Raw genomic sequence first — 115,343 nt, 5'->3', positions numbered from 1 at the left:
AGAAATCAGGTGATTTCATGGCGAAAACAGACAATCGACTTAAAGCAGAATTAGTAGAACAACCGCCTAAACGTAAATCAGGAGGCTTGCGAAAGTTTTTTACGTGGTTTGTAATACCTATTATGTTTGTAGCGGCAGTTCTACTTGTTGTTGCAACCCTAATGAATACGAATGTTTTTGATTTAGGGAAAAAGGCAGTTCAAAGCTTACCATTCGTTCCTTCAGAAGAACAACAAGCAAAAGATGCTGTCGTTAATAATGATTCAAAAGTTGTAAAGTTACAGGCCGAAATACAAGAAAAAGAAGCGGAAATCGTACAGCTTCAAAAAAAGATGGATACGGCAACAACTGAAAAAGAAAAGTTAACGACAGAAAATGAACAGTTAAAATTTGAAATTGAAAAATTAAATAGGGAGCAAAGTGATGTAAAGCGTGACTTTACTGATATTTTAAAAACATTTGATAAAATGTCCCCTAAAGCAGCAGCGCCAGTTCTTATTAAAATGAGCGATACTGAAGCACTTCGTATTTTAACAAACTTAAAACCAGATAAATTAGCTGCGATTTTAGAAAAAATGGATCCACAAAATGCTGCTAAATATACAGAAATGATGGCTAAACAATAAGGAAATCTGAAGGGGGGTGAAAAAATGGATGTGGCAATGATGCAAATGATGTCTAAGGCTATACCAGCTAAAACAGCAGCTACAAAACCTACAACATCAGGTGATTCCAATGTGAATGCAAATGGACCGTCGAACAAGTTTGGGTCTGTTTTTGGACAGATTATTTCTTCTTCAAATCAAATACAGCAGCCTACACAGTCAACAGACATAAAAGATACATCTGATTTGACAGCAGTTTTAAATGCTGAATCTATAGAAGACGTACTAGACTTACTGGGTATTCCACACGACGATGGCTTGTTAATGCTTCAAATTGGTGATGAAGGCAAAGCTGTTGCAATTGATGAAATGTTAAATCTGGATAACCTAATGGATGCATTGGGGATTGATACCGAGCAACTTCAACAATTAGTACAACAGTTGCTAGGAGAAGATAAAGAAGCAAAAGATGTATGGGAGCTTTTAGCAATAGTAGACGCTCAGGCACCAATGCTTCAAACGCAAATCGTAGCAGCTTTACAAGGCGAAGGACAAGTGACTCCAAAGGAAACAGCGCCATTACTTCAAGTGTTAAAGTTAGCACAGCTAGTTGGACAAAAAACAGACTTAACAGCTTCACAAGAAAACGTGCTAACTAACATCAAGAGTCTTCTGACAACGATGCAAACACAAGTAGAGACGACTTTATCTGAACAGCAAGTAACAACGAAAACAACAGTAACACTGCCGTTACAAGGCTTTCAGAAAGTAGTTCAACAAGTTCAAGTTACAAAACAGACAGACACTAGTTCTAATGAGATGGTAACTTCCAATACAGTCCAAACAAAAGCAGATACGTTCCAAGTAACACTCCCGGCTGCAAAACCAGCACAGTCTGAGGCATTTTTGAAAGAGATGCAAGCAATTATCAACAGAGCCCAAATCTCTAATGCACAGGGTATTACGCGCTTAACATTGAAATTGTATCCCGAAAATCTAGGAGCAATTCGTATCGAACTTGTGCAAAATGACGGTGTCCTCACAGCCCGTCTACTCGCTTCAACAGCTCAAGGTCGTGAATTACTTGATAGTACGGCACATCAATTAAAGCAAGCCTTTGTACAGCAAAATATTCAAGTTGATCGTCTTGATATTGCCCAATCCTTACAAGATGCAGATCGTCAACAACGCGATCAAAGCTTCTTCAATAATTTCTTTAAGCAACAACAGCAAGAAGAAGAAGAGCAAAAAAGCGACAATGACGATGAAGGCAAGTCCTTTAATGACTATCTAATAAGTGAGGAGGTGTAAATATGGCAGATACAAAGACTGATAAAATGACTGGAAAGATAACGGATGACTTTTACTATCAGAATTACAAGAAGCCAGTTAGGGAAACAGGTAATCAAGAACTTGGTAAGGATTCTTTTCTTCAATTATTAATTGCACAATTAAAACATCAGGATCCAACAAATCCTATGGACGACCGAGAATTCATTTCTCAACTGGCACAATTCTCTTCTTTAGAACAAATGCAAAATATGACAAAAGCGATGAATTCATTACTAGCTTCACAGCAACAAACACAGCTTATGAGTTATACAACATTTGTTGGTAAAGAAGTAAAATGGCATGAGATAACAGATGAGTTGGATGAAGACAAGAAACCTATTATCAATGAAGGAACAGGCATTATTGAATCGGTGAAATTTGTAGACGGAGATGTAGTATTCGTATTAGCTGATGGTAAGGAAATAACGCCTGGCAATATTTCAGCTATTTTAGGTGGTTCAGGAACGAATTCGAGTGAAAACAATACTGAAAAAGAATCTCCTCTTGTACAAGCAAGCAAGCTCATTGGTAAAAAAGTTACCTATAAAGACGGCGAGCAAGAACTACAAGGGCGTATTGTTTCTGTTTCGAGTAAAGATGGCGTTATTTATTACGTATTAGACAATGACAAAAAATTAACACAAAAAGAATTTACCGAAATAAGCGAATAGAGGTGGAGAAGAATGATGGATCAGTTTTCAATACATCGTGTACCATTACATCCATCTATTCGCCAGACACAACCTACGCCAATAAAAACACAGCAATCGTTTAAAGCTCATTTACAGGAAGCTACCAAGCAACAAGAATTAAAAGTGAGCAAGCATGCGCATGAACGTATAATCCAGCGTAATATTGCGATTACTGAACAAGAATGGCAGGCTGTATCAGAAAAGGTATTTGAAGCACACTCAAAAGGTGTCAAACAACCATTAGTCTTGATGGATCAAGCAGCTTTAATTGTCAGCGCTAAAAACGCAACTGTCATTACCGCGATGGACCGCACGGAAGCGAAACAGCAAATATTTACAAATATTGATGGCACAATCGTGCTGTAAAGGCTGGACCTGTAATAGGAGGCCTAGGTGTGCTGATTGATAGAAGCATACAATTAATAGACGAAGGGAGAACGACATTATGTTACGTTCTATGTATTCTGGTATTTCAGGTTTAAAAAACTTCCAAACAAAGCTGGATGTAATTGGGAATAATATTGCTAATGTTAATACTTACGGCTTTAAAAAAGGACGTGTAGTATTTAAAGATTTAATGTCTCAAACGTCAGCAGGTGCCTCTTCACCTACACAAACTCGTGGTGGTGTTAACGCTAAACAAATCGGTTTAGGTTCACAACTAGCTGCAATCGATACAATTCACGGTACAGGTTCAATGCAAACAACGTTTCGTGAGTTAGACTTAGCTATATCTGGTGATGGATTCTTCATGGTAGGTGATGCAAATGGTGCACCTGATGAAGATGGGAACCTTGATGCTGAGGGTTACAGCAATATTCTCTATACACGTGCTGGTAACTTCTATATGGATAGAAATGGATATTTAGTGAACGCCGATGGTAAATATTTAGTCGGTCATGCAAGTGATGAGTTATCGATTTCTGCTGATGGTGATTCAATCGATGGTTCTGCAGCTGACGAACAAAAAGCAGATAATGGACTAGCTGATATAGAAGGTAATATCGCAGAGGGTATGGATTTCGCAACTGAAATTTCACCGATTCGTATCCCTACAACAGCGCAATCAATGTCTATTGGTAAAGATGGTACAGTTATGTATGTAGACTATAAAGGTGACAAACAATATGCTGGTCAACTTATACTTGCAAAGTTCCCAAATGCTGGTGGCCTTGAAAAAGTGGGTGGTAACTACTACCAAACCTCAGCGAACTCTGGACAACCATACGCTCAAGTTGGATCGGTAGGAGGGATTGGTACCGTTGAAGCTGGCTACCTAGAAATGTCCAATGTCGACCTTTCAGAGGAGTTTACTGAAATGATTGTAGCGCAACGTGGTTTCCAATCAAATACACGTATTATCACAACTTCTGATGAAATTCTTCAAGAGCTTGTGAATCTAAAACGCTAGATTTTAGTATGAGGTTTATACTTAATATGTAGGTAAAGAAAATACCGGTTAAGATTACAAAGTGCTCAAAACTAAAAACATAATTTCATATGAGGGAGGGTCGGGCCGGCTCTCATGCTAGACCCGGCCCTATTTCAATGATTGAACTAACACGTTTAAATGGCAAAGCATTTTCATTGAATGCTTTATACATAGAAACGGTCGAATCTTTTCCGGATACGACCATTACATTAACGACTGGAACCAAAATCATTGTTTTACAGAGTCAAGATGAGGTGCGACAAAAGGTAACAGCCTTTTATAAAAATATACAAATACTATCAAACCCGCATCTACGAGGTGAAGAAGATGAAGAATAACAAAGTGTTAACGATGATTATCATCGTACTAGTAGCAATCATACTTATCGGGGGTATTTGCTTTGTATTATTTACCCAATTTAATAAGCCGGCAAAGTCTCTTGAGCCAACTATTGATGAAATCGTAGAAGCTTCTGTTGAAATTCCGGAGATTACTACAAATCTAGCTGATAACAAAATTGTACGCTTTTCGTTAAAAATTCAAACATCAAATAAAGATGCTGCTGCTGAATTAACGAAACGTGATTTCCAAGTGAAAAATATTGTTATTCAAGAGCTTTCAGAAATGGAGCAAAAAGATTTAGAAGGTAAGCAAGGGAAACAAGTTTTCCAAAAATCATTAAAAACAAAAATTAATGAATTGATGCAAGAGGGAGAAATTCAGGAAGTTTATTTTACCTCCTTCATCACCCAATAATAAAGAAACTGCTTGAAATGGAGGTGGGCAAATGGCAGGAGATGTGTTATCTCAATCTGAGATAGATGCGCTGCTTTCCGCAATATCAACTGGGGAAATGTCAGCGGACGACATAAAAAAAGAGGACGAGGGGCGCAAGGTTAAAGTTTATGACTTTAAACGAGCACTTCGTTTCTCAAAAGATCAAATCCGAAGTTTGACCCGAATACATGAAAATTTTGCACGATTGCTGACAACCTTCTTTTCTGCACAGCTGAGAAGCTATGTGCAGATTACTGTTGCATCAGTGGACCAAATACCATTTGAAGAGTTTGTACGTTCGATTCCGAATATGACACTCATTAATGTGTTTGAAGTGCCGCCATTAGATGGTAATATATTGATGGAAATAAACCCAAACATTGCCTACTCGATGTTAGATCGTTTAATGGGCGGTAGTGGGGCGAGTCATAGTAATGTAGATAACTTAACAGAAATAGAAACTAAAATTATGACAAACCTTTTTGAACGTTCATTCGACAATTTACGCGAGGCATGGGAAAATGTTGCGGAAATTGATCCAATCTTAGTAGAGCTTGAGGTCAACCCTCAATTTTTACAAATGATTTCACCAAATGAAACAGTTGTCGTTATTTCCTTAAACACGATCATCGGTGAGACAAGCGGTATGATTAATATTTGTATCCCGCATGTTGTATTGGAGCCAATTGTTCCAAATCTTTCTGTTCGTTACTGGATGCAGACGAATACAAAAGAGATGTCTCCAGAGCAAACAAAAATGCTTGAAACACGTGTGAAACAAGCACAACTACCTGTTTCCGTTGAACTAGGTATTACAGACATTACCATTGAGGATTTCCTCACAATGCAAGTTGGAGATGTTATTCAATTAGAACAAAAAATTGAAGATCCACTACTGTTAAAAGTAGGGACATTACCGAAATTTACAGTTCAACCAGGAAAACAAGGCAAAAAATTAGCAATCCAGATTATCGACCCTTTGAAAGGAGGAGACGAAGATGAGTGATGAAATGCTCTCCCAAGAAGAAATTGAAGCGTTATTAAGGGGCGAAACGTTGGAAGATAAAAACAGCGGCACTGAAGCTTCTACAAATGAGGAAATTAATGATTTAAAAGTAGAGGATTACCTCGATTCGTTTGCCCAAGATGCATTAGGTGAGGTAGGAAATATATCTTTTGGTAGCTCTGCTACAGCGCTGTCAGCGTTATTAGGTCAAAAAGTAGATATTACTACCCCAAGTATTTCAATGATTAACCGAAATAAATTAGAAGAGGAATTTCCTCATCCTTATGTAGCCGTACAGGTTGAATATACAATCGGATTGACAGGAATGAATTTACTTGTCATTAAGCAATCCGATGCAGCGATTATTGCTGATTTAATGTTAGGTGGAGATGGCTTAAATCCGAAACCAGATTTAGGTGAAATTCAGCTAAGTGCCGTGCAAGAAGCTATGAATCAAATGATGGGTTCTGCGGCTACTTCAATGTCGACAGTATTTAATAAAAAAGTGGATATTTCTCCACCTACTATTGATTTAATGAATATTTCTCAGAACGAAGGACGAGAAAATATTCCTGAAGATGATTTACTCGTAAAAGTATCTTTCAGATTGAAAATTGGTAATTTAATTGATTCGAATCTAATGCAATTATTACCGCTGAAATTTAGCCAAAACATTGTAAAATCTCTATTAGGAGAAACGGAATCGATCGAGGAACCTGTGGCTGCAACTATAGCGCCTGAAGCGCCAGTAGCACCGACACCTGTACAACCACAGGCGTCTATGCAACCACAAGCACCTGTAACACCACCGCCTGCACAGCCAGTATATCAACAGCAAGCAGCGCCTGTGCAGCAACCAATGTATCAAGAGCAACAACAGATTCCGATGCAAGCAACAAGACCTGTTCAACCGGTCAATGTTCAACAAGCACAGTTTGCTAGTTTTGATCCAAATGTTATCTCGCAATCTGAAGCTAGAAATTTAAATATGCTACTTGATATTCCATTGCAAGTTACTGTAGAGTTAGGACGTACAAAGCGTTCTGTAAAAGAGATATTAGAACTATCTAGTGGTTCGATTATTGAACTAGATAAATTGGCTGGTGAACCAGTTGATATTTTAGTAAATAGCCGTTTAATCGCTAAAGGTGAAGTCGTTGTTATTGATGAAAACTTCGGTGTCCGCATTACAGATGTTTTAAGTCAAGCAGAGCGTTTAAATAATTTAAGATAGTTTCAATTGGAGGAGTTAACCATGTCTAAAAGAATTTTGATTGTAGACGATGCCGCATTCATGCGCATGATGATCAAGGATATTTTATCGAAAAATGGGTTTGAAGTTGTTGGAGAGGCTGCTGATGGTTTACAGGCTGTTGAAAAGTACAACGAATTAAAGCCAGATTTAGTAACAATGGATATTACGATGCCAGAAATGGACGGTATTGCTGCTCTTAAAGCAATTAAAGGTTCAGATCCAAATGCAACTGTAATTATGTGTTCGGCAATGGGACAACAAGCAATGGTAATCGATGCAATTCAAGCTGGTGCGAAAGACTTTATTGTTAAACCTTTCCAAGCTGATCGTGTAATTGAAGCGATTCAAAAAGCTCTAGGATGATTGAATGCAAATGTTAAAATCATTTCGTCTAACGATGATTTTCGCATTTCTTGTATCCTTCCTGTTTTTGTACCCTACAACAACTCCTGTGTATGCAGAATCTAACACAAAATTTGTCGACGACTGCATTAATAAAAAAGGAGATTGCAAAGAAGATAGTACTCCAGCTGCTGAGAAAGATTCAGATTTACAAGCGGCTGGAGACGTATCTGCGTGGGAATACATAAAAATGGTGTTGGCGCTTATTTTTGTTATAGCTTTATTTTATGGATTAATGAAGTTTTTAAATAAAAGAAATTTGAACTTTCAACGTAATCAATTAGTACAAAATTTAGGCGGTTTATCTTTAGGTGCTCAAAAGTCGGTACAACTATTACAAGTAGGTAAAACACTCTATTTAGTTGGGGTCGGTGAGGATGTCCAGCTATTACGTGAAATTACTGATCCTGATGAAGTTGCAACACTTTTAGCACTATATAATGAACGACAAGAACTTGCAGTAACATCACCGTATATTGCAGAAGTATTATCTAAGTTTAAGAGAAAAAGTAATGAAAGTTCACCAGCGCAGCAAAAACAAGGCTCTTTTGGTGAGCTATTTGAAAAAAAGATTTCCGAAATTAAACAGGAGCGTAGTGAAGAACTGGAGAAATGGAAGCAAAAGGAGAATGATGATAAATGAATGATGTAATCAGTGTTTTTTCCAACGGCGACCCGACAAATGTCTCTAGCGCTGTTAAGCTTCTTTTGTTGTTAACAGTTCTTTCACTGGCACCAAGTATTTTAATTTTAATGACATCATTTACACGAATAGTTATCGTATTATCGTTTGTTCGTACTGCGTTAGCGACACAGCAAATGCCACCGAACCAGGTCATTGTGGGCCTTGCCTTGTTTTTAACTTTCTTTATCATGGCCCCAACATTTCAAGAGGTCAATAAAGAGGCATTGCAGCCACTATTTTCTGAGAAAATTGGAATTGAAGAAGCGTATGATCGTGCCAGTGTGCCGTTTAAAGAGTTTATGAGTAAGCATACAAGGCAAAAGGATCTTGATTTATTTTTAACCTATAATAAAGCAGAAAAGCCAGCATCAGTAGAAGAAATTCCCCTTACAATGCTCGTACCTGCTTTCGCATTGAGTGAGATTAAAACAGCGTTTCAAATTGGCTTTATGATATTTATTCCATTCCTAGTAATCGACATGATTGTTGCAAGTACTCTAATGTCGATGGGGATGATGATGTTACCACCGGTTATGATTTCATTGCCGTTTAAGATTTTATTATTTGTACTCGTTGATGGTTGGTACCTTGTGATGAAATCATTACTACAAAGTTTTTAGGGGATGATACAGTATGACAGGTGAATTGGTTATTTCAATTGCAGAGCGTGCCATTATGGTTATCCTTCTAACAAGCGGTCCGCTATTATTAGTTGCTTTAATCACTGGTTTAGCGGTAAGTATTTTTCAGGCAACAACATCGATTCAAGAGCAAACTTTAGCATTCGTTCCAAAAATCATCGCTGTATTAGCAGCCATCGTATTTTTCGGTCCTTGGATGTTATCACAAGTGACTAGCTATGCGAGAGATATTTTTGAGAATTTAACGCGTTATATAGGGTGAGTAGATGAATGAATTAATCCCGCATTTTACGGTTTTCTTATTAGTGCTTGTGCGCGTATCGGCATTTTTTGTCACTGTGCCTTTTTTCTCGTACAGAACGATTCCGCCACAAGTTAAAATAACGCTCGCATTAGTTTTAGCTTGGATGATGTATTACACAATTGACGTTGAACCATTTGTATTTAATGGTGATTACATACTTTTAGTGATGAAAGAAGCGCTCATTGGACTGTTGCTCGGTCTAGTTGCTTATATCATCATGTCGGCAATTCAAATTGCCGGAAGCTTTATAGATTTTCAAATGGGTTTTGCCATTGCCAATATTATTGACCCGCAAACAGGTGCACAAAGTCCATTGATAGGACAATTTTTTAATACGCTAGCATTACTTTTTCTACTAGCTATAAATGGACATCATATGATTCTCGATGGAATTTATTATAGTTATCAATTCTTACCGATGGATCAAGGATTTCCAAATTTCGCAAATGCCAATTATATAGAGTTTATCATCACAACATTTACAGCTGTTTTTGCGATTGCCTTTCAAATGGCTGCTCCTGTTGTAGCAACTTTATTTTTAGTCGACTTGGCGCTAGGAATCACGGCGAAAACTGTACCACAATTAAATATTTTTGTTGTTGGTTTTCCTATTAAAATTGGTGTTAGTTTTCTAGTGTTATTCACAATGATGACTGTAATGGTTCAAGTGATACAAAAGCTTATTACAATTATGATATATGCGATGCGTGATTTAATGGCTATTTTAGGTGGTGGATAAAATGTTGCTACTGCTGGATTTAGATTTACAGTATTTTGCGGGAGAAAAAACGGAAAAGGCGACGCCCAAAAAACGACAAGATGCTCGAAAAAAAGGTCAGGTCGTCAAAAGTCAGGATATTTCCAGTGCGATTGTCATGCTCATGGTATTTATCTTTTTATTCTTCTTTGCAGGTTCGATGCGAGACGATCTTTTAGCTTTTTTCAGGCAAACTTTTATTCATAACATACGCGTAGAAACACTAACGATTGATAGTGTGATGAGCTTATTTACAGAAACATTAGTGCAAATGGCTTTTATTATTGTCCCAATAATGGGAATTGCATTTGTTGGAGCATTGGCAGGTAACTTCCTACAGTTCGGTTTCCTATTTACATTAGAGCCGATGAAGTTTGATTTAAAAAAAATGGACCCGATTAAAGGGTTAAAAAAGATATTTTCTGTTAAAGCCATTATAGAGCTTCTCAAATCGGTATTAAAGATTGGCTTCATCGGTGGCGTTACGACAATTATAGTTTGGACGAATTTGCCGGAAGTTTTGGCGTTATCCTTTAAAAGCCCATGGATAACTCTTATTACAGTGGGTAAGCTTGTTGGTATCATGGGGATTGCTGCTTCGCTCGTCTTACTATGTGTATCCCTTTTAGACTGGATGTATCAAAAACATGATTACGAAAAAAATCTTAAAATGTCTAAGCAAGATATTAAAGATGAATATAAAAATAGTGAGGGCGATCCACTGATAAAATCGAAAATCAAACAACGCCAACGCGAAATGGCGATGCGTCGAATGATGTCAGAGATTCCAAACGCCGATGTTGTCATAACAAACCCAACTCACTATGCGATTGCCATCAAATATGATGAGGAAAGTATGGATGCCCCACGCATCGTTGCTAAGGGTACAGACTTTATCGCTCAAAAGATTAAACTGATTGCGAAAGAACATGATGTGATTATGGTTGAAAATAGGCCATTAGCACGAGCAATGTACGATCAAGTAGAAATTGGCGATCAAGTACCAGAAGAGTTTTTCAAAGCAATAGCCGAAGTGCTTGCTTATGTTTATCGAATTAAGCGGAAAATTTAAAGCTTTTTGTAGGAGGGACACAAATGAAAGTTCGCGATATAGGGGTTTTAGGTGCGGTTATTTTAATCGTTGCGATGCTCATCATTCCTCTTCCTCCGTGGATGTTAAGTTTCTTAATCGTCATTAATATTACATTAGGATTAATAGTACTGTTAACAGCAATGAGTATGAAGGAAGCATTAGACTTTTCTATTTTCCCTTCAGTTATTTTATTGTTAACTTTGTTCCGACTCGGACTGAGCGTTTCTACAACACGTGCCATTTTAGCCAAAGGTGATGCTGGTGCGGTTGTTGAAACGTTTGGTGATTTTGTAGTCGGCGGGAATGTACTAGTTGGTTTAGTTGTATTCTTAATTCTTGTGTTAATTCAGTTTATCGTTATTACAAAAGGAGCGGAGCGTGTAGCTGAAGTAGCAGCACGTTTCACACTGGATGCGATGCCGGGTAAACAAATGAGTATTGATGCTGATTTAAATGCAGGAGTTATTTCTGAAAGGGAAGCACGTGAACGGCGCGAGAAAGTAGCGGGTGAAGCGGACTTCTACGGAGCGATGGATGGTGCCACAAAATTCGTAAAAGGGGATGCCATTGCCTCAATGGTCATGGTTATTATCAACTTATTATTTGGTATCATCATCGGTGTTGTGCAGATGAAGCTTCCATTTGCAGAGGCAGCAAATCATTTTTCTAAGTTAACAGTAGGAGATGGTATTGTCTCACAAATTCCCGCGCTACTGATCTCTACAGCGACAGGGATTGTCGTAACACGTGCATCCTCTAAAGGTAGTCTTGGTGAAGACATTACAGGTCAGTTATTTGCTCAAGCAAAACTGCTTTATGTAGCGGGTGGAACAATACTTTTACTTGGATTTTTCACACCTATCCCTATCTGGATAACAATCCCAATTGGTGGTTCACTAATTGCTGGTGCTTATATGATGGATCATAAAAAACCAGAGGATGAAGAAGAATTACTTGAAATTGAGGAAGAAGTGGCAACTGACGGCATGAAGAGCCCTGAAAACGTTGTGAATTTATTAAATGTGGACCCAATCGAGTTTGAATTTGGCTATGGTTTAATACCGTTAGTAGATGCTACTCAAGGCGGCGATTTATTAGATAGAGTCATTATGATACGTCGACAGTTAGCATTAGAATTAGGGATTGTCATTCCGGTTGTCCGTATTCGCGATAATATTCAATTACAACCAAATGAATATCGAATTAAAATAAAGGGTAACGAAATGGCGCGTGGTGAACTTCTACTTGATCATTATTTAGCAATGAGTCCAGGAGATGATGATTCCATCGAAGGAATTGACACAGTTGAACCGTCATTTGGCTTACCTGCAAAATGGATTACTGAGCAAGTGAAAGAGGATGCAGAAATGTTCGGCTACACAGTTGTTGACCCACCGAGCGTAGTGTCGACTCACTTAACCGAAATGATTCGTGCAAATGCTTATGAATTACTTGGTCGTCAAGAGACGAAGCAGTTAATTGATCATTTACGTGAAACACATCCAATTTTAGTCGAAGAGCTGACGCCTACACCGTTATCGACTGGAGAAATTCAAAAAGTACTGGGTAAACTCCTACGAGAAAATGTTTCAGTCCGAAACTTACCAATTATTTTTGAGGCGCTAGCAGACTATGCAAAGTTAACGAGCGATACCGATATATTAACTGAGTATGTACGTCAAGCATTAGCACGTCAGATTACTTCTCAATACGTAGGAGACAGCTCGTCACTAAAGGTTATAACTGTTTCGGGTAAAGTAGAGAAAATGATTGCTGATAGTATTCAACAAACTGATCACGGAAATTATTTAGCGATGGATCCACAAGATTCTCAAACTGTCTTGGAGACTATTGCTGCAGAAGTAGAACGCGTTTCCTTTATGGAACAATCTGCTATTATCTTATGCTCTCCAGCAGTTCGTATGTATTTACGTCAACTAACGGAGCGTTATTTCCCGCAAATTCCAGTTCTATCATACAATGAACTTGATGCTACGGTTGAAATTCAAAGTGTTGGGGTGGTGAATGTTGAATGAAAATGAAAAAATATTATGCATCCTCCATACCAGAAGCGATGAAGCTTGTGCGTGCTGAATTAGGTGAGGACGCTGTCATTTTGAATTCGAAAGTAGTAGTGACAAAAAAGTTTTTTGGAATCATTAAAAAGAAAAGTTTTGAGGTTGTTGCAGGGATTGATTCAATGGAGCCAGGTAATGCGGCTCCAGCACCTGCAGCTTTACCTATAAAAACAGCTAAAAAAGAAAATGTAAGGTTACAAGAGATTACGAATGCTGTACAAGCTAACATGCACCAAGTACAGCCCCAGAATGATGCGCCCTTGCATGAGGAAACTGGCATTTCTGAAGATTTGAGGAAGGAAATTGCAGATTTAAAATCTTTAATGCATTCTATGCATAAGAAGACTATCCAGGATCAATATCCCGATGAACTCTTACCCTTCATTGAATACTTAAGACAGCAGGAGCTATGTGAGGAGCTCATCACAACGATTGGTGATGAGCTTTTTACGCATTTCAAAGAAGCGTCAGAAATCAATTTTTCTCAATATAAGATGGTTACGAAAAATTTATTGCGCAAAGAGCTAGAGAATCTCCCAGTCGGGGGATTATCCTATGAAAAAAAATATATTAATGTTCTAGGTCCAACAGGTGTCGGAAAGACTACGACAATTGCTAAAATGGCAGCTAGAGCAGTTTTAGAAAAAAAGAAAAAAATAGGATTTATCACGACAGATACTTACCGTATTGCTGCAATTGAGCAATTAAAAACGTATGCTGGACTGTTACAAGCTCCTGTCGAAATTGCCTATAATGCAACAGATTTTGAGCAAGCAATCCATCGATTGTCCCATTTAGATTTAGTGTTTATAGATACAGCAGGCCGCAATTATAAAGAGGTAAAATATGTAGACGATTTACAGCGTCTCATAAAATTTGATGATCAAGCTGAGTCCTTCTTAGTACTTGCTATGACAACGAAAGAGAAGGATATGGCAAACATTGTAGAGCAATTTAAGCAATTACCAATTGAAAAATTCATTTTTACAAAAATTGATGAAACAAATTCTATTGGCACAATGATTAATTTAATGATTAAATATAATAAAGGACTTGCTTACTACACGAATGGTCAAGAAGTACCAGAAGACATTGAAGAAGCTGATCTAGAAGCAGTACTAAATTTATTTTTTCAAGGTGAAGAAAAATGAGAGACCAAGCTGAAACATTACGCTTGAAAATGTTGAAACAGCAGGGCGAATTAGGCAGGGCAATTGCGGTTGTAAGTGGTAAAGGTGGGGTTGGTAAAAGTAACTTCACGATGAATTTTGCCATTACATTGGCCAATAAAGGGAAAAAAGTTGTCATCGTTGATATGGATATTGGTATGGGGAATATCAATATTTTAATTGGAAAAAGTGCATCTTATAGTTTAAAAGATTACTTAGAAGGAAATAAGTTACTAGATGAGGTAATATTTGAAGGTCCTTACGATTTAAAGTATATTTCAGGTGGGTCTGGTATGTCGGGCGTCTTAGAATGGTCAGATATTATGTTTGATCGACTCATTCATGCATTTGAGCAGCTTCAAAAAAGCTTTGATTACATCTTATTTGATATGGGAGCAGGAGCAACTAACTGGTCATTAGATTTACTAACTTCTATAGATGAAATCATTGTTTTATCAACAGCAGAGCCAACTTCTATTACAGATGCATATTCAATGATGAAATATATTCATACGAGAGATGCGGACAAGCAATTTTATATACTCTGTAATCGAGCTTATAGTAAAGAAGAAGGACTGGAAACCAATGAACGACTGAAGCGTACGATGAAGCGTTTTTTGGACAAAGAGGTTACGGTATTAGGCTCATTACCTGAAGATTCTGTTGTGCGTAAGGCTGTGCGTGAGCAAGTGCCTTTTTCACTTGCCTATCCAGACGCACTTATTACAAAGACACTTCATCTTATAGTGGCACGTTTTATGGAATACCGTGTGGAGGAAGTTCATGCACATGATCAGTCAGCAGGTAATTTCTTAACTAAATTAAGAAGTATTTTTTCGAAAGGACGTGATTAATTGGACTTTTTACATAAAAGCAAGCTATTAGTTGTTGATGATTCTGCTTTTATGAGAAAGCTAATTAGTGACTTTTTTGTTGGCAACTCGAAGGTTGAAGTAGTTGGAACAGCACGAAATGGGAAAGATGCGATAAAAAAGATTCAATCATTGCGGCCAACAGTTGTGACAATGGATATTGAGATGCCTGAAATGAATGGGCTTGATGCTTTAAAAGAAATTATGACTATATGTCCAGTACCTGTTGTTATGCTCTCGAGTACAACTCAACGAGGAGCAGAAAATGCCTTATCAGCAATTGAACTTGGTGCAGTAGATTTTGTCGCGAAGCCAAGCGGAACAATTTCTCTTGATTTACATAAAATCCAAACCGAACTTGTCCACAAGGTTGAACAAGCATCATTGGTACCTGTTTCAAAATTAAAGAAACCTTCTGGTAGTAAAAGACAACAAGAACATTCATTAATAGCGAGTACCGTTAGAAGAGAATCATTTAGTGAAGGTATGATGACTCCTCCTGTCAATGTTTTTCCGACAAGGGCAGAATCATCAAAGCCACATGTGGAATGGAATAAAGTAGGCCGGAAAATTGTACTGATTGGGACTTCCACCGGCGGACCTAGAGCATTACAAGAAGTAATAACAAAAATCCCAAAATCCATTCAAGCACCAATTTTAATTGTCCAGCATATGCCAGCAGGATTTACAAAATCTCTTGCTACTCGTTTGGATCAATTGAGTGAGATTACCGTAAAGGAAGCTGAGCAAGGAGATATTCTTCAAAATGGAACGGCGTATATTGCACCTGGTGGGTATCATTTAAAACTTAGAAAAGTAGGTACCTCCTTTGGCATAGTCCTTGATAATAATGAACCACCTAGATCTGGACATCGCCCTTCTGTAGATGTGATGTTTGAAGATGTCAGCCAATTTAAAGATTTTGATAAAGTGGCAGTTATTATGACAGGTATGGGCCATGACGGCTCTGACGGACTAAAAGCACTAAAAAGTACTGGAAATGTGATTGCAATCGCTGAGTCAGCTGAAACTTGCATAGTGTATGGTATGCCGAAAGCAGCAGTGGAAACGCAGCTTGTCGATGAAGTAGCAGATGTAGATGATATTGCACAAACAATAATGAAATATTTGCCTTAAAGGGGTGTCCTCTTATGGAAGTCAATCAATATTTAGAGATGTTTATTGAAGAAAGTAAAGACCATTTACAAGCGTGTAGTGAACATTTATTAGAACTAGAAAAAAATCCAGACGATTTGGCGATTGTTGGAGAAATTTTCCGTTCAGCGCATACATTAAAAGGTATGTCTGCGACAATGGGCTTTGAAGATCTAGCAGATTTAACTCATAAAATGGAAAGTGTGTTGGATGCGATCAGAAATGAGAAAATCCATGTAACTCCTGAAATTTTAGATGTTGTCTTCGAGTCTGTAGACCATCTAGAAGAAATGGTGATGGACATTGCAAATGGCGGAGATGGAAAACGTGATGTATCTTCAACCGTTGCACAATTAAAGCGTATTGAATTAGGTGAGGAAGCGATTCCTGAAGTAGTAGCAACTACTGAGACACCCGCTACTGCTGTAGCAAGTGTGTTAGAGTATGACGGTTTTGAACAAACAGTTATTTCTCAATCTACTGAACAAGGTTTCAATGCACTCGAAATTTCAGTTAAATTACGTGAGGACTGTCTTTTAAAAGCAGCACGAGTATTTATGGTGTTTGAGATTTTAGAAAAAGATGGGGATGTTATTAAATCAAATCCATCTGTAGAAAAGCTTGAAGACGAACAGTTTGATCAACAATTTTACGTAGCTTTCGTAACAAAAGAATCTGCTGAAGATATGCAGAAAAAGATTATGAAAGTTTCAGAAGTTGAAGAAGTGATTGTCGCAACTATCGAACAAAAGCAATATAGTGAAAATGGACAAGCAATTCAAGAAGTAGCGGCAACAGCAACGGTAGAAGTTGAGGCTCAACCTGCTACTGCAACAGAAACAAATACTGCAGCACCTACACCTGCAAAAGCAGCCGCTCCTGCTAAGGCTGATAAAAGTCATGCGCCGGTTGGTAATAAAACAATACGTGTAAATATCGAGCGACTTGATATATTAATGAACTTATTTGAAGAGCTTGTTATAGATCGAGGACGACTACAGTCTATTGCAACTGAGGTTAACCATGGAGAGTTAAATGAAACAGTGGAGCGTATGAGCCGCGTCATGGGTGATTTACAAACTATTATTTTAACGATGCGTATGGTTCCGGTTGAAACAGTATTCAATCGCTTCCCAAAAATGATTCGTCAGTTATCTCGTGATCTAAACAAGAAAATTAACCTCGAAATTATTGGTGCTGAAACAGAGCTAGATCGTACAGTAATCGATGAAATTGGGGATCCTCTTGTTCATTTAATTCGTAATTCTGTTGACCACGGTATTGAAAATCCGACAGCTCGTCTTGCAAAAGGTAAACCAGAAGAAGGAACAGTTGTCCTGCGTGCTTATCATAGTGGTAACTATGTCTTTATTGAAATTGAAGATGATGGAGCAGGTATTAACCGTGAAAAAGTACTTGCGAAAGCTATTTCTAAAGGTATTGTTACACAAGAACAATCATATTCAATGTCAGATAAGCAAATCAATGAGCTTATTTTGGCTTCTGGTTTCTCAACGGCAGATGTTATTTCTGACGTATCTGGCCGAGGCGTTGGATTAGACGTTGTTAAAACAACAATAGAATCATTGGGTGGAAATATTTCAATTGACTCTACACAAGATGTAGGATCAGTATTCTCGATTCAATTACCACTGACATTATCGATTATTTCTGTCATGCTAGTAGAAATAGAGAAAGAGATTTATGCCATTCCGCTTTCATCAATTATCGAAACTTCAATTATCCGTTCATCTGAAATTATGAATGCGCATAATCAAAAAGTAATCGACTTCCGTGGCAAAGTAGTACCACTAGTATTTTTAGAAGAAATCTTTGAGGTACCTCGTAAAGAACCACAGGGTGACGAATTCCATTCAGTGGTCATCGTTCGAAAAGGTGAGAAACTTGCTGGTTTAGTTGTGGATTCATTCATTGGCCAACAAGAAATTGTGCTGAAATCATTAGGAAACTACTTAACGAATATCTTTGCAATTTCAGGTGCAACAATTTTAGGTAACGGAAAAGTAGCCTTAATTGTGGATTGTAACGCACTTATTAAATAAGGTGAATGAATAAGAGAGGTGTAAACAATGACAAATGCAGTGGAACAAGAAAGTATTAAAGTAATTGTTTTTCAACTAGCGGATAAAGAATATGCGATTCCAGTGTCACATGTACAAGGAATTGAAAAACTAATGCATATTACGCGCGTACCGAAAACGGCGAAATATGTAAAAGGTGTTATTAACCTACGCGGTGTTGTAACGCCAATTGTAGATTTACGTGAACGGTTTGAATTACCTGTCTCTGAGCACGAAGAAACAACACGTATTATCATCATTTCATTAGAAGATATGGAAGTAGGTTTCGTCGTAGACTCTGCAAATGATGTGTTAGACATCCCTGCTGACTCAATTGAACCACAGCCCGAAGTAGTAGGCTCATTGGAAGAAGAGTTTATTTCAGGGGTGGCTAAAATAGATAAACGATTATTAATTTTATTGCATTTAGAGAAAGTACTAAATCCACTAAAGTAGGGATCGATAATGACATATAATCAAAAGATTACATCACTACATTTAGATGTATTGAAGGAAATTGGTAATATAGGTGCTGCGCATGCTGCGACAGCACTTTCCAATTTGCTTGGTAAAAAAATTGATATGCGAGTACCAAAGGTTGAAATGGTGTCATTTAATGACATGATGGAGCTTGCTGGGGGATCTGAAAATGTCGTAGTTGGAATCTATCTACGCATTGAAGGTGATGCTGAAGGTAGTATGTTCTTTATTCTGCCAATTGAACAAGCAAATCGTTTTATTCGTCGTCTCATATTTGATGAATCATTCGACTTTAAAAAACGACCTGTTTCAGAGTTAGGTTTATCAGCTATGCAAGAGATGGGTAATATTTTATCTGGCTCTTATTTATCGGCGTTATCTGACTTTACAAATTTAAAAATTTATCCAACTGTGCCAGGACTAAGTGTTGACATGTTTGGTGCCATTATTAGTATTGGTTTGATTGAATTATCACACGTTAGCGATAATGTTATCGTCATAAACACATCCATTTTTGAAGACGGTGTAGAGGATCAGGAAACAGTAAGAGGGCATTTCTTCTTATTACCAGATCCAGACTCATTTGATGCTATTTTTAAAGCATTAGGAGTTTCATAGATGATGCTAAACAGTAGTAATGGGCAAGTTGTAAAAGTTGGAATTGCACAAATGGATGTAGTAAAGTTACCAAATACGATAAGAACATCAGGTCTTGGATCTTGTGTAGGTGTTATTTTATATGATGAATCCAAAAAAATAGCTGGTTTAATACATGTGATGTTGCCGGATTCGAGTTTAGGTAGACAAGAGTCAATAAATGTGGCTAAATTTGCTGACACAGGCATTGCGGCAATGATTGACTTATTAAAGTTAGAAGGCGTTCAAAAATTCAAGCTAAAGGCAAAAATTGCGGGTGGTGCGCAGATGTTTCAATTCACTTCAGATAAAGATTCCATGCGCATCGGCCCACGTAATGTAGAAGCTGTGAGGCATGAGCTAAAGCGTCATGGAATTCGTTTAGTTGCCGAAGATACGGGCGGTAATAGTGGTAGAACAATTGAATTTAATCCTGCGACTTCGACATTACATATTCGAACGGTTAACCAAGGAGTGAGCGAAATATAATGTTTGGTTCTATTTTTTATAACCTATGGGGAGCTTTAACTGCCTTTTCTATATATTTTTTTAGTACATTTCTAAAACCTTATACACCACTACGTATTATCATAGGGTCATTTGTGGCGGGAATAATTGTGTTTTTCGTCATGTATATTGTAAGATTTTTAATTGCCTATATTTTATTCACACCGGAGGACGCTGAAGAAGTCGTTGAAGGTGAGCATGAAGAAAACGAATCCGGCAATCAGGAGGAAGACAATCAAGAAACACCTACGGCCAACTCTACCGTTGAGTTTCAAGATGAAAACTCAGAAGAAATTGCTCAAGTTGTACGCACAATGATGAATCGTGAGGATGATCCTCAATTAAATAATGTTTAAAAATGGGAGTCGCGAGTAGCGGCTCTTTTTATAGTTATCTTAATTCTTTTGCATTAGTAAGTTTTAACTATGCCAAACTAAAAAATGCCTGACACAAAAATGTAAAGAATCTGTGATAGAGTCTGAGAAACAAATGAAATTATAGTCGATTCTTGTTATAATATAGGAAAGAATTACATTGGTTATTTATGTTAGAGGCTCATAGCTAGTAACTCTTTGTGCCATCTACGAATAACTACATCAGGAAGAAGTACAACGGAAAATATCAAGGTAATATAAGACAGTGGCAAACAGGCGCGTAAATGCGTTTTTCTTAGAGAGGTGGATTACATGACACAACCAATTCTGAACGATGAACAAAAGCTGTGGAACCGCTGGATAAATGAACGTGATCCAGATGCTGGTGATTTACTTATAAAAAAATATATTTCTCTAGTATCCTATCATGTACAACGTATTGGAGCGAGCTTACCAAAGAGTGTATCGCGAGACGATTTAACGAGCTTAGGTATGGTAGGTCTTTTTGACGCGTTAAATAAATTTGATATAAATAGAGACTTGAAATTTGATACATATGCTTCTTTTAGAGTAAGAGGAGCAATTATTGATGGTTTACGTAAGGAAGATTGGTTGCCGCGTTCCGCACGTGAGAAGGCAAAAAAATTAGATGCACAGATTGAACAGTTAGAACAAAAATATATGCGTCATGTAACACCTGAGGAACTTGCGGAACATATGACTTTACCTGTTGAGGAAGTTTACCAAACTGTACAGGAGCATTTCTTTTCAAATGTTCTTTCCATTAATGAGCAGCAAGATCAAGATGAGGCTGATGGAAAGTCATTTGTTATTCGTGATGATACGACAACGACACCTGAACAAGCTATCGTTAAGTCAGAACTGCTTGGGGATTTAGCAGAAAATATCCAAAAGCTCAATGATAAGGAGCAGCTGGTGCTTAGTTTATTTTATACTGAGGAATTAACATTAACAGAAATTGGAGAAATGCTTGGGTTATCAACATCACGCATCTCACAAATCCACTCTAAGGCGCTATTAAAACTACGGAAATTATTATCTAATGAAATGATTAATGCATAATATCCTTATATACATATCGTTGAAGGAGGGAGTCTCATGAGTTTAAAGGGTGTCGAACTACAAATAGCTATTCCAAAAACTTTTGAAGCAGGGAAAATGGCGGATCAGGCACAACAACAAACTTTGGCTCAGCAAGCACATGCAAATGAAGCGTTAAAAAAAGAAATAGAACGCAAGCAAAAAGTTGTGAATACTTCAGAGGGTATGGATGAGATTAGCGAAGATGAAGAAGCAGGTGGCGAGTATATAAAAGGTACTCGAAAAAAGAAAAATAAGGATAACGAGAAGCGAGAAACGCAAGCGCAGCATCCGTTTAAAGGAAATTTTGTGGATTTTAGTGGATAGGAGCTTACTATGACAATCATACTAATAGCGGTTCTTTTTATTTTACAGCTACTTTCATTTTATTTCCTTATTATATTAAATACGAAGCTAGCAAAATTTAAGGACTTAGAAAAAAAACAGGAGCGCTTAATGCGTGAAATGGATGACACCATTAGTGTCTATTTAGCGGAGATGAAAGATGAAAATGATCGCCTAATTCAAGAGATGCAACGAGTTTCAAAGTCTGAAACTCAAACGAATGCTGTGAAACAGGAAGAACAGATTGTGAGACAAAAGGAGCAGGAGCAACCGCCTTCTCTGACAAAGGAAGAAAGTACAGTAGACGGTTCTATTAGTCTCGATCATGAACCGCGTATTTATGTGCCCAAAAATATCGTAGCCAATGCTTATTCACGTCAACAGCAAACTGGAGCTAAAGCTGAAGCTAAGATGGTACATTCGGCCCAACAACCAACTGATGCAACCGAAAAGGAAGAAACTAAACCATTAACAGTGGAACAACAAGTTGTTGAATTAGCGAAACAAGGTAAAACATCAGAAGAAATTGCAAAACAGCTTCAAAAAGGAAAAACAGAAATCGAGCTTTTATTGAAATTTCATAACTAAAACAGTTGCGAATGGGGTAAAGCTATGATATAGTTGCAAATGGTGTTATTAATACACACGCATTTTGATGTAGTAAGTGGTGCTCTAAGCTTAGGGTAGCTTGTTGCAAGTGATAAATGCGGAGGATAAAAACCAAACATACTAGGAGGAAATACACATGTCAGTAATTTCTATGAAACAATTACTTGAAGCTGGTGTACATTTCGGTCACCAAACTCGTCGTTGGAACCCAAAAATGAAGAAATATATCTTCGTTGAACGTAACGGGATCTACATCATCGACTTACAAAAAACTGTTAAAAAATTAGAGGAAGCTTATGACTTCATGCGTCAAGTTGGTCAAGACGGTGGTAAAGTTCTTTTCGTAGGTACGAAAAAACAAGCACAAGAAGCGATCAAAGATGAAGCTGAACGTTCAGGCAACTACTACATCAACCAACGTTGGTTAGGTGGTACTCTTACAAACTTCGGTACAATTCAAAAACGTGTTGCACGTATGAAAGCAATCGAAAAAATGGAAGAAGATGGAACTTTTGAAGTTCTACCTAAAAAAGAAGTAATCCAACTTAAAAAAGAACACGAACGTCTAATCAAATTCTTAGGCGGTATCCGTGATATGCACGCTCTTCCGGACGTAATGTTCGTGGTTGACCCACGTAAAGAACGTATTGCTGTTGCAGAAGCTATTAAATTAAACATCCCTCTAGTAGGTATTGTTGATACAAACTGTGATCCAGATGAAATCGACTACGTAATCCCTGCTAATGATGATGCTATTCGCGCTGTTAAACTTTTAACTGCTAAAATGGCTGACGCTTTAATCGAGTCAAAACAAGGTGAAGAAGAAGCTCCAGCTGTAGAAGCTGCTGCTGAGTAATTCACGTTTAGAAAAAGGTGATAAGTGGCTCAAAACCCTTATCACCTTTTTTAGAACCTATCACTAAAATTTGTACAACCAATTTGAGGAGGAAACACTAAATGGCAAACATTACTGCACAATTAGTAAAAGAATTACGCGAAAAAACTGGCGCTGGAATGATGGATTGTAAAAAAGCGTTAGTACAAACTGATGGCGATATTGATGCTGCAATCGATTTCCTACGTGAAAAAGGTCTTTCTTCAGCTGCTAAAAAAGCTGACCGTATCGCTGCAGAAGGTACAACTTTCATCTTAGAACAAGGTAACGAAGCAATCATCCTTGAAGTAAATGCTGAAACAGACTTCGTTTCTAAAAACGAAAAATTCCAAGTATTAGTTGCTTCTTTAGCTGAGCAATTACTTGCTGCTAAACCTGCAACAGTTGAAGCTGCTTTAGAGCTTGCAAATGCTGAAGGTGTGAAAATTGCAGACCAAATTTCAACTGCAGTTGCAACAATCGGTGAAAAAATCACTCTTCGTCGTTTCGAAGTGAAAACAAAAACTGATGCAGATGCATTCGGTTCTTATTTACACATGGGCGGTCGCATCGGTGTGTTAGTTTCTTTAGAAGGTTCTACAGATGCTTCTGCTGCAAAAGATGTTGCTATGCATATCGCAGCTATTAACCCTACTTATGTTTCTCGCGATGAAGTTTCTGCTGAAGAAGTTGAACGTGAGCGTAAAGTATTAACTGAACAAGCTCTTAACGAAGGTAAACCAGAAAACATCGTAGCCAAAATGGTTGAAGGTCGTCTTGGTAAATACTTCGAAGATGTTTGCTTACTTGACCAAACATTCGTTAAAAACTCAGATCAAAAAGTACGTGACTTCGTTGCTTCAACTGGCGGTTCAGTAAACGGCTTTGTACGTTACGCTGTAGGTGAAGGTATCGAAAAACGTGAAGATAACTTTGCTGAAGAAGTAATGAGCCAAGTTAAAGGTAACTAATTTACTTGCGTTAGATCCTAATCAAATAATATCTAGATTTTCTAGACAAAAAATGGGGAACACAACATAGCGTGTTCCCTATTTTTCCGAAATGAGCGAAAAAAAAGATAAAAATGTTTCATCCATCAAAAGTTGTGGATGTTTGTTAAAACGTATACTATGTACTATGTATATAAGTTGATTGGAGTGGAGACTGGGCAGGAAAGCGCCCAGTCGGAACGGAAATCAACCACACGTTATGGTGATGAGCCATATAATTTCCTATTCTGCCTTATTCATAACTAGCAATTATTGTTATTTATACTATAATGGAAAAGGGAATAGAGAAGTTTTAAATAAAGTCTGACGGAGGTTTACAATGAGTGTGCCACAATATAAACGAGTAGTTATAAAATTAAGTGGTGAAGCGTTAGCTGGGGAAGCGGGCTTCGGTTTATCACCAAAAATTATCAAGTCTGTTGCAGAAGAGGTAAAAGAAGTAGTAGATCTTGATGTAGAAGTTGCTGTTGTTGTAGGTGGCGGTAATATATGGCGTGGAAAAATCGGTAGCGAAATGGGGATGGATCGTGCAGCAGCCGATTATATGGGTATGCTAGCAACGGTTATGAACTCTTTAGCGTTACAAGATGCGCTTGAGAAATTAGGAATTGAAACACGTGTGCAATCTTCTATTGTTATGACACAAGTAGCGGAGCCATATATTCGCCGTAAAGCAGTTCGTCATCTAGAGAAAAAACGTGTAGTTATTTTTGCAGCAGGTACTGGTAACCCATTCTTCTCTACTGATACTACAGCTGCGTTACGTGCAGCTGAAATCGACGCAGATGCTATTTTAATGGCAAAAAATAATGTAGATGGTGTTTATTCTGCAGATCCAAAAGTAGATGCTACTGCCATTAAATATGATACACTCACATACTTAGACGTTATCCAACAAGGCTTACAAGTAATGGATTCGACAGCTTCTACTTTATGTATGGATAACGATATTCCGTTAATTGTCTTCTCAATTATGGAACCAGGTAACATTAAACGTGCCGTACAAGGCGAAAAAATTGGAACAGTTGTTAGGAGGAATGCATAATGGCTAAACAAGTTTTAGAACAAGCTAAAGAAAAAATGAACAAAACAATTGCCGCTTTTTCACGTGAACTATCTTCAATCCGTGCAGGTCGTGCAAATGCTGCTTTATTAGATCGCATTACAGTTGATTATTATGGTGCACCAACACCGATTAATCAGCTTGGAGGTGTTTCGGTACCAGAAGCACGCTTATTAGTTATTACACCTTACGATAAAACAATTTTAGGTGAAATCGAAAAAGCAATTATGAAATCAGATATTGGTATTACACCAACAAATGATGGATCTGTTATTCGTTTAATGATTCCTGCTTTAACAGAAGATCGTCGTAAAGATCTTGTGAAGCAAGTGAAAAAAGAAGCAGAAGATGCAAAAATCGCTGTACGTAATGTTCGTCGCGATGCGAATGATGATCTGAAAAAACTTGAAAAAGCTGGCGAAATCACAGAAGATGATCTACGTGGCTACGGTGAAGATATTCAAAAATTAACGGATGACTTCATCGTTAAAGTAGATCAAGTGGCGAAAGAAAAAGAAAAAGAAATTCTAGAAGTGTAAGCAACTCGTTTTGCATATCTATGATGGAACTTTTTGATGAGATGAAGGCGTCCTATATATATAAAGGACGTCTTTTCTCTTTACTGTTAAAGTATCTTCATTCAGCGGGTGTCCAAACACATACTGAGATAGAGCACCTTTAATTGTTTTAAGGGAAATATCTTTCATCTATTTTTGCTTTCATTTAAGATTAAGAAGAACTATTCTTAACGTGAACCGAAATACATTATTGAACAATGAACAAAATAAGGGAAACAATAACCCTTTTTAACCTTCAGTTGAGTGGGGGAAAAGTCTTAAAAGCCCCTCTAATAAAGAGTTCATCACCAAAAGTTGAAATATGTCATGATCAGTTGATGTTCTTTCGCCTACACTCAGTTGTAACGAAAGTTAACTCAACATATGGTGATATCTTAAAATGTGTGTAGTTCTAAAATAAGGTAGTTCATACATAGTCAATTTAGAGGGAAAAAAAAGACAAAACGCGCTTTTGTTTGTTATGATAGGTTAGTATACGTCCGATTAGTTGTAGTGGGGGAGTTAGCATGTTTAAAAAGCTATTAGGTAAACAAATAAATATAGATTCACTATCATTGGAGGAACGTGTTGCCCTTGCTAAAAACGAGCCGATTCCTGCCCATGTAGCGATTATTATGGACGGAAATGGACGTTGGGCAAAGAAACGTGCCATGCCACGTGTTGCAGGGCACCATGAAGGTATGAAGACGGTACGAAAGGTAACTAGATTTGCGTCAGATCTAGGTATTAAAGTTTTAACGGTGTACGCGTTCTCTACAGAAAATTGGAAGCGGCCAAAACCAGAGGTCGATTTCCTAATGCGTTTACCTGTCGAATTTTTAGGTTCATTTTTACCTGAAATGATGGAACGTAATGTACGTGTTGAGATGATAGGAGATCCATCTTTATTACCTGCGCATACGCAAAAAGCGTTGTATGAAGCGATGGAGGAGACGAAGCATAATACAGGATTAATTCTAAATTTTGCTCTGAATTATGGAAGTCGTTCGGAAATGGTTAACGCCATGAAAACAATGCTTCAGAAGGTGCAGGATGGTGAATTAACGATGCAAGACATAACAGAAGAATGCTTGACATCGCATTTAATGACGGCTCATTTACCAGAGCCAGATTTATTAATTCGTACAAGCGGTGAAGTGCGATTAAGCAACTTTATGTTATGGCAGCTCGCCTATACAGAATTTTGGTTTACAGATACATTGTGGCCAGATTTTAGCGAGGAAAACTTACTGAAAGCGGTGGAAAACTACCAGAAACGTAATCGCCGTTACGGTGGGTTGAAGGGAGAAGAAACAACTTGAAACAACGAATTATTACAGCAATAATTGCAGCAGCACTATTTATTCCATTTGTTATTTATGGAAAAGTGCCATTTACAATACTTGTGCTTGCAATGGCTGTTGTCGGCTTTTATGAAATACTAAAAATGAAAGGTATTTCACTTTTTTCAATACCAGGTTTTTTAGGGTTACTAACATTAATACTACTTGTTATACCAACAGACTGGTCAAGTAAGGTAGTAGATGCAATTGGCTATTCCTCCAATTTAATGGTTGTGTATGGTCTAATGATGCTATTACTCATATATGTAGTCCTTGTAAAAAATAAAATTACATTCGATGAAGTTGCATTTATATTATTAGGTGCGTTTTATGTCGGGTTAGGCTTCCATTACTTAATCGAAACACGAAGCTATGGTCTAGAGTTTGTCGTATATTGTTTACTTGTAGTTTGGACAACTGACTCAGGTGCATATTTTGTAGGAAGAAAATTAGGGAAAAATAAGCTATGGCCTGAAATTTCACCAAAGAAAACCGTGGAAGGTTTTATTGGTGGAATTGTCATTGCAGTAATCTTTGCTGTTGGGATGCAAGCAATTTATCCGTTTGCGGATGGTTATGTCTCACTTATTTTCATCACAATCTGTGCGTCAATTATTGGTCAAATGGGCGATTTAGTGGAATCGGCTATCAAGCGCCATTTTGACGTAAAGGATTCAGGAAATATTTTACCTGGGCATGGCGGTATTTTAGATCGCTTTGATAGTCTATTGTTCGTAGTCCCTTTACTACATTTTTTCCATTGTTTTTGGTAACTAGGAACAATAGTGGCTCATCGGTCGCTATAGGATAACGTCTAGTCGGAACCGAGATCAATTCTACGTTATGGTGATGTGCCATAATAATAGCATTTTCCTCTAAACAGAGTGATAATAATCGTGCTATATCATTTGCTGAGATAGAAAAAGGGGACAATTTGTCGTGAAAAAAATTAGTTTACTTGGTGCAACTGGTTCAATCGGTTGGCAAACCTATGATATTTTAAAAGAACAACGCGATGCCTTTCATTTAGTGGCATTTTCTTCAGGGAAAAATATCGAAAAAACTCGTGAAATGATTGAAACTTTAAAGCCTGAACTTGTATCTGTCCAATTAGAAGAAGATGCAATGATGCTCGCTAAAGAATATCCACAAGTACACTTTACGTTTGGTGCAAAAGGGCTTGTAGAGGTCGCTACACATCCTGATTCGACAGTGCTAGTAAACGCGGTTCTTGGAAGTGTTGGACTAGAATCGACATTAGCTGCAATTCGCATGGGCAAAACAATTGCCATTGCCAATAAAGAAACACTTGTAACCGCTGGACATTTAGTGATGGCAGAGGCCAAGAAATATAATGCAGCAATTTTGCCGGTTGATAGTGAGCATTCTGCGATTTTCCAATCGATGAATGGAGAGAATCCGAAAAATATTGAGCGATTAATTATTACGGCTTCTGGTGGTAGCTTCCGTGACAAAACACGCGAGGAATTGAAGCATGTAACGGTTGCAGATGCACTAAATCACCCGAACTGGTCAATGGGTGCGAAAATTACGATAGATTCAGCTACAATGATGAATAAAGGGCTAGAAGTCATTGAAGCACATGTGTTATTTGATATGCCTTATGATAAAATTGATGTACTTTTGCATAGAGAAAGTATTATTCACTCCCTAGTTGAGTATCATGATACTAGTGTCATTGCACAGCTAGGTACGCCGGACATGCGTGTACCAATCCAATATGCATTAAGCTACCCAGATCGTATGCCGCTACATAATGGACAACGACTTAATTTAGCGCAAATTGGTCAGCTCCATTTTAAAGAAATGGATTTTGAACGTTATCCAGCATTGAGACTAGCATATGAGGCTGGGCGCACAGGCGGTACAATTTTAACAGCGATGAATGCCGCGAATGAAGCGGCAGTTGCGGCATTTTTACAAGGGAAAATAACATTCCTTGAAATTGACGAAACGATTGAGCGTGTAATGCAAGCACATAACAACATATTAGTGCCAGATTTGCAAACAATTTTGCATGTAGACGGTGAAACAAGAAAAACAGTGTTAGACATGGTAAAATAAAGAGAAAAAATATCGTTAACTATTCGCTTTTTAAAGGTGGGGTATTATGCAAACAGCTATTGCATTTATTTTAATATTTGGCCTACTTGTATTCTTCCATGAATTTGGTCACTTCTTATTCGCGAAACGAGCAGGAATTATGGTTCGGGAATTTGCAATCGGTATGGGACCAAAAATTTATGGAAAAACACATGGTGAAACAATCTATACGATACGTTTATTGCCAATTGGCGGATACGTGCGTATGGCTGGTGATGACATGGATGGCGCCGAATTACAGCCGGGCTATCGAGTAGGGCTTATTGTAGATGAAGATAATGTGGTAAAGAAAATTATCTTTAATCAAAATAATAAGCAATTACCAGATTTGTTATTTTTAGAAGTTGAGCGTGCCGATTTAGAAAAGGATTTGTTTGTAGAAGGCTATGATGAAGAGGAAAAATTAGTTCGTTATAATGTTGCAAGAGATTGTATTCTCGTAGAAAACGGTAAAGAAACGTTAATTGCACCGTATGATCGCCAATTTAACGCTAAAACAGTCGGTCAACGAGCTATGACAATCTTTGCAGGCCCGTTATTTAACTTTATATTAGCTTTTATTATTTATATGATGATTGGCTTAATTCATGGTGTACCTACGTATGAGCCAATCATCACAGAAGTAGTAGAAAATGATCCAGCTGCACAAGCAGGAATGCTTGCAGGTGATAAAGTAGTTGGCATAGACGGACAAGTAGTTAAAAAATGGCAGGATTTAGCTGCTATTGTACAAGATCACCCTGGTGAAGATATTACTGTAACAGTTGATCGAAATGGTCAGCAAGTTAACCTAAATATGAAGGTAAAAGAAATAGAACAAAATGGCGATAAGTATGGCCAAATAGGGGTTAAGTATGAGAGTCCACGTGAATTTAATCCATTAAAGGCTGTTGTTTATGGCGCACAAGAAACTTATAATATGACTGCTAAAATATTTGAATTGCTTGGTATGTTAATTACCGGTAAATTCACGATAGATGCTCTATCAGGTCCAGTAGGAATTTATAAAGCGACAGAGCAGGTAGCTCAATATGGATTCATCAATTTAATGAATTGGGCTGCGATGTTAAGTATTAACCTTGGAATTATGAATTTACTACCGCTTCCAGCACTTGACGGTGGTCGTCTATTGTTCTTTGGTTTCGAAGCAGTAAGAGGCAAACCAATTGATCGTCAAAAAGAGGGTCTTGTGCATTTTGTCGGTATCGTACTATTGATGATCTTAATGGTCGTAGTTACATGGAACGATATACAACGATTTTTCTTTTAACTTATTTCAGCAGATGCCAAACATCCGCTGAAATAGAGGAACTCAGTCTAAGAACGCCACGTCCTGTGGCAACGACTGAGTGACCAACATCGGTGCTGTTGCTGTCACTTCGTTGCACTACGTTTTCGCACAGAATGAAACCCTTTTGCTGACGCTACGTTAGCACTACGCTTTCGCGCAAAAAACATCTGTTGGCCTAAATCCTCCGGCGGATGTCACGGAATCGGAAAGGAGTTCTTAAAGGATGTTAGCCTAAAATCATCGCATCCATGCGATAACGGCTAACTGACCTGCATCACGCAGGCCTAAGCACAAAGCCGATTCCGGACGCAATTATGCCAAGGCATAATTGATCTAAATAAATGAAGAGTTAAGTTAAGTTTTTCAAGTAAAACATCTTTAAAGGAAGCCATGGCAATTACGCTAAGGTGAAAATTGATTGAAAAAACATAGCTTTGAACGCAATTTTTTTGAAACATTGCGTTCAAAGCTAAATTTGTTTATGCTAATTAGAGTATAAAAACTTATCTATTAAAAAGGTGGAACACTGAATGAAGCAAAGTAAAACACTTATCCCAACGCTACGTGAAGTACCTGCTGATGCAGAGGTAAAATCACATAAGCAATTACTACGTGCAGGGTTTATTCGTCAAAATACAAGTGGGGTATACTCGTATTTACCGCTTGCAAAACGTGTGTTAACAAAAATAGAAAACATTGTTCGTGAAGAGATGGAAGCAATCAATTCAATTGAGCTTTTAATGCCTTCATTACAATCTGCGGAACTTTGGCAGGAATCAGGTCGCTGGGAAAAATACGGTCCAGAATTAATGCGTTTAAAGGACCGTCATGATCGTGATTTCGCATTAGGGCCAACTCATGAAGAAGTAATCACAACTTTAGTACGTGATGAAATTAAATCATATAAAAAATTACCGCTAACACTTTATCAAATTCAAACTAAATTCCGTGATGAAAAACGTCCTCGCTTTGGTTTACTACGAGGCAGAGAGTTTATTATGAAAGATGCATACTCTTTCCATGCATCACGTGAAAGTTTAGATGAAACATATGATGATATGTATCGTGCTTATTCAAATATATTCTCTCGTCTAGGTTTAAACTATCGTGCAGTTATTGCAGATGCAGGCTCAATTGGTGGGAAAGGTACACATGAATTTATGGTGCTTTCTGAAATTGGGGAAGATACAATTGCATACTCTGATACGTCTAATTATGCTGCAAACATCGAAATGGCAGAAGTTCTTGTAGACTATCAACCATCAGATGAAGCATTAAAAGAGCTTGAAAAAGTGGCAACACCAGACCAAAAAACAATCGAAGAAGTATCAGCTTTCTTAAATGTTGAGCCTTCGAATGTCATTAAATCATTAGTGTTTGATGTTGACGGTGAATTAGTTGTTGTACTTGCTCGTGGAGATCACGAAATTAATGATATTAAGCTGAAAAATGCGCTTGAAGCTGGTTCTGTTGAACTTGCTAGTGAAGCGGCAATCCGTGATTTATTAGGCTGTGGAGTTGGTTCAATCGGTCCTGTTAAATTACCAGTAGACGTAAAAGTAGTAGCTGACAATGCTATTAAATCTATTCGTAACGGTGTAGCCGGTGCAAATGAAGATGGTTTCCATTTAGTTAATGTTAATCCAGAGCGTGATTTTGCAGTGAATGAATACTTAGATATTCGTTTTATTCAAGAGGGTGATCCATCTCCAGATGGACAAGGAATTATCAAGTTTGCAGAAGGTATCGAGGTTGGTCATATATTCAAATTAGGAACAACTTACTCTGCAAAAATGAATGGTACATTCTTAGACGAACAAGGTAAATCACAACCATTTATTATGGGATGCTATGGTATTGGTGTGTCACGTATTTTAGCTGCTGTTGCAGAGCATTTCCAAGATGAAAATGGTTTTGTTTGGCCAACACAATTAGCTCCTTATGATATCCATGTTGTCCCTGTTAATACAAAGGATGAAACACAGGTTGCCTTAGCTGATGAGCTATATGGCTTATTGAAATCATACCGTTATGATGTGCTATTAGATGATCGTGCTGAGCGCGCTGGAGTTAAATTCGCAGATGCTGACTTAATTGGCTTACCTGTCCGTGTAACAGTAGGTAAAAAAGCAACTGAAGGTATTGTTGAGGTTAAATTCCGTCAAACAGGTGAAACGTTCGAATGGAAAAAAGAAGAGGTCATTGATCGCTTAAATGAATTTTTCCGCAAAAATTAAATGCTTGTCCCAAAAAGGATGAAAATGGCATTAAATAGATAAAAGATTCGCGCCACTTCTCGGGGACAGCGAGCCAAGCATGAATTCATAGATGTTTAGGATTTGTGAGGCTTGACGGTCGCCCGCGGAAAGGGAGCGAATTTTTTCTTTGATTCGTTAACGTTGGTGAGGAAATAAAACAAGGGGCTTTTAAGACTGCCTCTTTCTGAAAGTAGGTGTCAATAGATTGGAACAGCAACAAGAAGCAAGAACGAAGTTTCAAATGCTCTTGCAACAACTAGAGTTAACAGAAGATGTGTATATGTCCTTTTTTGAAGAAGGTGAATTATCACGACTAACTGTACACAAAAAGAACAGGCTATGGAATTTTACCATTAAATTACGAGATATACTTCCTTTTCAACTATACCAACTATTTCGTACTCGTTTGACTGAAAAATTTTCAGCGATCGCTCAAATCCACACAACTTTCGATACGGTAGAGAAAAATGTTACGGAAGAACTTGTCCAACAATATTGGCTAACAGTAGTAGAACAAATAGATGAGATGGCGCCACCTTTAAAAAATTGTCTAGCATCGCAAATGCCTATGTGGAATGGGCAAAAAATCACTTTATCTTGCATGCAAGAAATGGAATTTATGATGCTGAAAACGAAGTATGCAGAAAAGCTTTCCGAAAGCTATAGTTACTTTGGCTTTCCACACATTGTGATAGATTTTGTGCTTCAAGAACAAACGGAAGAAATGATTGCGGCACAGGAAGCTTTCATGGAACAGAGGCGTTTAGAGGAAGCAGCTTTAGCTCAGCAAGCGATACAAGATTACCAAAAACGTGAGCAGGAGAAGAAAGAAAATCCAGCTATTGCGAACCTTGGTGACCGTCCATTCCAACTTGGTATGTTAATTAAAGATGATGAAACAATGGAAATTAAACGCATTGTTGAGGAAGAACGCCGTGTTATCATAGAAGGTTTTGTTTTTGATACGGAAATTAGGGAGCTGAAAAGTGGTCGCTCTTTATTACAAATTAAAATTACCGACTATACGGATTCTATAGTAGTAAAAATGTTCTCACGTGATAATGATGATGCGGAACTTATGAAGTATTTGAAAAAAGGCATGTGGGTAAAAGTCCGAGGCTCTGTACAAACTGACACATTCATTCGTGATTTAATTGTTATGGCAAATGATATCAATGAAATTAAAAAAGCAACACGACAGGATAAGGCGCCAGAGGGAGAAAAACGAGTTGAATTACATTTGCATACACCAATGAGTCAAATGGATGCTGTGACACCAGTTGGTAGACTCGTTGAGCAGGCTGCAAAGTGGGGTCATCCAGCTGTGGCTATTACTGACCATGCTGTTGTGCAATCCTTTCCAGAGGCCTATGCAGCAGGGAAAAAGCATGGCATAAAAGTTATTTATGGCATGGAGGCTAATTTAATAGATGATGGTGTACCGATTGCGTATGCACCTGAAAACCGATTATTAGCTGATACTACCTATGTCGTGTTTGACGTAGAGACGACAGGTCTATCTACTGCTTACGATACTATTATTGAGCTTGCTGCAGTTAAAATTCAAGATGGAAATGTGATAGACAAATACGAAAGCTTTGCCAATCCACATCATCCACTTTCAGCAACGACCATCGAACTGACAGGTATTACAGATGATATGGTACGTAACGCGCCAGAAGTAGAGCAAGTCATTAAGGAGTTCCATGAATTTATCGGAGATGGCATAGTAGTAGCCCACAATGCATCGTTTGATATGGGCTTTTTATACACAGGCTATAAAAAATTTGGGCTAGAGGGAACGATTCATCCAGTTATTGATACGTTGGAGCTTGCGAGAATGCTTTATCCAACGATGAAAAACCATCGTTTAAATACACTTTGTAAAAAATTCAATATTGAATTAACCCAGCATCACAGGGCTATTTATGATACAGAGGCAACGGGTTATTTACTTTTACAGCTGTTAAAAGATGCAGATGAATTAGATATTAAATACCACGACGACTTTAATAAGCATGTTGGTGGTGGAGATGCTTATAAAAAGGGACGACCAATGCACTGCACAATATTAGCGGTAGATAATGCTGGACTAAAAAATTTATTTAAACTAGTCACCCACTCCCATACAAAAACTTTCTATCGTGTACCTCGCGTAACAAGAGCGGTTCTAGAGCAATATAGAGAAGGTTTATTAGTCGGATCAGGTTGTAGTAATGGCGAATTATTTGAGACGATGATGAATAAATCCCCAGAGGAAGCAGAACAAGTTGCGAGATTTTATGATTATATTGAAGTTCAACCAAAGGCGGTGTATGCACCGTTAATTGAGCGCAATGTCGTACGTGATGAATGGACACTTGAAGATATTATTCGCAAGCTTGTAAAGCTAGGGAAGAAAATCGATAAGCCAGTTGTAGCTACCGGTAATGTCCATTACTTAGACCCGACAGATGGGATGTTCAGACAAATACTAATTGGCTCTCAAGGTGGTGCCAACATCTTAAATAGATCAAAGCTACCTGAAGTTCATTTTAGAACGACTGATGAAATGCTTGAAGAATTTGATTTTTTAGGGCCGGATCTTGCGAAGGAAGTAGTTGTCACCAACTCTCAAAAAGTAGCAGATATGATTGGTGATGTTAAGCCGATTAAAGATGATTTATATACACCAAAAATTGAAGGCTCAGATGATGAGGTTACAAATTTAACCTATGAAATGGCACATCTTATATACGGAGAAGAACTACCAGAAATCGTGAAGGCCCGAATTGAAAAGGAATTAAAGTCAATTTTAGGCCATGGTTTCGGCGTAATTTATTTAATTTCTGCGAAGCTTGTGAAAAAATCATTAGCGGATGGCTATCTAGTAGGTTCTCGTGGATCAGTTGGATCTTCATTAGTAGCGACCTTTATGGAGATTACTGAAGTAAATCCTCTGCCACCTCATTATGTTTGTCCAAATTGTAAGCATTCCGAGTTTTTTAATGATGGTTCAGTAAGCTCAGGCTTTGACTTACCAAATAAAGATTGTACGGAATGTGGGACACCCTATAAAAAAGATGGGCAAGATATCCCATTCGAAACGTTCCTTGGCTTTAAGGGAGATAAGGTACCTGATATTGATTTGAATTTCTCGGGGGAATATCAACCACAAGCCCATAACTATACGAAGGTATTATTCGGTGAAGATTATGTATATCGTGCTGGAACAATCGGTACAGTTGCGGAAAAAACGGCGTATGGCTATGTAAAGGGCTATGCTAGTGATAACAACTTGCATTTCCGCGGTGCCGAGGTAGATCGCTTAGTACAAGGTTGTACAGGCGTAAAACGTACATCAGGGCAACACCCTGGTGGAATTATCGTAGTACCAGATTATATGGATATCTTTGACTTCTCACCAGTGCAATTCCCTGCGGATGCTCAGGATGCAGAATGGCGTACGACGCACTTTGATTTCCATTCTATTCACGATAATATTTTAAAGCTTGATATTCTAGGGCACGATGATCCGACTGTGATTCGTATGTTGCAGGATTTATCAGGGATAGATCCAAAAACGATTCCAACAGATGATCCAGTCGTTATGAAAATCTTTAGTTCTCCAGAATCTTTAGACGTAACAGAAAAACAAATTGGCTGTAAGACGGGAACACTCGGTATTCCTGAGTTCGGTACTCGTTTTGTACGCCAAATGCTTGAAGATACGAAGCCATCAACATTCTCAGAGCTTGTGCAAATTTCAGGACTTTCACACGGAACAGATGTATGGCTTGGTAATGCGCAAGAGTTAATTCAAAACGGTACATGTGTGCTGAAAGAAGTAATTGGCTGTCGTGACGATATTATGGTGTATTTAATTTACCAAGGGTTAGAACCTTCACTGGCATTTAAAATTATGGAGTCCGTGCGTAAAGGGAAAGGTTTATCTGAAGAGTTTGAGGCAGAAATGCTGGCGAATAAAGTACCAGGTTGGTATATCGATTCATGTAAAAAGATAAAATACATGTTCCCGAAAGCCCATGCGGCAGCTTACGTGTTAATGGCTGTTCGTATTGCATGGTTTAAAGTACATTTCCCGATTCTTTATTATGCAGCGTATTTCACAGTACGTGCAGATGATTTTGATTTAATTGCCATGGTACAGGGCTCGCAAATGATTCGTGCAAAAATTGATGAAATCAATATAAAGGGCTTAGATGCTTCAACAAAAGAAAAAAACCTATTAACTGTGATGGAACTAGCACTTGAAATGTGTGAGCGTGGGATGAGCTTCCAGAAGGTCGATTTATATCGTTCGCAGGCTAGTGAATTTATCATTGATGGGAACTCTTTAATTCCACCATTCGATGCGATTCCTGGACTTGGTACAAACGTTGCGAAACAAATTGTGGCAGCACGTGAGGACGGCGAATTTTTATCGAAGGAAGATTTACAGCAACGAGGTCGAGTATCCAAGACATTGATTGAATACATGGATCAATTGGGTTGTTTAGAAGGAATGCCTGATGCGAATCAATTATCACTTTTCTAAAATAAGAAGGTTAGTCTAAAGGGATCATCATCAATAACGAATAACTTATAAGCCTTATGTTCAAATTAAGGCTTATAAAGCTGAGGGTGAAATTTGTTTAAATGTATATCATGTAAATAAGCTGATTGAAGTGAAGGCTGGACGCCCCTAGGAAAGCGCCCAGCTGGAACGGAAATCAACCCACTCGTTATGGTGAAGAGCCTAATTTAAGCACAATTTTCAATTTCCAGACGCAATTAAGTCGAGGCATAATTGATTAGATGAGATGTCTAGAAAAAGGAAATTTGCATTGTGCTGTAAACTATGCTATCCTAATGGTAATAATTTGTTGATATTTTTCCAGCAAAAGAGTGGGACCTTCCCGCTCTTTTCTGTTGTTATACCGTAGCAAAACAAATTTTTGACTAACAGCAGGTAAGACCGTTAAATTTCACCAAAGCTACTGGTGGAATTTCTGTTTTATTACGCCAGAATTTGATAGATGCAGGAGGAAATAATGAGCAAAGTACCATCTTTAATTGAAGAGCTCGCCAAACCGATTGTTGAAGAGTTAAATCTTGAGCTTGTAGATGTCGAGTTCGTAAAAGAAGGACGTAACTGGTTTTTACGTGTTTATGTGGATACACCTGAAGGTGGAATTGACATTGAACAATGTGCTCAAGTTAGTGAACGACTAAGTTTGCTATTGGATGAAAATGATCCAATTACACAAAACTATTATTTAGAAGTTTCTTCACCTGGAGCAGAACGTCCATTAAAAAAAGATACTGATTTTGAAAATGCGATTGGCAAATTTATTTATGTTAAAACCTATGAGCCCATCAAGGACATGAAGGAATTCCAAGGCTACTTAACGTCATACGATGAACATACATTAGTGATGGAAGTACGCATTAAAACGCGTAAAATTACTGTAACAATTGAACAAGAAAAAATCGCATTGGCACGACTAGCCATCGATTTCTAAGCATAATGCATATTTAGGAGTGAAAACAAAAATGAGTAGTGATTTGTTAGATGCGCTAAATGCGCTAGAAGAACAAAAAGGAATTTCAAGAGATGTGTTAATTGAAGCAATAGAAGCGGCATTAGTTACAGCTTACAAACGCAACTTCAATCAAGCACAAAATGTTCGTGTTGACTTAAATTTAGATAAGGGCTCTATTCGTGTCTTCTCACGCAAAGATGTTGTCGAAGAAGTAGAAGATGACCGTTTACAAATCTCTGAAGAAGATGCCAAGGCAATCAACCCTGCATACCAGTTAGAAGATGTGGTTGAGCAGGAAGTAACACCTCGAAACTTTGGTCGTATTGCTGCACAGACAGCGAAACAAGTTGTTACACAACGTGTTCGCGAAGCAGAACGCGGCTTAATTTACGAGCAATATGTGGACCGTGAAGATGATATCGTGACGGGTGTAGTTGAGCGTCTAGATGCTCGTAATATTTACGTAGGTCTTGGAAAAGTAGAGGCTGCATTACCACAAAACGAACAAATTCAAGGTGAAACATACCATCCACACGATCGCATCAAGGTTTATATTACAAAGGTTGAACGTACAACGCGCGGACCACAAGTTATTGTTTCACGCACACATCCTGGTTTATTACGTCGCTTATTTGAAATGGAAGTACCTGAAATTTATGAAGGTATTGTAGAAATTAAATCAATTGCTCGTGAAGCAGGAGATCGTTCTAAAATTTCTGTTTATGCACATAACGAAGAGGTAGATCCAGTAGGTTCATGTGTAGGAGCAAAAGGCGCGCGTGTGCAAACAATTGTCAATGAATTAAACGGCGAAAAAATCGATATCGTTGAATGGTCAGAAGACCCAGTTGTATTTGTAGCAAATGCTCTTAGTCCATCTAAAGTTTTAGACGTTCAAGTCAATGAAGAAGAAAAATCTACTACTGTTGTTGTTCCAGACTATCAACTATCACTAGCAATTGGTAAACGTGGTCAAAATGCTCGTTTAGCTGCTAAGCTAACTGGCTGGAAAATTGATATTAAGAGTGAAACAGATGCTCGTGAGTTAGGTATTTATCCATCTGCAACAAGCACTTTCGTACCTGCTGAGGATGAAGAAAGTGATTTTGATGATGTGACAGTTGACTTATATCAAGACGACGAAGAATAAGTAAGAAAGCCCGTGTGACTAGTTAGCTGCCATTATTCAGTGGGCGTTGGGCTGCGTCGACTGAATAATGGCAGAGCCTACATTGAAAAATATAAATATATATAACGAATGTAGTGCATGGCTAGTCCACCTCTTACGACAAGCTTCAGAGAGGAAAGGTGATTCTTATGGCTATTAATAAAAAAGTACCTCTTCGAAAATGTGTAGCTACCGGAGAAATGCTACCAAAGAAAGAAATGATTCGTGTCGTTCGTTCGAAAGAGGGCGAGGTAAGTGTTGATATCTCCGGAAAAAAACCCGGACGTGGTGCCTATGTATCTAAATCGGAAAAAGCGATTGAAATCGCCCGTAAGAAAAATGTTTTAGGGCACCAACTTGATGTAAAAATCCCTGAAGAAATCTACGATGAGCTTATTTTGTTAATTCGTAGGGAGTCTATTATATGATTAATAATCAAGCGGTGTATAATTTGCTTGGAATAGCGGCAAGAGCCCGTAAAGTGATTTCAGGGGAAGAGTTAGTAGTAAAGGAAGTCCGCAATGGTAATGCTAAGCTAGTACTGCTTGCAAACGATGCTTCTAAAAACTCTGGCAAAAAAATTCAAGATAAATGCACGTATTACAACGTTGAGTATCATGTAATTGGTGATCGTTATGATCTAGGACATGCTACAGGTAAGGAGGCCCGAGTGGCTTTAGCTATTACCGATAAAGGTTTTGCAAGCAAATTGTCTAGTCTACTCAACGAAAAATAATCGGGGGTGAGCAGATGACCAAAATCAGAGTTCATGAATATGCGAAACAAGTGAATAAAACGAGTAAAGAGGTTATTGAAGCACTAAATAAATTAAATGTTAGCGTAACAAACCATATGTCAATGTTAGAAAAAGACATAGTGGCAAAGTTAAACCAAACATTTAAAACTATAAGAGACGTAAAGCAACCTACTCAAAATGTATCGCAAAAATCACAGCAATCGGTGAAAAAGCAAGATGGGCAAAAGCAGCAATCTGCTACTTCCAAGCCTAAAGCAAATAATCAGCAACAAACGTATCAAAACTCAAATTCGTCTAACGAAAAATCTAAGAATACAAAAGGTAGTCAAAATCGAAATATGACAAATAACAATAATAATAATAATAATAATAATAATAATAATAATAATAATAATCGTAGAGGCGGCGGAGGTTACAACCAACGTCCAAAACCAGGAATTCATGGCGGAAAACGTCGCCATCCAAAAACACATCAACCAAGTCTACCAGTGAAACAAAAGGAATTACCAGAAAAAATTACTTTTGTTGAATCACTTTCCGTAGCGGAATTAGCAAAAAAATTACACCGTGAGCCATCAGAAGTTATTAAAAAATTATTTATGCTTGGTGTAATGGCAACAATTAACCAAGAATTAGATAAGGATGCAATTGAATTAATTTGCGCAGACTATGGTGTAGAAGTTGAAGAAGAAATTCGTGTAGATATTACGGATTTAGAAACACACTTCGAACAAACAGAAGAAGTTAACGAGGCAGAATTATCAGAACGTCCTCCGGTAGTAACAATTATGGGTCACGTTGACCATGGTAAAACTACATTGTTAGACTCTATTCGCAATACTAAAGTTACAGCTGTAGAAGCTGGTGGTATTACTCAGCATATCGGTGCTTATCAAGTAACTGAAGGCGACAAAAAAATTACGTTCCTAGATACACCAGGACACGCTGCGTTTACAACTATGCGTGCGCGTGGTGCGAAAGTAACGGATTTAACGATTTTAGTAGTAGCTGCGGATGATGGTGTTATGCCACAAACAGTAGAAGCGATTAACCACGCAAAAGCAGCAGAAGTACCAATTATCGTTGCAGTCAATAAAATGGATAAACCTTCAGCTAATCCAGACCGTGTGATGCAAGAGTTAACAGAGCATGGCCTAGTTCCCGAAGCTTGGGGTGGCGAAACTATTTTCGTACCAATCTCTGCATTAAAAGGTGAAGGCATTGACACATTACTTGAAATGATTTTACTTATCGCTGAAGTTGGAGAATTGAAAGCAAACCCTGATCGCTTAGCACTTGGTACAGTAATTGAAGCACAGCTAGATAAAGGTCGAGGCTCTGTTGCAACACTTTTAGTACAAGATGGAACATTAAAAATTGGAGACCCAATTGTTGTCGGCCATACTTATGGGCGAGTACGTGCTATGGTGAATGATAAAGGCCGTCGTGTGAAAGAAGCTGGACCATCAACACCAGTAGAAATCACAGGCTTAAATGATGTACCACAAGCTGGTGACCGTTTCGTTGTCTTTGAAGACGAAAAAACAGCACGCCAAGTTGGAGAAACTCGTGCAATGTCAGCAATTCAAGCACAACGCTCAGAAAAACAACGCGTAACACTTGATAACTTATTCGAACAAATGAGTCAAGGCGAAATGAAAGAGCTAAACTTAATTGTTAAAGCTGACGTTCAAGGTACTGTAGAAGCTATGGCTGCATCATTAATGAAAATTGATGTTGAAGGCGTAAACGTGAAAATTATTCACACTGGCGCTGGTGCGATTACAGAATCAGATATTTCTCTTGCTGCGGCTTCAAATGCAATTGTTATTGGCTTCAACGTTCGTCCAGATGTCAATGCAAAACGTGCAGCAGAAGAAGAGGGCGTAGATATTCGTCTACACCGCATTATTTATAAAGTAATCGAGGAAATTGAACAAGCAATGAAAGGTATGCTTGATCCAGAATTCGTAGAAAAAATTATTGGTCAAGCAGAAGTTCGACAAACAATTAAAGTATCAAAAGTTGGTACAATTGCTGGTTCATACGTAACAGAAGGTAAAGTAACTCGTGATTCTGGCGTACGTGTAATCCGTGACAATGTAGTAATTTTTGAAGGTGAATTAGATACACTTAAACGTTTCAAAGATGAAGTTAAAGAAGTTGCAAGAGGTTATGAATGTGGTATTACAATCACAAACTTCAACGATATTAAAGAAGGCGACATTATTGAAGCCTATATTATGGAAGAAGTTAAACGTGCATAATGATTGTTTATGCAGAGGTTGAATTCATGATTCAAACTGCCCATTCGTTGAAGGAAAAACGTGCTGTCCTACAGCGTATGCTTACCCGCACTAAGCAAAAATTTAATATATCCATTGCTGAAATTGACCATCAAAATGTATGGCAACGCACTAAATTAGCGCTTGTTGCTGTTTCTTCTTCAAAAGAAGCAGCCGAGCGTGAAATTAATCATGCGCTCCACTACTTACAGTCAAATCCGGCTTGGGAACAGTTAAATGTGTGGCGAGACTATTTATAAGTAACATTAGAAGTTGTGTTGTATGATTTAGTCATACCTTGTATGTAAATATATGTACAAGTGAAGACATAACTTTCTGTACATCGAAATTGAGGTGACAAACTATGTCTCTACGCTCAAACCGTGTCGCTGAGCAAATGAAAAAAGAGCTCGGTGACATTATTGGACGTAAAATAAAAGATCCGCGTGTTGGTTTCGTTACTGTTACTGGTGTTGAGGTGACAGGTGATTTACAACAAGCGACAATTTATATTACAACTCTAGGCAATGAACGTGAAAAAGAGGAAACATTAAAAGCTTTATTAAAGGCTTCTGGTTTCATTCGCTCAGAAATCGGGTCACGAATCCGTTTACGTCGTACACCAGAACTAATCTTTGAATTCGATTCATCGATTGAATATGGTAACCGTATTGATTCATTGCTACGTGGTTTACACGAAGAATAAGTTTAACTAAAAAAGTCTGCCATATGCATGTTCATGCAGGCAGACTTTTTACATTCAACGGAAAGGCAACAGAACATTTGTGGCTCTATCATTTTTGTAAAGCTTCATTAAAGGTTCTGGCGGCTTTCCATCGATTGCCCAGTCTCCTGCTAGTCATGTTTTCAGCAGAAGTGTCAGGGCATTCATCTATATAAAACTGTAGCGGAAAAACAAAGCTAAAAATGAATTGAGGAGGAAATTTATGAACGGTATTTTACCGCTTTGGAAAGAACGTGGCATGACAAGTCATGATTGCGTCTTTAAATTACGAAAAATTTTACGTACTAAAAAAGTTGGCCATACAGGCACACTTGATCCAGGTGTTGAGGGAGTTCTTCCTATTTGTATTGGTCAAGCAACACGCATCGCAGAATACTTAACTGATGCAGGAAAAACCTATGAAGCTGTTATTTCAATTGGCCGTACAACGACAACTGAGGATGCAGAAGGGGAAACGGTTGAGCAAAATAGTACGAATAAAAAGTTCACACGTACTCAATTGCAAGAGGTTTTAGCATCGCTAACAGGTGTTATTCAACAAACGCCACCGATGTTTTCAGCTGTCAAAGTAAATGGTAAACGTCTCTATGAATATGCTCGAAAAGGCGAAATTGTCGAAAGACCTACACGACAAGTTACTATTTATGCATTAGAACTACTAGATGATGTAGAAATATATGAAGGGGAAGAAATTACATTCCCAGTACGTATAGAGTGTAGTAAAGGGACGTATATTCGAACACTAGCTGTGCAAATCGGAGCGGCACTTGGCTATCCAGCACATATGAAAGAGCTCGTACGTACAGCCTCAGGTACATTTACGCAAGAGAATTGCTTTACGTTGGCACAAGTTGCTGAACTGATGGAAGCTGAACAAATTGATACATGCATTTTACCAGTTGAGTATGCATTAACAGATTATCCATATATGGAGATCACTTCCGCGAACGAAAAAGAAATTTTCAATGGACAAGTGCTTCCCGCAGATGCATTATTAAAGATACATGATAAAATTGTTTTTGGAATCAGTGGGAAAGCAATTGCGGTCTATCATGCCCATCCTACAAAGGAAGGGTTTATGAAGCCACATAAGATGTTTCCGACGATAGAGTAGGAGGATTTTTAGTATGGAGGTCATTCATTTAAAATACCCACACCAACTACAGCAACGAGAAAGCATACAGCCATATTCATTGGCACTTGGTTTTTTTGATGGTGTACATAGAGGGCATCAGGCAGTTATTAAGGCAGCGAAGGAAGAAGGAGACAAGCGTCAAATTCCAACGGCTGTTATGACATTCGATCCACATCCTTCTTTAGTGCTTGGCGGACGTAACGAAAAAGTATTTTATATAACGTTATTACAGCAAAAATTGCAGCTTTTTGAAGAACTGGGTGTTGATACAGCATTTGTTGTGCATTTCACATCTGATTTTGCAAAGCTTTCACCTGATGCATTTATTGATACATTTATTCGTGGGTTGAACATTCAACATGTTACAGCTGGCTTTGATTATTCTTTTGGTGCATTTGGTAAAGGTACAATGGAAGATATGCGTGCATTGAGCAATGGAGATTACGGCGTAACGGTTGTTGAAAAGAAAACGGATGATATCGAAAAAATTAGCTCTACACGTATCCGTAAGCTTTTGCAAGAGGGAGATATGGAAGAAGCAAGATTGCTCCTAGGACGACCATTTGAAGTTACGGGTATCGTTATACATGGTGATAAGCGAGGACGAACAATAGGTTTCCCAACTGCAAATGTCCAAGCGTTAGAGGGGACTTATATTCCAGCAAGCGGTGTATATGCGGTTCGAGTACTTGTACAAAATAACTGGTATGATGGTGTATGTAATGTAGGCTATAAACCAACATTTAAAGATCCAAACGACAAACAATTATCCATCGAAGTCCATATATTAAACTTCGAAAAAAATATTTACGGTGAAGAAGTGCATGTCGCTTGGTATAAACGTATAAGAAGTGAACGAAAATTCGATGGCATTGAAGCTTTGAAAGCCCAAATCGAAAAAGATAAACAGGAAGCAATTGAATATTTTAAGGTTATTAGCAAAAGTTAAAACGTATACCATGAATATAAGTTGATTGGAGTGGAGGCTGGGCGACTCCTTGGGGATTAGCGATTAAGAGGAACGAAGGCTAAAACCATCACGTCCTGTGATAACGCCTTCGTGACCAACATCGTGTTGCTGACGCTACGTTAGCACTACGCTTTCGCGCAAAAAACATCCTGTTGCCCCAAGCGGCTCATCGGACGCCCCCAGGAAGCTTTGCTCTGTGCGTAAGCGTAGCGACAGCAACAACAAAGCGCCCAGTCGGAACGGAAATCAACTTCATGTTATGGTGATGAGCTTAAATCTGCTTTAGCCTATGAATAGGCGCTTACGTTAACACTTGCTTGACCTTTTGATTTATGGTAACATTCATAAGTGCATAATATGCTTAACCTTAGCTCGGTATATCGATGACTCCAACGAATACTGTGCTAATGGGGATAAACAATTATTTAGGAGGTCCATACAAATGGCTATTTCAAAACAACGTAAAAACGAACTAATTGCTGAGTTCCGTACTCACGAAAGTGACACTGGTTCTCCAGAAGTACAAGTTGCAGTATTAACAGAGGAAATTAACGCTCTAAACTCGCACTTACGTACACACAAAAAAGATTTCCACTCTGAGCGTGGTCTTCTTAAAATGGTAGGTCGTCGTCGTCACTTATTAAAATATCTTCGTGAAACTGACGTACAACGTTACCGTGAACTAATCACTCGTTTAGGCTTACGTCGCTAATTGCAATCGAAAAGCGGGATTAATCCCGCTTTTTCTTTATGTTTATAAACATTAAGAAGACAGTAAGCTTTAAAAAAGCATATATGACATGAATTTCAAGCAAAAAAATTTGTTTCAATCAAATATAGAAATAAATCCTAAATAAATTGGCAATAACTGAATTTAAATGTATGATTATTTGATGAAATATTTAGCATAGAACAAGCATTTTTGGTACACTTACTATTAGTACATACAGACGAAGTAAGTGTTTTTATAATAGAGAGGGGTTCATTGAATGAACGAAAAGAAAGTCTATTCCTATGAATGGGCTGGCCGTCCACTAGTAATCGAAGTTGGACAGTTAGCAAAACAAGCAAATGGGGCCGTATTAGTACGCTATGGTGATACATCAGTACTTTCAACAGCAACAATGTCAAAATCACCGAAACCACTTGATTTCTTCCCATTAACAGTAAACTATGAAGAACGTTTATACGCAGCAGGTAAAATTCCTGGTGGCTTTATTAAACGTGAAGGACGTCCATCTGAAAAAGCAATACTAGCAAGCCGTTTAATCGACCGTCCAATTCGTCCGATGTTCCCAGACGGTTTCCGTAATGAAGTACAAGCGATTTCGATGGTCATGTCTAACGATCCGGATTGCACGTCTGAAATGGCTGCAATGGTTGGTTCATCATTAGCGTTAGCTATTTCGGATATTCCATTTGATGGACCGATTGCAGGTGTACAAGTTGGATATATTGACGGTAAATTTATCGTGAACCCAACAGTAGAACAATCTAATCAGTCAACAGTCCATTTATCTGTAGCAGGTAACAAGGATGCTATCAACATGGTTGAAGCTGGTGCACTAGAAGTACCGGAAGAAGTAATGCTTGAAGCCATTATGTTCGGTCATGAAGAAATCAAAAAAATTATTGCTTTCCAAGAGCAAATCGTTGCAGAAGTAGGGAAAGAAAAATTACCTGTAACATTATTTGAAATTGATGAAGCGATTCAAGCAGATATAAAAGCAATTTGTGAGACTGACATGCATGATGCTATTCAAACTGCTGAAAAACATGCACGTGATGAGGCTATTAAAGCAGTAAAAGATCGTGTTATTGCTTCTTATGAAGAGCAAGAAGCGGATGAAGTAACAATGAAGCAAGTTCATACAATTCTAGATAAAATGGTTAAAGACGAAGTACGTCGTCAAATTACAGAAGATAAAGTTCGTCCAGATGGTCGTAAGTTAGACGAAATCCGTCCACTTTCTTCTGAAACAGGCTTATTGCAACGTACTCATGGTTCAGCATTATTTACGCGTGGACAAACACAGGCCCTTTCTATTTGTACATTAGGTGCACTTGGGGATGTACAAATTATCGACGGTTTAGGTGTAGAAGAATCAAAACGCTTTATGCATCACTATAACTTCCCGCAATTCTCTGTAGGGGAAACTGGCCCAATTCGTGGACCAGGTCGTCGTGAAATCGGTCATGGTGCACTAGGAGAGCGTGCTCTTGATGCGGTTATTCCAGATGAGTCTGTATTCCCGTATACAATCCGTTGTGTATCGGAAGTACTTGAGTCAAACGGTTCTACATCTCAAGCTTCTATCTGTGCTTCAACGTTAGCGATGATGGATGCTGGTGTTCCATTAAAAGCACCTGTAGCAGGTATTGCGATGGGTCTTATTAAAAAAGACGAACATTACTCTATTTTAACTGATATTCAAGGTATGGAAGACCACCTTGGAGATATGGACTTTAAAGTTGCTGGTACAGCTAAAGGTGTAACAGCACTTCAAATGGACATTAAAATTGATGGTTTATCACGTAATATTTTAGAAGAAGCATTAACACAAGCTAAAATTGGCCGTATGCACATTTTAGAATCAATGCTTGCTACTCTTGCAGAACCACGTGGAAAATTATCTACATTTGCACCGAAAATTGTAATCGTGAAAATCAATCCTGATAAAATCCGCGATGTCATCGGACCTGGTGGTAAACAAATTAACAAAATTATTGAAGAAACTGGCGTAAAAATTGATACTGAGCAAGATGGTACAATTTACATCTCTTCTGCAGATGAAGAAATGAACGCTCGTGCAAAACAAATTATCGAAGACATCGTACGTGAAGCAAAAGTTGGCGAGTATTACTTATCAACAGTTAAACGTATTGAAAAATTCGGTGCGTTCTGTGAAATATTCCCTGGGAAAGACGGCTTACTTCACATCTCTGAAATTCAAGAGGAACGTACAAAACAAGTTGAAGATGTCTTAAAACTTGGCGATCAATTACTTGTAAAAGTTATTGAAATTGACAAGCAAGGTCGTGTGAATTTATCTCGTAAAGTTGTAATCCAAGAGGAAAAAGAACGCGCTGAGCAAGATAAATAATAAATTGTAGAAAAGGCTGCGTATAATGCGCAGCCTTTTTTAAATCAAGTATAAGGAAAATGGTTCAATAAGGGATATTTTGGGGGGAGATTCACATTATGGTTCATCACTAAAAGTCGTGAATGACTTTTGGTAAAACGTATACTATGTAAATAAGTTGATTGGAATGGAGAATGGGCGACTCCTTGGGGATTAGCAAATTGAGGAACGAAGGCTAAAAACATCACATCCTGTAATAACGCCTTCGTGACCAACATCGTGTTGGCCCAAGCGGCTCATCGGACGTCCACAGGAAGCTTTGCTCTGTGCGAAAGCGAAGCGACAGCAACAACAAAGCGCCCAGTCGGAACGGAAATCAACCACACGTTTTGGTGATGATCCCACATTATGCCTTTGATGTAGAACCAGAGATAAATTGGGGGAGATTTTTTGGTACAAGTACATACATGTCAGAATGGTGTTCGTATTGTGTCTGAGCAAATCGATCATGTAAGATCCGTTGCGCTAGGCATTTTTGTTAATGCAGGATCTCGTTATGAGCTTCCTGAGGAAAATGGCATTACGCATTTTATAGAACACATGCTTTTTAAAGGGACAAAAACTCGAACAGCTCGCCAAATTGCTGAAGAATTTGACCGAATTGGTGGAGAGTTAAATGCCTTTACATCCAAGGAAAACACTTGTTATTATGCAAAGGTTTTAGACCATCATGCAGAGCTTGCAGTTACAATATTAGCGGATATGTTCTTTAATTCTTCGTTTGCAGAGGAAGAGTTAGAGAAGGAAAGACAAGTTGTACTAGAGGAAATATTAATGAGTGAAGACGCAGCTGATGACGATGTTCATGAAAAGCTATGGGGAGTCATGTATCCAAACGACGCACTTGGTCGTCCAATTCTCGGAACTGCGACTACTTTAAAAACATTTACAGCAGATATGATACGTAACTATATGGCGAAACATTATGGTCCAGAATCAGTTGTTATTTCAATAGCGGGAAATATTTCTGCGAAGCTCATGCAAACAATTGAAGACTTATTTGGCCAATACCAGCAATCTCCACTTGCGGTAGAGCCTGTGCTTTCGAATCCTCATTTTTATCCAGGAGAGATTTCAAAAACTCGCGATACGGAGCAAGCGCATTTGGCCATTTCTTATCCAGCAATTGGTGTGAAAAATCCAGATATGTATAGCTTTATTGCACTTAATAATATTATTGGTGGTAATATGAGCTCTCGTCTGTTCCAAGAAGTACGCGAAGAACGTGGTTTAGCCTATTCAATATTTTCTTATCAATCCTGTTATGCAGATGTTGGCGCATTTACGATTTATGGTAGTACAAGTCGTCAGCAATTATCACAGCTTCAACATACAATTGATGCGACATTACTTGATATCGTAGCAGGTGGTGTGACCGAGGAAGAACTTATGAATGCGAAGGAGCAGCTGAAGGGTAGTTTTGTACTCGGTCTAGAGGGGACAGGCGCTCGAATGAATCGCAACGGTACAAGTGAGTTAGTGCATCGCAGACATCGTTCTGTAGACGAAGTATTAGCGTCCATCGAGGCCGTATCTATGGAATCGGTAGATCGCTTAATAGCAAAAATCTTGAAAGCTGAGCCAGCCATTTCAATTATTGGCCCAGAGGCTTAAAAAAGGTTGCCATTTAGGCAACCTTTTCTCTATTCAGTTTCTTTAAAAAACCTCTCTTGCTAAATATAAGGTATGGGTTTGAAGTAAAATAAAATTACTAATGATTATACTTATGATTGAAGGAATTAAAATAATTATCAAAAAGTTTTCGACTACTTGTGATAAAAAGTAATGGATAGGGAAATTAATTATAAAAATAAGGAAGATGGCTGTTATCATTCTAAAATAACGCATCCGCTTTGTCTCGTCTAGATGATGGATATAAAACTGAATGGAGATGAGTAAAGAAGCACTGCTAATATAGGCGAAGTACATGGCAAAATGCTCTGGAAAATTACCATCAGCTACATTTTGAGAAAAATAAGCAGGTGCTATTAGAACAAAAAGTAGCATCACGATGCCGTGACAATATAGAAAATCAGCTTGTAGCTGTGTTTTTCTCGTCAAAGGCAGACTATTGACAAACAATTCCCATTTTACTTTTTGATCGTCCTCATAGATTCCTCCAACAATGGAAGCAGAAAAAACTACAGCAAATATTACTATTGCGGGATTATCTAAAAAAGGTATTTTCATGTAACTTAGGATCATACAAATAATAACTGCAAAAAGAATGGACCATTTTTGGACCATAATTCTTTGTAAAAGTAAAGCCTGCATTATCTCTTTCCCTCCTAGAATTCTTTACGTTGATAAATTGCGGTTGAAATAAGAGAGGACAGCCATAAGATTAAAAGGCCAGCAAAAGGAGCAAAAAACATATACTTTTTTAAGTTGGATAATGTTAATGTCATATCTGGAACATACTCTTTTAAAAGACCAAATAAGAAACCGGGTATGAAGCAAAGAGCAATAAGAACCATTCTTCCCTTTATAGAACCAAATTTAATGTAGATCGGTAATAATAGTGCTAACATACAAAAGGCTAATGTCACAAGAAGATTAAATGTTGGAAAAAACTCCGCTGATGCCCAGTTATTCGTAAAACGATGAATAATAAATACAATCGGTAGTGCGAGTATAAGCCCAAAAAGCATAAGAAGGATGCTAAGTATATATTTACTAAGTATTATGTCCCCTTTTGAAATGGGTAAAGTATTTGCATATTTATCCCAACTGCTTTGTTCATCATAGGTAAGAGCAGTTATAGTTTGAAAGGTCACGATAAATATAATTATTGTAAAGAGCATTAAACCTTGTTGCATAAAAATTGATATAAATAGGAAAAAAATTAGCACGAAGGCCTGTGTTTTAATTTGACGTTGAATCGACATTAAATCTTTTAAGATAAGACCTGCCATGTTCAAACACTACCCTTCACATAAAATAGCATGATATCTTCTATAGAAGGCTTTTCAAGGGAAAATACCTCATTTACTTCATTTTTTAGAACCAAGGCTTCTATTCCAAAGGCTCCATTACGTTTTCTTATAATGGCATGTTCCGGTATTACGCTTACTTCCTCATTATTTCCTTTAAATATGCCGTACTCATAGACAAGTACATCCTTACTTTCGCTAAATAAAATTTCCCCATTATGAATGAGTGTAATGTAGTCAGCTATCTTTTCTAAATCACTTGTTATATGAGAAGAAAACAGGATGCTATGTGTTTCATCCTGCATAAACGTTAAAAATAAATCGAGAATTTCATCACGTATAATCGGATCTAGCCCACTCGTTGGTTCATCTAAAATTAAAAGTTTTGGATGATGCGACAATGCTAATGCTATGGAAAGCTTCATCCTCATTCCTCGGGATAATTCTTTAACCTTCTTCCTCTCCGGAACTTTAAATTGTGCTAATCGCTCAAAATAATAGCCTGAATCCCATGTTTTAAAAACTTTTTTCATAATTTTGTCGAGTTGTGCCGCATTAAGTGTTTCAGGCACATGTAAATCGTCAAAAACCACACCGATGTCGTTTTTTATCGATAATTCATGTTCGACAATATCCTTACCAAATAGCAAAATTTCGCCATATTCTTTTTTGAGTAGGTTAAGTATGCATTTAATTGTAGTAGACTTCCCAGCACCGTTTTCTCCTACAAAACCCATGACAGTGCCTTGAGGTACTGAAAAACTTACATCATTAAGAGAAAACCCTTCAAAGCTTTTATGTAAATCATGAACTTCAATAGCATTCATTTAGTTGTCCTCCTCCAAAATTAATGAAAGTAACTCCTGTACTTCTTCTTTTGTCAGCCCAGCAGTTTTGGCCGTTTTCACTGCTTTTTGCATATGCTCCTCAACTTGACGTAATAATTCCTCTCGTAGAAAATCTTGATTTCGTTCTGTAACAAAACTTCCTTTTCCAGCTACTGTTTCGATAAATCCATCTCGCTCTAAATCAGCATAAGCTCGCTTCGTTGTCATAACGCTAATTTTTAAATCCTTTGCAAGTGCACGAATAGATGGTAGTGCGTCACCTGCCTGTAATTTATTGGCTAGTATCGCTTCCTTAAGCTGTACGGTTATTTGCTCATAGATGGGTTTATCACTTGCGTTGCTTAAATGAATATGCACAAATTTCTCACCTCACACGACTGTATATACACACTATACACAGTATGGTTAATAAATGCAATATTTTCATACTTTGGGTAAGGGTCACGAATTGCAAAAACTCGGCATATATTGGGGTAACGGTTCAAGGAGGGAGATGAGGAATGCTACTATCAGAGATGGTGGATAAAGAGTTAATTCAAGTTGAGGGTGGCGTACATTTTGGTATATTGGCACATACAGAATGTCTAATAGATGTGCAAACAGGAAAGATTCATGGTTTTGAGATTGTTAAAGATAAATTGCCATTCCAAAAAAAGAAAGTAAAAGTTAGTGAAATGATACCTTGGCATGAAATTATACTAATTGGAGAAGATCGTATTTTATTTAACAAAACAACGACGGTTCAGTCAGAATTTTTACAGTGAGGTGAGCTTTTGGAAAATGAAAAATGGCTTGTTATCGGTGAGGATCTAAGGTTAAAGGAATTAGCTACAATGCTAAGAAGCCCATCGAGAACGGTATTTTATAAAAGAACATCAGTTTGGAATGAAGAGTTAAATAAACTTGTATTAGAATTTCAACCAAATAGAATTATTCTTCCCATCCTTCCACTAAAAATTGAAGTGGAACAGCTTTATGGGATATCTCAAGTTAAGTTTTATACAGGGCGTTTGACTATGCATTGGAAGCAATTGCTTGAGAAGAATGAAACAAATTGTTATTTACAACAAGAATCTTTTATTTGGCAAAACGCACGATTAACAGCCGAGGGATTTATCGCCACGTTTTACGGACTCGAGCAAAAATGCATTTACGGACAAAACTTTACTATCGCAGGTTTTGGACGCACAGCCAAAATGCTCGCCTCTTTACTCGTCAAGATGGGCGCTAATGTCCATATAGTTGCGCGTTCAGTTGTACAAGTGAGTGAAGCAAAGGCATATGGTTATAAAGCTACGAATTTAGACGACCGCAAATGGTCAATTAATGATGGGATTTTTATCAATACGATTCCAGCTAAATGGATTACAGAATCATTCCTAGATCATGTCCCAGCTGTCCTATATGATTTGGCTTCAGAGCCTGGCTGTTTAGATATAGACACTGAGCAATTACAAACGTACGTACTATTGCCATCATTACCTGGGAAATACTTTGCACATGATGCAGCTACAATATTGTGCAAGGCAATAGAGGAGGAAGAAAATTGCTATTAGGTAAACGAATTGGTTTAGGTATTACAGCCTCTCACTGTACGTATGAGGATGTAGTACCTAAAATTCAAAACTTTATAGATGCAGGAGCAACAGTTGTTCCAATAATTACGCATTCTGTGTTACATGCGGCTACGCGTTTTGGTACCGGGGAGGAGTGGATTGCAAAAATAGAGGAATTGACTGGAGAAAAGGTTATATCCTCTATTAAAGAGGCAGAACCATTCGGACCATCCAATCCATTGGATGCGATGGTTATAGCGCCGATGACTGGCAATAGTATTAGTAAATTTGCTAATGCAGCAACAGATAGTCCGGTCTTGATGGCTGCTAAGGCAACATTACGTAACGGTTCGCCTGTTGTCCTAGGCATCTCAACAAATGATGCACTTGGCTTAAATGGTATGAATATTATGAGACTGCTAAATGCTAAAAACATTTACTTTATTCCATTCGGGCAAGACTCCCCACATTCCAAGCCAAATTCCTTGATTGCTGATTTTGATCAAATGGTCGCAACTGTTCATGAAGCGATTACGGAGAAAAAGCAATTACAACCACTGTTTATACAATATTTCAAATAATTCACGAATTGCACACAATTTTCAGTATTTTTGTGATACAATAGCACACATTATGTAACATGTATTCAAGGAGAGATGACAGATGACAAAGCAGTTAACAGTTGCGGTTGTTGGAGCAACAGGGGCAGTAGGCACAAAAATGATGGAACAGCTAATTAAACGGAATTTTCCAATCGGAGATATTAAGTTCTTAGCTTCTGCACGTTCAGCAGGGAAACCAATCGAATTTAATGGTAAGACATATACAATTGAAGAAGCGACACCTGAAGCTTTTGAAGGCGTCAATGTCGCTTTATTCTCAGCTGGTGGTTCTGTATCAGCGGAGTTAGCGCCAGAAGCGGCAAAACGTGGTGCCGTAGTGATCGATAATACGAGCCATTTCCGCATGGATCCAGAGGTACCACTAGTTGTGCCTGAAGTAAATCGTGGCGATCTTGCTAAGCATAAAGGGATTATTGCGAATCCAAACTGCTCTACAATTCAAATGATGGCTGCACTTGAACCTATTCGTAATGAATTTGGCTTAAGAAAAATTATTGTATCAACATACCAAGCAGTTTCAGGTGCAGGTATTTCTGCTATTCAAGAATTAAAGGCACAAAGTGAAAATTGGGATGCAGGTAAGGATGTAGAAGCAAATATTTTACCTTCTGGTAGCGACAAACGTCATTATCCAATCGCTCGTAATGTCATTCCACAAATTGATAAATTTACAGACAATGGCTTTACATACGAAGAAATGAAAATGATTAATGAAACGAAGAAAATCATGCATGCACCAGAGCTAAACGTAGCAGCAACTTGTGTTCGTGTGCCAGTCGTTTCAGGACACTCTGAATCTGTTTATATTGAAGTAGAAAAAGAAGCAACGGTACAGGAGATTTTTGAAGTATTACGCAGTGCACCAGGTGTAGTATTACAAGATGATATCGCAACACAAACTTACCCAATGCCTATCTATGCAGAAGGGGAAGATGCTACTTATGTAGGACGTATCCGACAAGATTTAGACAATAAAAAAGGATTCCATCTATGGATCGTTTCTGACAATCTTTTAAAAGGCGCTGCATTAAACTCTATTCAAATTGCAGAAGCAATGCTGGAGGATAACTTACTATAAGAGGGGTGTAAGGATGAATTTAGGTCGAATTGGAACGGCGATGATTACGCCGTTCAAAGAAGATGGCACGATTAATTATCCAGAACTAGAACGTATTATTAATTATTTGATTGATAATGGTACAGATTGTATTGTCGCATGTGGCACAACCTCTGAAAACCCAACTATGTCCACAGAAGAAAAAATTGAAGTTGTACGCTTTACAGTAGAAAAAGTAGCAGGCCGTGTACCCGTAATTGCAGGTACAGGGGATAACGAGACTGCTTACTCTATTGCAATGACGCACAAGGCAGAAGAAAATGGTGCAGATGGTATCATGCTTGTAGCACCATATTATAATAAGCCAAATCAACGCGGTATTTTTGCGCATTTTGAAACAATTGCAAAAGAAACAAGTTTACCTGTCATGCTTTATAACGTGCCAGGACGTACAGGTGTCAATGTTGCCTATGAAACTTCCGTTGCTTTAAGTAAAATTCCTAATATTTCATGGATTAAAGAAGCGAGTGGAAATTTAGATCAAATGGGCGATATTATTGAGAATGTTGATTCAGATGATGATTTCTTCGTGTATAGTGGGGACGATGGTTTAACACTTCCACTACTAGCAATAGGTGGAGCAGGGATTATTTCAGTTGCTGCTCATGTTGTTGGAAATGATATGCAATTAATGATTAAAGCGTTTGAAGAAGGAAATCACGAGCTAGCAGCCAAAATTCACCGAGCATTATTACCACTTGTACGTGCGTTGTTCGCACAGCCAAACCCATCGCCTGTAAAATACGCGATGACCAAATTAGGCTTTGATACACTTAATGTTCGCCTGCCAATGATGGAAATGACAGATGAAGAAAAAGCAAACTTTGACCGAATTTGGGATACGTATCAAGAAAAAGCGAAAAGCTTTAGAAAAATAAGTACCTTTAGTTAAATCCTTAGACCGTAAACAAACGTGAGATTTTTTAGTTTGTTTACGGTCTTTTTTCTTTTGTTAGAAAATAGAGAATAAGACCGGTGAACCGGAGGGAGGCCCCCTCAGGTAAGGCGGAGATCCGCTCGGGTAGGAGTGGAAACTGCTCAGGTAAGGCGGAGATCCGCTCGGGTAGGAGTGAAAACTGCTCAGGTAAGGCAGAGATCCGCTCGGGTAGGAGTGAAAACTGCTCAGGTAAGGCAGAGATCCGCTCGGGTAGGAGTGGAAACTGCTCAGGTACAGCTAATATCCGCTCAGGCGCTAGAACAACCATACAGAGAATGGTTTACAAACGGCGATATATCCCATTCCAAAAACCTACGTCACTAAATAAAAGACAAAAATTAGACCTTTCACAATGCCACATACTCAACCTGCTTTCCATCTATTAGTAATAAAATTAGCAATAAATTTCTGTTTCTATCATGAAAGTTGAATTTTTAATTTGTGCAAAAGCTTTGCAAACCGTATAATAAATTTTAAGTGGTTGCTGTTCGGGATATTTTTAGGAGGAAATAAATTGACAAAAAAGAAAAATGAATTAATTCGCATCATCCCACTTGGTGGCGTGGGCGAAATTGGGAAAGCAATGTACGTAGTAGAAATTGACGAAGAGCTATTTGTAGTGGATAGCGGCTTAATGTTCCCTGAAGACGAAATGCTGGGCATTGATATCGTGATTCCGGATATTACGTATTTAGAAGAAAATAAAGATCGTGTGAAAGGCATTTTCTTAACACATGGTCATGAAGATGCAATTGGCTCGATTGCCTATGTATTACAAAAAGTGAAAGCGCCAGTGTACGGATCAAAATTAACAATTGCACTTGCAAAGGAACATTTAAAAGAATTGCCTGCACCACATCAGGTGAAATTCTTTGAGGTTACGAACCGTAGTCGTATGAATTTTAACTCAACGTATGTGACATTCTTCCATACAACACATAGTATTCCCGATTCGTTAGGGGTAGTGTTCCATACATCTGAAGGAGCAATTGTTCATACAGGGGAGTTTAAATTCGATCAATCAGCGACAGGTAAATTTAAGCCTGATTTAGCAAAAATGGCTCAGTTAGGGGAAGAAGGCGTATTTATTCTATTATCTGAGTCGAGTGAAGCTGAGCGACCAGGTTATACGACATCTGAGATTGTGATTGAAGAGCAATTATCAAAAACATTCCATTCAGCACCAGGTCGTATTTTAGTTGCTGTTTATGCATCGAATTTTATCCGTGTTCAACAAGTACTTACACAAGCTCAAAAGTCTTTCCGTAAAGTAGTCATCGTAGGAAAACCTTTAGAAAAAGCTGTGGATTTAGGTGTACAGCTAGGTTACTTAACGGCTGGGGAAGATACAATCATCCCTATCTCAGAAATGCAAAAGTATCAAGATGATGAGATTATTATTATTGCTACAGGTAATAAAGGGGAGCCACTTGATGCATTAGAGAAAATCGTCCGCAAACATCACCGAGACATTAAAATAAAGCAAGATGATACAGTATTAATTACTTTTACACCATCTCCTAGTATGGAAGTACAGATGGCTAATACGATGAACTCTATCGCAAAAGCAGGCGCTGAAATTCTAACATCTAGCAAAAATGTACATGTGTCGGGTCACGGTAGCCAAGAGGATTTAAAATTAATGCTAAATTTAATGCAACCGAAGTACTTTATCCCTGTGCAAGGTGAGTACCGTATGCTTATTGCTCACTCAAAGCTTGCTCAACAACTAGGTATGCAAAAATCACAAATTTTTATCGCCGATAAAGGGGATATTGTAGAATATAAAAATGGTAAAATGCGAATGAGTGGCCGTGTACAAGCTGGTAATGTATTAATAGACGGTATTGGTGTTGGCGATGTAGGCAACATCGTACTTCGCGATCGTAAGTTATTATCGCAGGATGGAATTTTCATTGTTGTTGTAACGTTAAACCGTGCTCAAAAGAAAATTGCATCTGGTCCGGAAATTTTATCGCGTGGTTTCGTATATGTACGCGAATCAGAAGAATTAATGGTAGAAGCTTCTGAGATTGCGAAAACTGTTATTGAAAAATACGTTGGTAAAGATACATTTGAATGGACAAACATTAAACAAGAAATTCGAGATACACTGAATACGTATTTATTCCAAAAAACGAAGCGCCGCCCAATGATTATCCCAATCATTATGGAATATTAAAAATGAAACATCATCGTTGAATGAAAAAGGATTTTCTAACCGAATGTAAACGGTGGAAAATCCTTTTTTTGGCTCAAACCTAAAAGTTGGGAATGGCATTTGTTGAAACATATATCATTTATATAAGTTGATTGGGGTGAAGGCTGGGTGACTCCTTGGGGATTAGCAATAGAGAAACGAAGGCTAAAATCATCACGTCCTGTGTTAACGCCTTCGTGGCCAACATCGTGCCGCTTTCGCTATGTTAGCACTACGCTTTCGCGCAAAAAACATCCTGCCGCTGCGTCAGCGACAAATGTTTTATCTGTGCGAAAGCGTAGCGACAGCAACAACAAATGTTTTCTGCGCGAAAGCGAAGCGTCAGCGACAAAGCGCCCAGCCGGAACGGAAATCAACCACACGTTATGGTGAAGAGTCTATTTTTTGAAATAATCAAGTTCTACATGTTATTATTCGCTACATATATAGAATGGATTACAAAAGAAGGTGAAATAGATGGCGACTAGTAGAAAAAGAAAAGTCTCGAAAACAAAAGCGACTACAGAAAAAAAAGAAATGCATCCGCTTATGTATGAAATTTTAGGGCTTATCTTAATTGCATTAGCAGTTATTATGATTTTTGAATATGGCATGATTGGACGTATTCTCCAAACAATGGCAATGTTTCTTTTAGGGAATTTACATTTTGCTGTGCCATTTATGCTTATATTTGTTGCGTTATTACTGATGATTGGGCGGAAAAAAGTAAGTATTTATGATCGTCTCATATTAGGTATGCTCCTCATTGTTATGAGTTTAACAATTTTTAGTCACGGCATTCTTTTTGAACAATTATCAAAATCTGGAGGTTTATTATCAGATTCTGTGTTGCGAGAATCTTGGCGAATTTTAATTAATTCAGAGGGTATTATCCATCGAAGTAATGCACTTGGCGGAGGTATGATTGGTGCACTGTTATTCAGTGCTCTACATGTATTATTTGAGGCAACAGGTGCGAAGGTCGTTGCATGGGTTATTTTCTTTATCGGCTTAATTTTAGTAACAGGAAAGGCGCTTGTTCCATATTTAGCGGACAAAATGCCTGATCTTTTTGGAAAATGGCAAAAGAAACATCGTGAAAAGAAAAAAAATGTGCCAAAGAAACCTAAGAATCGCCGTTCAAAAGTAGAAAGCAAGGATGAAATCGCAGCTGTCGAACAGGAGCCTGAGGTACAAGCGGAGGAAGAAGCTTCTCATGAACCAATTATCTCTGCCTTTACTCAAAATGTATCTCATGAACGAGAAGAATATGCAACAGCTGAAAATGAAGATATTGAACATGGAGAAATTGTTGATGATGTCCATATCGAAGGGGCAGATGCTGTAGAAAATGCAGATTATCAACTGCCGTCTTATAATCTATTACAATTACCGCCACAGCATGACCAAAGTGGCGAATATTCTGTCATTCAGGCAAATGCGAAAAAGCTTGAGCAAACTTTGCAAAGCTTTGGTGTAAAGGCAAAAGTAACGCAGGTTCATTTAGGCCCAGCTGTAACGAAATACGAAATATTACCAGATATAGGCGTGAAAGTAAGTAAAATTGTAAACTTACAGGATGATCTTGCCTTAGCACTTGCTGCAAAGGATATTCGTATGGAAGCACCTATTCCTGGAAAGTCTGCGATTGGCATTGAAGTACCAAATAGTGAGGTAGCAATTGTTACACTTCGGGAAGTGTTAGAGTCTAAAGATGGTGCAAAGCCAGAAGCTTTATTACAAGTCGCATTAGGTCGTGATATTACTGGACAAGCAGTACTCGCCGAGCTCAATAAAATGCCACATTTACTTGTTGCAGGTTCGACGGGTAGTGGGAAAAGTGTGTGTATAAATGGTATTGTCGTATCAATTCTAATGCGTACAAAACCACATGAGGTAAAGCTAATGATGATTGACCCGAAAATGGTGGAGTTAAATGTTTATAATGGAATTCCTCATCTACTGGCACCAGTTGTTACGGATGCTCGTAAAGCGTCTCAGGCGCTGAAGAAAGTTGTGGCTGAAATGGAGCGCCGTTATGATTTATTTTCTCATACAGGTACTCGTAATATTGAAGGTTACAACGGTCATGTACAAAAAGTCAATGAGCAAACGGATGAAAAACATCCGAAATTACCTTATATTGTGGTAATTGTAGATGAGTTAGCGGACTTAATGATGGTTGCCTCAAGTGATGTAGAGGATTCTATTACACGTTTAGCACAAATGGCACGTGCAGCAGGGATTCATTTAATTATTGCAACCCAACGACCAAGTGTTGATGTATTGACAGGTGTTATTAAAGCAAATATTCCTTCGCGTATTGCCTTTGCGGTTTCATCATCAATCGATTCTAGAACGATATTAGATATGGGTGGAGCAGAACGTTTACTCGGTCGAGGAGATATGCTGTTTTTACCTGCCGGTGCATCTAAACCAAAACGTGTGCAAGGTGCCTTTTTATCAGATCAAGAAGTTGAGTCAGTTGTTACCTTTGTTATAGAACAGCAAAAAGCACAGTATCAGGAGGAAATGATTCCGACCGAAGAAGAGACAATTTTAGAGGAAACGGACGAATTATTTGATGAGGCTGTGCAGTTAGTTGTGAGTATGCAGACGGCCTCTGTTTCGATGTTGCAGCGCCGCTTCCGTATCGGCTATTCGAGAGCTGCTCGTATTGTCGATCAAATGGAACAACGTGGTATTGTCGGGCCTCCAGAGGGTAGTAAGCCTCGACAAGTGCTCATTCATCAATACGATAATTAGTACCAAAACAACGACAAAAAATGAATAATGTTGAATATATCAAGTAGGCCCAAATTCATTTCAAATTTCGGAAGCAATTACGCTAAGGTGTAATTGCTTTCAGTCTATAAAAATGTTATATTTATGAACGATTAGTAGGAATGTTGTACATCAGATGTCTGATCTCTGATTTTGGTGGTGATATATGTGACTATTAAAGCTGATCATCGTCATCTCTATCTTCAAGTAATTGATCGTTTAAAGTCTGACATTGAAACAGGCATTTTTAAAGAAAATGAAAAACTGCCTTCAGAGTTTGAATTATCGAAATCACTAGGAGTCAGTCGAGCAACTCTTAGAGAAGCGCTACGACTGTTGGAAGAGGAAAATGTTATTGTACGTCGACATGGGGTGGGGACTTTTGTAAACCCTAAACCGTTGTTTACTTCAGGAATCGAGCATTTATCGAGCATTTCTTCTATGATCGAGGCAGCAGGTATGGAACCCGGTTCCCGCTTTTTAAAGGCGACGGAAAGCATACCTTCTGAGGAAGATTTAAAACGCTTCCAATGTGATGGCGAAGATAAAATACTCACAATTGAACGTGTCAGAACAGCGGATGGCGAGCCGGTAGTATACTGCATAGACAGATTACCAGCAAGTTTCCTGCCAACTGACTTTGTTGAAAAAAAAGAAGTTTCACTTTTCTCTGCACTTGAACAATCTGGTAAAATTCATGTTGCCTATGCCGTTACATATATTGATCCAATCGGGTATCATGAGCAAGCTTCACCGATTTTAAATTGCGGGCGTGAAACAGCTCTTTTAGTATTAAAGCAGTTGCATTACGATGATCATGATCAAGTAGTGCTGTATTCAAAAAATTATTTCCGAGCTGATAAATTCAGCTTCCATGTAGTTCGTAAACGGGTGTAGAACATTTCTAAATTTTTTTCCTGCTAATTACAATACCTTTGGGGGGTTATCAAAATGAAAAAACGTAAATTTGGCTTAGTATTATCATCAGTTTTAGCTGCAAGTGCAATCTTAGGTGCATGTGGTACGAAAGACGAAGAAAAACCTGCAAAAGAAAAAGAAAACGCTTCATCAGGCGAAAGCAAAAAAGAAGATGTGTTCTCAGTAGCAATGGTTACTGACGTAGGTGGTGTTGATGATAAATCATTCAACCAATCCGCTTGGGAAGGTGTTCAAGCTTACGGTAAAGAAAATAACCTAAAAGAAGGTAATGGCGGCTTCGCTTACTTACAATCAAAATCAGACGCTGACTATGAATCAAATTTAAACGCATTATTACGTCGTGACTTTAATTTAGTTTTTGGTATTGGTTATTTGATGGAAGATGCTATGACTGCAATAGCTGAAGAAAATCCAGATAAAAAATTCGCAATCGTTGACGCTTCAGTAAAAGCAGACAACGTAGCATCTATTATGTTCAAAGAGCAAGAAGGTGCCTTCTTAGCTGGTGTAGCTGCTGCAAAAATGACTAAAACAGGAAAAATCGGCTTCGTTGGTGGAGGAGATATTCCCGTAATTAATCGCTTTGAAGCTGGATTCGTTGAAGGAGCTAAAACAGTAAATCCGGATATTGATATTCAAAGAAAATATACAGGCGCATTTGATAAAGCTGATCTTGGTAAAATGACAGCTAACAGCATGTATTCTTCAGGCGTAGATATTATCTTCCACGCTGCTGGTGCAACTGGTAACGGTGTATTCTCTGAGGCGAAGGAACGTAAGAAAAAAGATCCTAATGCAAATGTATGGGTAATTGGTGTAGATGCTGACCAATACGAAGAAGGTAAAGTAGATGATAAAACAAACGTTACTTTAACTTCTATGTTAAAAGGTGTTAACGCAGCAGTTATAGATATTTCAAATAAAGCTAAAAACGGTGAATTCCCTGGTGGCAAAACGCTTACTTATGGTTTAGCTGAAGACGGCGTGAAACTTGCAGATTCTCGTGGTGCAATCCCAGCAGATGTTCAAACTGTTATTGATGAATATAAAGAAAAAATTGCTAAAGGTGAAATTAAAGTTCCAGAAAAAGTGAAAAAATAATTCATCTTTTGATCATCATAAGGGACTCTTAAAAGGCCCTTATGATGATTTTTCAATCTATCGTTATATTTTGACTATTTGCAATACTCTATTTGATTCTATTTGTTTACCATAGAGGTAGTAATTTTTCTATGAGTTTATCGTAAGAATAGTAATGATGGTAACAAGTTAATAGAAGAAAGGTTTCTAACGATGACCTTTCCTGTATTAATTTATCTTCATTCAGAAGAATATCTACCTCTATTAGTGAGACAAGACATGCATGAATTTTTTGTTAATAGGGTATATAATGCCACTGAACGAAGATGGAACCTCTGGCTGAGGTCATTGCTGTCGATGTTAAAAAACGTTGAACTAACAGTGACTATGGCTAGTATTATTAAGTTTGTCTCAAACAAATATAGAAAACGGTTTCAAAAACTGGACGTATTGTTTATCTTTGCGAAATGGAGTGTTAACGAAGCGTCAGTAACACATGTTTTCTGTAGCGAAAGCAAAGCGACAGCTACACATGTTTTCTGTAGCGAAAGCGAAGCGGTAGCTACAAAATGTTTTACGTAGCGAAAGCAAAGCGACAGCTACAAAATGTTTTACGTAGCGAAAGCAAAGCGACAGCTACGAAATGTTTTCTGTGGCGAAAGCAAAGCAACAGCCACAATTACGCCAAGGCGAAATTGATAAAAGTGCCTATTAAGGGAGTGACGAAATTGGAATACGTGATTGAGATGCTAGGAATCCGAAAAGAATTCGGTAATTTCGTGGCAAATAATAATATCACCCTCCAACTGAAAAAAGGCGAAATCCATGCATTACTAGGTGAAAATGGTGCAGGTAAATCGACTTTAATGAACGTCCTTTTTGGTTTGTATCAACCAGAAGGCGGCGAAATTCGAGTTCGTGGGAAGGCTGTTAAAATTACAAATCCAAATGTGGCCAATGATCTAGGGATTGGTATGGTACATCAACACTTTATGTTGGTGGAAAATTTTACAGTAACAGAGAATATTATTTTAGGTTCTGAACCTACAAAAATGGGTGTTATTAATATTAAAGATGCGGCAAAGAAAGTACAGGCACTTTCCGAAAAGTATGGTTTAGATGTTGATCCATATGCCAAAATCGAGAATATTACAGTAGGGATGCAACAGCGTGTTGAAATTTTAAAGACATTATACCGCGGTGCAGAAATTTTAATCTTTGACGAACCTACTGCATCTTTAACACCACAGGAGATTACAGAGCTTATTCAAATAATGCGCCGTTTAATTGAAGAAGGCAAATCCATTATTTTGATTACCCATAAGCTAAAAGAAATTATGGAAGTCTCTGACCGTGTGACGATTATCAGAAAAGGGGAAGGGATTGGAACAGTTACAACTGCTGAAACAAATCCTAACCAATTAGCTGAAATGATGGTTGGTCGCCAAGTCGAATTTAAAACAGAAAAAACAGAAGCAAATCCAACTGATGAAGTACTTGCAATTGAAAACTTGATTGTTACAGACTATCGTAATATCGATAAAGTAAAAGGGTTGAACTTAAAAGTACGCAAAGGTGAAATTGTTGGTATTGCGGGTATCGATGGAAACGGACAATCTGAGTTAATCGAGGCCATAACGGGTCTACGTAAAATTAAAAGTGGTAACGTTAAATTAAATGGCAAAGATATAACAAATATGAAGCCTCGGAAAATTACGGAGGAAGGCGTTGGACATATCCCACAAGACCGTCATAAACACGGTTTAGTATTAGATTTCCCAATTGGCCACAATATCGCACTGCAAACATATTATCAGTCTCCAATCGCTAAGGGCTTTGTTATGGACTACAAGAAAGTGTCTGAAAAAGCGCGCCAAATTATTGAAGAATATGATGTTCGTACTGGTAATGGTGAAATGACACCGGCTCGTGCCCTTTCAGGTGGTAACCAGCAAAAAGCGATTATCGGTCGTGAAATTGATCGTAATCCTGATTTATTGATCGCAGCATTACCAACACGTGGTCTTGACGTAGGGGCAATTGAATTTATTCACTCTCGCCTTATTGAGCAACGTGATAAAGGAAAAGCAGTACTGTTAATTTCATTTGAATTAGATGAAGTCATGAATGTTTCGGACCGTATTGCCGTTATTTATGATGGTCAAATTGTGGATGAATTAAATCCAAAAGAAACAACAGAACAAGAGCTAGGTCTATTAATGGCAGGACAAAATAGTAAAAATAATACGAATGGTGCGAAGGAGGGGAACGACTAATGTCAAATCGTGTCATTAATATACTCGTTCCTATCATCTCTATCATTATCGGTTTAATCGTTGGTGCTATCGTGATGGTAGTCAGCGGCTATGACCCAGTACAAGGTTATAGCGCCCTTTGGACAGGTATTTTTGGAGATTCATATTCAATTGGGAACACAATCCGTCAAATAACACCGTATATATTGGCGGGTCTTGCGGTAGCATTTGCCTTCCGCACAGGGTTATTCAACATCGGTGTTGAAGGTCAGCTAATTTTAGGTTGGCTAGCAGCAGCTTGGGTAGGATATGCATTTGATCTACCTAAAATCATTCACTTACCATTAGCATTACTTGCGGCAGCAGCTGCAGGTGCATTTTGGGCCTTTATTGCAGGTTTCTTAAAAGCGAAATTTAAAGTTCACGAAGTTATTGCGACAATTATGTTAAACTACACTGCGCTTTATATTGCGAATGCAGTTATTAAAAACTTGTCTGACGGTGGCTTTAAAACAGAACGAGTTCATGAATCAGCTTCATTACGTTCTCCGTTTTTAAGAGAGCTAACAGACAATTCAAGTCTTCACTATGGCATCATTGTTGCACTGTTAATGGTAATAGTTATGTGGTTCATTTTAGAAAAAACAACACGCGGATATGAGCTTAAAGCGGTAGGATTTAATAAGCATGCTGCAGATTATGCTGGTATGAGCGTCAACAAAAACATTATTTTAGCTATGACGATTTCAGGTATGTTCGCAGGTCTTGGTGGTGCTATGGAGGCACTAGGTACTTTCGGAAACGTCTCTATTAAACCAGGCTTTACAGGTATTGGTTTCGATGGGATCGCTGTTGCCTTACTTGGTGCCAACACGCCACTAGGGGTAGTATTCGGAGCTTCATTATTCGGCTCACTTAAATACGGAGCGCTAAATATGCCGAATGCTGCAGGTATTCCAGAGGAAATCGTATCTATTATTATCGCGTTAATTATTTTCTTCGTGGCATCAGGCTATATTATTCGAGTAGCATTACAAAAGTTGAGCAAGAAAAAGGAGGGACAATAACATGGGCTTTTTAGAAATGTTATATTTCATCATCCCTTCGGCGATTCTTTATGCAACACCTTTAATTTTTACAGCAATCGGTGGTGTATTCTCTGAACGTTCTGGTGTAGTAAACATCGGATTAGAAGGTTTAATGATTGTTGGCGCATTTGTTGGTATTTATGTCAATTTAGAATATGCTGCAACATTCGGTTCAGCAACAATTTGGATGGCAATGCTGGCAGCTTTCATTATTGGGGGAATCTTCTCACTTCTCCATGCAGTTGCGTCTATTTCCTTCCGTGCCGATCAAACAGTATCGGGGGTTGCTATCAACTTATTAGGTTTAGCGGTATCTGTATTCTTGGTAAAAATGATTTATGATAAAGGTCAAACAGATATGATTGACCAAACCTATGCAATAAATCGTTTCGCTATCCCTTATTTAGAGGACATACCGTTCTTTGGTCCATTATTATTCCAAAATGTCTACAGTACATCGATATTAGCTTTTGCAGTAGCTTTTGGAGCATGGTTTATCATTTATAAAACACCATTTGGGTTACGTTTACGCGCTGTCGGTGAACATCCAATGGCTGCAGATACGATGGGTGTAAACGTTAATAGAATGCGCTATATTGCTGTTGTTATCTCTGGGGCATTAGGTGGTCTTGGTGGTGCAGTGTACGCGCAATCAATTGCAGGCAATTTCTCACATGCAACAATTGCCGGCCAAGGCTTTATGGCCATTGCTGCAATGATTTTCGGTAAATGGCATCCGATCGGTGCATTAGGTGCAGCTTTATTCTTCGGAGTAGCACAAACGTTAAGTGTTGCAGGAAGCGGAATTCCTTATATTCAAGATATTCCTGCTGTGTACCTACAAATTTTACCGTACGTCTTAACGATCTTTGCATTAGCAGGATTTATCGGTAAAGCAAATGCACCAAAAGCTAGTGGCCAACCTTATATTAAAGGGAAACGCTAATAACAAACATATAAATTGTTGATACTAAAGACTGGGCGAAAATGCTCAGTCTTTTTCCTTGTACATATCTCAAGTGTTTGGGAAAATAATGGTTGGAGGATGATCTTTATTTGCTAATATGAACAGGTTCATCAATCAATAAAAGTAACTTCCATACATTTCATATACATACTTTGGATTCTTTTTGCAATTATAGACAATAGACATGTATAGTATGTGTAGTACTTTGTTATATTAAGAAAGATAAGGAGGGTTCTATATATGTTTAAAACAATACCTTTAGCAAAAGGTGTCAATTTGCATATCCGACAAACGACCCAATTTAAAACCGTAAATTTTTCAATTAAATGGAGAAGAGCTTTAACGGCGACAAATGCGTCTGAACGTACAGTGTTAACAAATGTATTGCAACACAGTAATGCTAAATATAAGACAACCGCTGCATTCCGAAGTTTCTTGGATGACTTGTATGGCACAGTGTTATATTTTGACACATCTAAACGTGGTAATGAACATACAGTACTGATGAATGTAGAAGCCGTTAATGATCATTATTTGGCAAATGCAAGTGTTTTAAACGAGGTACTTGATTTATTGCACACAGCAATATTTGAACCGAATTTAGAAAATGGTGTATTTAAGGAATCGATTGTGGAACGTGAAAAGAAAACAGTCATTCAGCGTATTGAGTCCATTTTTGACGATAAATCTCGTTTTGCGCAGCAACGCATTCAACAAATATTACGTCCGAATGAACCGGCCTCTATTTCTGCTAATGGAACTGTCGAGGACATTCAACAAATTACCCCTACATCATTGTTTGAAGCATATCAATCCATGCTTGCTAACGATAAAATAGACATTTATGTCGCGGGTGATATAAATGAAGACGAAATCGTAGCGAAACTAAAAGAAGCGCTGCCGTTTAATGATCGTACACCTGAAGAAATTCCTGCTGTACTTCCACAACAGCATCCGCAAAATGATTATGTACGTGAACAACAAGAAATGAAGCAAGGAAAGATGCATATTGGCTTTAGTACACCAGTACGATTTGGTGACGCTGATTTCGCCAAAATGCAAATCTTTAATGGCGTATTCGGTGGCTACCCTCACGCCAAATTATTTATGAATGTTCGTGAAAAGGAAAGCTTAGCCTACTATGCGTCTAGCTCATTTGCATCACATTATGGCTTAGTCTTTGTTGTGTCTGGGATTGAACCAAAGAATGAAGAAAAAGCGCTATCACTAATTAAGGAACAACTTGCTGTTATGCAAGCGGGCGATATTACAGATTTGGAAATAGAGCAAACAAAAGCAATGCTGACGAATCAGCTAAAAGAAGCATTGGATTCTGCCCGAGGACAAATAGAAATTTTTGACCAATATAAAGATTTACCCGAGGAGTTCTCTGTTGAAGCTTGGGCAAATAAATGGAAAGCTGTGACAAAGCAAGATATTGTTGAAATGGCGAAGCAAGTACAGCTAGAAGCGGTCTATTTCTTATGTGGAAAGGAGCAAGCCGCACAATGAAAACAATTGAATTCAAACAATTAGATGAAACATTGTATTATGAAAAATTAGAAAATGGCTTAGACGTCTATATATTACCGAAAAAAGGCTTTTCCAAAACATTTGTAACGTTCACCACAAAATACGGCTCTGTTGACCGTACATTTGTGCCAATTGGTGGAACTGAAAGCATTACAGTACCAGATGGCATTGCCCACTTCTTAGAGCATAAAATGTTTGAAAAAGAAGATGGAGATGTCTTCCAAAAGTTTAGTGAATTCGGTGCTTCAGCCAATGCCTTTACATCATTTACACGTACAGCGTATTTATTTTCTTCGACGAACAATATTTATAACAGCACAGAAACATTATTAAATTTTGTTCAAGAGCCTTACTTTACAGAAGCAACTGTTAATAAGGAGAAGGGCATTATTGGTCAAGAAATTACGATGTACGACGATCAACCAGATTGGCGCCTATATTTTGGTACAATCGAAAATATGTATCATAATCATCCAGTAAAAATTGATATCGCTGGTACAATAGAGTCGATTGATGGCATTACTGCGGACCATTTATATACGTGCTACAATACATTTTATCATCCGTCCAATATGTTATTGTTTGTCATTGGTGCAGTAGATCCTAATGAAATGATGACGTTTATTCGTGACAATCAAGACAAAAAAGAATTCCCTGAACCAACACCAATTCAACGTTTCTTCGATCAAGAACCGACAGATGTTGCTATCAAAGAACGTGAATTGCATATGGATGTACAAAAGCCTAAGGTCTATATCGGCTTAAAAGCGAAAGAAACAAATCTTTCTGGGCGTGACATGTTAAAACATGAGCTGTCTGTTCAAATTGCACTTGAACTTATTTTTGGACGTACATCTAAATTTTATGAGACCGTCTATGACGATGGATTAATCGATGAAACGTATGCATTTGATTTCACGTTAGAAAATGGCTTTGGATTTGCTATGATTGGCTCAGATTCTACAGACCCGGCTGCATTAGAGAAAGCTATTAAGGAAGAATTAGCAAAGTATGATAGAGATGCACATTTTGAAAGTGCCGATTTAGAACGAGTAAAACGTAAAAAAATAGGTTTCTTCCTACGTGCACTGAACTCTATTGAATTTATCGCCAACCAATTTACACGTTATTCGTTTAATGATATGAATTTGTTCGATGTTGTGCCTGTACTAGAAGAACTAACGATTGAAGATTTGAAAAAAGCATTTTCTTCAGTTCAAGGTGAATCTCAACAAACTGTCTTTAAAATTTTACCTACAGAAAAGGGCGTACAGTGAAAAAGTTTGCCCTCGTTTTAGGTGCATCGGGTGAGATTGGCCGTGCTATTTGTCGAAGTCTGGCAGAAGATGGTTGGTCCATCTACATACACTTTTCAAACAATGAAAAAGCAGCACAGGCTCTATACTGCTCCCTTTCAGAAAGTTTCCCTGCACAGGAGTTTATGCTTGTACAGGGAGATTTTTCGAAAGCGTCCGGGGCACAATTGCTAGCATCACAAATTTTTAATGTGCAAGCGATTGTCTTTGCAAATGGTCAAGCACATTATTCTCTGCTTGAAGATACTACGGTGGAGGATATGGATGCATTATGGCGTGTCCATGTACAAAATCCAATGCGTCTGACGGCATTGCTGTCATCAAAGCTACGCGCTCATGATGTCAGCTATGTGCTTTTTATTGGTTCAATTTGGGGAGAAGCTGGATCGGCTGGTGAAGCACTTTACGCAACTGTGAAGGGCGCCCAACATGCTTTTGTGAAGTCATATGCGAAAGAAGCCGCACTATCACGTATTCGTGTTAATGCCATTGCACCTGGTTTTATTAATACCTCGATGAACAATCATTTAAGCGAAGAGGAACTTGAATATATTTTAGACGACATTCCACTAGGTATAACTGGACAAACAACGGATGTTGCTGAAATGGTACGTTTCTATCTTTCTGGAAAAGCAGATTATGTAACGGGACAAGTTATTCGATTAAACGGTGGCTGGTACATATAATGTTCTTTTTTGCACATACTACATGTGTAAAGGAGGAGAAACATATGACTATTTTAGAAAACTGGCAAAAATGGACATCGTTTTTAGGTCAAAATGTTATGCGAGCAGAATCAAGTGGGATGCCAACGAAAATGATTCAACAAGCTGCTGTACAAATTGGAGAATATTTGGCGACAAATGTCGATCCTAAAAATGAACAAGAGCGAGTGCTGTCGGATTTATGGGGCGTTGCCTCTGAAGAAGAAAAACATGCATTGGCGAATTGTGTCATTAAACTTGTAGAAAATAAGCCTGTGCAGTAAAACGAAGAGGAGAACTATCTCCTCTTTTTTTTCTGTATAAAAGAGGATTTTTGCATTGAAAAGGGAACGTATGTAAGCCTATTCTGTATGTTCAAAAAAAAAATAGTAAGTTTTTAAAAATAACGCCATAATTCCACGTATTCTAACTTTCCATTACATAAAAAATCAGCTATGATGGAACTTATAAAGGATTTTTTACGTTAACTAATAGGAAGGGAACGAGTGTGTTTGAGCGATTGGTACTTTGAATATGAAATTCAGGTGAATCGCCCTGGATTATTAGGAGATATTGCTTCACTTTTAGGGATGCTTCGTGTCAATATTATTTCAATAAATGGTGTCGATGAGGATCGACGTGGTATGTTAGTGCATACAGACAACGATGAGACAATTGAGCGTTTTCGTACAATTGTTTCGACAATGGAACATATTAACGTTACCAAATTTCGACAACCAAAGCTCCGTGATCGTTTAGCCATTAGGCACGGTCATTATATTCCACGAGATGCAGATGAAAAAAATACCTTCCGCTTCGTACGAGATGAACTTGGTATTTTAGTTGACTTTATGGCTGAGCTCTTTAAAAAAGACGGGCATAAGCTTATTGGGATACGTGGAATGCCTCGTGTTGGAAAAACTGAATCGATTGTAGCGGCAAGTGTATGTGCCAATAAAAAATGGATTTTTTTATCGTCTACAATGATTAAGCAAACTGTTCGCAATAAACTTGCTGGTGATGAATTCAGTGACAATAATATTTTTATATTAGATGGCATTGTGACACGTCGTTCGTCTGATGAGCGACATTTGCAACTAGTGCGTGAAATGATGAGTATGCCTTCCATTAAGGTCATCGAGCATCCAGACATGTTTGTTCAGCATTCAGAATATAAGATAGAGGACTTTGATTATATCATTGAATTGCGTCATCACCCAGATGAAGAAATTACGTATGAAATAATGGAAAAAAGCCAAATGATGTCCGAATCTAATTCATTTGGTGGATTTAATTTTTAATTTGATATTAAAGTAGGTGTTATGAGTGGCAGAATTAGGGACTCGACTGAAAGAGGCGAGACTGTCTAAAGGCTACAGCTTAGACGATTTACAAGAAATAACAAAAATTCAAAAGCGTTATTTAATAGGTATTGAAGAAGGCAATTATTCGATTATGCCTGGTTCGTTTTATGTACGAGCTTTTATTAAACAATATGCTGACGCTGTTGGCTTGGACGCAGAGGAGCTTTTAGAAACTTATAAAAGCGAGCTACCAGGTACTCCAAACAATCAAGTAAGTCAATCGATGACGACTAGTCCAAGTAGAAGAAAAGTTTCAAAAGGCCCTTCTACTAAAATGATGGAAGCAATGCCGAAAATAATCGTTGGTTTATTTATCATTGTCATTATTGTGGTGATTTGGGTGCTAATGCAGTCTAAAAATAAAGCAGTGCCAGATGTTATGGAAGATACTCCATCAGAAATAGAATATGATACAAAAGCAAAACCAATAGATACAGAAAAAGAAAAAGAAAAAGAAAAAGAGAAAAAAGCTCAAACAAATAACAAACAAGACTCAGCAGATTCAAAAGATTCAGTACAGGAAACACCTGATGAAAAGCAAACTGAAGAGGTTAAGCAATCGATTTCAGCTGGGGCTATTGAAGCGGATGGTGCTACAACTTCTTATACGTTAACAGGTACAGACGCATTTAAAATACGTATTGAAGTATCCGGTCCTACATTTATCGGTATTCGAAACCAACAGCAACAAGAATTACTATCAGATACTCGTGTCTATAATGCAGGAGAAGTAGTAGAATTCGACGCAACATCTCAAAATTACGCCCGTATCCGCTTAGGTAATTCAGCGCAAGCTAAAGTATACATTAATGACGAGCCTTTAACGTATGCACAGCAAATTGTAACGCAAAACATCGTCATCAATTTCAATAAAGAACAGTAGTCATCTAGTGATGACTACTTTCTTTCATCATGAAAGGTGTTAGAAAAATGAACATTCCAAATAAAATTACCATCTCTCGAATCTTACTTATTCCGTTCTTTGTCATTGTTATGATGTTTGATTTTGGCTGGGGAACAATGTCACTATTCGGTGCGACGATGCCTGTTCATCATTTTGTAGGTGCACTCATTTTTATTATTGCTTCAGCGACTGATTGGGTGGATGGTTATTATGCACGTAAGTACAATCTTGTGACAACATTTGGGAAATTTTTAGACCCACTTGCTGACAAGTTGCTAGTTTCAGCAGCTTTTATTTTAATGGTAGAGCTTGATATGGCGCCTGCATGGATAATAATAATTATTATTAGCCGTGAATTTGCAGTAACTGGCCTTCGTTTAATATTGGCAGGTGAAGGAGAAGTTGTTGCGGCGAACCAGCTTGGTAAAATTAAAACATGGGCCCAAATTGTGGCCATCGGAGCAGCACTTTTACACAATACAGTCTTTACACTTATCGGTTTTCGATTCGATTCAATTATGCTATATATTGCATTGTTCTTTACGCTATGGTCTGGATGGGATTATTTCTATCTAAATCGACGTGCCTTACTTGAGTCTAAATAAGAGAGGTCTTGAGGATCATGAATGCTGAAATTCTTGCAGTTGGCTCAGAGTTATTGCTTGGTCAGATTTCGAACACAAATGCCAGATTTATTTCTAGTCAGTTGTCCGAGTTAGGGATAAATGTGTATTATCACACTGTTGTTGGAGATAATGCACAACGTTTAGAAGAGGCTATTTCCATTGCAGAGACTCGTGCTGATTTAATCATTTTCTCTGGTGGGCTTGGTCCTACAAAGGATGATTTAACAAAGGAAACGATTGCGCGTCATCTTGACGTTTCTCTCGATTTTGATGATATCGCACTGGCTAATATTGAGCAGTTTTTTGCCAAACGAGGACGTCCAATGACGGATAATAATCGTAAGCAAGCTTTAATACTAGCGGGTAGTGAGGTGCTTGCAAACCATCACGGCATGGCACCTGGCATGATATTAACAAAGGATGAACGTACGTATATTTTACTTCCGGGGCCACCTAAAGAGCTTGAGCCAATGTTCCAGTTTGAAGCAAAGCCAAAACTCGGTGCGATGTTAAATGCTGGAGAGGTAATTACATCGCATGTTATGCGTTTTTATGGCATTGGAGAGGCGGAGCTTGAGGTTCGTGTCCAACATATTTTAGATGCGCAAACAAATCCAACTGTTGCTCCACTTGCTTCTGACGGCGAGGTTACATTACGTGTAACAGCTAAAGCAGAAACGGAGCAAGAAGCGCAGCATCTTATTGCCGCAAAGGTAACGGAGATTCAAGCGCTTGTTGGGGACTATCAATACGGTATAGATGATGATTCTCTTGCCTCTAAAACAGTAGAAATGTTACTAGATAATAAGTTAACAATTTCTGCAGCAGAAAGTTTAACAGCAGGTTTATTTCAGTCAGAATTAGCTGAAATACCAGGTGTAGGAGATGCCCTTGTTGGTGGCGTTGTTACGTATACGGAAGAGGCTAAAATTAAGCAACTCGGTATTTCAAAGGAATTTTTAACTACACATGGGATTGTAAGCAGTGAATGTGCAGCAGCTATGGCAAGTGCTGTACGTAAAAAGTTTGATACGGATATTGGTATTGGATTAACAGGTGCGGCAGGTCCTACAGCCCATGATCATCAACCAGCGGGAACGGTTTGGATAGGTATTGCCATTGGCGATGAAAAACCAATAACGTATTTACTGCATTTATCGGGTATGCGTAATACAAATCGACTGCGCGCGGCGAAATTTACTTGTCATTATTTAATGCAACTTTTGGAAGAAAGAGGCTTTAAAAAACGTTAATCAATTATGCCCCGGCATAATATAGGTTCATCCCCAAAAGTTGCGGATGACTTTTGTTAAAACGTCTACTATGTAAATAAGTTGATTGGAGTGGAGGCTGGGCGACTCCTTGGGGATTAGCAATAGAGGAACGAAGGCTAAAATCATCACGTCCTGTGATAACGCCTTCGTGACCAACATCGTGTTGGCCCGAGACCCTGGAGCGAGCAACGCGAGTGAAGCGGCTCATCGGACGCCCCCAGGAAAGCGCCCAGTCGGAACGGAAATCAACCACACGTTTTGGTGGTAATCCATAATATAGTTGAAAATAGAAATTTGGGTAATGGAAAGTTACCCAAATTTTTATTTTGAAGAAAAACGAATAAACGTTCGCTTTTTTCTTGCGTCTTCTCTCAAAAACAAGTATAGTAGAGATAGAGAAAAACAGTGAACAGTTTTCGAAGGAGGAAAATGAATGAGTGATCGTAAAGCTGCCTTAGAACAGGCGTTAAAACAAATTGAAAAGAATTTTGGTAAAGGTTCCATCATGAAACTTGGCGAAAAGACTGATTTAGAAATCGCTACATCTTCAAGTGGTTCGCTAGCACTTGATGCTGCATTAGGTGTTGGTGGATATCCACGTGGACGTATTATTGAAGTATATGGCCCTGAATCATCAGGTAAAACAACGGTTGCTCTTCATGCCATTGCAGAAGTACAGGCAAATGGTGGACAAGCAGCGTTTATCGATGCTGAGCATGCACTAGATCCAATTTACGCACAAAAATTAGGCGTCAATATTGATGAACTTCTATTATCTCAACCAGATACAGGAGAACAGGCGCTTGAAATCGCAGAAGCATTAGTACGTAGTGGTGCTATCGATATCATCGTTATTGACTCCGTAGCAGCATTAGTTCCGAAAGCGGAAATCGAAGGAGATATGGGTGATTCGCATGTTGGTTTACAAGCCCGTTTAATGTCTCAGGCCTTACGTAAGCTTTCAGGTGCTATTAATAAATCAAAAACAATCGCCATTTTCATTAACCAAATTCGTGAAAAAATTGGTGTTATGTTCGGAAACCCAGAAACAACACCTGGTGGACGTGCGCTTAAATTCTACAGCTCAGTACGTTTAGAGGTTCGTCGTGCGGAAGCTATTAAACAAGGCAATGACATTATGGGTAACCGTACAAAAATTAAAATTGTCAAAAACAAAGTGGCACCACCATTCCGTACAGCTGAAGTTGATATTATGTACGGTGAAGGAATTTCAAAAGAGGGCGAAACAGTTGATTTAGGTGTTGAACTAGACATCGTTCAAAAAAGCGGTTCTTGGTATGCTTACGGTGATGAGCGCCTAGGTCAAGGTCGTGAAAATGCTAAACAGTATTTAAAAGAAAATCCAGCAGTACTAGACGACATCGCAAATAAAATCCGTGCTTCTTACGGTATTGCATCTTCATCTTACACAATTGCTGCGCATGATGAAGAGGAAGATATGGATGAGGAATTAAAGCTTCTTCTTGAAGATGAATAATATAAATGCATTGTTCCCACTCTTTATAGTGTGAGCAATGCATTTTTTTATTTACACATATTGGAGAATATGGTTTTATAATATTTGTTAGGTTATCCATATATTTGGCTCATCTTCAAAAGTCGTGTATGCCATTTTTAAAATAATTCCTAAGTACTGCTTCTACGCATTAATGATAAAAGTTAAAATAAGCATTAGTGTAAAAGTATTAGGTAATTAATTCTCTTAATGGATATGACTTACTTTTTCTCTTTAGAGGGCGAACAGATGCCCGACTATCCTTGACAGAGCTTAAGGCTAGCTATACAATTAAAAATGTATAATTTCTGAATTATGACTTTAAATAGGCAGTACATTCTGACTTCATTTTAAGTGAAGATGAAGACTCTGGCAGATGTTATGGATTTTGAAAGAAATGAATAATAAGAAGGTAGCCTTAGATCTTCGCATCCTGCGAAAACGGCTGACGTATCTGCATCGGTAAAACGCCACTTCCCGTGACTATACCGAATGCCCGACATCGTGTCGGCTCCTCGTGCAGACCTAAACATTTCAAAATCTGAGACACAATTAGTATGCCGAGGCGAAATTGATGTATGCGCCGACTGAAACTGTAATACCCAAATAGCAAGAGGAGGTGTTCATATGGATGGAATTACTATCATCTCCGCTTTGCTTGGACTCATCGTTGGTGCCGCTGTTAGCTATATCTACATGAAAAAAGTGAATGACTCAAAAATCACTGGTGCTAAACATGTCGCTGAAACAATCGTTGAAGAAGGAAAACGAGAAGCGGAGGCATTGAAGAAAGAAGCACTACTTGAAGCCAAAGATGAAACTCACAAATTTCGTACTGAAGCAGAAAATGACATTCGTGAACGTCGTTCAGAACTTCAGAAACAAGAGAACCGTTTATTGCAAAGAGAAGAGAATCTTGATCGCAAAGATGATGCTCTAAATAAGAGAGAAGCAAGCTTAGAGCGTAAAGAACAAGCGCTAAGCGAAAGACAACAGCATATGGAACAGATGGAAAGCAAAGTGGACGAGCTCGTTGCCTTGCAAAAATCAGAGCTAGAGCGAATTTCTGCTTTAACTAGAGATGAAGCAAAAGCTATTATCTTAGGAGAAGTAGAAAAAGAGCTAACAACTGATATTGCTGTGATGACGAAGGAAGCTGAAACACGTGCGAAGGAAGAATCAGATAAAAAAGCACGTGAAATTTTATCACTGGCACTGCAACGTTTTGCAGCGGATCATGTTGCTGAAACAACAGTATCTGTCGTGAACTTGCCAAATGATGAAATGAAAGGTCGTATTATTGGTCGTGAAGGTCGTAACATCCGTACTTTGGAAACGTTAACAGGTATAGATTTAATTATTGATGATACTCCAGAGGCGGTTATTTTATCAGGCTTTGATCCAATTCGTCGTGAAACGGCTCGACTTGCACTTGAAAAACTTGTACAGGATGGCCGCATCCACCCTGCTCGAATTGAGGAAATGGTAGAAAAATCTCGACGTGAAGTGGATGAACAAATCCGCGAAACAGGTGAGCAGACAACATTTGAAATTGGCATTCATAATTTACATCCAGATTTAATGAAGATTTTAGGCCGCATGAAATATCGTACAAGTTATGGACAAAACGTTCTAAAACACTCAATTGAGGTCGCATATTTAGCAGGCTTGCTCGCTGCTGAACTTGGTGAAGATGTAGCATTAGCTCGCCGTGCAGGCTTATTACATGATATTGGTAAGGCAATTGACCATGAAGTTGAAGGTAGCCATGTCGAAATCGGTGTGGAATTGGCAACAAAATACAAGGAACATCCGGTCGTTATAAACAGTATTGCTTCTCACCATGGTGATACAGAAGCAACATCTGTCATCGCGGTATTAGTGGCTGCAGCTGATGCGTTATCAGCAGCTCGTCCAGGTGCTCGAAGTGAGACGCTTGAAAACTATATCCGCAGACTTGAAAAGTTAGAGGAAATTTCTGAAAGCTATGATGGCGTAGAAAAATCCTTTGCGATTCAAGCTGGTCGTGAAATTCGTATAATTGTACAACCTGAAAAAATTGATGACTTAGCTTCACATCGCTTAGCGAGAGATATCCGTAAGCGAATTGAAGAAGAACTTGATTATCCAGGTCATATTAAAGTAACGGTTATTCGTGAAACACGTGCCGTGGAATATGCGAAATAAAATCATTAATAGATTTTATTTCAAAAGAAAGAATAGAATTTTCGAGTCGATATGCTAGGTGGATAATTGTACTAGATAATCACAGGAAAACCTTGTCGCGGATTGCGGGCTCGAAATGTTTTTCATATTAATGAAGCACTGAAAACTTTAGCAATTAAAGTTGATTTCTTGAAAAAATAGGCAACTTCTTGTTCGGTTTCGAACAAAGAGTTGCCTATTTTTATTTGCTCTTTAGTTATCCAATAAGCACTTCCTTAATAGTACTCATAATATTTATAGATTGAGCATAATAAAAGTATTGGACCTTTTCTAATTAGAGAGGAGGATATTGATGGTTGATATGCATAGTCATATCTTATGGAATGTAGATGATGGACCAAAAACAATGGCAGATACTATGCGATTGTTTGAACAAGCAGTTAAAGAAGGAATTAAAGAAATAATAGCCACTCCCCATTGCCATCACCCACAATATCATGCAAATTACAGCGCAGTGAAAAATCAAATTCACTTATTACAATCTGAACTCATAAAAAAAAGTATTCCTCTCACACTTTTTACCGGTCATGAAGTACGATTATCAGAAAAAATCATGCCACTCTACAAAACAAATCAAATCCACACATTAGCATGCTCTAATTATATGTTGTTAGAATTACCCTCCTATATTGTACCTGCTTATACAATAATAATTATTCGTGCATTACTGTCTGAAGGAATTACCCCAATTATTGCGCATCCAGAACGAAATAAAGCCATTGTTGAAAGGCCTGTTTACTTAGAACGATTAATTTGCGAAGGAGCAAAAGCACAAATAACTGCTGGCAGCTTAGCTGGTTATTTTGGACGCACAATACAAAAGCGCTCACTTGAGCTAGTTAGGGCTAATTTAGTTCATACCTATGGATCGGATGTACACAATCTATCATCTCGACCATTTTTTTTTGATGCAGGACTTTGTTATTTAGAAAAGAAAAAAGAGTTAGATGCGATCGATATATTACTCGAAAATAATGCAAGAATAATTGAAAACCAGCCTTTTATTATACAAGAACCTTGTAAAATCGAAGAGAGGAAATGGTGGAAGATTTTTTAGGATTAAGAAAAAAGAAGTGTAATTATCTTGAGATATATGTAAATGAAAAATACGGACAGCTTTAATGTCATTATTGAAATCGTTGACGGTAAATTGCTGTGGCCAGATGGGTCTTGTCGACATAGGGATATATCCGACAAGCGTAAACGTCTCTACAGATTTGAAATTATTGAATGAACAGAAGGTGTCATATTGAGTATTGTAGATGATCACTATAGGCAATGGATAAAGGAAACTGTCCCCTCCTATTTAAAAGAAGAATTACTAGCCATTGTCAATGATGCAACACAAATTGAAGATCGATTTTATCAATACCTACAATTTGGTACAGCAGGTATGCGTGGTGTGTTAGGTGCTGGTACAAATCGGATGAATATCTACACAATTCGCAGAGCTGCATACGGGCTAGCGCAGTATATCACAGAAAACGGGGAAATAGCCAAACAGCGGGGTGTTGTCATTGCCTATGATACACGGCATTTCTCAAAGGATTTTGCTATTGAAACAGCTCAAGTGCTGGGGGTATTAGGGGTAAAAGTATTCGTTTTTCGCGATGCACGCCCAACACCTGAATTATCTTTTGCAGTAAGGTATTTAAACGCTTTTGCAGGTGTGGTCATTACCGCTAGTCACAATCCCAAACAATATAATGGATTTAAAGTTTATGGGGGGGACGGGGCACAACTGACGCCATCTGCTATTCAAACTATCGTTGAAAAACTCGATGATATCCAAAATATTTTTGACATTCCAACAACATCATGGCACACATTAGAGCAGCATCGAACTGTAGAATGGATGTTACTTAATATTGACCAAGCCTATCAAGAAAACTTACTCGGTTTAAAACAACGTACAAATATTGACTTCACCATACCAATTGTTTACTCACCTCTTCATGGTGCAGGGCTAATATCGGTACAACAAGGTTTACAAGCATTTGGTTTTACAAATGTCCATATTGTAGAACAGCAAGCCGTACAAGATGGAGATTTTCCAACGGTTCCTTATCCAAACCCAGAGGAAGCAGCAGCCTTTACGTATGCAATACAAAAAGGTAACGAAACAGGTGCACAAATACTATTAGCAACCGACCCAGATGCCGATCGATTAGGTGTGGCAGTAATAACAGAGCATGATTATCAATTATTAACAGGTAATCAGCTAGGTGCACTTATCTTACAGTATTTGCTTGAGGCGAAAAAAGAAAAAAATGCGCTACCTGAAAACGGCGTATTATTCAAAACAATTGTTACCTCTGAACTTGGTGCAGTAATTGCTCAACAATACGGAGTTGAAACTGTGAACACACTGACAGGTTTTAAATACATTGCAGAAAAGATTGCTGAGTATGACGAATCGAAGGAAAAAACGTTCCTATTCGGCTATGAAGAAAGTTATGGCTATTTGGTTCAAAGCTTTGTGCGTGATAAAGATGCTGTTCAAGTTGCGTTGGTAGTAGCAGAGATGGCAGCCTATTATGCAACAAAACAACAAACATTACTAGATGCTCTGGACAGTTTATTTAAGAAATATGGCTATTATCAAGAAGCATTACAGTCACAAATATTTGAAGGTATTTCTGGTCAAAAGGAAATGCAAGCTTTACTTCAAAACCTTAGGGAAAATAGAATTTTTGATATTGCAGATCAAAAAGTAATGGTAATAGAAGATTACTTAACGCAACAAGCCATTCATCAAGATGGCTCGATTTCCTCAATTAAATTACCTAAAGAAAATGTTTTAAAGTTTATTTTAGAAGATCAATCATGGATAGCGATTCGCCCTTCCGGAACAGAGCCAAAATGTAAGTTTTACTTTGGTACAGTAGCTAATACGAAAGAACAAGCACAGCATAAGCTACAACAATTACAGGCAGCCTTTATGACAGCAATTAGTTGAAAGAATGGACATAGAGCGATGAAGAAAGCCAAAAAAATAATTATCCCAGCAGCAGGTATTAGTTTTTGGCTTGATTCCAAAAAAAATTTATACTATAAAATCTGTACTTTTAAGAAAAGGAGTAAATAGATCCAAAGATGTTAATAGGCCTTTTTTATAGAGCAAGATGAAAAAAAGTTCCTATTATTAACCTTAAAGGAGAAATGCCGGATGAATATTCTTATTAGCTGTCCTGGAAAAAGAGTAGAAATGTTAGAAGTGTTTAATCGTGAATTTGCGAAATTTAACATGGAGATAATAGCTACAGGTAATTCAAATATATTACCAGCCCTATATTCGGTGGAAAATTCATATATAGTACCATCGTTAGAAGCTGATAATTATGTTGAAGAACTTTTGGAAATTTGTAAAGAGAATAAAGTTAAAGCAATTCTAACTATGTTAGATAAAGATATAATGGTTCTCTCTAAAAATATTGATAAATTTAAAGAAATTGGGGTTATCCCAATCTTACCTAATTTAAGTATTGCAAAGACTTGTGATGACAAGTATTTAACATATGAATTTTTGACAACAAATGGGATTCGCTGTGCAAAGTCATACAATGATTTAGAAACTTTTGAAGATGATTATAGTAAAAATAAAATCTCGTTCCCTGTAATAGTCAAACCAAATAGTGCTGATGGTAGTAGGGGAGTTATTAAATGTACCAATTTGAAAGAACTAGAAAAGAGTTTTCATAATGGACATAAAAATATAATACAGGAGTTTTTAAATGGTACTGAGTATGATATAGATGCATATATTGATATTAATTCACAAAAAATGGTATCAATATTTGCAAAGGAAAAACTCTCAGTGACTATAGGTGGTGCTGATAAAGTCATTTCTTATAAGGATCTTAAGCTATTTGACCTTATTGAAGATTTATCTAATAAACTCAATATTACTGGTCCTATTGATGTAGATGTGTTCAAGGTTAATGGAGAATATTATATAGGGGAAATCAATCCTAGGTTTGGTGCGAATTATATATGTGCTTACGGGTGCGGTGTAAACTTCCTTGAATTATTAATAAACAATATAAATGGTAAAACGAATGTGAAGAATATTGGCAACTACAGTGATGGTATTTTAATGATGAAATATGAAAGGATTATGTTTAAAGCAGCAAACGAAATAATAGGTGTTTAGAATTAACAGAGAGGGAGCGGATGTTTTTCGTGTAAACTTATCCATGCTTATGTCCTTTATTTTGGATTTGGATGATTTACTACCACCCAACCATTATAAAGGCTTTTTTATGTCTAAATAATATTGCAGAAAATTCGTTTCCAGAAACGCGTTGAATTATTTTAATGCGACGCTGGTGGAATAAAGTATAAACTAACTTCGTATATTAGGATAAAAATCGAGTATACCTTCCTGTTTTGGTTTTATTAATAATTAATCGCTATAAAGCGGAAATGAATTTATAGATTGAGAGAAAAAAACAGTTAGTACTACAATCAGGGGGAGAAAATCAGGTGGAAAATATCTTGGTCAGTATTCACTGTCTCGCGTATAATCACGAACAATATATAGCGGATGCGATTGAAAGTTTTTTAATGCAAAAAACAAATTTCAAATTTGAAATATTAATACATGATGATGCCTCGACAGATAGAACTGCAGACATTATTAGAGAATATGAGAAGAAATACCCTAATTTGATAAAGCCTATCTATCAAACTGAAAATCAGTATTCCAAAGGTGTTTCTGTAAGTACAATTAATATTAGCAGAGCAAGCGGGAAATATATTGCTATTTGTGAGGGGGATGATTATTGGATAGATCCTTATAAATTACAAAAACAATTCGATTATATGGAGAAGCATCCTGAATGTAGCCTATGTGTTCATGGTGGAAATGTAGTAAATGCTTCGGATAAGAAATGTGTATTATTTAACCGTCTAAATAAAGGAAATAAGGAATTCTCAGTTGAAGAAGTAATTGAAGGAGGAGGAGGTCTTTTTTTAACAAATTCCATGTTTTACCGACTGAAGTTTGGGAAGGAGGGACCAGACTTTCTTGTAAATGCCCCTGTTGGCGATTACCCTTTAGCTATTTATTTATCATTGCTAGGTACGGTGTACTATATGGATGAGTTGATGTCTTCGTATCGAGTAGGTGATAGTACTTCTTGGACAGGCAGAACTTTTTCTGATATAGAAACAAAGAAGCAGCATTATCGTGAAATAGAAGATATGTTGGATGAAATAAATCTATATACGAACAATAAATTTAAGGATGCTATTGATAGGAGAAAGAATAGTACTCAGTTTTTCCTTTTACTTGAACAGGGGAGATTTAAAGAAGCAAAAACAGGAGAATATAGAGAGCTATATTTAAATTTAGGATTAAAGAAAAAAACAATATTATTTATAAATCAATATAGTCCAAGTATCTCAAAGCTTCTTAGATTTGTTAAAAGGAGGATCATAAATTGGACGATGATATAACAAAATCTAAAGTCCTTTCTTCTCTATTATGGAAGCTGTTAGAACGAGGAGGGACGCAGGGAATTCAATTTATGGTGTTGATTGTACTAGCCCGTCTACTTCTTCCAGAGGACTTTGGGTTACTCGTTCTAGTTACCATTTTCATAACAATAGCTGGTGTGATAGTGCAGAGTGGATTTAACACAGCATTGATACAAAAGAAAAAAGTGGATGAAGCGGATTATTCATCTGTATTTTATTTAAACTTATTTGTTGCCATTAACCTGTATGTCATACTCTTTTTTATAGCCCCATTCATAGCCTCATTTTTTGCAGAACCCCAACTACTATCTGTCTTAAGAATTCTTTCCTTAACATTGTTTTTCGGTGCGTTTAATTCAATTCAACATGCAGTTATTGCACGCAATATGCAGTTTAAAAAACTGTTCTTTAGTAGTTTGGGAGCCGTTATTATATCTGGTGTTGTTGGTATAACAATGGCCTATGCAGGATATGGAGTTTGGGCTTTAATTGGACATCAAATTACAAACCAGCTTATAGTAACGGTCATTTTATGGTTTACAGTAAATTGGCGACCGAAGCTTATCTTTTCAATGGAGAGGCTCGGAAGTTTATTTGTGTTTGGATGGAAATTATTAGCTTCATCATTGATTGATACCATTAATTCCAACATTCGGAATCTACTAATTGGTAAAATGTATAGCCCTGCATTATTAGGTTTTTATAATCGGGGTGAGCAATTTCCTAGCGTAATTATTAACAACATTAATGGTTCAATACAATCCGTAATGTTTCCTACTTTATCCTTCCATCAAGATAATACAGAAAGAGTTAAGGCTATGGTACGTCGTTCAATCATTATGAGCTCATTTGTAATTTTTCCGATGATGTTCGGACTTGTAGCTATTGCTGAGCCTTTAGTTAAAATTTTGTTAACAGAAAAATGGCTACCTTCCGTGCCATTCTTACAAATTTTTTGTATTAGTTATGCATTATGGCCTATACATACTGCAAATTTACAAGCAATTAACGCTTTGGGACGTAGTGATATTTTTTTAAAACTAGAAATTGTGAAAACTATATTAGGATTGATTATTTTAGCTGTCAGTATCCCATTCGGTGTTCATATGATGGCTTTAGGAGTGCTCGGAGTTGGAATTTTATCGACTTTTATTAACGCATATCCAAATTTACAATTACTAAACTATAGCATTCAAGAACAGTGGAGAGATATAAAACCATCTTTGCTAACATCTTTAGTGATGGGGGCTATTGTTTTTCCAATCCACTTGATTGGGTTGACTGAGATTGTGACGCTCATTATTCAAATAATTATAGGGATCGTTTTATATGTAGGGTTAGCAAAAGTATTTAATTTTGATGCCTTTACTTATTTACTATCGATTATAAAAGGTCTGTTTAGAAGGAATACCACTACTAAAATTATTGTAAATGAGGAGGCCACAGAATGAAAAAATTATTAATGCTTGGTGGTGCACATTCTCAAATTCCAGCAATAAAAAAAGCAAGAGAAATGGGTCACTATGTTATTACTTGTGATTATATAAAAGAAAATCCAGGGCATCAATATGCTCATGATTACTATAATGTCAACACTACGGATAAGGAAGGTGTCTTATCATTAGCAAAATCGTTAAACATTGATGGCATAGTTAGTTATGCGTCTGAACCTGCAGCACCTACTGCGGCTTATGTTGCTGAAAGGCTAGGACTACCGTCACATCCTTATGAATCTGTAGAGATATTGTCAAATAAGGATTTGTTTCGGGAGTTTCAGAAGAATAATAATTTTAACGTTCCAAGAGGAAAGGGCTATCGAGCGGTGGAAGAAGCTAAAGCTGATTTTCATGATTTTAAAATGCCTGTAATGATAAAACCTGTTGATTCTTCAGGCAGTAGAGGAGTCTCAAAAATAGATTCCATTGACATTTTGCAGGAAAAAATAGAGTACGCTTTAAGTTTTTCGAAAGTGAAACGTTTTATTGTGGAAGAGTATATAGAAAAGCATGGTTATCATGTTGGGGGGGATGGTTTTTCTGTAAATGGAAAGCTTGTTTTTCGTAGTTTTACGAATGAGCACTTTCCGACATTAGCATCACCAAATCCATTTGTCCCAGTTGGTTCAAGCTGGCCATGCAAAATGTCTGAGCATATTCAACAAAAAATTCATAAAGAGATTCAAAGAGCGTTGACTTTACTCAATATGAAATCAGGTGCCTATAATTTTGATATTCGAGTGGACGAACAAGAAAATATTTATCTTATTGAGATAGCTGCTAGGAATGGTGGCGATTGGATTCCACAAGTAACAAAATATGCAACTGGTGTAGATATGATCGAATATACTATTAAGGCGGCTTTAGGTGAGGATTGTAATGATTTGACTATGGTTGAACCACAAGGATATTGGTCGGTGTATGTATTGAATAGTGAAACTAGCGGAGTATTTATAAATGTGGAAATGCATGATGAAATAGAAAATGGCATTGTTGAATATGAATTGCTAGTTAAATCAAAAAGTCACATTAAAGCATTTTCAGGATCTAATGAAAAATTGGGCACTATGATACTACAATTTCCTTCAGAAGATGACATGTTAGAAAAAATGGAGCATATCACAAACTTCGTGAAGGTAAATGTTGAGTATTCATTTGTGAAAATAAATAACGTCAAGAAGGTGAATATATGAAGCCTATTCAAGTAACACAATCATCAATGCCTGGTTTTACGGAATTCTCTGAAGAAATTAGAGATCTTTGGGATAGTCGCTGGTTGACCAACATGGGTGTAAAGCATAATGCTTTAGAAACTGAATTGAAACGGTATTTGAATACAAAAAATATTACGCTATTTTCTAACGGGCACCTAGCATTAGAATACGCGATTGAAGCATTTCAATTAACTGGCGAAGTTATCACCACACCTTTTACATTTGCATCGACAACGCATGCAATCGTACGAAAAGGTTTAACACCAGTTTTTGCTGACATTAATCTTAATGATTACACCATAGAAACAGATAATATTGAAAGGTTAATAACAGATAAAACTTCCGCTATTATAGCCGTTCATGTGTACGGAAATGTATGTAATATAAAAGAGATTGAAAGTATAGCAAGTAAATATAATCTAAAGGTCATATTTGATGCTGCTCATGCCTTCGGGGTAACGGTAGATGGTGAAAGTGTTGCAAACTTTGGTGATGCTTCCATGTTTAGTTTCCATGCAACTAAAGTTTTTCACACTATTGAGGGTGGAGCACTAACCATTAAAGATTCTAACATAAAAGACTTATTAAATATTTATAAAAATTTTGGTATTACTGGACCTGAAACAATTCAGTATATAGGTGGTAATGCTAAGATGAATGAATTTCAAGCAGCAATGGGTTTGTGCAATCTCCGGAATATAGATATGGAAATAGGGAAGCGAAAGAAAGTATTTGAGAGATATGTTGAACATCTCAGTAGTATCAGAGGTATTAAATTATTGCCTCCTCCAAAAGATGTGTCGAGTAATTATGCATACCTCCCTGTTGTATTTGATGGTTTCCAACTTTCGCGGGATGAAGTGTATGAGAAATTAATGAAACATAATATTTTTCCCCGAAAGTATTTTTATCCTTTAACGAATAGCTTTGAATGTTTCAGAGAAAAGTTCAATGCTGAAGATACACCTGTCGCAAAATATATTGCAGAGAGAGTTTTAACATTACCATTGTATGGGGATCTCATGCTAGAAGATGTAGATAAAATTTGTATACTTTTGAAAGAATAGTGTACAAGTTATCTGTAAAACAAAAGAATTTGCAAGCCATAAATTATATAGTAGAAGGGCTATTTAATTTAATGAAAAAATATTGGAATGGGAGAGAACAATATCTTTACTTCGTTCCTCTAATTTCCAAAAGATGATCTTTATATTGTATTTTGTAGACAAGAGGAAATTTACATGGAGTTAGAATTCCATGATGATCAAGATACTTATTAGTAGTTTTATTAACTTAAGAAGGGACACTTAGAATGAGGATAGCCTTAATGCAACCTTATTTTTTTCCGTATCTAGGATATTTCCAACTGATACACTCGGTAGATGAATTTGTCATTTTTGATAATGCTCAATATACGAGAAGAAGTTGGATAAATAGGAACCGAATCTTGAGTGAGCATGGAAAAAGTATATATTTCAATGTTCCAGTATGTAAAGCTTCTAGAGAAACTAAAATTAAAGACATTGTCATAAATAGTAATATGCATTGGCAAGAAAAGATTCTCAATCAATTAATATTTTATAAAAACGCGCCATTTTTTATGAATGTTATGGAATTCGTAACGGATTGTTTAACAAATAGTAACAGCAATTTAAGTCAATTCATTACTTTAGTTCTAAGAAAGACTTGCACATTATTAGGTATAGAAACGAGTATTACTATTCTGTCGCAAAAATTCCCTACTATTAAAGAGGCTAATGCAGCAGATGAATGGGGAATTAAAGTATCTAGGGCATTAAATGCGACTACCTATATTAATGCGATTGGTGGCAAGGATTTTTACAATCAGCAAAAATATATAGACAATGATTTGGAAATTCAATTTATTCAGCCAATACTAACACCATACAAACAATACTCAAATGATTTTATGCCTGGCCTTTCAATAATTGACGTCATGATGTTTAACGATATTAGTAAAATTAAAGAAATGTTAGATATTCATGAATTAGTTAGATGATAAAAACGAAAAATAACGATATTGAGCAATATAAAAAGAAAGAGGAGCTTGCTCAACCACTTATGAAAACAGAATATGGTAAGTATTTGCTGGAAGTACCTTATGCCTTGGATCATTCACTTACAACAATACATTGAAAGAGGTAGGAATGATGGTAAAGAAAAAAATATTAGTTACTGGCGGTGCAGGCTTTATCGGAGGTAATTTTATCCAATATTTAATTTGTAAGTATCCTTCCTATGAAATTTATAATTTAGATTTATTGACGTATGCAGGTGATCTAGGTAAACATCGAGCATTTGAAACAAATGATAACTATACATTTGTAAAAGGCGATATTGTAAATCGTGAGTTGGTTATGACTTTTTTTAAGAAGGAACAATTCGATTATGTGGTTCATTTTGCAGCAGAAAGTCATGTGGACCGCTCAATTACAGATCCATCGGTATTTGTTCGAACAAATGTATTAGGGACACAAGTATTATTAGAAGCAGCGATGCAAGTAGGTATTTCAAAATTTGTCCATGTATCTACGGATGAAGTTTATGGGGAATTGGATTTTGAACCATCTACTTTTTTTACAGAAGAGACATCATTACTACCAAATAGCCCTTATAGTGCAAGTAAAGCTTCTTCTGATTGTTTAGTCCGTGCTTATTATAAAACATATGGATTACCAATGAATATTACGCGTTGTTCGAATAACTATGGACCATATCAGTTTCCAGAAAAATTAATTCCTTTAACTATTTCTCGTGTGTTAAAGGATGAAAAAATTCCTATATATGGTGACGGACAAAACATACGAGATTGGTTACATGTTTTTGATCATTGTACGGCCATTGATTTGGTGTTACATGAAGGTGTCAACGGAGAGATATATAATATTGGTGGGCATAATGAACGCACCAATTTAGAAGTTGTTCAAACAATTATTAAGACATTAGGGAAATCAGAAAAACTTATAAAGTATGTAACAGATCGTTTAGCTCATGATAAACGCTATGCCATTGACCCAACTAAAATAGAGCAATTAGGTTGGAAGCCCATATACACATTTGAAACTGGCATTGCGCAAACGATTCATTGGTATGTTGAAAACAACACATGGTGGGAGCAAATTATAAGTGGACAATATCGACAGTATTTTGAAAAGCAATATTTATGATGATGGAAGCTAGAAAAGCTCAGACGAAAATTACAATTCAAACACCTCAATTATTGATAGCATCTAGAAAAGATTGAAGTCCAAAAAGCTTCAAAATTTAGCGAAGAGAACTTGGCTCATAATTCATGACATAAGATGAAATAAATGATTATTGCTAAATAGATATTATTTCTGTATAAAGCTTGCGGGATTCGTAGACAGAGAAGAAAGAAAACAAATACTTTCTTCTGTTAAAGAAAATCGATTTTTATTACAATATCGAAATAATAATAACCATATAATCGCTAGTGTTTTGTGTAAAATAATAGGCTTTCGCGCAACTATGGCTATTTTCAAAGCGCGTATTATTAGTAAAAGAAAAATGAAAAGGGAGACAACCATTTGATATTAGTTATCGGTGGAGCGGGATATATAGGTAGTCATCTTGTAAAAGAGTTAGTGAAGAAAGAAGCAGTTATTGTATTGGATAATCTTTCAACTGGTCACCGGGAGTCGATTGATGAAAAGGCGATTTTTGTGCAGGGGGATTTAGGAAAAAGAAGCGATTTGGAGCACGTTTTTTCGCAATATTCCATTAAAGCAGTAATGCACTTTGCTGCGAGTAGTCTAGTCGGTGAATCTGTAGTAAATCCGCAGAAATATTATGAGAATAACGTTATATCTACATTAACTTTATTAAGTGTAATGTTAAAGTATAACGTGAAAAATATTATATTTTCGTCAACTGCTGCGACATATGGGGTTCCTAACCTAAACATGATTGATGAAACAATTGTGCCAAATCCAATAAATCCTTATGGAAGATCAAAGCTTATGATTGAACAAGTTCTCATGGATTATGCAACAGCCTATGATTTACGTTACGTAGTTTTAAGATATTTTAACGCAGCCGGGGCCTATGAAACAGCGGAAATTGGCGAAAGCCATAACCCAGAAACGCATCTTATTCCAATTGTATTGCAACATTTGGCTGGTGATAGGGAGAAGGTGTGTATTTATGGTACAGACTATAAAACACCCGATGGCACATGCATTCGTGATTATATACACGTTACAGATTTAGCAATAGCACATATTTTTGCCTTGAATTCATTACTTGAGAATAAAAATAAAGAGGCAATTTATAACTTAGGGAATGGTCGTGGCTATACAGTAAAAGAAGTAATAGAAACTTGCGAGGCAGTAACAGGTAAAAGGGCAAATATTGAACTCTCTGAAAGACGTGAAGGAGATCCTGCTAGACTTATTGCTTCATCTAAAAAGATTTTTGATGAACTTGGGTGGAGGGCAGAAAAAAGCTTAGTGGAAATTATTGAAGATGCTTGGAAATGGCATAACAATCAAAGATACTGAAGGGCTTAGAACTTAATTTGAAATGTGATTGACTAAAATATTCATCGTTATAACAAAAGTGCTGAATTTTACCTAAAACCAGGTGTAAAAGTTAGCACTTTTATATTTTTCACCAATTAGTCAATTTGTTTACTTTTGAATAACAATTGAAAGTTCTTCACCATGTATAAAGAGAAATTCACCTTCATATAAGTAGTAAATAGCAAAGTGTTTGTACAAACGAGGCTAAGTTTTTCATATACAAATTGAAAAGCATATTCTTATAGTTACCGGAATTTTTCCACCAATCGTGGAATTTCGCAATAGAATGATGTCAGCATTTTAATTTGATAGTTTTTGGCTTTCGTGACCAATCTTTTTAATAAGAAAGAAAAGGATAGCCATAAATTTCATCAGTGGGATCATGACTAATGGGGATGTGTATAATGAAGATCTAATTTCAGTAATAATGAGTATTTATAATGAAAAGATGGAATGGTTAAAAGCGAGTATTGAATCGATTTTGAATCAAACATATTCAAAAATTGAATTTATTATTGTATTAGATAATCCAGATAATACTATGATTAAAAGAGTTGTATCTGATTATGCAAATAGAGATGAGCGTATAATCGTTGTTGAAAATGATAAAAACATCGGACTAACCAATAGTTTAAATAAAGCTTTAGAATATTGTAAGGGTGAATATATAGCAAGAATGGATGCGGATGACATCTCAGATAATAACAGACTAGAAAAGCAATTGCTTTATTTGAAAAAGTATAACTATGACTTAATTGGATCGAAAATTAGAAGTATTGATGAGAGTGGGAATGTTATACAAAAATCTTCTAATCATCCCGTTTCAAATAATATTATTAATAGTATTTTGAAATATGATAATTGTATTCCTCATCCAACATGGTTTGTCAAAAGAGAAGTATATACTGACTTAAATGGATATCGGAATTTACACACCTGTGAAGATTATGATTTTTTATTGCGGTGCTCCCAAAAATATCGGATTGGTAATTGTAATGATGTAACGCTTACTTATAGGCTCAATTCTATTAGTATTTCAAGATCGAATGCTTTAAAACAATTTTTATCTGCGAAGTATTTACAAAAAAACTATAAAAATATTGATTTAATTAACCAATCAGAAATTGATAAGTATGTAAATAAGAGGACTACACAAAATAAGGTAGAAAATTTTGATAAAACACAGCTCTATTTTAAGAAAGCATTAGTTTATAAAGAAGAAGGCGAATTCTTTAAAATGGTATTAAATTTAATTCTCGCCTTAAAAACCTCGAAATATTTCTTTGAAAGGTGTAAAAATATGTTATTTATCAGAACTATTAGACTAGTTAAAAGGTGATAGTAATTGCCAAGCATACACATTACGCATGCGCGGTTGATGAGAGAGGACGAGTGCTCCGAGGCAATCAAGAGCAGGTTTCGATGCTTTTTACGAAAGATTATTTGCTATGTGCTGCTTATGAAAATTGCGACGTGTTAGTCGGTTTTCAACCTACTGGCATTATAAAGAAATGGTGGCAGATTCTTGACCTGAAAAAGCACTATTAGTTTGCACTCTTAAAGAGGGGTAGTAAGGGGAGAGAAAAGTGATTTACGAAAAAAAAAGAATTTCAAATAATTATTTTCTAATATTTATTTTAGTATTCAGTGTTTTTTTAGGTAATCTGAATGTAAACATTGGTTTTTCGTTAAAACCACATATGGTATTAATGGTCGTAATTTTTATGCTTACCCTTAGTAAAATTGTTTTTCATAAGCCTCAAATTCATGAAACCTTTATGATTTTCTTCTATGTTTTCTACTGTTTTACTGGAGTATTTTCTACATATCCGTTGGCAAGTATTCGTTTGACTATTGCTATTTTAATCGGCCTTTTTTCATACTTTATATATAAATTTTTATTTTCTAATATTACATTAAAAGAATTTGAACGAATAATTGGGACAGTAGGAATACTATATAACGTAATTTCATTATTGTTTTATCTATTTGGTTTAATTTCTAATAAATTTAATTTTTATGGGAATGGCATTAGAGTTTATGGCTTAATGCTAGATAGAAATATGCCCCGATTAATCGGTATTTTATCAGACCCTAATATATTTGTTGTATCCAATTCGTTCTTCTTGTTCTTTTTCCTAGTAAATATGAAAGACAATAAAGGGAAGATTGGATTTGTTTTAGCTTTAATTACAACTTTACTAACTTTTTCAAGGGGGGGCATATTAGCAACCTTAATAGGGGTTGTGATTACTATCGCTTTTTTTACTGTAAAAACAAAAATAAAAATTTTTTTTGTCGTACCTGTAATTACATGGATAAGTTACTTTACCGTATTAAAAGTGACGCATATCGATATCTATCAGATTTTGATAAAAAGAATGGAATCTGTTGGTAAGGATGGCGGTAGTGGCAGAGTTGAAATATGGAACAATGGTTTGTCACTCTTTTCAAACCATCCTGTACAAGGAATTGGTATTTATAATTTTAGGGATTATAGTGCGGAATTTTTTGGTGAAGGAATTTATATGCACAATACTTTTTTAGAAATATTAGTTGAGTCGGGTGTAATTGGCTTTGGATTATTCTTTATATTTTGGACACTATTATTTTTTAGAATAATGTTCATTGTAAGGATGGATAAATCAAAGGTATTTCTCCTAGGGACTTATGTTTCAATTTCAATTTCTTTAATGTTCCTTTCACTAATTGCGAGTGAATATCTATTTTTATTTCTAGCGCTTATTTGGCGATACAGTATTACAGAAAAAGAATATCTGTACCGTGAACAGATTAAGTTTGAATAAAAAAATTATAAAATTGGGGGAAACTATGAAGTTAGTCAGTGTAATTATTCCAATTTATAATGTAGAGCAATACTTACAAAAATGTGTACAATCAGTTCAAAATCAAACGTATACAAATCTAGAAATATTTTTAGTCAATGATGGTTCAGCGGATAATTGTGGAAAGATAGTGGATGAATTAGCTGTTGAAGATTCAAGGATTAAAGTAATTCATAAGCCGAACGGGGGCCTGTCTTCTGCAAGAAATGCTGCATTAGATAAGGTCAGTGGAACTTATATCATATTCGTGGATGCTGATGATTGGATAGAGTTGAATATGATTGAATCCATGGTACATGAAATGGAACAGCATGAAGCAGAATTAGTAGTATGTGATTATACGAAAGTATACGAAGAAAAAATAGAGAAGAATTTTTTAGAAATTAAGCATGAGACAATCGATATTGGGAAGTTAGGTTTAAAAGGATACCTATATGAATACTTCTTTAACTACAAACATGGGGATGAAGTTTGTAATAAATTGTATAAAAATACGATTATTAAAGAACACCATATACGATTTGAACCAAATAGTGAGATATTCTCAGAAGATAAGCTATTTAATCTATATTACTTAGTGCATATAAAAAAAATAATAAGTATCGATTCATCTTTTTATAATTATTTGCAACGAAATGGTTCGCTCATGCAACAACCTAAACCTGAAATTATAGAACAGTACTTAAACTTGGCGGAAAAGTACATCGATTATTTAAAAAGGAATAATTTGGATATGACAAGTATATACTCTATCTTAGTATTCCATTTGTTTAATAGTTCACTAAAAAACTATGTCAAATCGGGTGCAAGCATTTCACAAATAACAGCGGCTATTGATAAAACGCAAAATAGAGAAATAATGCAATTAATGGCTATTTTGAAAACAAATAAAGAAGTAATAGCATACTGTCAGAGTAATCGAACAAAATTATTGACACCTTTATTCGTCAAGATGTATGCAGTTTGTTATACATTAAAGTTTAATTTGATCCTCGCATATACATTTAAAAATATTATGAAATAGGATGGTTTATTGCATAAAAATAACTTTCTAGTTTCAATTATTATGCCTGTTTACAATGCGGATAAGTATGTTGGCCAATCCATTGAATCTGTTCTAAATCAAACGTACAAAAATTGGGAATTGATAATTATTAATGACAAGTCAACAGACAATAGTCAGCAAATACTACTAGGATATAAGGATAGTCGAATAAAAATTATTAATTTGACACAAAACGGTGGTGTTGCGAATGCTAGAAATGCTGGTATTGAAAAAGCAAAAGGACAATTTTTAGCTTTTCTTGATAGTGATGATTTATGGCATCCTGAAAAATTATCCAAACAACTCGATTTCATGCAAGAACTTGATGTGGCATTTTCCTATACACAATATCAAGAAATAACAGAAAATAATAAACGAACACGAAAAATTGTTAAGGTATGCAAAAAACCAGTGGATTATAAAAAATTATTGCGTGTTAATTACATTGGATGTTTAACAGTTGTATTAGATACACGTAAAATAGCTAAACCATTTTTCAAGGAGACTAAGCATGAAGATTATGTTCTTTGGCTAGATATTTTAAAAGATTATGAGATAAAGGCATACGGAATGGATGAAGTATTAGCTTATTATCGAATTACACCAGGTTCCATAAGCAGAAATAAATTCAAAGGTATAACGTGGAACTGGAAAATTTATAAAAATCATCTTGGTATGACGACAATTCAATCTGTCTACCGGATGTGTATTTTCTTGCTTAATATTTCGATAAAATACGTTTCAACTAGATTGACAGGTTAAGAATGGTGAAAAGGCTCTTGAACAGATATAAAAGCATTTGAGGTATAAGGCTAAATGCAATTAGAGGTAAAGAATTTTATGATTCAGAAAAATATCAAGAACATGACTTAAAGATAGAATTTATTAAACCAACGATAACCCCTTACGACCAATAAAGAAAATGATTTTATACCGAGCCTTTCCGCTATTGATGCCATGATGTTTAACGAAATAAAAAGTTAGCACATACGAATTAGTAAAGTAAGTGATGAACACGTCTTAGGTATGGGGGGATATGGATGAAAGGAATTATATTAGCAGGAGGTTCAGGGACGCGGCTTTATCCGCTGACAAAGTCGGTTTCAAAACAAATATTGCCGGTTTATGACAAACCTATGATTTATTATCCACTGTCTGTATTAATGCTTGCTGGTATTACAGAGGTACTTATTATATCAACACCTCGTGATGTGACTGGATTTAGAGAGCTTTTAGGTGACGGTCAAGACTTGGGTATGTCTATTGATTATGCCATTCAAGAGTATCCGAATGGTTTAGCCGAGGCTTTCATTATCGGAGAGTCATTTATTGGAGATTCGTCGGTCGCTTTAGTGTTAGGCGATAATATTTTCTACGGTTCCAATTTCAGTGTTCTATTACAAGAAGCGGCTACATTAAAGACTGGGAGTATAATTTTTGGTTGTTATGTCAACGATCCAAGAGCCTATGGAGTCGTTGAAGTGGATGAGCAAATGAATGCTATTTCAATAGAAGAAAAACCTGCATTTCCGAAATCTTCCTATGCTGTACCGGGTTTGTATTTTTTTGATAATAATGTAGTGGCCATCGCCAAAAAAGTAAAACCGTCAGCACGAGGAGAATTAGAGATTACATCGATTATTGGAGAATATTTACTCAAAGGCGAATTAAAGGTGGAACTTACCGGACGTGGGTTGGCGTGGTTAGATACTGGAACGCATGAGTCATTACTAGAAGCATCAAATTTTGTAGAAGCTATTCAAAAAAGGCAAGGGTTGTACATTGCTTGTATAGAAGAAATTGCTTTCAGAAAAGGGTATATTACAAAACAACAGTTAATTGAACTTGCGAAACCGCTGATGAAAACAGACTATGGGAAATATTTAATGGAAGCTTCTCAATCATTTAAGCAATCTCATATTTTCGTGTAGCGGTTTTATAGTGGGAATTGTTAAAGCGAAGGTGAAATGATGGACAAAAAATGGGCTTGTCACGGGTGAAGTGGGATTTATTGGAGGCAATGAAACTTTGCTCTGTAGCGGAAGGTGAATGTTGTTAGATACACTGGTTAACCCTTCACTCCAATTACCCAGTATTTTAATATTAAAATATCTCTTAGCCAGATGTCATTCTCGAGTTTTGGTGACGAGCCAGTATTAATGAGAATGAAAAGTGCTATCTTTTGTAATGTTTGCTGCATAAGGTAGCACTTTTATAATTACTAACTAAAATTGGAAAAGACAATTACATATTTGAATAAAAAGTAATCGTTATTAATATATTAAAAAGTAAATTAAATCGTGATCGTGAATTAATAAATTAACAACATGCCATAGGAGAGGACAGCCTTACACGAAGGGAGATTAAATGAAAAGAATACGTAAAGCCATTATACCCGCAGCAGGATTAGGTACGCGTTTTTTGCCAGCTACCAAGGCAATGCCGAAGGAAATGTTGCCGATTGTTGATAAACCGACTATTCAATATATCGTTGAAGAGGCAGTAGCTTCAGGTATTGAGGATATCATTATTGTTACTGGTAAAAATAAAAGGGCAATTGAGGATCATTTTGATAATGCGTTTGAGCTCGAGGCAAATTTACTAGAAAAAGGGAAGTTCGATATGCTTGAGAAAGTAAAGGCCTCCTCTAAAGTAGATATACACTATATTCGTCAGAAGGAACCTCTAGGCCTTGGTCATGCGATATGGTGTGCACGTAAATTTATTGGGGAAGAACCTTTTGCAGTACTTTTAGGGGATGATATTGTGAAAAATGAGATTCCGTGTCTGAAACAATTAATCGAGCAATATGATCAAACGTATTCGAGTATTATAGGTGTGCAAAAGGTTCCAGATGTAGATGTTCATCGTTATGGAATCATTGACCCGATTTCAACAGAAAATCGTTTGATGGAAGTAAGGGAATTTATCGAGAAACCTGCTTTCGGAGATGCCCCCTCAAATTTTGCAATCATAGGAAGGTATATTTTAACTCCAGAAATTTTCACCTTTTTAGATGAACAAAAAAAAGGTAAGGGCGGTGAAATTCAATTAACAGATGCGATTGAAGCATTAAATAGTTGTCAGCGTGTATTTGCATTTGAAATAGAAGGAAGCCGCTATGATGTTGGAGAGCATATTGGCTTTATTAATACAATTATTGATTTTGCGTTGGATCGTGATGAGTTACATGAAGCGATTACCAATTTACTGTTGAATAAAGTGAAGCAACTTAGGGAGAGTCACTTCGAATTAAAATGATTTACGTCAGTAGGAATTCCAAATTATAGGATTGGACGAGATGATTTGACGATTCGTACTATTCAAATGAGCATTTTCAATTTTGAAATGACTAAGCAAGATTGGTCAATATATGAGGCGGAAGTAGAGTGGATTCACCGTCATTTAGCGGAGAGTAGCGAGATGTTAACGGGTTGGTTACATGTACCTCTTGAAGATCAGCGTGCTTTATTGCAGCGTATTGAGGATACTAAGCGAGAAATTCATGCGTATGCAGATGTACTTGTTGTTATTGGCGTGGGGGGATCATTTTTAGGGGCACGTGCCATCCAAGATGCGTTGTCACCTTATTTTACTCGTCCTACTGATGGTATTGAAGTGATCTATGTTGGACAAAATATGAGTGGTTCCTATATTGATAGTTTGCTTCAATATTTAGCGAATAAAAGTGTGTATGTGAACGTCATTTCGAAGTCTGGGGAAACGATGGAACCAGCACTCGCATTTCGTGTGTTACGACAGTTTATGGAAAAACGTTACGGAGAAGAGGCTGTTGACAGAATTATTGTGACGACAGATGCGGAAAACGGGCGTTTGAAACAGATAGCAGATCGCATAGGTTATAGACAATTTACCATTCCAGCCGATATTGGTGGTCGCTATTCGGTGTTAACTTCGGTCGGGCTATTACCAGCAGCGGTTGCAGGTGTTGATATTCGGATGCTTATGGCAGGCGCTAGGGATGCTGCGTTAGCATTGCAAGATACAGCGCTAGAGCGAAATGAAGCCTATCAATATGCAGTGTTGCGACATGTGATGTTTGAACGAGGGTATAGAGTGGAGCTGCTCGCTTCATTTGAACCTGCATTATGTAAGTTCCATGAATGGTGGATGCAGTTGTTTGGTGAAAGTGAAGGGAAACAGCGAAAAGGTCTATTTCCTTCGACAGTTAATTATTCAACTGATTTACATGCTATAGGTCAGTTTATTCAAGAAGGAAGTCCGATCCTATTTGAAACATTACTGCATTTTAAGGAAATAGAAAATGATTGTAAAGTGCCATATGATGTGCGAGATGAGGATGGTTTGAATTATCTATCGAAACGAACATTCAATGAAATTAATGGGCTTTCCATGAATGGGACAGCACTTGCTCATGCAGAGGGTGGTGTACCTGTTATTCAATTGATGCTCCCAAAACTAGATGCCTATCACATAGGTTATTTAATCTATTTCTTTATGAAGGCATGTGCAATGAGTGCAAGTCTTCTAGGAGTAAATCCGTTTGATCAGCCAGGTGTAGAAGCATATAAACGAAAGACGTTAGAACTATTACAAACATTTAATAATTCCATCAAGATAGATTCATTAGGCATGGAACTACCAAAAAGTAGCGTTTATATTCGAAATGAATATTGATTGGGAAATGCAAATGAATAATCTATTGAAATTATGATTAAATGTGCTTTAGTGATAATTTAAAAAAGTTGCGACTCCAGCGGGAACAGCAATGTTTTTCTACGACTATGTGTAGCGTCAGTATACAAGTTGAAAGCCCTGAAGAAAAGCGTCAACCCATAGTGGTATATACGATCCAGTACATGTTTTGGTGAAGAATCGAAGTAAATGGAACTATTAAAGTGATGCCGAACAATATGAAAGATAAATATAATCGTTTAGTTGATTCATCGACAATGGTTTGGCGAGGGAGGGAATTTAGGTGGAAGAACTAATTGACTTGAAAAAATTATTTAAAATATTGCGTAAGCGTATATACCTTATTCTAAGTCTTACTATTGTTGCGATTGGCATTACAGCTGCTCTAAGTTACTTTGTAATTACGCCTATCTATCAAGCACAAACGCAATTTTTAGTGAATCAAAAAGTTAATGATCAAGAAGCGTATGCCCAGGCACAACAGCTAGAGACGGATTTACAATTAATCAATACGTATAATGTTATTATTAAGAGTCCTGCTATTTTAAACAAAGTTATTGATAAGCTTGAACTAAACATTACAACAGAAATGTTGGCAGAGCAAATAACCGTTTCTAGCGAAAGTAACTCCAAAGTGGTTAATATTAAAGTTTTAGATACAGATTTAGAAAAAGCAGTTACCATCTCGAATACAGTTGCCACTATATTTAAAGAAGAAATACCGAAACTAATGAATGTTGATAATATAAATATTTTATCAGAGGCAAAAATAAGTAAAGATTCTAGCCCTGTGAAACCAAATAAACTACTTAATATTGTCATGGGTGCCGTAATTGGGTTTGTAATTAGTGTAGGGATTGCTCTATTGTTGGAGTTTTTAGATACAACAATAAAGACGGAGTCGGATATTGAAGATTTAGCATTGCCTATTATGGGGTTGGTTGGTGCTTTTCCCACCGAAAAAAATTATAAATCCCGTAAAGCTAGGAGGACATAAAAATGCTTCGTTCCAAAAAGAAAAAGAACCAGAAACTGTTAACAAAACCGCGTCAACTTATTACAGTTTTGGATGCGAAATCAATGATTTCTGAGCAATTTAAGACCATTCGTACGAATATTAAGTTTGCTATGCCAAAGCAAGGTCTTAAAACGATAGTAGTTACGTCTTCTATACCAGGTGAAGGAAAGTCAACAAATGCTGCCAATCTTGGTGTTGTTTTTGCACAAGAAGGAAAACGGGTATTGCTCGTAGATGCTGATATGCGTAAACCGACGTTGCATAATATATTTAATATTATCAATTTATTTGGGTTATCATCAATATTAGAAAGAAAATGTCAATATGATGAAGTATTACAGGACACATCTGTGGAAGGGTTGTTTATCATTACAAGTGGACCAATCCCAACGAATCCAGCGGAATTACTGTTATCCTATACTATGGATAGATTTTTAGAAGAGGTGAATCAAAAATTTGATCTTATCATTTTTGATACCCCTCCGCTATTACCTGTAGCTGATGCTCAAATTTTATCTAATAAATGCGATGGTTCGCTATTAATCGTCGGTGCGGGTATTGCAGAAAAAGAGGATGTAGGAAAAGCGAAAACACTCTTAGCTGCTTCGAAAGCCAATATTATTGGTGTTGTGTTAAATAAATATAGCATGCCAAAAAGCCAATATTATTATCAATATACAGATAATTAAAATTTAATAACTTTCTTAGTCGCAAATCCAGGATGGGTTTGCGTTTTATTTTGCGATTTACTAGGGGTAGATGGTAAACTAAAAGATGCTAATTAAAGAAAGAGTGGTCTTGCAAATGAAAGTACTATTTATTGGGGATATCGTCGGTTCAATCGGCCGCGATGCAGTGGAAAAATATTTACCACGCTTAAAGAGAAAATATAACACAGACGTTATTATTGCCAATGGTGAAAATGCAGCAGCAGGTCGCGGCATTACACGAAATATTTATAATGATCTATTGCAAATGGGTGTAGATGTTATCACAATGGGCAATCATACTTGGGATAATAAAGATATTTTTGATTTTATTGATGATGCAGAGTATTTAATACGCCCGGCGAACTTTTCAAATGATGCACCAGGTAAAGGAATGGTGCAAATTTCAAAAAACGGTGTAACACTATCTGTTATTAATTTACATGGACGAGTATTTTTACCTCCTCATGAGGATCCGTTTGCGATGGCAGAGAAATTAATCGAAGAAGCACATAAAACGTCACCGCTTGTATTCGTGGATTTTCATGCAGAAGCGACTAGTGAAAAAATTGCACTTGGATGGCACTTAGATGGTAAGGCCTCAGCAGTCGTTGGTACACATACGCATGTGCAAACAGCTGATGCACGTATTTATCCAAATGGAACAGCCTATATTACGGACGTTGGTATGACAGGTCCATACGATGAAATTTTAGGGATGACGAAGGAAAGTGTCATTTATAAATTCCAAACAAACATGCCATCTCGTTTTGAAGTGCCTAAAAAAGGACGCGATGTGTTAAGTGGTTTCTTTGTAGAGATTGATGATAAAACAGGAAAAGCACTACGTTGCGAGCGAATTTATATAAACGAAGATTATCCGTTCCAAGCATAAGAAGAGAAACTATTGTGTATTAAAAATGCACAATAGTTTTTTTGTGTTGAAAAACTGTTATGTCAATGAAATTAAAGCATCTATTAAATATAATAAGGCTCTTCGGCAAAACGAGGGTTGATTTCCGTTCCGACTGGGCGCTTTGTAGCTGCCGCTTTGCTTTCGCTACAGCAGCAAAGCGAGTAGCCTGGAACGGAAATCACCCTCACGTTTTGATGAGCCCCACTATTTTTAATATGATATCTTTATTTCATCGATCCAGTAAATTTTCCACATGAAATTTTCAGTCTTTTTTGATTGTTTCAATATATAAGAAATGAAAATAGTCTATTTCCTTCTCGCCGAGCATAAAATGACCTATCGACAATAACTTAAGGTCCAAACAAGGGGGACATGAGTTGTTGAGCGTAAACACTATTCGCGAAACGGGGAGGAATAATTGTGGATTCATTAAAAGTATCATCACGCTCTAATCCAAATTCAGTTGCAGGTGCATTAGTCGCGGTAATCAGAGAAAAAGGGCAAGCAGAAATGCAGGCAGTTGGGGCAGGGGCACTTAACCAAGCCGTGAAAGCAGTGGCCATTGCACGCGGATTTGTAGCGCCAAGTGGCACGGATTTAATTTGCGCACCGGCGTTTGCCGATATTTTAATTGCTGGTGAGGAACGTACAGCCTTAAAGCTTCTTGTGGAAAAACGTGTTCGATAAAAAGTAATAAAGTAAAATGCCTTGCACATAATAAGCTGCAAGGCATTTTTTTTGTTTATAAGACAATCGGGATTTGAGGAAGAGAATCCTCCATGCTCTACATACTAATATGTTAAATGTCACTTGAAATCCGCAAATTAATTTTTTAAACTTAATTGATTTTAAAATTACAACTTTATGAACGCTATTTTCAGTCAAAGGTCTGAATTTCTTTTAAATCGAGGAATAACAATAGTGCAGACCGTTTCTTCGTGTTAAACTTATGAAGGAAAAATAATAGTATATACATTGGATCTAAGGAGTTGTTGACATGTTACATCAGCTTTCATGGAAAGTCGGTGGGCAACAGGGTGAAGGGATTGAAAGTACAGGCGAAATTTTCTCAACGGCAATGAATCGTTTAGGTTACTTCCTGTACGGTTATCGTCATTTCTCTTCTCGAATTAAAGGTGGCCATACGAATAATAAAATTACAGTTCGTCCAACAGAAGTACGTTCAATTGCGGATGATTTAGATATTTTAGTAGCGTTCGATCAAGAAACAATCGACGTCAATTATAAAGAATTAACAGAAACAGGCATTATTTTAGCGGATTCAAAATTTACTCCAGTGAAGCCAGAAGATTCAAAAGCGCCATTATTTGTAGTACCTTTTACAGAGGTAGCGGCAGAGCTTGGTACTTCGTTGATGAAAAATATGGTGGCGATCGGAGCAACAGCTTCATTGCTAAATCTAGAGGACGAAGTGTTCCAAAATGTTGTTGATGATATTTTTGGCAAAAAAGGTGAAGAAGTTGTTCAAAAAAATATGGAGGCCATTGCACGCGGTCATGAATTAATGAATGAGCTGTTAGGCGATCGTGTAGGTGACTGGGCTTTAGCACCAGCAGACGGTAAACGCCGTATGTTCATGATCGGAAACGATGCAGTAGCACTTGGTGCACTTGCAGCTGGGACACGCTTTATGGCAGCCTACCCAATTACACCAGCTTCTGAGATTATGGAATATCTTATTAAAAAATTACCGAAATTCGGTGGTGCGGTTATTCAAACAGAAGACGAAATTGCTGCAGCGACAATGGCAATTGGGGCAAACTTTGGTGGTGTTCGTGCCTTTACAGCTTCTGCTGGCCCTGGTCTTTCATTAATGATGGAAGCACTTGGTCTTTCAGGTATGACAGAGCAGCCACTAGTTGTTGTTGACACACAACGTGGTGGTCCATCTACAGGATTACCAACAAAACAAGAGCAATCAGATTTAATGGCGATGTTATATGGTACACATGGTGAAATTCCAAAAGTAGTCATTGCACCATCTACAATGGAAGAAGCATTCTTTGACACAATCCAAGCATTTAACATTGCAGAGGAATTACAATTACCAGTTATTTTAATGACTGACTTGCAATTATCTCTTGGTAAACAATCTGTAGAGCCATTCGATTACAATAAAATTGAAATTCGTCGTGGTAAAATTGTTACAGGCGACATTGAAGAAGCAGCTGATAAAGCATACTTCAAACGTTATGAAGATACGGAAGATGGTATTTCACCACGTGTGCTACCTGGTACGATGAATGGTATTCACCATGTAACAGGGGTTGAGCATGATGAAACAGGTAAACCATCTGAAGCATCTGGTAACCGTCAAGTACAAATGGATAAACGTTTCCGTAAGCTAGCGGCATTGAAATTTGATCATCCAGTATATTCAAACGCGCCACACGAAGAAGCCGATGTTTTATTAGTGGGCTTTAACTCAACACGTGGAGCAATTGAAGAAGTACAAGAACGCTTAAATGTTCAAGGTATGAAGGTGAACCATGCACATATTCGTTTAATTCACCCATTCCCATCTGCTGAGGTGGCACCACTTGTAGCAAAAGCGAAAAAAGTAATCGTTGTAGAAAATAACTACACAGGTCAATTGGCAAATATTATGAAGATGAATGTTGGTGGTCACGATAAAATCGAGACTATTACGAAATATGATGGTACACCATTCTTGCCAGGTGAATTAGAAAATCGTGTGAAGGAGTTGACTCGCTAATGGCAACATTTAAGGATTTTCGTAATACAGTGAAACCAAACTGGTGCCCAGGCTGTGGTGACTTCTCTGTTCAAGCAGCGATTCAGCGCGCCGCGGCTAACGTTGGAATTGAACCAAACGAACTAGCTGTTATCTCTGGGATTGGCTGTTCTGGTCGTATTTCAGGCTACATTAATTCTTACGGCTTCCACGGTATTCATGGTCGTGCATTACCAATTGCACAAGGTTTAAAAATGGCTAACCGTGAGTTAAACGTTATTGCTTCTGGTGGTGACGGCGATGGATTTGCGATTGGTATGGGTCATACAATTCATGCTATCCGTCGTAATATTGACATCACATACGTCGTTATGGATAACCAAATTTATGGTTTAACAAAGGGGCAAACATCTCCACGTTCTGCTGCAGGGTTTATTACAAAATCTACGCCAGGTGGTGCGATTGAGCCTTCATTAAAACCATTAGAAGTAGCTTTAACAAGCGGAGCTACTTTTGTCGCACAAGGTTTCTCAACGGATATTAAAGAGTTAACAGCTTTAATTGAAGCGGGCATTAATCATAAAGGCTTCTCATTCATCAACGTATTCTCACCTTGTGTTACGTATAACAAAGTGAACACGTATGATTGGTTTAAAGAAAACTTAACGAAGCTTGCTGATATTGAAGGCTATGACAATTCTGACCGTGGTATGGCAATGCGTACAGTGATGGAGCATGAAGGTTTAGTAACAGGTATTATTTATCAGGATACTGAAACAGCTTCATATCAAGAAAAAGTACCAGGCTATTCAGAGCTACCATTAACGGATATTGATATTAAAATGAGCGAAAATGATTTTAATGAATTAGTGAAAGAATTTATGTAAGAATGATAAAATCAAAGCATTTGGAATGATGACATTCCAAATGCTTTTTTTTTTTGTAATTCGTGGGGAACGACGTAGCAGGTATTCGCTGTTGAACCATGAGTATGGCATAGCATGTAACGCTGATAGTGATCATGAAAATGACTTTATAACGATACAAAGTAATGAAATATCAAAGTAATTTACTTGTTTCTATAGCTTCCTGAATTAAATGAATCCCTTCGCCAATTTTATTTTCTGGGATACTAGTTGTGTTCAGCTTAAGAAATTTATGATTATGTTTATATCCAGCTATATAATTTTTTTTGTAATCATCTACTAAAACTTGTCGTTTGGCTAATTCTTCGTGAAGCTTATTCATATTTATTTGTTTCGGAAGCTTGATTACCGTATGCATTTGATGATTATCATTAAATTGATAGTCAGAAAAGTAAGTTCTTAGTACCTCACGCAGAGTGTTTGCTTTCTGTTGATGTCTGAACACGATTTTATCCTTATGGTGTGCATATAACCCACTTTCCATAAACGTCTGCATAATAACTTGACTTAAAGAATTCGTATGGATATCAATAACCTCTTTAAAGCTTCGAAAGGTCTCGATCATGTCCTCGGGCAGAACAGTGATACCTAACCTCTGACCAGGAAACATAATTTTAGAAAAGCTCTTTAAATAAATTACGCACTGATTCGTATCCATTTCATAAAGTGTTTTGTAGCTATTGCTTCCTTCAAAATCACCCAAATAATCATCTTCTATTATATAAAAATGGTACTTTTTCGCATAATCTAAAAGCATACATTTTTCCTGTTCATCCATGGTAGTACCAAGTGGATTATGAAGCCGTGGCATTAAATAGACATAGTTGGGACGCTTGATTTTAATCATTTCTTCTAATTCTTTTAAATCTATCTTGTCAAAATCTCGGTAGCAGGTAATATAATCCAAATGGAGACGTTCAATCAGATTTATGATCTGATGATAGGTTGGCTGCTCTATCAGAATGGATTCTTTTTTGGTCATCATTATTAAAGCCAGAATATGCAAAGCTTGCTGTGTACCGCTTGTTATCATGATTTGTTCTTTTTTAGAGAAAATCTGATCTTCTGCTAATAATTTTTGAAATAAGCATTTCAGTTCCTCATTACCGGTTGTTGCTCCATAGGTGAATAATTCTGATTTTCCATTTTGAATAGCTGTTTCCAAACATTGCGAATAACTGTCCAATGGAAAGTCCGTCCAGGAAGTAGAGGCAGTGGAAAAGTCGTATATTCCATTAAAAGAAGCAGCTTTTCCTTTTTTTGAAATAATAAAATAGCCTACATTTGGCTTAGCGTATATTCTATTCATTCCAACCAAATGTTGCAGTGCTTGTGTTATCGTGACTTGACTCACTCCAAAAGTATCCATCAATTTCCTTACAGATGGGAGACGCTCATTATATTTTCCCTGCTCAATATCTTGCAGTATGCTATTTGCAATCAGTTGATGTTTCCGCATGCTATCCCTCCCATAACAATAGATTACCATGAATTTATTCTAGCTATGCTTGATTATGCCTTGTCCGTATCGATACAGAGATAAAAAGAAATTCAATGTATACAACATTCTTCCTTTATTCTAAAAAAGAAGGAGGGAGGAAATCGTGAGAAAAAATAGTGCATTAGTGGCAGCCGTTGTTTTTTCCATTATTATTGGATTTTCCTTTATGTTTATCAAAATTGCCTTAACATATGAAGGACAATTACTAATATTAGCGCAACGATTTACATTTGCCTTTTTAGGATTGCTTCTATTACTAGCCATAAGACCGATTAACTTAAGGTTAAATCGGAAGGAAGTTATGTTGGTGTTGGTTATTTCGCTGATTTATCCGATTCTGTTTTTTAGCAGCCAGATACTTGGACTTAATCAGACAACTGTTACAGAAGCAGGAATCATCCAAGCTATTGCTCCTGCCATAACGGTTCTATTGGCACGATTATTTTTGAAAGAACAGATTCAAAGAATACAAGGAATAGGAATCTCTTTGAGCATTGCAGGAGTCGTTTTTTTACAGCTGATGAATAACTCGGGAGGAAATGAATTTCATCTAATCGGTAACCTGTTGATTATATTATCTATTTTGGCCATGGCCATTTGGCAAGTGATGTCTAGAAGCGCAACAAAAACAGTGGCTCCAATCCAAATTACGATATATATCATGTTCAGTGGCTTTCTATTCTTTAATGCTATGTACTTTATAAACGGTGGATCTGTCAATGAATATGTGGATTCCGTAAAGGAGATTCCTTATTTGTTATCGATTTTATTTTTAGGAGTTCTATCTACACTCGGTACGTCATTATTGTCTATTTACGCCGTATCCAAATTACCGGTTATTCAAGTGAGTGTGTTTAACAATGTTACTACTTTGATAACAATTCTTTCGGGCGTATTGTTTTTAAGCGAGTCGTTCCATTATTACCATGTTATCGGTGCGATGGTAATTATTTTAGGAGTTATTTTGGTGAACGCTAAGAAGAAACCGGATTGCTCTAATGCAACATAAAAATGCCATTCAAGAATTTGATGAAATAAGAAAAAACTCAATGTTTTGGAAGGAAGTATTTATGAGGATATTCAGCGCGGTGTATCATCGTATGGTTTTGAAAAATCTATTTTGCGACTACGAGAATCGCAGTAACTGTTATGCAAAAAAAGGTGGAGGGAAGTAGCTCAATCCCGCCTACTGAAAGCATTCGCCCAAAGAGGAAATTAACAGCTTTACTTCATACAAAGACTGTAGATAAACTCTCAAATTTTCTCGAGTTTATCTACAGTCTGATGCATTCGTATCGATACAAATGCATTATTTTTTAGAACACAATGTCAAAACTTCTATCATAATGAGGATTAACAGACTGATTAGGAGTGATAGTTGCTTAATTGAAAAGGGCTGGAGCAGTACCAAGGATTGTATTTTGATAATAGTTTATTTACGGGAGGTATATAAATGGTTCATATTAATGGTATAAAATCAGAAGTAAAAACAATTACTGTACTTGGTACAGGAATTATAGGTGCTCCTGTGGCTGCAAATTTACAAAAACATAAGTTTGATATTACACGTGCCGAATTACAAAGGTTTCAACGTGCGGTTGATAAAGGACATGGTGACAAAGATATGGTAGCTTCCGGGTTAGCAGGGAAAAAAGGTGAATAAATCGATTAGAATAGACAATGAAGAAGCATTACACACCGAAAAACTCCCAATATGGAATCTCATCGCACTATCAGTTGCCAGTTTTCTTGCCATTATGACAGAAACGATACCTGCCGGCTTACTTCCGCAAATCAGTCAAGGGCTTGATATTTCAGAGTCATTGGCAGGTCAGTTTGTCACACTTTTTGCAATTGGATCGGTTGTAGCAGCTATCCCACTTGTTGCATTAACACAAAGATGGTACCGGAAAAAAGTGTTGTTAATGGCACTATGTATTTTGTTTTTTGCCAATACATTAACAGCACTTTCACCGTATTATGTGCTTACCTTGGTATTACGTTTTATTGCAGGAATGGCTACTGGATTGCTCTGGGGACTGGTAGCAGGATATGCGCGTCGTATGGTAGCACCGCCTTTACAAGGTCGTGCACTAGCTATCGCAGGAACAGGACAGCCGATTGCATTGTCACTGGGTGTACCAATTGGAACTTGGTTGGGGATGTATCTGGAATGGCAAGCCATCTTTTTAATTATCAGCGGGGGGACACTCCTTTTAATGATATGGATTTATACGAAAGTACCAGATTATCCTGGACAAACTACCGGACAGCGTCAATCTATTTATGAGATCCTCAGATTGCCTGGTGTACGTCCAATACTGTGTGTTGTATTGGTATGGATCTTGGGTCATAATATTCTCTACACCTATATTGCCCCATACATGACTCATGTCGGACTTGCCAATCATGTAGGTTTTGCTTTATTTACTTTTGGTATTACGTCGATAGTAGGCATTTGGATCATTGGTATATATATTGATCATCATTTACGCTTGATGACAATAATTAGTCTGGGAGCTTTTGCAATTAGTTCCTTGGTGTTAGGAATCGCAAATGGGATGACACTGCTCATTTTTCTTTCCATAGCTGCTTGGGGACTAACTTTTGGCGGAGCACCAACGTTATTGCAAACAGCCATGGCAGATGCTACCGGAGAAGGTGCAGATGTTGCACAATCTATTTTTGTAACGATATTCAACCTTTCCGTAGCTGGTGGTGGATTTGTAGGTGGATTAATGTTAAATCAAATGGGAGCAGGTTCTTTTCCTTGGATACTTTTATTATTAAGTTTAATTGGTTTATTGATAGTATACAGAAAAAAAGAACAAGCATTTAAGCCTCGTCGGCAGTAAATAGTAGTATATTAAAATTTTATTAGAGTCATTAAATGTTTATCTCAGTGAATATGTCGAAACTTTGATAAAAGAAACACCATTTACATTTCTGCTTGTTCAATGAAAATAAAACAAGCAGGAATGTTTTGTTTTTTTGTGAAATCCCACTTAATCCAAATATCATTCAGCTTCAGATTGATAAATGCTAATCGTACTTCACTAAAATTTAAAAACTAAAATAGACTGCATTAGTAAACAATCGTGCATATCTTCATCCATGCCTCAATAGGAATTTTCTTGTTCATCCCGAAGTTTTCGTATGGAAATCTCCGCTAATGGCTGGCATAGTGTTAGCCTTTGTATTTTTTCGTTTTATAACAAGAGGTACACGATAAGTGAAGTGGTTGATTGGAGTGGAGACTGAGCGACTCCTTGGGGATTAGCGTCACAGATGAGACCCTGGAGCGAGCAGCGCGAGTGAAGCGGCTCATCGGACGCCCCCAGGAAAGCGCTCAGTCGGAACGGAAATCAACCCCTCGCTTTGCCGAAGCTATAATCTATTATTGTTTTCTAAGTAATTCTCCACAAAAAATTTCGATATCCTTATAAAATCCTTATAATCATTTCCTACACTATAGTCATCGAAAGGAAGATGATTATAGATGGAAGATATTATTTTACAAACAGAAAATCTTAGTAAAAGCTTTAAGGGGCAAAAAATTGTAGAGGACTTGTCGTTAACGATACCTCGCAATACTGTTTACGGTTTACTTGGTCCAAATGGTGCTGGGAAATCAACAGCGTTAAAAATGATAACAGGGATGCTGCGTCCGAATGCAGGAAAGATTCTTTTGAATGGACGTGAATGGAATCGAAATGATTTAAAAGACATTGGTGTATTAATTGAAACACCACCGCTTTATGAAAATTTAACGGCAAGAGAAAATCTAAAGGTTCGAACGATTGCCCTCGGATTGCCACAGTCACGTATTGATGAAGTATTAAGAATTGTTGACTTAACCAATACAGGAAAAAAACGAGCAGGACAGTTTTCGTTAGGAATGAAACAACGCCTAGGAATAGCTATTGCGTTATTAAACTATCCAAAGCTTTTAATACTTGATGAGCCAACGAATGGCCTCGATCCAATCGGCATTCAAGAGCTTCGGAAACTGATTCGCTCTTTTCCAGAGCAAGGGATTACTGTCATTTTATCTAGCCATATCCTGTCAGAGGTAGAGCAGGTCGTTGATGAAATTGGCATTATAGCGGGAGGAAAATTAGGTTATCAGGGAGTTGCGCCACAAGGACAGGAATTAGAATCATTATTTATGCAAGTAGTGTCTACCAATAGAAAGGCAGGCATGTAACATGATATCAATTATGAAGGCTGAAAGATTAAAATGGAAAAAGACTTTTATTGTTAAATTAGTTTGGCTAGCACCCATAGTGGGGATAGTACTAACTGCATTATTAATGGGAGGAAGCTATTTTCAAAAGGGTGCTTATAATTGGTGGTATACAATGCTCTTACCAGGTGCTCTGACGATATGTTGTGCAATAGTGGTGGAAAAAGATGCTAAATTGAAATATCATAGTATTCTCGCAATGCCGATTGATCTGAAGAAGATTTGGTTTGGCAAAATACTTGCATGTAGTGCCTGGTTGTTATTAATTTCACTTATTTTCTTTGCAGGAATTACTGCTGGTGGAATACTTTTTGGTAATAGCTTTTCTTTCATAAATAGTCTTACAGGTAGTTTGTTAATTTTCGTAACGTTTTTATGGCAAATTCCACTTTGTTTATTCCTTACGGCAAAATTAGGAACTTATATGGCTATTTTTATAAATTTAGTCGGCAATCTTGCTGGTATGATTGCATTTGCTATTGGGGATTTTTGGTATAGTGTTCCTTACGCCATTACAGCAAGACTAATATGTCCAACATTAGAGATTTTACCAAATGGTCTGCCAGTGCCTGAGGGTAGCCCTTTATTAAGCATGTCGGTTATAGTTCCAGGTATATTAATTGCTTTAGCATGGTTTGCATTACTTAGCTTCTTTACTGCACGTTGGTTTCAAAAAAGGGAGGCGAAATAGTGTATGGTAATGTTAAGATTACTTAGAGCAGAGTTTCTTAAAACAAAAAGAACGCCATTTTTGCTCACACATCTAATTGTACCTATTATTATTTCAGGGATATTTTTAGCATACTATACTTACTCACCATGGGGTTTTACTGATAGGGTAACGGCTTATCTTCAAGGAGTTGCATGCGGGTTTCCAATTATTATTGGATTAGTTTGTGCAATGGTAGCTGAGCAAGAAGCAACTGCAGGACATTTTCAGGAGATGCTAACAGCTACTAAAACAAAAATAGTTGCCTATTTAAGCAAGTTACTATTGTTATTATTATATAGTTTTGGAGCAATATTACTGTCTGTCGGTATTTTTAGTGTTGGTTTTATTGACCTTTTGCATGAAGATACTTTTGGTTATCAATTTTATTTTATAGCTGGATGTATTCTATTTGTAAGCTTTGCATTTTTATATATTTTACATTTTTTTGTTAGTCTTCATTTTGGTAAAGGCGCCTCAATCGGGTTAGGGATTGTGGAATCACTTTTAGTAGCCTTACTGCTTACTGGACTAGGTGATGGTATTTGGTCATTTATACCTTATGGTTGGGGTGGTCACTTTGTTACATTATGGACAATGAAGGCGTCAGGGCTTGACCTATCAACGGTGGAAGTAGGACTACGGGAAGGTATTATTGCTTCAGTTTGTGGAACATTGCTAGTGTTAGTCCTATCTTGTTTATGGTTTTGGAAATGGGAAGGAAGAAAAACAGAAGGTTAGGGAAAATGATGAGGGTAGAAATATGGCAAAAGTATTAGCAGTAGATGATGAAAAAGGTATTTTAGTATTGATAAAAAATGCATTACTAAAAGACGAGCATTTAGTAACGGCAGTCTCTGATGCAACAGAAGTAAGTAAAATGAATCTTGGTGCCTTTGATTTAATTTTATTGGATGTGATGATGCCCGAAATTGATGGATTTACTTTATGTGGCCAAATACGTCATGCTGTAGATTGTCCTATCCTTTTTTTAACGGCTAAATCGTTGGAGGAGGATCTAATGTATGGACTAGGTCTTGGCGCAGATGATTATATTATCAAGCCGTTTGGAATCGGAGAGCTACGTGCGAGAGTGAATGCACATTTGAGACGCGAAAAAAGAGAGAGACGTAGTATTCTTTTTGTAGATAATGTTCACTTCAATCTATCGGGCAAAGAGCTGTTTGTAAATGAAGAGAAGGTAATGCTGACAAAAAGTGAATACGAAATATGCGAATATCTAGCTCGAAATAGAGGACAGGTGTTTTCTAAAGAAAAGATTTATGAAACTATTTTTGGATTTGATGGGAAAAGTGACAGTACTGCTATTACTGAGCATATTAAAAATATTCGTTCAAAGCTACATACTTTTAATGTTGACGCCATTGACACTGTTTGGGGGATCGGATATAAATGGAGACAATAAAGCCCACTAAAGGCACAAGACTACATACTTTTTTTCTTCGTTATCTCCTTTTCCTAAGTTTAGGCACCATTCTGTTAGTAGTACTACTAATCAGTTTAACGTTGTTTGCCCTTTCTACCAACATCGTATTACCAGCAAATTATGCAGAAACTCAAATTTCATTATCAAGGGATCGTATTGCGTCTAGTAGTTCAGTTACAGCTGATATGATCCCAGACCTTGTTGATTACACAGTCTTTTCTAAAGAAGGCAAACTTCTTGCAGGAAATCTTTCAGAGAAGGAAGCTTTTAAAGCTTGGGATGCAATGAAAAATGAACAATCTCAAGGTATCACCCAATTTTACTCGTTTATAGAGCGAGAAAATGAGATTTGTATATTACAGTATGATATATTGCCACAGTATCGTTCGACTATAATGAGGAAGTATTTA

At 37.2% G+C, this 115,343-nt stretch carries 109 protein-coding genes (2 of these 109 only partly in view); 104 read left to right on the top strand and 5 right to left on the bottom strand.

Annotated elements, in window-relative coordinates; translation table 11 throughout:
* The 50 genes from fliJ to ACQKOG_RS01010 form a co-directional block, all read left to right on the top strand.
* Nucleotides 1-13 carry the 3' portion of a flagellar export protein FliJ gene (fliJ, locus tag ACQKOG_RS01255; RefSeq protein WP_370075227.1) on the top strand. Its footprint begins 437 nt before the window's first position, so only the last 13 of its 450 coding nucleotides appear in the window; the start codon falls outside the window, past its left edge; the stop codon is at nt 11-13.
* Between the two features lie 4 nt (nt 14-17).
* Nucleotides 18-626, top strand: a complete 609-nt coding sequence (locus ACQKOG_RS01250) for a MotE family protein (protein WP_323652765.1) — start codon at nt 18-20, stop codon at nt 624-626.
* Nucleotides 627-650: 24 nt separating this feature from the next.
* Nucleotides 651-1,916 (top strand): flagellar hook-length control protein FliK, encoded by a 1,266-nt coding sequence (locus ACQKOG_RS01245; RefSeq protein ID WP_370075226.1) that lies wholly within the window; start codon nt 651-653, stop codon nt 1,914-1,916.
* A gap of 2 nt (nt 1,917-1,918) precedes the next feature.
* Nucleotides 1,919-2,608 (top strand): flagellar hook assembly protein FlgD, encoded by a 690-nt coding sequence (gene flgD, locus ACQKOG_RS01240; RefSeq protein ID WP_370075225.1) that lies wholly within the window; start codon nt 1,919-1,921, stop codon nt 2,606-2,608.
* 15 nt (nt 2,609-2,623) lie between these two features.
* Entirely contained in the window at nt 2,624-2,995 is a 372-nt protein-coding gene (locus ACQKOG_RS01235; RefSeq protein WP_370075341.1) for a TIGR02530 family flagellar biosynthesis protein, read from the top strand.
* Nucleotides 2,996-3,074: 79 nt separating this feature from the next.
* Nucleotides 3,075-4,040: a flagellar hook-basal body complex protein gene (locus ACQKOG_RS01230; RefSeq protein ID WP_370075224.1), complete on the top strand. Its 966-nt coding sequence runs from the start codon at nt 3,075-3,077 to the stop codon at nt 4,038-4,040.
* A gap of 137 nt (nt 4,041-4,177) precedes the next feature.
* On the top strand, nt 4,178-4,399 hold the full coding sequence (locus tag ACQKOG_RS01225) for a flagellar FlbD family protein (protein WP_370075223.1): 222 nt from the start codon (nt 4,178-4,180) through the stop codon (nt 4,397-4,399).
* Complete coding sequence (gene fliL / locus ACQKOG_RS01220; RefSeq protein WP_370075222.1) at nt 4,389-4,817, top strand: flagellar basal body-associated protein FliL; 429 nt, start codon at nt 4,389-4,391, stop codon at nt 4,815-4,817. Before ACQKOG_RS01225 ends, fliL begins: the two co-directional genes overlap by 11 nt.
* A 31-nt stretch (nt 4,818-4,848) precedes the next feature.
* Nucleotides 4,849-5,844, top strand: a complete 996-nt coding sequence (fliM, locus tag ACQKOG_RS01215; RefSeq protein WP_370042860.1) for a flagellar motor switch protein FliM — start codon at nt 4,849-4,851, stop codon at nt 5,842-5,844.
* Complete coding sequence (fliY, locus tag ACQKOG_RS01210; RefSeq protein ID WP_370075221.1) at nt 5,837-7,078, top strand: flagellar motor switch phosphatase FliY; 1,242 nt, start codon at nt 5,837-5,839, stop codon at nt 7,076-7,078. Before fliM ends, fliY begins: the two co-directional genes overlap by 8 nt.
* Before the next feature lie 21 nt (nt 7,079-7,099).
* Nucleotides 7,100-7,462, top strand: a complete 363-nt coding sequence (locus ACQKOG_RS01205) for a response regulator (RefSeq protein ID WP_049668450.1) — start codon at nt 7,100-7,102, stop codon at nt 7,460-7,462.
* Between the two features lie 10 nt (nt 7,463-7,472).
* Nucleotides 7,473-8,144 carry a flagellar biosynthetic protein FliO gene (locus tag ACQKOG_RS01200; protein WP_402868124.1) on the top strand — a complete coding sequence of 224 codons (672 nt, stop codon included), beginning with the start codon at nt 7,473-7,475 and terminating at the stop codon, nt 8,142-8,144.
* Nucleotides 8,141-8,806 carry a flagellar type III secretion system pore protein FliP gene (gene fliP / locus ACQKOG_RS01195; RefSeq protein ID WP_370075219.1) on the top strand — a complete coding sequence of 222 codons (666 nt, stop codon included), beginning with the start codon at nt 8,141-8,143 and terminating at the stop codon, nt 8,804-8,806. Before ACQKOG_RS01200 ends, fliP begins: the two co-directional genes overlap by 4 nt.
* A 13-nt stretch (nt 8,807-8,819) precedes the next feature.
* The gene (gene fliQ / locus ACQKOG_RS01190; protein ID WP_132357429.1) at nt 8,820-9,089 is read left to right on the top strand and encodes a flagellar biosynthesis protein FliQ; all 270 of its coding nucleotides are present in this window, start codon (nt 8,820-8,822) and stop codon (nt 9,087-9,089) included.
* A gap of 4 nt (nt 9,090-9,093) precedes the next feature.
* Complete coding sequence (gene fliR, locus ACQKOG_RS01185; RefSeq protein WP_370075217.1) at nt 9,094-9,870, top strand: flagellar biosynthetic protein FliR; 777 nt, start codon at nt 9,094-9,096, stop codon at nt 9,868-9,870.
* Between the two features lies 1 nt (nt 9,871).
* Complete coding sequence (flhB, locus tag ACQKOG_RS01180) at nt 9,872-10,960, top strand: flagellar biosynthesis protein FlhB (RefSeq protein ID WP_370075216.1); 1,089 nt, start codon at nt 9,872-9,874, stop codon at nt 10,958-10,960.
* Nucleotides 10,961-10,983: 23 nt separating this feature from the next.
* Nucleotides 10,984-13,017: a flagellar biosynthesis protein FlhA gene (gene flhA / locus ACQKOG_RS01175; protein WP_370075215.1), complete on the top strand. Its 2,034-nt coding sequence runs from the start codon at nt 10,984-10,986 to the stop codon at nt 13,015-13,017.
* Nucleotides 13,014-14,210 carry a flagellar biosynthesis protein FlhF gene (gene flhF / locus ACQKOG_RS01170; protein WP_370075214.1) on the top strand — a complete coding sequence of 399 codons (1,197 nt, stop codon included), beginning with the start codon at nt 13,014-13,016 and terminating at the stop codon, nt 14,208-14,210. The genes flhA and flhF overlap by 4 nt, the downstream gene beginning before the upstream one ends.
* Nucleotides 14,207-15,082, top strand: a complete 876-nt coding sequence (locus tag ACQKOG_RS01165) for a MinD/ParA family protein (RefSeq protein ID WP_370075213.1) — start codon at nt 14,207-14,209, stop codon at nt 15,080-15,082. The genes flhF and ACQKOG_RS01165 overlap by 4 nt, the downstream gene beginning before the upstream one ends.
* The gene (locus tag ACQKOG_RS01160) at nt 15,083-16,237 is read left to right on the top strand and encodes a protein-glutamate methylesterase/protein-glutamine glutaminase (protein WP_370075212.1); all 1,155 of its coding nucleotides are present in this window, start codon (nt 15,083-15,085) and stop codon (nt 16,235-16,237) included. It begins immediately after the preceding gene.
* Nucleotides 16,238-16,251: 14 nt separating this feature from the next.
* Nucleotides 16,252-18,318: a chemotaxis protein CheW gene (locus tag ACQKOG_RS01155; protein ID WP_427444534.1), complete on the top strand. Its 2,067-nt coding sequence runs from the start codon at nt 16,252-16,254 to the stop codon at nt 18,316-18,318.
* Nucleotides 18,319-18,345: 27 nt separating this feature from the next.
* Nucleotides 18,346-18,792: a chemotaxis protein CheW gene (locus tag ACQKOG_RS01150; RefSeq protein WP_370042849.1), complete on the top strand. Its 447-nt coding sequence runs from the start codon at nt 18,346-18,348 to the stop codon at nt 18,790-18,792.
* Nucleotides 18,793-18,801: 9 nt separating this feature from the next.
* Nucleotides 18,802-19,434 carry a chemotaxis protein CheC gene (locus tag ACQKOG_RS01145; protein ID WP_132357421.1) on the top strand — a complete coding sequence of 211 codons (633 nt, stop codon included), beginning with the start codon at nt 18,802-18,804 and terminating at the stop codon, nt 19,432-19,434.
* Entirely contained in the window at nt 19,435-19,941 is a 507-nt protein-coding gene (locus ACQKOG_RS01140) for a chemotaxis protein CheD (RefSeq protein ID WP_402868117.1), read from the top strand.
* The gene (locus ACQKOG_RS01135; RefSeq protein ID WP_415730921.1) at nt 19,941-20,315 is read left to right on the top strand and encodes a hypothetical protein; all 375 of its coding nucleotides are present in this window, start codon (nt 19,941-19,943) and stop codon (nt 20,313-20,315) included. The genes ACQKOG_RS01140 and ACQKOG_RS01135 overlap by 1 nt, the downstream gene beginning before the upstream one ends.
* 330 nt (nt 20,316-20,645) lie before the next feature.
* Complete coding sequence (locus tag ACQKOG_RS01130; RefSeq protein WP_370075208.1) at nt 20,646-21,416, top strand: FliA/WhiG family RNA polymerase sigma factor; 771 nt, start codon at nt 20,646-20,648, stop codon at nt 21,414-21,416.
* Nucleotides 21,417-21,452: 36 nt separating this feature from the next.
* Nucleotides 21,453-21,761 carry an RNA polymerase subunit sigma gene (locus ACQKOG_RS01125; protein ID WP_370075207.1) on the top strand — a complete coding sequence of 103 codons (309 nt, stop codon included), beginning with the start codon at nt 21,453-21,455 and terminating at the stop codon, nt 21,759-21,761.
* 9 nt (nt 21,762-21,770) lie between these two features.
* Nucleotides 21,771-22,367, top strand: a complete 597-nt coding sequence (locus ACQKOG_RS01120; RefSeq protein WP_370075206.1) for a DUF6115 domain-containing protein — start codon at nt 21,771-21,773, stop codon at nt 22,365-22,367.
* A 157-nt stretch (nt 22,368-22,524) separates the two neighbouring features.
* On the top strand, nt 22,525-23,244 hold the full coding sequence (gene rpsB, locus ACQKOG_RS01115; protein ID WP_049668466.1) for a 30S ribosomal protein S2: 720 nt from the start codon (nt 22,525-22,527) through the stop codon (nt 23,242-23,244).
* Between the two features lie 101 nt (nt 23,245-23,345).
* Nucleotides 23,346-24,233 carry a translation elongation factor Ts gene (tsf, locus tag ACQKOG_RS01110; protein WP_370075205.1) on the top strand — a complete coding sequence of 296 codons (888 nt, stop codon included), beginning with the start codon at nt 23,346-23,348 and terminating at the stop codon, nt 24,231-24,233.
* Nucleotides 24,234-24,591: 358 nt separating this feature from the next.
* A complete protein-coding gene (gene pyrH, locus ACQKOG_RS01105) occupies nt 24,592-25,317 on the top strand; it encodes a UMP kinase (RefSeq protein ID WP_370075204.1) in 726 nt (241 codons plus the stop codon).
* Complete coding sequence (frr, locus tag ACQKOG_RS01100) at nt 25,317-25,874, top strand: ribosome recycling factor (RefSeq protein ID WP_370075203.1); 558 nt, start codon at nt 25,317-25,319, stop codon at nt 25,872-25,874. Before pyrH ends, frr begins: the two co-directional genes overlap by 1 nt.
* Before the next feature lie 545 nt (nt 25,875-26,419).
* Nucleotides 26,420-27,214 carry an isoprenyl transferase gene (locus tag ACQKOG_RS01095; protein WP_370075202.1) on the top strand — a complete coding sequence of 265 codons (795 nt, stop codon included), beginning with the start codon at nt 26,420-26,422 and terminating at the stop codon, nt 27,212-27,214.
* Nucleotides 27,211-28,008, top strand: a complete 798-nt coding sequence (locus tag ACQKOG_RS01090) for a phosphatidate cytidylyltransferase (protein WP_370075201.1) — start codon at nt 27,211-27,213, stop codon at nt 28,006-28,008. Before ACQKOG_RS01095 ends, ACQKOG_RS01090 begins: the two co-directional genes overlap by 4 nt.
* 166 nt (nt 28,009-28,174) lie before the next feature.
* Nucleotides 28,175-29,320: a 1-deoxy-D-xylulose-5-phosphate reductoisomerase gene (gene dxr / locus ACQKOG_RS01085; protein ID WP_415730918.1), complete on the top strand. Its 1,146-nt coding sequence runs from the start codon at nt 28,175-28,177 to the stop codon at nt 29,318-29,320.
* Between the two features lie 46 nt (nt 29,321-29,366).
* Nucleotides 29,367-30,629, top strand: a complete 1,263-nt coding sequence (rseP, locus tag ACQKOG_RS01080; RefSeq protein WP_370075199.1) for an RIP metalloprotease RseP — start codon at nt 29,367-29,369, stop codon at nt 30,627-30,629.
* Between the two features lie 551 nt (nt 30,630-31,180).
* A complete protein-coding gene (locus ACQKOG_RS01075) occupies nt 31,181-32,887 on the top strand; it encodes a proline--tRNA ligase (protein WP_402868109.1) in 1,707 nt (568 codons plus the stop codon).
* Nucleotides 32,888-33,113: 226 nt separating this feature from the next.
* Nucleotides 33,114-37,445 (top strand): PolC-type DNA polymerase III, encoded by a 4,332-nt coding sequence (locus ACQKOG_RS01070; RefSeq protein ID WP_427444523.1) that lies wholly within the window; start codon nt 33,114-33,116, stop codon nt 37,443-37,445.
* Nucleotides 37,446-37,941: 496 nt separating this feature from the next.
* On the top strand, nt 37,942-38,412 hold the full coding sequence (rimP, locus tag ACQKOG_RS01065; protein ID WP_142507439.1) for a ribosome maturation factor RimP: 471 nt from the start codon (nt 37,942-37,944) through the stop codon (nt 38,410-38,412).
* Between the two features lie 31 nt (nt 38,413-38,443).
* Complete coding sequence (nusA, locus tag ACQKOG_RS01060) at nt 38,444-39,583, top strand: transcription termination factor NusA (RefSeq protein ID WP_337991268.1); 1,140 nt, start codon at nt 38,444-38,446, stop codon at nt 39,581-39,583.
* A 167-nt stretch (nt 39,584-39,750) separates the two neighbouring features.
* Nucleotides 39,751-40,029, top strand: a complete 279-nt coding sequence (gene rnpM / locus ACQKOG_RS01055) for an RNase P modulator RnpM (protein WP_053594244.1) — start codon at nt 39,751-39,753, stop codon at nt 40,027-40,029.
* A complete protein-coding gene (locus ACQKOG_RS01050) occupies nt 40,026-40,337 on the top strand; it encodes a YlxQ family RNA-binding protein (RefSeq protein WP_370075196.1) in 312 nt (103 codons plus the stop codon). Before rnpM ends, ACQKOG_RS01050 begins: the two co-directional genes overlap by 4 nt.
* Nucleotides 40,338-40,351: 14 nt before the next feature.
* On the top strand, nt 40,352-42,625 hold the full coding sequence (gene infB / locus ACQKOG_RS01045; RefSeq protein WP_427444518.1) for a translation initiation factor IF-2: 2,274 nt from the start codon (nt 40,352-40,354) through the stop codon (nt 42,623-42,625).
* Nucleotides 42,625-42,903 (top strand): DUF503 domain-containing protein, encoded by a 279-nt coding sequence (locus ACQKOG_RS01040; RefSeq protein ID WP_370075194.1) that lies wholly within the window; start codon nt 42,625-42,627, stop codon nt 42,901-42,903. The genes infB and ACQKOG_RS01040 overlap by 1 nt, the downstream gene beginning before the upstream one ends.
* Before the next feature lie 104 nt (nt 42,904-43,007).
* The gene (gene rbfA / locus ACQKOG_RS01035) at nt 43,008-43,349 is read left to right on the top strand and encodes a 30S ribosome-binding factor RbfA (protein ID WP_100543905.1); all 342 of its coding nucleotides are present in this window, start codon (nt 43,008-43,010) and stop codon (nt 43,347-43,349) included.
* Between the two features lie 241 nt (nt 43,350-43,590).
* On the top strand, nt 43,591-44,502 hold the full coding sequence (truB, locus tag ACQKOG_RS01030; RefSeq protein WP_370075193.1) for a tRNA pseudouridine(55) synthase TruB: 912 nt from the start codon (nt 43,591-43,593) through the stop codon (nt 44,500-44,502).
* 13 nt (nt 44,503-44,515) lie between these two features.
* Entirely contained in the window at nt 44,516-45,472 is a 957-nt protein-coding gene (gene ribF / locus ACQKOG_RS01025; RefSeq protein WP_370075192.1) for a riboflavin biosynthesis protein RibF, read from the top strand.
* A 463-nt stretch (nt 45,473-45,935) separates the two neighbouring features.
* Complete coding sequence (gene rpsO, locus ACQKOG_RS01020) at nt 45,936-46,205, top strand: 30S ribosomal protein S15 (protein WP_370075191.1); 270 nt, start codon at nt 45,936-45,938, stop codon at nt 46,203-46,205.
* A gap of 277 nt (nt 46,206-46,482) precedes the next feature.
* Nucleotides 46,483-48,597 carry a polyribonucleotide nucleotidyltransferase gene (gene pnp / locus ACQKOG_RS01015; RefSeq protein ID WP_370075190.1) on the top strand — a complete coding sequence of 705 codons (2,115 nt, stop codon included), beginning with the start codon at nt 46,483-46,485 and terminating at the stop codon, nt 48,595-48,597.
* 429 nt (nt 48,598-49,026) lie between these two features.
* Nucleotides 49,027-50,250 carry a M16 family metallopeptidase gene (locus ACQKOG_RS01010; protein WP_427444512.1) on the top strand — a complete coding sequence of 408 codons (1,224 nt, stop codon included), beginning with the start codon at nt 49,027-49,029 and terminating at the stop codon, nt 50,248-50,250.
* A gap of 42 nt (nt 50,251-50,292) precedes the next feature.
* Here ACQKOG_RS01010 and ACQKOG_RS01005 read toward each other — a convergent pair whose 3' ends face one another.
* Genes ACQKOG_RS01005 through ACQKOG_RS00990 form a run of 4 tightly spaced genes read right to left on the bottom strand, consistent with a single transcriptional unit; the run spans nt 50,293 to nt 52,774 of the window.
* Nucleotides 50,293-50,910 (bottom strand): ABC-2 transporter permease, encoded by a 618-nt coding sequence (locus ACQKOG_RS01005; protein ID WP_427444509.1) that lies wholly within the window; start codon nt 50,908-50,910, stop codon nt 50,293-50,295.
* A gap of 14 nt (nt 50,911-50,924) precedes the next feature.
* Entirely contained in the window at nt 50,925-51,551 is a 627-nt protein-coding gene (locus ACQKOG_RS01000; RefSeq protein WP_370075187.1) for an ABC-2 transporter permease, read from the bottom strand.
* A 2-nt stretch (nt 51,552-51,553) separates the two neighbouring features.
* On the bottom strand, nt 51,554-52,396 hold the full coding sequence (locus tag ACQKOG_RS00995) for an ABC transporter ATP-binding protein (protein WP_370075186.1): 843 nt from the start codon (nt 52,394-52,396) through the stop codon (nt 51,554-51,556).
* Nucleotides 52,397-52,774: a GntR family transcriptional regulator gene (locus ACQKOG_RS00990; RefSeq protein WP_323645092.1), complete on the bottom strand. Its 378-nt coding sequence runs from the start codon at nt 52,772-52,774 to the stop codon at nt 52,397-52,399.
* Between the two features lie 143 nt (nt 52,775-52,917).
* Between ACQKOG_RS00990 and ACQKOG_RS00985 the strand changes: the two genes are divergently transcribed.
* From ACQKOG_RS00985 to ACQKOG_RS00760, 46 genes are all read left to right on the top strand, one after another.
* Entirely contained in the window at nt 52,918-53,181 is a 264-nt protein-coding gene (locus ACQKOG_RS00985; RefSeq protein WP_370075185.1) for a YlmC/YmxH family sporulation protein, read from the top strand.
* 9 nt (nt 53,182-53,190) lie between these two features.
* On the top strand, nt 53,191-53,973 hold the full coding sequence (locus tag ACQKOG_RS00980; protein ID WP_370075184.1) for a dipicolinate synthase: 783 nt from the start codon (nt 53,191-53,193) through the stop codon (nt 53,971-53,973).
* Entirely contained in the window at nt 53,964-54,554 is a 591-nt protein-coding gene (locus ACQKOG_RS00975) for a dipicolinate synthase subunit B (RefSeq protein ID WP_370075183.1), read from the top strand. Before ACQKOG_RS00980 ends, ACQKOG_RS00975 begins: the two co-directional genes overlap by 10 nt.
* An 82-nt stretch (nt 54,555-54,636) precedes the next feature.
* Nucleotides 54,637-55,674 (top strand): aspartate-semialdehyde dehydrogenase, encoded by a 1,038-nt coding sequence (locus tag ACQKOG_RS00970; protein WP_427444503.1) that lies wholly within the window; start codon nt 54,637-54,639, stop codon nt 55,672-55,674.
* A gap of 13 nt (nt 55,675-55,687) precedes the next feature.
* Nucleotides 55,688-56,605 (top strand): 4-hydroxy-tetrahydrodipicolinate synthase, encoded by a 918-nt coding sequence (gene dapA, locus ACQKOG_RS00965; RefSeq protein ID WP_370075181.1) that lies wholly within the window; start codon nt 55,688-55,690, stop codon nt 56,603-56,605.
* 559 nt (nt 56,606-57,164) lie between these two features.
* A complete protein-coding gene (locus ACQKOG_RS00960) occupies nt 57,165-58,832 on the top strand; it encodes a ribonuclease J (protein ID WP_427444501.1) in 1,668 nt (555 codons plus the stop codon).
* A 495-nt stretch (nt 58,833-59,327) separates the two neighbouring features.
* Complete coding sequence (locus ACQKOG_RS00955) at nt 59,328-61,616, top strand: FtsK/SpoIIIE family DNA translocase (RefSeq protein ID WP_402868098.1); 2,289 nt, start codon at nt 59,328-59,330, stop codon at nt 61,614-61,616.
* 186 nt (nt 61,617-61,802) lie between these two features.
* The gene (locus tag ACQKOG_RS00950; protein ID WP_132357384.1) at nt 61,803-62,531 is read left to right on the top strand and encodes a GntR family transcriptional regulator; all 729 of its coding nucleotides are present in this window, start codon (nt 61,803-61,805) and stop codon (nt 62,529-62,531) included.
* Between the two features lie 54 nt (nt 62,532-62,585).
* On the top strand, nt 62,586-63,674 hold the full coding sequence (locus tag ACQKOG_RS00945) for a BMP family lipoprotein (protein WP_427444498.1): 1,089 nt from the start codon (nt 62,586-62,588) through the stop codon (nt 63,672-63,674).
* A gap of 707 nt (nt 63,675-64,381) precedes the next feature.
* The gene (locus ACQKOG_RS00940) at nt 64,382-65,929 is read left to right on the top strand and encodes an ABC transporter ATP-binding protein (protein ID WP_370075177.1); all 1,548 of its coding nucleotides are present in this window, start codon (nt 64,382-64,384) and stop codon (nt 65,927-65,929) included.
* Nucleotides 65,929-66,975 (top strand): ABC transporter permease, encoded by a 1,047-nt coding sequence (locus ACQKOG_RS00935; RefSeq protein WP_370075176.1) that lies wholly within the window; start codon nt 65,929-65,931, stop codon nt 66,973-66,975. The genes ACQKOG_RS00940 and ACQKOG_RS00935 overlap by 1 nt, the downstream gene beginning before the upstream one ends.
* 1 nt (nt 66,976) lies before the next feature.
* On the top strand, nt 66,977-67,942 hold the full coding sequence (locus tag ACQKOG_RS00930; protein WP_370075175.1) for an ABC transporter permease: 966 nt from the start codon (nt 66,977-66,979) through the stop codon (nt 67,940-67,942).
* Between the two features lie 261 nt (nt 67,943-68,203).
* Complete coding sequence (yfmF, locus tag ACQKOG_RS00925) at nt 68,204-69,475, top strand: EF-P 5-aminopentanol modification-associated protein YfmF (protein ID WP_402868090.1); 1,272 nt, start codon at nt 68,204-68,206, stop codon at nt 69,473-69,475.
* Entirely contained in the window at nt 69,472-70,773 is a 1,302-nt protein-coding gene (gene yfmH, locus ACQKOG_RS00920; protein WP_370075173.1) for an EF-P 5-aminopentanol modification-associated protein YfmH, read from the top strand. The genes yfmF and yfmH overlap by 4 nt, the downstream gene beginning before the upstream one ends.
* Nucleotides 70,770-71,498 (top strand): elongation factor P 5-aminopentanone reductase, encoded by a 729-nt coding sequence (gene ymfI / locus ACQKOG_RS00915; protein ID WP_427444491.1) that lies wholly within the window; start codon nt 70,770-70,772, stop codon nt 71,496-71,498. Before yfmH ends, ymfI begins: the two co-directional genes overlap by 4 nt.
* Before the next feature lie 44 nt (nt 71,499-71,542).
* Entirely contained in the window at nt 71,543-71,800 is a 258-nt protein-coding gene (locus ACQKOG_RS00910; protein WP_370075171.1) for a DUF3243 domain-containing protein, read from the top strand.
* A 228-nt stretch (nt 71,801-72,028) separates the two neighbouring features.
* Nucleotides 72,029-72,817 (top strand): DUF3388 domain-containing protein, encoded by a 789-nt coding sequence (locus tag ACQKOG_RS00905; protein WP_142507413.1) that lies wholly within the window; start codon nt 72,029-72,031, stop codon nt 72,815-72,817.
* A 25-nt stretch (nt 72,818-72,842) separates the two neighbouring features.
* Entirely contained in the window at nt 72,843-73,763 is a 921-nt protein-coding gene (locus tag ACQKOG_RS00900; protein WP_427444487.1) for a helix-turn-helix domain-containing protein, read from the top strand.
* Nucleotides 73,764-73,810: 47 nt separating this feature from the next.
* Entirely contained in the window at nt 73,811-74,389 is a 579-nt protein-coding gene (pgsA, locus tag ACQKOG_RS00895) for a CDP-diacylglycerol--glycerol-3-phosphate 3-phosphatidyltransferase (protein WP_370075169.1), read from the top strand.
* Nucleotides 74,390-74,406: 17 nt separating this feature from the next.
* Nucleotides 74,407-75,663, top strand: coding sequence for a competence/damage-inducible protein A (locus tag ACQKOG_RS00890; protein WP_427444484.1), 1,257 nt, complete (start codon nt 74,407-74,409; stop codon nt 75,661-75,663).
* Nucleotides 75,664-76,117: 454 nt separating this feature from the next.
* The gene (gene recA / locus ACQKOG_RS00885; RefSeq protein WP_370075167.1) at nt 76,118-77,182 is read left to right on the top strand and encodes a recombinase RecA; all 1,065 of its coding nucleotides are present in this window, start codon (nt 76,118-76,120) and stop codon (nt 77,180-77,182) included.
* 645 nt (nt 77,183-77,827) lie between these two features.
* Nucleotides 77,828-79,387: a ribonuclease Y gene (gene rny / locus ACQKOG_RS00880; protein ID WP_370075166.1), complete on the top strand. Its 1,560-nt coding sequence runs from the start codon at nt 77,828-77,830 to the stop codon at nt 79,385-79,387.
* Nucleotides 79,388-79,718: 331 nt separating this feature from the next.
* On the top strand, nt 79,719-80,483 hold the full coding sequence (locus ACQKOG_RS00875) for a tyrosine-protein phosphatase (RefSeq protein ID WP_370075165.1): 765 nt from the start codon (nt 79,719-79,721) through the stop codon (nt 80,481-80,483).
* A gap of 192 nt (nt 80,484-80,675) precedes the next feature.
* The gene (locus ACQKOG_RS00870; protein WP_427444480.1) at nt 80,676-82,385 is read left to right on the top strand and encodes a phospho-sugar mutase; all 1,710 of its coding nucleotides are present in this window, start codon (nt 80,676-80,678) and stop codon (nt 82,383-82,385) included.
* Nucleotides 82,386-82,595: 210 nt separating this feature from the next.
* Nucleotides 82,596-83,579, top strand: a complete 984-nt coding sequence (locus ACQKOG_RS00865; RefSeq protein WP_415730910.1) for an ATP-grasp domain-containing protein — start codon at nt 82,596-82,598, stop codon at nt 83,577-83,579.
* Between the two features lie 332 nt (nt 83,580-83,911).
* Nucleotides 83,912-84,886, top strand: a complete 975-nt coding sequence (locus ACQKOG_RS00860; RefSeq protein WP_370075162.1) for a glycosyltransferase family 2 protein — start codon at nt 83,912-83,914, stop codon at nt 84,884-84,886.
* Nucleotides 84,871-86,358: a lipopolysaccharide biosynthesis protein gene (locus tag ACQKOG_RS00855; protein ID WP_427444475.1), complete on the top strand. Its 1,488-nt coding sequence runs from the start codon at nt 84,871-84,873 to the stop codon at nt 86,356-86,358. The genes ACQKOG_RS00860 and ACQKOG_RS00855 overlap by 16 nt, the downstream gene beginning before the upstream one ends.
* Entirely contained in the window at nt 86,355-87,596 is a 1,242-nt protein-coding gene (locus tag ACQKOG_RS00850) for an ATP-grasp domain-containing protein (RefSeq protein WP_427444472.1), read from the top strand. Before ACQKOG_RS00855 ends, ACQKOG_RS00850 begins: the two co-directional genes overlap by 4 nt.
* Nucleotides 87,593-88,684 (top strand): DegT/DnrJ/EryC1/StrS family aminotransferase, encoded by a 1,092-nt coding sequence (locus ACQKOG_RS00845; RefSeq protein WP_427444469.1) that lies wholly within the window; start codon nt 87,593-87,595, stop codon nt 88,682-88,684. Before ACQKOG_RS00850 ends, ACQKOG_RS00845 begins: the two co-directional genes overlap by 4 nt.
* Nucleotides 88,685-88,944: 260 nt before the next feature.
* Nucleotides 88,945-89,637 (top strand): WbqC family protein, encoded by a 693-nt coding sequence (locus ACQKOG_RS00840; protein ID WP_370075158.1) that lies wholly within the window; start codon nt 88,945-88,947, stop codon nt 89,635-89,637.
* Complete coding sequence (locus tag ACQKOG_RS00835; RefSeq protein ID WP_415730906.1) at nt 89,634-89,774, top strand: hypothetical protein; 141 nt, start codon at nt 89,634-89,636, stop codon at nt 89,772-89,774. The genes ACQKOG_RS00840 and ACQKOG_RS00835 overlap by 4 nt, the downstream gene beginning before the upstream one ends.
* Before the next feature lie 14 nt (nt 89,775-89,788).
* A complete protein-coding gene (gene rfbB / locus ACQKOG_RS00830) occupies nt 89,789-90,805 on the top strand; it encodes a dTDP-glucose 4,6-dehydratase (RefSeq protein WP_402868071.1) in 1,017 nt (338 codons plus the stop codon).
* A 381-nt stretch (nt 90,806-91,186) separates the two neighbouring features.
* Entirely contained in the window at nt 91,187-92,158 is a 972-nt protein-coding gene (gene galE / locus ACQKOG_RS00825) for a UDP-glucose 4-epimerase GalE (RefSeq protein ID WP_427444465.1), read from the top strand.
* Between the two features lie 403 nt (nt 92,159-92,561).
* Entirely contained in the window at nt 92,562-93,518 is a 957-nt protein-coding gene (locus ACQKOG_RS00820) for a glycosyltransferase family 2 protein (RefSeq protein ID WP_427444462.1), read from the top strand.
* A gap of 247 nt (nt 93,519-93,765) precedes the next feature.
* Entirely contained in the window at nt 93,766-94,986 is a 1,221-nt protein-coding gene (locus tag ACQKOG_RS00815; protein ID WP_427444460.1) for an O-antigen ligase family protein, read from the top strand.
* Between the two features lie 25 nt (nt 94,987-95,011).
* Nucleotides 95,012-96,049 (top strand): glycosyltransferase family 2 protein, encoded by a 1,038-nt coding sequence (locus ACQKOG_RS00810; protein WP_427444457.1) that lies wholly within the window; start codon nt 95,012-95,014, stop codon nt 96,047-96,049.
* A gap of 9 nt (nt 96,050-96,058) precedes the next feature.
* Nucleotides 96,059-96,832: a glycosyltransferase family 2 protein gene (locus tag ACQKOG_RS00805; RefSeq protein WP_370075153.1), complete on the top strand. Its 774-nt coding sequence runs from the start codon at nt 96,059-96,061 to the stop codon at nt 96,830-96,832.
* A 278-nt stretch (nt 96,833-97,110) separates the two neighbouring features.
* Nucleotides 97,111-98,001, top strand: coding sequence for a glucose-1-phosphate thymidylyltransferase RfbA (gene rfbA / locus ACQKOG_RS00800; protein WP_427444454.1), 891 nt, complete (start codon nt 97,111-97,113; stop codon nt 97,999-98,001).
* Nucleotides 98,002-98,437: 436 nt separating this feature from the next.
* Nucleotides 98,438-99,331 carry a UTP--glucose-1-phosphate uridylyltransferase GalU gene (galU, locus tag ACQKOG_RS00795; RefSeq protein WP_427444451.1) on the top strand — a complete coding sequence of 298 codons (894 nt, stop codon included), beginning with the start codon at nt 98,438-98,440 and terminating at the stop codon, nt 99,329-99,331.
* A gap of 45 nt (nt 99,332-99,376) precedes the next feature.
* Entirely contained in the window at nt 99,377-100,729 is a 1,353-nt protein-coding gene (locus ACQKOG_RS00790) for a glucose-6-phosphate isomerase (RefSeq protein WP_427444448.1), read from the top strand.
* Nucleotides 100,730-101,030: 301 nt separating this feature from the next.
* Nucleotides 101,031-101,744 (top strand): YveK family protein, encoded by a 714-nt coding sequence (locus ACQKOG_RS00785; protein WP_370075149.1) that lies wholly within the window; start codon nt 101,031-101,033, stop codon nt 101,742-101,744.
* Nucleotides 101,745-101,746: 2 nt separating this feature from the next.
* Entirely contained in the window at nt 101,747-102,454 is a 708-nt protein-coding gene (locus tag ACQKOG_RS00780) for a CpsD/CapB family tyrosine-protein kinase (protein WP_370075148.1), read from the top strand.
* 115 nt (nt 102,455-102,569) lie between these two features.
* On the top strand, nt 102,570-103,367 hold the full coding sequence (locus tag ACQKOG_RS00775) for a TIGR00282 family metallophosphoesterase (RefSeq protein WP_370075147.1): 798 nt from the start codon (nt 102,570-102,572) through the stop codon (nt 103,365-103,367).
* A 441-nt stretch (nt 103,368-103,808) separates the two neighbouring features.
* Nucleotides 103,809-104,075: a stage V sporulation protein S gene (locus tag ACQKOG_RS00770; RefSeq protein WP_010858535.1), complete on the top strand. Its 267-nt coding sequence runs from the start codon at nt 103,809-103,811 to the stop codon at nt 104,073-104,075.
* Nucleotides 104,076-104,385: 310 nt separating this feature from the next.
* Nucleotides 104,386-106,125 carry a 2-oxoacid:acceptor oxidoreductase subunit alpha gene (locus tag ACQKOG_RS00765; protein WP_402868054.1) on the top strand — a complete coding sequence of 580 codons (1,740 nt, stop codon included), beginning with the start codon at nt 104,386-104,388 and terminating at the stop codon, nt 106,123-106,125.
* Nucleotides 106,125-106,991, top strand: coding sequence for a 2-oxoacid:ferredoxin oxidoreductase subunit beta (locus ACQKOG_RS00760; protein WP_402868052.1), 867 nt, complete (start codon nt 106,125-106,127; stop codon nt 106,989-106,991). Before ACQKOG_RS00765 ends, ACQKOG_RS00760 begins: the two co-directional genes overlap by 1 nt.
* 172 nt (nt 106,992-107,163) lie before the next feature.
* Here the strand turns inward: ACQKOG_RS00760 and ACQKOG_RS00755 are convergent, their stop codons facing one another.
* On the bottom strand, nt 107,164-108,489 hold the full coding sequence (locus ACQKOG_RS00755; protein WP_402868050.1) for a PLP-dependent aminotransferase family protein: 1,326 nt from the start codon (nt 108,487-108,489) through the stop codon (nt 107,164-107,166).
* Between the two features lie 145 nt (nt 108,490-108,634).
* Between ACQKOG_RS00755 and ACQKOG_RS00750 the strand changes: the two genes are divergently transcribed.
* The 8 genes from ACQKOG_RS00750 to ACQKOG_RS00715 form a co-directional block, all read left to right on the top strand.
* On the top strand, nt 108,635-109,540 hold the full coding sequence (locus ACQKOG_RS00750; RefSeq protein ID WP_402868048.1) for a DMT family transporter: 906 nt from the start codon (nt 108,635-108,637) through the stop codon (nt 109,538-109,540).
* Nucleotides 109,541-109,984: 444 nt separating this feature from the next.
* On the top strand, nt 109,985-110,194 hold the full coding sequence (locus tag ACQKOG_RS00745) for a hypothetical protein (protein WP_402868046.1): 210 nt from the start codon (nt 109,985-109,987) through the stop codon (nt 110,192-110,194).
* Complete coding sequence (locus tag ACQKOG_RS00740; protein WP_427444440.1) at nt 110,187-111,386, top strand: MFS transporter; 1,200 nt, start codon at nt 110,187-110,189, stop codon at nt 111,384-111,386. Before ACQKOG_RS00745 ends, ACQKOG_RS00740 begins: the two co-directional genes overlap by 8 nt.
* A gap of 644 nt (nt 111,387-112,030) precedes the next feature.
* A complete protein-coding gene (locus ACQKOG_RS00735; RefSeq protein ID WP_370075139.1) occupies nt 112,031-112,738 on the top strand; it encodes a lantibiotic protection ABC transporter ATP-binding protein in 708 nt (235 codons plus the stop codon).
* 1 nt (nt 112,739) lies between these two features.
* Nucleotides 112,740-113,468 carry a lantibiotic immunity ABC transporter MutE/EpiE family permease subunit gene (locus ACQKOG_RS00730; RefSeq protein WP_370075138.1) on the top strand — a complete coding sequence of 243 codons (729 nt, stop codon included), beginning with the start codon at nt 112,740-112,742 and terminating at the stop codon, nt 113,466-113,468.
* A gap of 3 nt (nt 113,469-113,471) precedes the next feature.
* Nucleotides 113,472-114,227: a lantibiotic immunity ABC transporter MutG family permease subunit gene (locus ACQKOG_RS00725; RefSeq protein ID WP_370075137.1), complete on the top strand. Its 756-nt coding sequence runs from the start codon at nt 113,472-113,474 to the stop codon at nt 114,225-114,227.
* Nucleotides 114,228-114,249: 22 nt separating this feature from the next.
* Complete coding sequence (locus ACQKOG_RS00720) at nt 114,250-114,912, top strand: response regulator transcription factor (RefSeq protein ID WP_370075136.1); 663 nt, start codon at nt 114,250-114,252, stop codon at nt 114,910-114,912.
* Nucleotides 114,900-115,343: the 5' end (the start) of a sensor histidine kinase gene (locus ACQKOG_RS00715; RefSeq protein ID WP_427444434.1), read on the top strand. The gene runs 942 nt beyond the window's last position; only the first 444 of its 1,386 coding nucleotides appear in the window; it begins with the start codon at nt 114,900-114,902; the stop codon falls past the right edge of the window. Before ACQKOG_RS00720 ends, ACQKOG_RS00715 begins: the two co-directional genes overlap by 13 nt.

Origin of the sequence: Lysinibacillus sp. NPDC093216 (genome assembly GCF_050280325.1) — a bacterium.
In the GTDB taxonomy this organism is placed as follows: Bacteria; Bacillota; Bacilli; order Bacillales_A; family Planococcaceae; genus Lysinibacillus.
Note: the sequence above shows the minus strand (reverse complement) of the source record. Positions and strands in the feature narration are given on the sequence as shown.

What these genes read in the sequence shown, in the direction of transcription:
- ACQKOG_RS01250 (WP_323652765.1), top strand. Translation starts at nt 18, where the DNA reads ATGGCGAAAACAGACAATCGACTTAAAGCAGAATTAGTAGAACAACCG.
- ACQKOG_RS01245 (WP_370075226.1), top strand. Translation starts at nt 651, where the DNA reads ATGGATGTGGCAATGATGCAAATGATGTCTAAGGCTATACCAGCTAAA.
- flgD (WP_370075225.1), top strand. Translation starts at nt 1,919, where the DNA reads ATGGCAGATACAAAGACTGATAAAATGACTGGAAAGATAACGGATGAC.
- ACQKOG_RS01235 (WP_370075341.1), top strand. Translation starts at nt 2,624, where the DNA reads ATGGATCAGTTTTCAATACATCGTGTACCATTACATCCATCTATTCGC.
- ACQKOG_RS01230 (WP_370075224.1), top strand. Translation starts at nt 3,075, where the DNA reads ATGTTACGTTCTATGTATTCTGGTATTTCAGGTTTAAAAAACTTCCAA.
- ACQKOG_RS01225 (WP_370075223.1), top strand. Translation starts at nt 4,178, where the DNA reads ATGATTGAACTAACACGTTTAAATGGCAAAGCATTTTCATTGAATGCT.
- fliL (WP_370075222.1), top strand. Translation starts at nt 4,389, where the DNA reads ATGAAGAATAACAAAGTGTTAACGATGATTATCATCGTACTAGTAGCA.
- fliM (WP_370042860.1), top strand. Translation starts at nt 4,849, where the DNA reads ATGGCAGGAGATGTGTTATCTCAATCTGAGATAGATGCGCTGCTTTCC.
- fliY (WP_370075221.1), top strand. Translation starts at nt 5,837, where the DNA reads ATGAGTGATGAAATGCTCTCCCAAGAAGAAATTGAAGCGTTATTAAGG.
- ACQKOG_RS01205 (WP_049668450.1), top strand. Translation starts at nt 7,100, where the DNA reads ATGTCTAAAAGAATTTTGATTGTAGACGATGCCGCATTCATGCGCATG.
- ACQKOG_RS01200 (WP_402868124.1), top strand. Translation starts at nt 7,473, where the DNA reads ATGTTAAAATCATTTCGTCTAACGATGATTTTCGCATTTCTTGTATCC.
- fliP (WP_370075219.1), top strand. Translation starts at nt 8,141, where the DNA reads ATGAATGATGTAATCAGTGTTTTTTCCAACGGCGACCCGACAAATGTC.
- fliQ (WP_132357429.1), top strand. Translation starts at nt 8,820, where the DNA reads ATGACAGGTGAATTGGTTATTTCAATTGCAGAGCGTGCCATTATGGTT.
- fliR (WP_370075217.1), top strand. Translation starts at nt 9,094, where the DNA reads ATGAATGAATTAATCCCGCATTTTACGGTTTTCTTATTAGTGCTTGTG.
- flhB (WP_370075216.1), top strand. Translation starts at nt 9,872, where the DNA reads ATGTTGCTACTGCTGGATTTAGATTTACAGTATTTTGCGGGAGAAAAA.
- flhA (WP_370075215.1), top strand. Translation starts at nt 10,984, where the DNA reads ATGAAAGTTCGCGATATAGGGGTTTTAGGTGCGGTTATTTTAATCGTT.
- flhF (WP_370075214.1), top strand. Translation starts at nt 13,014, where the DNA reads ATGAAAATGAAAAAATATTATGCATCCTCCATACCAGAAGCGATGAAG.
- ACQKOG_RS01165 (WP_370075213.1), top strand. Translation starts at nt 14,207, where the DNA reads ATGAGAGACCAAGCTGAAACATTACGCTTGAAAATGTTGAAACAGCAG.
- ACQKOG_RS01155 (WP_427444534.1), top strand. Translation starts at nt 16,252, where the DNA reads ATGGAAGTCAATCAATATTTAGAGATGTTTATTGAAGAAAGTAAAGAC.
- ACQKOG_RS01150 (WP_370042849.1), top strand. Translation starts at nt 18,346, where the DNA reads ATGACAAATGCAGTGGAACAAGAAAGTATTAAAGTAATTGTTTTTCAA.
- ACQKOG_RS01145 (WP_132357421.1), top strand. Translation starts at nt 18,802, where the DNA reads ATGACATATAATCAAAAGATTACATCACTACATTTAGATGTATTGAAG.
- ACQKOG_RS01140 (WP_402868117.1), top strand. Translation starts at nt 19,435, where the DNA reads ATGATGCTAAACAGTAGTAATGGGCAAGTTGTAAAAGTTGGAATTGCA.
- ACQKOG_RS01135 (WP_415730921.1), top strand. Translation starts at nt 19,941, where the DNA reads ATGTTTGGTTCTATTTTTTATAACCTATGGGGAGCTTTAACTGCCTTT.
- ACQKOG_RS01130 (WP_370075208.1), top strand. Translation starts at nt 20,646, where the DNA reads ATGACACAACCAATTCTGAACGATGAACAAAAGCTGTGGAACCGCTGG.
- ACQKOG_RS01125 (WP_370075207.1), top strand. Translation starts at nt 21,453, where the DNA reads ATGAGTTTAAAGGGTGTCGAACTACAAATAGCTATTCCAAAAACTTTT.
- ACQKOG_RS01120 (WP_370075206.1), top strand. Translation starts at nt 21,771, where the DNA reads ATGACAATCATACTAATAGCGGTTCTTTTTATTTTACAGCTACTTTCA.
- rpsB (WP_049668466.1), top strand. Translation starts at nt 22,525, where the DNA reads ATGTCAGTAATTTCTATGAAACAATTACTTGAAGCTGGTGTACATTTC.
- tsf (WP_370075205.1), top strand. Translation starts at nt 23,346, where the DNA reads ATGGCAAACATTACTGCACAATTAGTAAAAGAATTACGCGAAAAAACT.
- pyrH (WP_370075204.1), top strand. Translation starts at nt 24,592, where the DNA reads ATGAGTGTGCCACAATATAAACGAGTAGTTATAAAATTAAGTGGTGAA.
- frr (WP_370075203.1), top strand. Translation starts at nt 25,317, where the DNA reads ATGGCTAAACAAGTTTTAGAACAAGCTAAAGAAAAAATGAACAAAACA.
- ACQKOG_RS01095 (WP_370075202.1), top strand. Translation starts at nt 26,420, where the DNA reads ATGTTTAAAAAGCTATTAGGTAAACAAATAAATATAGATTCACTATCA.
- rseP (WP_370075199.1), top strand. Translation starts at nt 29,367, where the DNA reads ATGCAAACAGCTATTGCATTTATTTTAATATTTGGCCTACTTGTATTC.
- ACQKOG_RS01075 (WP_402868109.1), top strand. Translation starts at nt 31,181, where the DNA reads ATGAAGCAAAGTAAAACACTTATCCCAACGCTACGTGAAGTACCTGCT.
- rimP (WP_142507439.1), top strand. Translation starts at nt 37,942, where the DNA reads ATGAGCAAAGTACCATCTTTAATTGAAGAGCTCGCCAAACCGATTGTT.
- nusA (WP_337991268.1), top strand. Translation starts at nt 38,444, where the DNA reads ATGAGTAGTGATTTGTTAGATGCGCTAAATGCGCTAGAAGAACAAAAA.
- rnpM (WP_053594244.1), top strand. Translation starts at nt 39,751, where the DNA reads ATGGCTATTAATAAAAAAGTACCTCTTCGAAAATGTGTAGCTACCGGA.
- ACQKOG_RS01050 (WP_370075196.1), top strand. Translation starts at nt 40,026, where the DNA reads ATGATTAATAATCAAGCGGTGTATAATTTGCTTGGAATAGCGGCAAGA.
- infB (WP_427444518.1), top strand. Translation starts at nt 40,352, where the DNA reads ATGACCAAAATCAGAGTTCATGAATATGCGAAACAAGTGAATAAAACG.
- ACQKOG_RS01040 (WP_370075194.1), top strand. Translation starts at nt 42,625, where the DNA reads ATGATTGTTTATGCAGAGGTTGAATTCATGATTCAAACTGCCCATTCG.
- rbfA (WP_100543905.1), top strand. Translation starts at nt 43,008, where the DNA reads ATGTCTCTACGCTCAAACCGTGTCGCTGAGCAAATGAAAAAAGAGCTC.
- truB (WP_370075193.1), top strand. Translation starts at nt 43,591, where the DNA reads ATGAACGGTATTTTACCGCTTTGGAAAGAACGTGGCATGACAAGTCAT.
- ribF (WP_370075192.1), top strand. Translation starts at nt 44,516, where the DNA reads ATGGAGGTCATTCATTTAAAATACCCACACCAACTACAGCAACGAGAA.
- rpsO (WP_370075191.1), top strand. Translation starts at nt 45,936, where the DNA reads ATGGCTATTTCAAAACAACGTAAAAACGAACTAATTGCTGAGTTCCGT.
- pnp (WP_370075190.1), top strand. Translation starts at nt 46,483, where the DNA reads ATGAACGAAAAGAAAGTCTATTCCTATGAATGGGCTGGCCGTCCACTA.
- ACQKOG_RS01005 (WP_427444509.1), bottom strand. Translation starts at nt 50,910, where the DNA reads ATGCAGGCTTTACTTTTACAAAGAATTATGGTCCAAAAATGGTCCATT.
- ACQKOG_RS01000 (WP_370075187.1), bottom strand. Translation starts at nt 51,551, where the DNA reads ATGGCAGGTCTTATCTTAAAAGATTTAATGTCGATTCAACGTCAAATT.
- ACQKOG_RS00995 (WP_370075186.1), bottom strand. Translation starts at nt 52,396, where the DNA reads ATGAATGCTATTGAAGTTCATGATTTACATAAAAGCTTTGAAGGGTTT.
- ACQKOG_RS00985 (WP_370075185.1), top strand. Translation starts at nt 52,918, where the DNA reads ATGCTACTATCAGAGATGGTGGATAAAGAGTTAATTCAAGTTGAGGGT.
- ACQKOG_RS00970 (WP_427444503.1), top strand. Translation starts at nt 54,637, where the DNA reads ATGACAAAGCAGTTAACAGTTGCGGTTGTTGGAGCAACAGGGGCAGTA.
- dapA (WP_370075181.1), top strand. Translation starts at nt 55,688, where the DNA reads ATGAATTTAGGTCGAATTGGAACGGCGATGATTACGCCGTTCAAAGAA.
- ACQKOG_RS00955 (WP_402868098.1), top strand. Translation starts at nt 59,328, where the DNA reads ATGGCGACTAGTAGAAAAAGAAAAGTCTCGAAAACAAAAGCGACTACA.
- ACQKOG_RS00945 (WP_427444498.1), top strand. Translation starts at nt 62,586, where the DNA reads ATGAAAAAACGTAAATTTGGCTTAGTATTATCATCAGTTTTAGCTGCA.
- ACQKOG_RS00935 (WP_370075176.1), top strand. Translation starts at nt 65,929, where the DNA reads ATGTCAAATCGTGTCATTAATATACTCGTTCCTATCATCTCTATCATT.
- ACQKOG_RS00930 (WP_370075175.1), top strand. Translation starts at nt 66,977, where the DNA reads ATGGGCTTTTTAGAAATGTTATATTTCATCATCCCTTCGGCGATTCTT.
- yfmF (WP_402868090.1), top strand. Translation starts at nt 68,204, where the DNA reads ATGTTTAAAACAATACCTTTAGCAAAAGGTGTCAATTTGCATATCCGA.
- yfmH (WP_370075173.1), top strand. Translation starts at nt 69,472, where the DNA reads ATGAAAACAATTGAATTCAAACAATTAGATGAAACATTGTATTATGAA.
- ACQKOG_RS00910 (WP_370075171.1), top strand. Translation starts at nt 71,543, where the DNA reads ATGACTATTTTAGAAAACTGGCAAAAATGGACATCGTTTTTAGGTCAA.
- pgsA (WP_370075169.1), top strand. Translation starts at nt 73,811, where the DNA reads ATGAACATTCCAAATAAAATTACCATCTCTCGAATCTTACTTATTCCG.
- ACQKOG_RS00890 (WP_427444484.1), top strand. Translation starts at nt 74,407, where the DNA reads ATGAATGCTGAAATTCTTGCAGTTGGCTCAGAGTTATTGCTTGGTCAG.
- recA (WP_370075167.1), top strand. Translation starts at nt 76,118, where the DNA reads ATGAGTGATCGTAAAGCTGCCTTAGAACAGGCGTTAAAACAAATTGAA.
- rny (WP_370075166.1), top strand. Translation starts at nt 77,828, where the DNA reads ATGGATGGAATTACTATCATCTCCGCTTTGCTTGGACTCATCGTTGGT.
- ACQKOG_RS00875 (WP_370075165.1), top strand. Translation starts at nt 79,719, where the DNA reads ATGGTTGATATGCATAGTCATATCTTATGGAATGTAGATGATGGACCA.
- ACQKOG_RS00865 (WP_415730910.1), top strand. Translation starts at nt 82,596, where the DNA reads ATGAATATTCTTATTAGCTGTCCTGGAAAAAGAGTAGAAATGTTAGAA.
- ACQKOG_RS00850 (WP_427444472.1), top strand. Translation starts at nt 86,355, where the DNA reads ATGAAAAAATTATTAATGCTTGGTGGTGCACATTCTCAAATTCCAGCA.
- ACQKOG_RS00845 (WP_427444469.1), top strand. Translation starts at nt 87,593, where the DNA reads ATGAAGCCTATTCAAGTAACACAATCATCAATGCCTGGTTTTACGGAA.
- ACQKOG_RS00840 (WP_370075158.1), top strand. Translation starts at nt 88,945, where the DNA reads ATGCAACCTTATTTTTTTCCGTATCTAGGATATTTCCAACTGATACAC.
- ACQKOG_RS00835 (WP_415730906.1), top strand. Translation starts at nt 89,634, where the DNA reads ATGATAAAAACGAAAAATAACGATATTGAGCAATATAAAAAGAAAGAG.
- rfbB (WP_402868071.1), top strand. Translation starts at nt 89,789, where the DNA reads ATGGTAAAGAAAAAAATATTAGTTACTGGCGGTGCAGGCTTTATCGGA.
- ACQKOG_RS00820 (WP_427444462.1), top strand. Translation starts at nt 92,562, where the DNA reads ATGACTAATGGGGATGTGTATAATGAAGATCTAATTTCAGTAATAATG.
- ACQKOG_RS00810 (WP_427444457.1), top strand. Translation starts at nt 95,012, where the DNA reads ATGAAGTTAGTCAGTGTAATTATTCCAATTTATAATGTAGAGCAATAC.
- rfbA (WP_427444454.1), top strand. Translation starts at nt 97,111, where the DNA reads ATGAAAGGAATTATATTAGCAGGAGGTTCAGGGACGCGGCTTTATCCG.
- galU (WP_427444451.1), top strand. Translation starts at nt 98,438, where the DNA reads ATGAAAAGAATACGTAAAGCCATTATACCCGCAGCAGGATTAGGTACG.
- ACQKOG_RS00780 (WP_370075148.1), top strand. Translation starts at nt 101,747, where the DNA reads ATGCTTCGTTCCAAAAAGAAAAAGAACCAGAAACTGTTAACAAAACCG.
- ACQKOG_RS00775 (WP_370075147.1), top strand. Translation starts at nt 102,570, where the DNA reads ATGAAAGTACTATTTATTGGGGATATCGTCGGTTCAATCGGCCGCGAT.
- ACQKOG_RS00765 (WP_402868054.1), top strand. Translation starts at nt 104,386, where the DNA reads ATGTTACATCAGCTTTCATGGAAAGTCGGTGGGCAACAGGGTGAAGGG.
- ACQKOG_RS00760 (WP_402868052.1), top strand. Translation starts at nt 106,125, where the DNA reads ATGGCAACATTTAAGGATTTTCGTAATACAGTGAAACCAAACTGGTGC.
- ACQKOG_RS00755 (WP_402868050.1), bottom strand. Translation starts at nt 108,489, where the DNA reads ATGCGGAAACATCAACTGATTGCAAATAGCATACTGCAAGATATTGAG.
- ACQKOG_RS00745 (WP_402868046.1), top strand. Translation starts at nt 109,985, where the DNA reads ATGGTTCATATTAATGGTATAAAATCAGAAGTAAAAACAATTACTGTA.
- ACQKOG_RS00735 (WP_370075139.1), top strand. Translation starts at nt 112,031, where the DNA reads ATGGAAGATATTATTTTACAAACAGAAAATCTTAGTAAAAGCTTTAAG.
- ACQKOG_RS00730 (WP_370075138.1), top strand. Translation starts at nt 112,740, where the DNA reads ATGATATCAATTATGAAGGCTGAAAGATTAAAATGGAAAAAGACTTTT.
- ACQKOG_RS00725 (WP_370075137.1), top strand. Translation starts at nt 113,472, where the DNA reads ATGGTAATGTTAAGATTACTTAGAGCAGAGTTTCTTAAAACAAAAAGA.
- ACQKOG_RS00720 (WP_370075136.1), top strand. Translation starts at nt 114,250, where the DNA reads ATGGCAAAAGTATTAGCAGTAGATGATGAAAAAGGTATTTTAGTATTG.